Annotated in this window: 102 protein-coding genes and 4 pseudogenes (1 of these 106 running past the window's edge); 53 read left to right on the top strand and 53 right to left on the bottom strand. The window is 67.7% G+C overall.

Annotation, left to right across the window (positions count from 1 at the left end; all coding sequences use genetic code 11):
* The 3 genes from AACL56_RS27020 to AACL56_RS27010 all read right to left on the bottom strand — a co-directional run.
* Positions 1–1,229, bottom strand: the 5' portion of a protein-coding gene (locus AACL56_RS27020) for a beta-propeller fold lactonase family protein (RefSeq protein WP_339093060.1). The gene continues 877 nt to the left of window position 1, outside the view; 1,229 of the gene's 2,106 nt are visible here — the first part of the coding sequence; the start codon lies at positions 1,227–1,229; the stop codon falls past the left edge of the window.
* A 554-nt stretch (positions 1,230–1,783) separates the two neighbouring features.
* Positions 1,784–2,164, bottom strand: a complete 381-nt coding sequence (locus AACL56_RS27015; protein ID WP_339093059.1) for a nuclear transport factor 2 family protein — start codon at positions 2,162–2,164, stop codon at positions 1,784–1,786.
* Between the two features lie 22 nt (positions 2,165–2,186).
* Entirely contained in the window at positions 2,187–2,951 is a 765-nt protein-coding gene (locus AACL56_RS27010) for an SDR family oxidoreductase (protein WP_339093058.1), read from the bottom strand.
* 110 nt (positions 2,952–3,061) lie between these two features.
* On the opposite strand from AACL56_RS27010, the gene AACL56_RS27005 reads away from it, so the two are divergent.
* Together AACL56_RS27005 and AACL56_RS27000 are read left to right on the top strand one after the other, a co-directional pair.
* Positions 3,062–4,009, top strand: a complete 948-nt coding sequence (locus AACL56_RS27005) for a LysR family transcriptional regulator (protein WP_339093057.1) — start codon at positions 3,062–3,064, stop codon at positions 4,007–4,009.
* A gap of 221 nt (positions 4,010–4,230) precedes the next feature.
* Positions 4,231–4,476: a hypothetical protein gene (locus AACL56_RS27000; protein WP_339093056.1), complete on the top strand. Its 246-nt coding sequence runs from the start codon at positions 4,231–4,233 to the stop codon at positions 4,474–4,476.
* Between the two features lie 121 nt (positions 4,477–4,597).
* Here AACL56_RS27000 and AACL56_RS26995 read toward each other — a convergent pair whose 3' ends face one another.
* Entirely contained in the window at positions 4,598–5,269 is a 672-nt protein-coding gene (locus tag AACL56_RS26995) for a TetR/AcrR family transcriptional regulator (protein ID WP_339093055.1), read from the bottom strand.
* A gap of 217 nt (positions 5,270–5,486) precedes the next feature.
* Here AACL56_RS26995 and AACL56_RS26990 point away from each other — a divergent pair, with 217 nt between their 5' ends.
* From AACL56_RS26990 to arr, 4 genes are all read left to right on the top strand, one after another.
* Positions 5,487–6,740, top strand: a complete 1,254-nt coding sequence (locus tag AACL56_RS26990) for an acyl-CoA dehydrogenase family protein (RefSeq protein WP_339093053.1) — start codon at positions 5,487–5,489, stop codon at positions 6,738–6,740.
* Entirely contained in the window at positions 6,737–7,243 is a 507-nt protein-coding gene (locus AACL56_RS26985; protein ID WP_339093052.1) for a flavin reductase family protein, read from the top strand. The genes AACL56_RS26990 and AACL56_RS26985 overlap by 4 nt, the downstream gene beginning before the upstream one ends.
* Positions 7,244–8,276: 1,033 nt before the next feature.
* Complete coding sequence (locus AACL56_RS26980; RefSeq protein WP_339095239.1) at positions 8,277–11,348, top strand: di-heme oxidoredictase family protein; 3,072 nt, start codon at positions 8,277–8,279, stop codon at positions 11,346–11,348.
* A 243-nt stretch (positions 11,349–11,591) separates the two neighbouring features.
* Positions 11,592–11,987 carry an NAD(+)--rifampin ADP-ribosyltransferase gene (arr, locus tag AACL56_RS26975; RefSeq protein ID WP_339093051.1) on the top strand — a complete coding sequence of 132 codons (396 nt, stop codon included), beginning with the start codon at positions 11,592–11,594 and terminating at the stop codon, positions 11,985–11,987.
* A gap of 205 nt (positions 11,988–12,192) precedes the next feature.
* Here the strand turns inward: arr and AACL56_RS26970 are convergent, their stop codons facing one another.
* The 3 genes from AACL56_RS26970 to AACL56_RS26960 all read right to left on the bottom strand — a co-directional run bounded on the left by AACL56_RS26970 (position 12,193) and on the right by AACL56_RS26960 (position 13,494).
* Positions 12,193–12,810: a tRNA-uridine aminocarboxypropyltransferase gene (locus AACL56_RS26970; protein WP_339093050.1), complete on the bottom strand. Its 618-nt coding sequence runs from the start codon at positions 12,808–12,810 to the stop codon at positions 12,193–12,195.
* Between the two features lie 85 nt (positions 12,811–12,895).
* Positions 12,896–13,315, bottom strand: a complete 420-nt coding sequence (locus AACL56_RS26965) for a GNAT family N-acetyltransferase (RefSeq protein ID WP_339093049.1) — start codon at positions 13,313–13,315, stop codon at positions 12,896–12,898.
* Positions 13,316–13,323: 8 nt separating this feature from the next.
* Entirely contained in the window at positions 13,324–13,494 is a 171-nt protein-coding gene (locus tag AACL56_RS26960) for a hypothetical protein (RefSeq protein WP_339093048.1), read from the bottom strand.
* Positions 13,495–13,637: 143 nt separating this feature from the next.
* Here AACL56_RS26960 and AACL56_RS26955 point away from each other — a divergent pair, with 143 nt between their 5' ends.
* Positions 13,638–14,747 (top strand): BMP family ABC transporter substrate-binding protein, encoded by a 1,110-nt coding sequence (locus tag AACL56_RS26955; protein WP_339093047.1) that lies wholly within the window; start codon positions 13,638–13,640, stop codon positions 14,745–14,747.
* 19 nt (positions 14,748–14,766) lie between these two features.
* Here AACL56_RS26955 and AACL56_RS26950 read toward each other — a convergent pair.
* Positions 14,767–15,951 (bottom strand): annotated as a pseudogene (locus AACL56_RS26950) (PepSY-associated TM helix domain-containing protein).
* Between the two features lie 167 nt (positions 15,952–16,118).
* Positions 16,119–16,475: a hypothetical protein gene (locus AACL56_RS26945; protein ID WP_339093046.1), complete on the bottom strand. Its 357-nt coding sequence runs from the start codon at positions 16,473–16,475 to the stop codon at positions 16,119–16,121.
* A gap of 223 nt (positions 16,476–16,698) precedes the next feature.
* Here AACL56_RS26945 and guaD point away from each other — a divergent pair, with 223 nt between their 5' ends.
* From guaD to AACL56_RS26925, 4 genes are all read left to right on the top strand, one after another.
* Positions 16,699–17,985 (top strand): guanine deaminase, encoded by a 1,287-nt coding sequence (gene guaD, locus AACL56_RS26940; RefSeq protein ID WP_339093045.1) that lies wholly within the window; start codon positions 16,699–16,701, stop codon positions 17,983–17,985.
* A 163-nt stretch (positions 17,986–18,148) separates the two neighbouring features.
* Complete coding sequence (gene dcd, locus AACL56_RS26935) at positions 18,149–18,715, top strand: dCTP deaminase (protein ID WP_056519644.1); 567 nt, start codon at positions 18,149–18,151, stop codon at positions 18,713–18,715.
* 183 nt (positions 18,716–18,898) lie between these two features.
* Entirely contained in the window at positions 18,899–19,783 is an 885-nt protein-coding gene (ypfJ, locus tag AACL56_RS26930) for a KPN_02809 family neutral zinc metallopeptidase (protein ID WP_339093044.1), read from the top strand.
* Positions 19,784–19,912: 129 nt separating this feature from the next.
* Entirely contained in the window at positions 19,913–21,373 is a 1,461-nt protein-coding gene (locus AACL56_RS26925) for a DEAD/DEAH box helicase (protein ID WP_339093043.1), read from the top strand.
* Positions 21,374–21,453: 80 nt separating this feature from the next.
* Here AACL56_RS26925 and AACL56_RS26920 read toward each other — a convergent pair whose 3' ends face one another.
* The 5 genes from AACL56_RS26920 to AACL56_RS26900 all read right to left on the bottom strand — a co-directional run bounded on the left by AACL56_RS26920 (position 21,454) and on the right by AACL56_RS26900 (position 26,331).
* Positions 21,454–21,675 (bottom strand): hypothetical protein, encoded by a 222-nt coding sequence (locus AACL56_RS26920; protein WP_339093042.1) that lies wholly within the window; start codon positions 21,673–21,675, stop codon positions 21,454–21,456.
* Positions 21,676–21,855: 180 nt separating this feature from the next.
* A complete protein-coding gene (locus tag AACL56_RS26915) occupies positions 21,856–23,478 on the bottom strand; it encodes a rhodanese-related sulfurtransferase (RefSeq protein ID WP_339093041.1) in 1,623 nt (540 codons plus the stop codon).
* Positions 23,475–24,098, bottom strand: coding sequence for a cysteine dioxygenase (locus AACL56_RS26910; RefSeq protein WP_339093040.1), 624 nt, complete (start codon positions 24,096–24,098; stop codon positions 23,475–23,477). Before AACL56_RS26910 ends, AACL56_RS26915 begins: the two co-directional genes overlap by 4 nt.
* Positions 24,095–25,075: an ABC transporter substrate-binding protein gene (locus AACL56_RS26905; RefSeq protein WP_339093038.1), complete on the bottom strand. Its 981-nt coding sequence runs from the start codon at positions 25,073–25,075 to the stop codon at positions 24,095–24,097. Before AACL56_RS26905 ends, AACL56_RS26910 begins: the two co-directional genes overlap by 4 nt.
* Positions 25,072–26,331 carry an acyl-CoA dehydrogenase family protein gene (locus tag AACL56_RS26900; protein ID WP_339093037.1) on the bottom strand — a complete coding sequence of 420 codons (1,260 nt, stop codon included), beginning with the start codon at positions 26,329–26,331 and terminating at the stop codon, positions 25,072–25,074. Before AACL56_RS26900 ends, AACL56_RS26905 begins: the two co-directional genes overlap by 4 nt.
* Before the next feature lie 232 nt (positions 26,332–26,563).
* On the opposite strand from AACL56_RS26900, the pseudogene AACL56_RS26895 reads away from it, so the two are divergent.
* The 4 genes and pseudogenes from AACL56_RS26895 to AACL56_RS26880 all read left to right on the top strand — a co-directional run.
* Positions 26,564–26,794 (top strand): annotated as a pseudogene (locus tag AACL56_RS26895) (LLM class flavin-dependent oxidoreductase); the annotation flags it as partial.
* Positions 26,793–27,548 (top strand): annotated as a pseudogene (locus tag AACL56_RS26890) (ABC transporter substrate-binding protein); the annotation flags it as partial. The pseudogenes AACL56_RS26895 and AACL56_RS26890, both read left to right, overlap by 2 nt.
* A gap of 84 nt (positions 27,549–27,632) precedes the next feature.
* Positions 27,633–28,337: a fumarylacetoacetate hydrolase family protein gene (locus AACL56_RS26885; RefSeq protein ID WP_339093036.1), complete on the top strand. Its 705-nt coding sequence runs from the start codon at positions 27,633–27,635 to the stop codon at positions 28,335–28,337.
* A 77-nt stretch (positions 28,338–28,414) separates the two neighbouring features.
* Complete coding sequence (locus tag AACL56_RS26880; protein ID WP_339093035.1) at positions 28,415–29,371, top strand: helix-turn-helix transcriptional regulator; 957 nt, start codon at positions 28,415–28,417, stop codon at positions 29,369–29,371.
* Between the two features lie 70 nt (positions 29,372–29,441).
* Here AACL56_RS26880 and AACL56_RS26875 read toward each other — a convergent pair whose 3' ends face one another.
* Positions 29,442–30,359 (bottom strand): LysR family transcriptional regulator, encoded by a 918-nt coding sequence (locus AACL56_RS26875; RefSeq protein WP_339093034.1) that lies wholly within the window; start codon positions 30,357–30,359, stop codon positions 29,442–29,444.
* 180 nt (positions 30,360–30,539) lie between these two features.
* On the opposite strand from AACL56_RS26875, the gene AACL56_RS26870 reads away from it, so the two are divergent.
* The 4 genes from AACL56_RS26870 to AACL56_RS26855 all read left to right on the top strand — a co-directional run bounded on the left by AACL56_RS26870 (position 30,540) and on the right by AACL56_RS26855 (position 33,065).
* Positions 30,540–30,722: a hypothetical protein gene (locus tag AACL56_RS26870; RefSeq protein WP_339093033.1), complete on the top strand. Its 183-nt coding sequence runs from the start codon at positions 30,540–30,542 to the stop codon at positions 30,720–30,722.
* Entirely contained in the window at positions 30,719–31,588 is an 870-nt protein-coding gene (gene yghU, locus AACL56_RS26865) for a glutathione-dependent disulfide-bond oxidoreductase (RefSeq protein WP_339093032.1), read from the top strand. The genes AACL56_RS26870 and yghU overlap by 4 nt, the downstream gene beginning before the upstream one ends.
* Before the next feature lie 95 nt (positions 31,589–31,683).
* Positions 31,684–32,295, top strand: coding sequence for a glutathione transferase GstA (gstA, locus tag AACL56_RS26860; RefSeq protein ID WP_339093031.1), 612 nt, complete (start codon positions 31,684–31,686; stop codon positions 32,293–32,295).
* A gap of 56 nt (positions 32,296–32,351) precedes the next feature.
* The gene (locus AACL56_RS26855) at positions 32,352–33,065 is read left to right on the top strand and encodes a GNAT family N-acetyltransferase (RefSeq protein WP_339093030.1); all 714 of its coding nucleotides are present in this window, start codon (positions 32,352–32,354) and stop codon (positions 33,063–33,065) included.
* Between the two features lie 9 nt (positions 33,066–33,074).
* Here AACL56_RS26855 and AACL56_RS26850 read toward each other — a convergent pair whose 3' ends face one another.
* Positions 33,075–34,013, bottom strand: a complete 939-nt coding sequence (locus AACL56_RS26850) for a LysR family transcriptional regulator (RefSeq protein ID WP_339093029.1) — start codon at positions 34,011–34,013, stop codon at positions 33,075–33,077.
* Between the two features lie 131 nt (positions 34,014–34,144).
* On the opposite strand from AACL56_RS26850, the gene AACL56_RS26845 reads away from it, so the two are divergent.
* The gene (locus AACL56_RS26845) at positions 34,145–35,692 is read left to right on the top strand and encodes a M20/M25/M40 family metallo-hydrolase (RefSeq protein ID WP_339093028.1); all 1,548 of its coding nucleotides are present in this window, start codon (positions 34,145–34,147) and stop codon (positions 35,690–35,692) included.
* 43 nt (positions 35,693–35,735) lie between these two features.
* Here AACL56_RS26845 and AACL56_RS26840 read toward each other — a convergent pair whose 3' ends face one another.
* The gene (locus tag AACL56_RS26840) at positions 35,736–36,587 is read right to left on the bottom strand and encodes a symmetrical bis(5'-nucleosyl)-tetraphosphatase (RefSeq protein WP_339093027.1); all 852 of its coding nucleotides are present in this window, start codon (positions 36,585–36,587) and stop codon (positions 35,736–35,738) included.
* A gap of 23 nt (positions 36,588–36,610) precedes the next feature.
* On the opposite strand from AACL56_RS26840, the gene AACL56_RS26835 reads away from it, so the two are divergent.
* The 6 genes from AACL56_RS26835 to AACL56_RS26810 are packed head-to-tail and all read left to right on the top strand — an operon-like array spanning position 36,611 to position 42,123.
* Entirely contained in the window at positions 36,611–37,924 is a 1,314-nt protein-coding gene (locus AACL56_RS26835) for a hemolysin family protein (RefSeq protein WP_339093026.1), read from the top strand.
* A gap of 56 nt (positions 37,925–37,980) precedes the next feature.
* Positions 37,981–38,910 (top strand): protein kinase family protein, encoded by a 930-nt coding sequence (locus tag AACL56_RS26830; RefSeq protein ID WP_339093025.1) that lies wholly within the window; start codon positions 37,981–37,983, stop codon positions 38,908–38,910.
* 43 nt (positions 38,911–38,953) lie between these two features.
* Complete coding sequence (locus AACL56_RS26825; RefSeq protein WP_339093024.1) at positions 38,954–39,934, top strand: VWA domain-containing protein; 981 nt, start codon at positions 38,954–38,956, stop codon at positions 39,932–39,934.
* A 7-nt stretch (positions 39,935–39,941) separates the two neighbouring features.
* Entirely contained in the window at positions 39,942–41,288 is a 1,347-nt protein-coding gene (locus AACL56_RS26820) for an adenylosuccinate synthetase (protein ID WP_339093023.1), read from the top strand.
* The gene (locus tag AACL56_RS26815) at positions 41,285–41,722 is read left to right on the top strand and encodes a hypothetical protein (RefSeq protein ID WP_339093022.1); all 438 of its coding nucleotides are present in this window, start codon (positions 41,285–41,287) and stop codon (positions 41,720–41,722) included. The genes AACL56_RS26820 and AACL56_RS26815 overlap by 4 nt, the downstream gene beginning before the upstream one ends.
* A 26-nt stretch (positions 41,723–41,748) precedes the next feature.
* Positions 41,749–42,123 (top strand): iron chaperone, encoded by a 375-nt coding sequence (locus AACL56_RS26810; protein ID WP_339093021.1) that lies wholly within the window; start codon positions 41,749–41,751, stop codon positions 42,121–42,123.
* A gap of 12 nt (positions 42,124–42,135) precedes the next feature.
* On the opposite strand, the gene AACL56_RS26805 is transcribed toward AACL56_RS26810, so the two are convergent.
* Positions 42,136–42,600 (bottom strand): DUF1801 domain-containing protein, encoded by a 465-nt coding sequence (locus tag AACL56_RS26805; RefSeq protein ID WP_339093020.1) that lies wholly within the window; start codon positions 42,598–42,600, stop codon positions 42,136–42,138.
* A 203-nt stretch (positions 42,601–42,803) separates the two neighbouring features.
* Here AACL56_RS26805 and AACL56_RS26800 point away from each other — a divergent pair, with 203 nt between their 5' ends.
* Positions 42,804–44,045, top strand: a complete 1,242-nt coding sequence (locus AACL56_RS26800; protein WP_339093019.1) for a GGDEF domain-containing protein — start codon at positions 42,804–42,806, stop codon at positions 44,043–44,045.
* 99 nt (positions 44,046–44,144) lie between these two features.
* Positions 44,145–45,062, top strand: a complete 918-nt coding sequence (locus AACL56_RS26795; protein ID WP_339093018.1) for a hypothetical protein — start codon at positions 44,145–44,147, stop codon at positions 45,060–45,062.
* Between the two features lie 37 nt (positions 45,063–45,099).
* Here the strand turns inward: AACL56_RS26795 and AACL56_RS26790 are convergent, their stop codons facing one another.
* Entirely contained in the window at positions 45,100–46,296 is a 1,197-nt protein-coding gene (locus tag AACL56_RS26790; RefSeq protein ID WP_339093017.1) for an amylo-alpha-1,6-glucosidase, read from the bottom strand.
* A gap of 183 nt (positions 46,297–46,479) precedes the next feature.
* Here AACL56_RS26790 and AACL56_RS26785 point away from each other — a divergent pair, with 183 nt between their 5' ends.
* Complete coding sequence (locus AACL56_RS26785; RefSeq protein ID WP_339093016.1) at positions 46,480–48,156, top strand: phospholipase D family protein; 1,677 nt, start codon at positions 46,480–46,482, stop codon at positions 48,154–48,156.
* 10 nt (positions 48,157–48,166) lie between these two features.
* Here the strand turns inward: AACL56_RS26785 and AACL56_RS26780 are convergent, their stop codons facing one another.
* A complete protein-coding gene (locus AACL56_RS26780) occupies positions 48,167–50,071 on the bottom strand; it encodes a GspE/PulE family protein (protein WP_339093015.1) in 1,905 nt (634 codons plus the stop codon).
* A 548-nt stretch (positions 50,072–50,619) separates the two neighbouring features.
* On the opposite strand from AACL56_RS26780, the gene AACL56_RS26775 reads away from it, so the two are divergent.
* Positions 50,620–51,678, top strand: a complete 1,059-nt coding sequence (locus tag AACL56_RS26775; RefSeq protein WP_339093014.1) for an NAD(P)-dependent alcohol dehydrogenase — start codon at positions 50,620–50,622, stop codon at positions 51,676–51,678.
* A 90-nt stretch (positions 51,679–51,768) separates the two neighbouring features.
* On the opposite strand, the gene AACL56_RS26770 is transcribed toward AACL56_RS26775, so the two are convergent.
* Complete coding sequence (locus tag AACL56_RS26770) at positions 51,769–52,095, bottom strand: hypothetical protein (RefSeq protein ID WP_339093013.1); 327 nt, start codon at positions 52,093–52,095, stop codon at positions 51,769–51,771.
* A gap of 117 nt (positions 52,096–52,212) precedes the next feature.
* Between AACL56_RS26770 and AACL56_RS26765 the strand changes: the two genes are divergently transcribed.
* From AACL56_RS26765 to AACL56_RS26745, 5 genes are all read left to right on the top strand, one after another.
* Complete coding sequence (locus AACL56_RS26765; RefSeq protein WP_339093012.1) at positions 52,213–52,554, top strand: hypothetical protein; 342 nt, start codon at positions 52,213–52,215, stop codon at positions 52,552–52,554.
* A 352-nt stretch (positions 52,555–52,906) separates the two neighbouring features.
* Positions 52,907–53,644 (top strand): DUF4198 domain-containing protein, encoded by a 738-nt coding sequence (locus AACL56_RS26760; RefSeq protein ID WP_339093011.1) that lies wholly within the window; start codon positions 52,907–52,909, stop codon positions 53,642–53,644.
* Position 53,645: 1 nt separating this feature from the next.
* Positions 53,646–53,942, top strand: a complete 297-nt coding sequence (locus AACL56_RS26755) for a DUF3649 domain-containing protein (protein ID WP_339093010.1) — start codon at positions 53,646–53,648, stop codon at positions 53,940–53,942.
* Entirely contained in the window at positions 53,939–55,582 is a 1,644-nt protein-coding gene (locus AACL56_RS26750; protein ID WP_425337083.1) for a PepSY-associated TM helix domain-containing protein, read from the top strand. Before AACL56_RS26755 ends, AACL56_RS26750 begins: the two co-directional genes overlap by 4 nt.
* Positions 55,579–55,863 (top strand): DUF3325 domain-containing protein, encoded by a 285-nt coding sequence (locus AACL56_RS26745; protein ID WP_339093009.1) that lies wholly within the window; start codon positions 55,579–55,581, stop codon positions 55,861–55,863. The genes AACL56_RS26750 and AACL56_RS26745 overlap by 4 nt, the downstream gene beginning before the upstream one ends.
* A gap of 6 nt (positions 55,864–55,869) precedes the next feature.
* On the opposite strand, the gene AACL56_RS26740 is transcribed toward AACL56_RS26745, so the two are convergent.
* The 10 genes from AACL56_RS26740 to AACL56_RS26695 form a co-directional block, all read right to left on the bottom strand.
* Positions 55,870–56,334 (bottom strand): GNAT family N-acetyltransferase, encoded by a 465-nt coding sequence (locus AACL56_RS26740; RefSeq protein ID WP_339093008.1) that lies wholly within the window; start codon positions 56,332–56,334, stop codon positions 55,870–55,872.
* Between the two features lie 65 nt (positions 56,335–56,399).
* Positions 56,400–57,356, bottom strand: coding sequence for a CobW family GTP-binding protein (locus tag AACL56_RS26735; RefSeq protein ID WP_339093007.1), 957 nt, complete (start codon positions 57,354–57,356; stop codon positions 56,400–56,402).
* A gap of 7 nt (positions 57,357–57,363) precedes the next feature.
* Positions 57,364–59,052: an amidohydrolase gene (locus AACL56_RS26730; protein WP_339093006.1), complete on the bottom strand. Its 1,689-nt coding sequence runs from the start codon at positions 59,050–59,052 to the stop codon at positions 57,364–57,366.
* Positions 59,049–60,086: an ABC transporter ATP-binding protein gene (locus AACL56_RS26725; RefSeq protein WP_339093005.1), complete on the bottom strand. Its 1,038-nt coding sequence runs from the start codon at positions 60,084–60,086 to the stop codon at positions 59,049–59,051. Before AACL56_RS26725 ends, AACL56_RS26730 begins: the two co-directional genes overlap by 4 nt.
* Positions 60,083–61,144 (bottom strand): ABC transporter ATP-binding protein, encoded by a 1,062-nt coding sequence (locus AACL56_RS26720; protein ID WP_339093004.1) that lies wholly within the window; start codon positions 61,142–61,144, stop codon positions 60,083–60,085. Before AACL56_RS26720 ends, AACL56_RS26725 begins: the two co-directional genes overlap by 4 nt.
* Complete coding sequence (locus AACL56_RS26715) at positions 61,144–62,052, bottom strand: ABC transporter permease (protein ID WP_425337082.1); 909 nt, start codon at positions 62,050–62,052, stop codon at positions 61,144–61,146. Before AACL56_RS26715 ends, AACL56_RS26720 begins: the two co-directional genes overlap by 1 nt.
* Positions 62,049–63,026 (bottom strand): ABC transporter permease, encoded by a 978-nt coding sequence (locus tag AACL56_RS26710; RefSeq protein WP_339093003.1) that lies wholly within the window; start codon positions 63,024–63,026, stop codon positions 62,049–62,051. Before AACL56_RS26710 ends, AACL56_RS26715 begins: the two co-directional genes overlap by 4 nt.
* 14 nt (positions 63,027–63,040) lie before the next feature.
* The gene (locus tag AACL56_RS26705) at positions 63,041–64,639 is read right to left on the bottom strand and encodes an ABC transporter substrate-binding protein (RefSeq protein WP_339093002.1); all 1,599 of its coding nucleotides are present in this window, start codon (positions 64,637–64,639) and stop codon (positions 63,041–63,043) included.
* A 220-nt stretch (positions 64,640–64,859) separates the two neighbouring features.
* Positions 64,860–66,335, bottom strand: a complete 1,476-nt coding sequence (locus tag AACL56_RS26700; RefSeq protein WP_339093001.1) for an NAD(P)/FAD-dependent oxidoreductase — start codon at positions 66,333–66,335, stop codon at positions 64,860–64,862.
* A gap of 48 nt (positions 66,336–66,383) precedes the next feature.
* Positions 66,384–66,797: a nuclear transport factor 2 family protein gene (locus AACL56_RS26695; protein ID WP_339093000.1), complete on the bottom strand. Its 414-nt coding sequence runs from the start codon at positions 66,795–66,797 to the stop codon at positions 66,384–66,386.
* A 140-nt stretch (positions 66,798–66,937) separates the two neighbouring features.
* Here AACL56_RS26695 and AACL56_RS26690 point away from each other — a divergent pair, with 140 nt between their 5' ends.
* The 4 genes from AACL56_RS26690 (at position 66,938) to AACL56_RS26675 (ending at position 71,556) form a co-directional block, all read left to right on the top strand.
* Positions 66,938–68,473 carry a PLP-dependent aminotransferase family protein gene (locus tag AACL56_RS26690; protein ID WP_339092999.1) on the top strand — a complete coding sequence of 512 codons (1,536 nt, stop codon included), beginning with the start codon at positions 66,938–66,940 and terminating at the stop codon, positions 68,471–68,473.
* A 203-nt stretch (positions 68,474–68,676) separates the two neighbouring features.
* Positions 68,677–69,696, top strand: coding sequence for a taurine ABC transporter substrate-binding protein (tauA, locus tag AACL56_RS26685; RefSeq protein ID WP_339092998.1), 1,020 nt, complete (start codon positions 68,677–68,679; stop codon positions 69,694–69,696).
* Positions 69,697–69,709: 13 nt separating this feature from the next.
* A complete protein-coding gene (locus tag AACL56_RS26680) occupies positions 69,710–70,498 on the top strand; it encodes a taurine ABC transporter ATP-binding protein (protein ID WP_339092997.1) in 789 nt (262 codons plus the stop codon).
* Positions 70,499–70,662: 164 nt separating this feature from the next.
* Positions 70,663–71,556 carry an ABC transporter permease subunit gene (locus AACL56_RS26675; protein ID WP_339092996.1) on the top strand — a complete coding sequence of 298 codons (894 nt, stop codon included), beginning with the start codon at positions 70,663–70,665 and terminating at the stop codon, positions 71,554–71,556.
* Here the strand turns inward: AACL56_RS26675 and AACL56_RS26670 are convergent.
* Positions 71,474–72,484 (bottom strand): LysR family transcriptional regulator, encoded by a 1,011-nt coding sequence (locus AACL56_RS26670; RefSeq protein ID WP_339092995.1) that lies wholly within the window; start codon positions 72,482–72,484, stop codon positions 71,474–71,476. The genes AACL56_RS26675 and AACL56_RS26670 overlap by 83 nt on opposite strands.
* 352 nt (positions 72,485–72,836) lie before the next feature.
* On the opposite strand from AACL56_RS26670, the gene AACL56_RS26665 reads away from it, so the two are divergent.
* Positions 72,837–73,130 (top strand): hypothetical protein, encoded by a 294-nt coding sequence (locus AACL56_RS26665; RefSeq protein WP_339092994.1) that lies wholly within the window; start codon positions 72,837–72,839, stop codon positions 73,128–73,130.
* 666 nt (positions 73,131–73,796) lie between these two features.
* Entirely contained in the window at positions 73,797–74,774 is a 978-nt protein-coding gene (locus AACL56_RS26660) for an IS5 family transposase (RefSeq protein ID WP_339092993.1), read from the top strand.
* A gap of 323 nt (positions 74,775–75,097) precedes the next feature.
* Here AACL56_RS26660 and AACL56_RS26655 read toward each other — a convergent pair whose 3' ends face one another.
* Both AACL56_RS26655 and AACL56_RS26650 read right to left on the bottom strand, forming a co-directional pair.
* A complete protein-coding gene (locus tag AACL56_RS26655; protein ID WP_339092992.1) occupies positions 75,098–75,388 on the bottom strand; it encodes a hypothetical protein in 291 nt (96 codons plus the stop codon).
* Between the two features lie 123 nt (positions 75,389–75,511).
* Complete coding sequence (locus AACL56_RS26650; protein ID WP_339092991.1) at positions 75,512–75,817, bottom strand: hypothetical protein; 306 nt, start codon at positions 75,815–75,817, stop codon at positions 75,512–75,514.
* 515 nt (positions 75,818–76,332) lie between these two features.
* Between AACL56_RS26650 and AACL56_RS26645 the strand changes: the two genes are divergently transcribed.
* Positions 76,333–77,748 carry an IS1182 family transposase gene (locus AACL56_RS26645; RefSeq protein ID WP_339092990.1) on the top strand — a complete coding sequence of 472 codons (1,416 nt, stop codon included), beginning with the start codon at positions 76,333–76,335 and terminating at the stop codon, positions 77,746–77,748.
* Between the two features lie 235 nt (positions 77,749–77,983).
* On the opposite strand, the gene AACL56_RS26640 is transcribed toward AACL56_RS26645, so the two are convergent.
* Positions 77,984–78,322, bottom strand: a complete 339-nt coding sequence (locus AACL56_RS26640; RefSeq protein WP_339092989.1) for a hypothetical protein — start codon at positions 78,320–78,322, stop codon at positions 77,984–77,986.
* Positions 78,323–78,505: 183 nt separating this feature from the next.
* Between AACL56_RS26640 and AACL56_RS34355 the strand changes: the two are divergent.
* Positions 78,506–78,607: pseudogene (locus AACL56_RS34355) on the top strand (hypothetical protein); the annotation flags it as partial.
* Positions 78,608–78,643: 36 nt separating this feature from the next.
* Here the strand turns inward: AACL56_RS34355 and AACL56_RS26635 are convergent.
* The gene (locus tag AACL56_RS26635) at positions 78,644–78,898 is read right to left on the bottom strand and encodes a DUF3253 domain-containing protein (protein ID WP_339092988.1); all 255 of its coding nucleotides are present in this window, start codon (positions 78,896–78,898) and stop codon (positions 78,644–78,646) included.
* A 15-nt stretch (positions 78,899–78,913) separates the two neighbouring features.
* The gene (locus AACL56_RS26630) at positions 78,914–80,461 is read right to left on the bottom strand and encodes a cryptochrome/photolyase family protein (protein ID WP_339092987.1); all 1,548 of its coding nucleotides are present in this window, start codon (positions 80,459–80,461) and stop codon (positions 78,914–78,916) included.
* A 182-nt stretch (positions 80,462–80,643) separates the two neighbouring features.
* Here AACL56_RS26630 and AACL56_RS26625 point away from each other — a divergent pair, with 182 nt between their 5' ends.
* The 4 genes from AACL56_RS26625 to AACL56_RS26610 all read left to right on the top strand — a co-directional run bounded on the left by AACL56_RS26625 (position 80,644) and on the right by AACL56_RS26610 (position 84,324).
* Positions 80,644–81,687: a cyclopropane-fatty-acyl-phospholipid synthase family protein gene (locus AACL56_RS26625; protein ID WP_339092986.1), complete on the top strand. Its 1,044-nt coding sequence runs from the start codon at positions 80,644–80,646 to the stop codon at positions 81,685–81,687.
* 130 nt (positions 81,688–81,817) lie between these two features.
* A complete protein-coding gene (locus AACL56_RS26620) occupies positions 81,818–82,609 on the top strand; it encodes a DUF1295 domain-containing protein (RefSeq protein WP_339092985.1) in 792 nt (263 codons plus the stop codon).
* Positions 82,606–83,280 carry a DUF6134 family protein gene (locus AACL56_RS26615; protein WP_339092984.1) on the top strand — a complete coding sequence of 225 codons (675 nt, stop codon included), beginning with the start codon at positions 82,606–82,608 and terminating at the stop codon, positions 83,278–83,280. Before AACL56_RS26620 ends, AACL56_RS26615 begins: the two co-directional genes overlap by 4 nt.
* Before the next feature lie 30 nt (positions 83,281–83,310).
* A complete protein-coding gene (locus AACL56_RS26610; protein WP_339092983.1) occupies positions 83,311–84,324 on the top strand; it encodes an alpha/beta fold hydrolase in 1,014 nt (337 codons plus the stop codon).
* On the opposite strand, the gene AACL56_RS26605 is transcribed toward AACL56_RS26610, so the two are convergent.
* Positions 84,316–85,638: an MFS transporter gene (locus AACL56_RS26605; RefSeq protein WP_339092982.1), complete on the bottom strand. Its 1,323-nt coding sequence runs from the start codon at positions 85,636–85,638 to the stop codon at positions 84,316–84,318. The two genes, AACL56_RS26610 and AACL56_RS26605, sit on opposite strands and share 9 nt — an antisense overlap.
* Before the next feature lie 87 nt (positions 85,639–85,725).
* Complete coding sequence (locus AACL56_RS26600; protein ID WP_339092981.1) at positions 85,726–87,366, bottom strand: GMC family oxidoreductase; 1,641 nt, start codon at positions 87,364–87,366, stop codon at positions 85,726–85,728.
* Positions 87,367–87,462: 96 nt separating this feature from the next.
* Here AACL56_RS26600 and AACL56_RS26595 point away from each other — a divergent pair, with 96 nt between their 5' ends.
* Complete coding sequence (locus AACL56_RS26595; protein ID WP_339092980.1) at positions 87,463–88,287, top strand: IclR family transcriptional regulator; 825 nt, start codon at positions 87,463–87,465, stop codon at positions 88,285–88,287.
* A gap of 22 nt (positions 88,288–88,309) precedes the next feature.
* On the opposite strand, the gene AACL56_RS26590 is transcribed toward AACL56_RS26595, so the two are convergent.
* From AACL56_RS26590 to AACL56_RS26580, 3 genes are read right to left on the bottom strand one after another with little or no spacing between them, the layout of a single operon-like run.
* On the bottom strand, positions 88,310–89,350 hold the full coding sequence (locus AACL56_RS26590) for a DNA methyltransferase (RefSeq protein WP_339092979.1): 1,041 nt from the start codon (positions 89,348–89,350) through the stop codon (positions 88,310–88,312).
* A complete protein-coding gene (locus AACL56_RS26585; RefSeq protein WP_339092978.1) occupies positions 89,343–90,503 on the bottom strand; it encodes a hypothetical protein in 1,161 nt (386 codons plus the stop codon). The genes AACL56_RS26590 and AACL56_RS26585 overlap by 8 nt, the downstream gene beginning before the upstream one ends.
* Positions 90,504–90,553: 50 nt before the next feature.
* Positions 90,554–90,997 carry a hypothetical protein gene (locus AACL56_RS26580; protein WP_339092977.1) on the bottom strand — a complete coding sequence of 148 codons (444 nt, stop codon included), beginning with the start codon at positions 90,995–90,997 and terminating at the stop codon, positions 90,554–90,556.
* 179 nt (positions 90,998–91,176) lie between these two features.
* Between AACL56_RS26580 and AACL56_RS26575 the strand changes: the two genes are divergently transcribed.
* Positions 91,177–92,406: a DUF2252 domain-containing protein gene (locus AACL56_RS26575; RefSeq protein ID WP_339092976.1), complete on the top strand. Its 1,230-nt coding sequence runs from the start codon at positions 91,177–91,179 to the stop codon at positions 92,404–92,406.
* Positions 92,407–92,415: 9 nt separating this feature from the next.
* Here the strand turns inward: AACL56_RS26575 and AACL56_RS26570 are convergent, their stop codons facing one another.
* Positions 92,416–92,859: a VOC family protein gene (locus AACL56_RS26570; protein WP_339092975.1), complete on the bottom strand. Its 444-nt coding sequence runs from the start codon at positions 92,857–92,859 to the stop codon at positions 92,416–92,418.
* Between the two features lie 114 nt (positions 92,860–92,973).
* Between AACL56_RS26570 and AACL56_RS26565 the strand changes: the two genes are divergently transcribed.
* The gene (locus tag AACL56_RS26565) at positions 92,974–93,861 is read left to right on the top strand and encodes a LysR family transcriptional regulator (protein ID WP_339092974.1); all 888 of its coding nucleotides are present in this window, start codon (positions 92,974–92,976) and stop codon (positions 93,859–93,861) included.
* Between the two features lie 14 nt (positions 93,862–93,875).
* Here the strand turns inward: AACL56_RS26565 and AACL56_RS26560 are convergent, their stop codons facing one another.
* From AACL56_RS26560 to AACL56_RS26520, 9 genes are all read right to left on the bottom strand, one after another.
* Entirely contained in the window at positions 93,876–94,673 is a 798-nt protein-coding gene (locus tag AACL56_RS26560) for a sulfite exporter TauE/SafE family protein (protein WP_339092973.1), read from the bottom strand.
* Complete coding sequence (locus AACL56_RS26555; protein ID WP_339092972.1) at positions 94,670–96,196, bottom strand: AMP-binding protein; 1,527 nt, start codon at positions 96,194–96,196, stop codon at positions 94,670–94,672. Before AACL56_RS26555 ends, AACL56_RS26560 begins: the two co-directional genes overlap by 4 nt.
* 8 nt (positions 96,197–96,204) lie before the next feature.
* Positions 96,205–97,641, bottom strand: a complete 1,437-nt coding sequence (sauS, locus tag AACL56_RS26550; RefSeq protein ID WP_339092971.1) for an acylating sulfoacetaldehyde dehydrogenase — start codon at positions 97,639–97,641, stop codon at positions 96,205–96,207.
* 132 nt (positions 97,642–97,773) lie between these two features.
* A complete protein-coding gene (locus AACL56_RS26545; protein ID WP_339092970.1) occupies positions 97,774–98,772 on the bottom strand; it encodes a tripartite tricarboxylate transporter substrate binding protein in 999 nt (332 codons plus the stop codon).
* On the bottom strand, positions 98,769–99,578 hold the full coding sequence (locus AACL56_RS26540) for an IclR family transcriptional regulator (protein ID WP_339092969.1): 810 nt from the start codon (positions 99,576–99,578) through the stop codon (positions 98,769–98,771). The genes AACL56_RS26545 and AACL56_RS26540 overlap by 4 nt, the downstream gene beginning before the upstream one ends.
* Positions 99,579–99,701: 123 nt before the next feature.
* On the bottom strand, positions 99,702–101,372 hold the full coding sequence (locus AACL56_RS26535; RefSeq protein WP_339092968.1) for a DUF262 domain-containing protein: 1,671 nt from the start codon (positions 101,370–101,372) through the stop codon (positions 99,702–99,704).
* Positions 101,373–101,471: 99 nt separating this feature from the next.
* Positions 101,472–103,214, bottom strand: a complete 1,743-nt coding sequence (locus AACL56_RS26530; protein WP_339092967.1) for a cobaltochelatase CobT-related protein — start codon at positions 103,212–103,214, stop codon at positions 101,472–101,474.
* Positions 103,211–104,203, bottom strand: coding sequence for an AAA family ATPase (locus tag AACL56_RS26525; RefSeq protein WP_339092966.1), 993 nt, complete (start codon positions 104,201–104,203; stop codon positions 103,211–103,213). The genes AACL56_RS26530 and AACL56_RS26525 overlap by 4 nt, the downstream gene beginning before the upstream one ends.
* A 22-nt stretch (positions 104,204–104,225) precedes the next feature.
* Complete coding sequence (locus AACL56_RS26520) at positions 104,226–105,065, bottom strand: IclR family transcriptional regulator (protein ID WP_425337081.1); 840 nt, start codon at positions 105,063–105,065, stop codon at positions 104,226–104,228.
* A 159-nt stretch (positions 105,066–105,224) separates the two neighbouring features.
* On the opposite strand from AACL56_RS26520, the gene xsc reads away from it, so the two are divergent.
* A complete protein-coding gene (gene xsc, locus AACL56_RS26515; protein ID WP_339092964.1) occupies positions 105,225–107,048 on the top strand; it encodes a sulfoacetaldehyde acetyltransferase in 1,824 nt (607 codons plus the stop codon).
* 4 nt (positions 107,049–107,052) lie between these two features.
* Positions 107,053–108,264, top strand: coding sequence for an acetate/propionate family kinase (locus AACL56_RS26510; protein ID WP_339092963.1), 1,212 nt, complete (start codon positions 107,053–107,055; stop codon positions 108,262–108,264).
* A gap of 21 nt (positions 108,265–108,285) precedes the next feature.
* Here AACL56_RS26510 and AACL56_RS26505 read toward each other — a convergent pair whose 3' ends face one another.
* Positions 108,286–109,218, bottom strand: coding sequence for a LysR family transcriptional regulator (locus tag AACL56_RS26505; RefSeq protein ID WP_339092962.1), 933 nt, complete (start codon positions 109,216–109,218; stop codon positions 108,286–108,288).
* 82 nt (positions 109,219–109,300) lie between these two features.
* On the opposite strand from AACL56_RS26505, the gene AACL56_RS26500 reads away from it, so the two are divergent.
* Positions 109,301–112,160 (top strand): molybdopterin oxidoreductase family protein (locus tag AACL56_RS26500; protein ID WP_339092961.1); only part of this gene is annotated, 2,860 nt, incomplete at its 3' end.

Genomic DNA, 112,160 nt, shown 5'->3' with positions numbered 1-112,160 from the left:
TGCGGCGCAGGCGAGAGCCAGGTCTGCTCATGCGTCCACCCCGAGGGGCCGCGCCGATAGACCTCGACCTGTCCGCCAGGAACGCTGCCCTGGATGCTTCCCGCCAGCAGCGTGCCTTCGTCGGACAGGCTGAGGCTCGACGGGGCAGAGCCCGGCGTCACCAGCGTCTGCACCCACGTCCAGCTTCCCGATTCGTTGCTGAAGAGATGGACCGCATCCGCATCGCGCTGGGAGATGGCCATCAGCGAACCGTTGCGGCTGATGGCAACGGCCGACAGGCCGCCCGCGAAGCCGCGTACGGCCGCTCCGTCAGGACGCTTGACGTAGCCGATGGCCTTGGCGGCGTCGGGCAGCACAGGCAAGGACCAGGGGCTGCAGCCCCTGTCGTTGCAGGCCTGAAGCGCATAGCGGTACGCGGCAGGGGGCGCGGCCAGCGCGAGATTCTGCAGCGCGTACGTGGTAGCCGCCAGGTTGTCGGCCAGCACGCTGAAGCTGCCGCTGTGGGCCGGGTCTTCGCCCAGCCGGTAGTACGTGGCCCCGGATACGGCCGCCCAGCTGAACAGGAAGGCCTTGGGCGCATAGCTCAGCGAGGGCGTGGTGGGAATGGCGGGCGGAACGGAGCCGGGGTCCGCCGCACAACTGGCGGTGATGCTGGCGACCGGCGCGCTGGCGATGCCGGATGCGCCGGCCAGAGTGCACAACTGACCCAGGGGCTGCGTGCGCACGCTCACGTCGTACGCGGCCCCATGCGGCAGGGCCTGCGCGAAGGTGAAGGCACCATTGGCCGTCACGCTCAGCTCGTCGCCGCCGTTGTTGCGCAGCACCAGCGTGCCGGTGAGGCCGCTGACCGTGCCGCCGACGGGATGCGTCTGCGCGGCGCAAACCACCCGCACGTCATTCACCGCGGCGTTGGCCGTGCCCTGGCCCGCGCTCACGCTGCAGGTCTGGCCCTCGGGTTGGGCTGCGATCGTCACCGCGTACGGATTGCCGAGCGTCACGGCGCTGGCGAAGACGAACTCGCCGTTAGCCGACACGCGCAGGTCGTCCTGCCCGTTGTTGCGCAGCACCACCGTGCCCGACAGACCGCTGATCGTGCCGCCAATCGTCGCGCCGGTGGAGGAGACGGGGGGCGCCGGAGGGAACGCCAGGAAGCTGCCACCCGATGAGTCGCCACCTCCGCCGCAGGCGCCCAGCGAGAGGGCCAGCAGGAACGGCGCGAGACGGGCCATCAGGCGAGGAGAACGGGAGCGCATACGGAGACGACCTGCGCCGTGACGGCGTCGGTGGCGGGGAGTGAACAGCGCGGCGGATGCTATGTGATGCCCGTCGATGCGTGAATACCCGAAAACAGGTAGAGGCGCAGGCGCGATGAAGGGCAAGCCGGCCGGCCGGGAATGGTGGGTGTGGCCTTGCGCGGGCGCAGACTCAGGCCTTCGAGCGATCGATGGCTTCGTCCGGCAGGCATACACGCCCATGTTTCGCTTGACGGTCGGGCGCACCAGCATGCGCGCTTGCAAGCCGGCACGCCGGCACGCCGGGAGAGTTGGCGGACGTTGACGGTAAGCGCTGCAACGCCCATGGCCGCTGCGACGATGCCGATCACTGAATCATGAGGGACGTCCTTTCATAACCCGGCCTCGCGGTGCCGACTTGCAGGAGGTGTGAACGTCGCGCGCACGGAACTTCAGCAATCGCCCGGCTACCAGCGCCATGGCCCGGGCATCGGACAGATCGGCGCCGGGCCCCTGCACCGAAGAGCGCAGAGACCCGACCGCAGGCGCCGCTACACGGGACTGAAAGCCTCCGCCGCCGCTGCCGTGTTCAACGCTTCCCGAAGCAGCTTGATCTTCCCGCCCTCGGCGATCAGCACGCCCGCGTAGGTCTGCCGGTAGGGTTTTCCGGAAGCGGCCACCGTTGCATCCACGTCGTACTCGGCGAAGGTCCGGTCCGGTGTCTCGATCCAGAACCGGATGTCGTTGAACGCGAACTCGGGAACCTTGGCAAGCAGCCCGGACACAAGGTTGCGGATCGCTTCCGGCCCTTGCGCGCGGACCTGAATCCAGGGCAGTTCCAGGACACCGTCCGGTGCGAACAGGCCGGCAGCAGTCTCCGGCGAGCGGATGTTCTCGAGGTAGGCGCGCAGCAGTTCGGGTGCGGATTTCATGGTGTGCTCTCCGGCTGCGGGTTCAGACCTGGGCCTGCCCGCCGTCGGCGAACAGCTCCACACCGTTGACGAAAGCCGAGTCGTCCGAAGCCAGGAAGACCGCAGCCTTGGCGATGTCCTCGGGCTGCCCCATGCGGCCCAGCGGCACCTGGGTCGTGAGGTAGTCGAGCAAACCCTTCTGCTGCTCTGCATCCGGTCCGGCGAGCTCCACCAGGCCCGGCGTGTGAACGGGACCGGGCGACAGCGTGTTGACGCGGATTGCGCGGCCCTTGAGGTCGAGGATCCAGCTGCGCGCCAGGTTGCGCACCGCGGCCTTGGTCGCGCTGTAGATGCTGAAGTTGGCGGTGCCGAGCACGCTGGTCGTGGAGCCGGCAAGAATGACCGAGGCGCCGGCCTTGGCCTTGTCCAGCAGCGGCAGCGCCTTCTGCACGGTGAACACGACGCCCTTCACATTGCGATCGAAGGTTTCGTCGAAGTGTTCTTCGGTGATGCTGCCCAGAGGCAGCATGCCGCCGCCGCCCGCGTTGGCGTAGAGAACGTCCAGGCGTCCCTGTTCGGCCTCGACCTGGGCATACAGCCGATCGAGGTCGCCCAGCTTGCTGGAGTCGGCCTGCACGCCGATTGCTGCGAATCCGATGGCCGCCACGGCAGCGTCCAGCTCGGCCTTGCGGCGGCCCGTGATGTAGACGGTGGCGCCTTCCGCGGCAAATGCCTTTGCTGCTGCAAAGCCGATACCGGTGGTTGCGCCGGTGACAACGGCAACTTTGCCTGCGAGCTTCTGAGCCATTTCTTTCTCCTGAGGTGTTTCGATGCCTCAAGGTTAAGCCGTTCATGCATGTGAATAAACAGCGAATCAGCTAGAACATAATTCCTGTACATGAACAATGAGGTTGCGCCGTGGATCAACTGCTGGCCCTGAAGGTCTTCGTTCGCATCGCCGAGACCAACGCCTTTTCTCGCGCCGCGGACGCGATGAACGTCCCGCGTCCGACAGTGACGAAGCTCATCCAGGACCTGGAGCATCACCTCGGCGTGCGACTGCTCCAGCGCACCACGAGAAAGGTCAGCGTCACGGCCGACGGGTCTGCCTACTACGAGCGCGCGAAGCGGCTCATTGCCGAGCTGGAAGACATGGACCAGCTGGCCAGCGGAGCCCGATCGCAACTGCGAGGGCGGCTGCGGGTGGATGTCGGCTCGGTGCTGGCCAATCGCATCCTCATTCCGGCCCTGGGGCATTTCCGCGATCTTTACCCGGACCTTCAGCTGGAACTCGGGGTGAGCGACCGGCCGGCCGACCTGATCGGCGAAGGCGTCGACTGCGCGATCAGGGGTGGCGAGATGCCTGATTCATCCATGGTGGCCCGGCATCTTGCGCATCTGGAATGGGTGACGTGTGCATCGAGCGCCTACATCGCCGCGAGAGGCATCCCGGAGCACCCTGACGACCTGCTGTCCGTGACCGGCGAAGGGCAGGGGGGCCGGCACACGATTTCCGGCTACTTCTCGTCATTGACCGGCCGCGCCTTCTCGCTCGAATTCAACCGGCACGGGGAGCGGGTCGCGGTCAAGCCAGGCGATGGCACGTCGTTCAACGAGAGCACGGCGCACGTCAACGCGCTGCTTCACGGGCTGGGGGTGGGACAGACCTTCCGCTTTGCGGTGGCGCCGTTTCTTGGTGATGGCAGCCTGGTGGAGATATTGCCGGACTGGAGCCGGCCTGCTCACACCATACGGCTGGTGTACCCGAGCAATCGGCAGCTGAGTGCCAAGATCCGGGCGTTCGCAGACTGGGCCGTGGCGGTGTTTGCGCCTTTCGACTCGAGGCCCAGGGTGGATGGCGAGTGATGCATCGACCTGCCTTTCGCCATGGCGAAGCAAGGCCGCGCGATGGCGCGCTGTGCCCGACAGGAACGCGACCTTGGGGCCTTTTCGCGACGCCGGTGCGACCGACTACAGTCGTCGCAACCGGTCAGCCGCTGCTCTGTCGGCGGTGACCGCTTCAGCTCGATGGCAGACCCGTGGTCCTCACCACGGACAGCGTCAAGCACTAGCCTGAGAATAATCAAATGATGGATTGGGTCCCTGTAGTCTTCGTCACGTTCAAGGTCCTCGTGTTCGGCACGGGCATGTTCTTCGCCATCAAGTGGCACTATGAAAAAGGGAAGAAGGGGAAGGAAGGGAAGGAGAAGCAGAACGCGGTGCTGCGCGCGAGCGGCAAGGTGGCCGCCGTCTTCCTGCTGCTGCTTCTGGGCCTCTCGCTGCTCACCTTCGGCCTCGTCAGGATGCTTGGCTTGGACTTGACCTTCTCATGACGGCAGGGAGCAGCCCGTCGAAATCCGGTCGGGCGACCGCATTCCCGTGCGGCTCCAACCGGCCATTGGATGCCGGGCTCCGACCTCCAGCAACGGATTCGTCAAGGGCATGCCGCGACCCTCAGGTCTCTGAGAAGGGCCGTCGCGCAGGCAGCTGCGCCACATGGGCACGCGAAAACTGCACGCCCTTGCGGCAAGCCTCGACGTCGCAGCCGAGGCTGCGCAAGCCCATGCCCACCGCCGCATCGATGTAGCGCTCCGGCTCGGCCACGCCACGGCGCACGGCCTGGATCGTGCCGGCGGAGGCACCCTTCAGAAAATCCGTTGCGGCCTCGACGTTGTCGATCTCGAACTGGCCCTCGTCGAGCCCTTTCTGCAGGTCGGCGGACATGTACTTGTCGACCAGCGAACCATGGGGCCAGACATCCATGCGGATCAGGAATTCGGTGCGCTTCGGGTCTTCGAGCGAGCGCACGAGGTACAGCCGGAAGCCGACCGAAAAGCGTTGCCACGGCTCCTTCAGGAAATCGTAGAACGGCAGGATGCCGATCATGAGTTCGTCGCTGACCGCGATGCCGGCCGCCACCACGGCTTCGTCCAGCGACTCGAAGTAGCGATAGAACGTGCCGTGCGAAATGTCCGCTGCGCGGGCGATGTCCTCGATGCCGGGCGTGGCGCTGACCCTGCCGGTGAAGGCGCGCGCGGTGGCTTCGAGGATGCGCGCGCGCATCAGCGCGCGGCGCTTCTCGGCCACTTCGGGGCGGTGATCGGGGCGATGGTCGAAGCCTTCCATCGGGCGAATATAGGACCTCGCCATGGCGCGCGCCAAGCGTGCGAACACGAGGCATGCGCCTCCTCAAGCTGACGTTTCGTCATTGGCAGGTAGGGAATGGGATGTGGCTGGCGTTGCGGGCCGGCGCTAAATTTCTTCCATCGATGCGCATCGATGCAACCGGCCCCACAGGGCTTCGGCCCTGCCGGCCCCATCCATCGTCATTCGAGGAAATCCCATGTCCCCCACCGCAACAGCTTCCGTCGTCACCCGTCTCACGCCCCGCAGGCCGCCGGCCGTGCAGGTCGACGAATGGGTCAAGCCGAACCGCGAGATCATCGAACGCGCCACGCGGCTCGTGCCGCTGATCCGCGAACACGCCGCCCGCACCTCCGAAGAGCGCCAGGTCGTGCCCGAGGTGATGAAGGCCCTCGAGGAGGCGGGCCTGTTCAGGCTGCTGGTGCCCAAGCGCTATGGCGGCCTGGGCACCAACCTGCGCACGATGATGGAGACCGTGGCCGAAGTGGGCCGCGGCGACGGCTCGACCTCGTGGGCCGTGGCCCTGCTGAACGTGTGCACCTGGTTCGCCACCACCTATTCGCAGCAGGCGCAGGACGAAGTCTTCGGCGCCAACCCGAACGCCAGGTGCTGCGGCATCTTCACGCCCGGCAGCAAGGCCGAGCGTGTCGAAGGCGGCTACATGGTGAGCGGACGCTGGGGCTACGCGTCGGGCTCGTTCGCGGCCGACTGGGGCACGCTGGGCCTGTTCCTGCCGGACGGCAACGGTGGGTTCACGCCGGCGCTCGGCCTCATTCCGGCCACGGCCTGGACCATCGAGGACACCTGGTTCGTCACCGGCATGAAGGGCTCGGGCAGCAACACGATCGTGGTCGTCGACCACTTCGTGCCGGACCATCGCATCCAGACCTTCGCGAACCTGATGGAGGCGAAGTTCGCGACGCCGCACCAGGACACCGAGCCGCTCGCCAACATGGTGTTCGTGCCGGTGGCGGCGCTGGTGCTGGTGGGCGCGCAGCTCGGCCTGGGCCGCGCGATGATGGACCTCACGCTGGAGCGCCTGCCGAACAAGCCCGTGGCCTACACCACGTATGCGCAGTCGAAGAACTCGCCCACGCACCAGCTCGCCGCCGCATCGGCGGCCATCAAGATCGACATGGCCTACCTGCTGATGCAGCGCGCCTGCGAGGACATCGACGGCGCGGCGGCGCGCGGCGAGGTGATGTCGCTGCTGCAGCGCGGGCGGGTGCGCAACGACACCGGCCACATCTTCGCGCTCGTCAAGGAGGCCTTCGACATCCTCATGACGGCCAACGGCGCAGGCTCCTTTGCCGAGCCCAACCTCATGAACAAGCTGTGGCGCGACAGCGAGATCGCCGGACGCCACGCCTATGTCACCACCGAGGTCGGCAAAGAAGCCTATGGGCGCCTGCTGCTCGGCGCGGACGGCGGCATTCCGCTGGTGGCGCTGTGACCGCCGCCGCGATCGCATGGCCGACCGCCGGCGGCAGCGACTTCAGGGCCGCCATGCGCCGGCTGGCGGCCGGCGTGTGCGTGATCACCACCGTCGACGAGGGCCGCTATCTCGGCTGCACGGCGACGGCGGTGACGTCGGTGTCGGCCGAGCCGCCGATATTGCTGGTGTGCCTGAACCGCAACTCGCGCACGCACGCGGCCGTGTTGCGCGCGGGATTCTTCGGTGTGAGCGTGCTGGCGGCGGAAGATGCGCAGCTCGCGCGCGACTTCGCGGGCATGGGCAGGGTGCCCGACCGCTTCTGGGATGACGGCTGGACCACGCTGCATTCGGGCGCACCGGTGCTCAGCAACCGCGCCGCCGCATTCGACTGCCGGGTGACGCAGTCCAGTGGCGTGGCGTCGCACACGGTGATCTTCGGCGAGGTGGCGTGGGCACGGCATCAGGCGGGGAGCCTGCTGGTGTATGCGGAAGGGAACTTTGCGCGGTTGTCCGCGCATTGATGCGGGCTTGTTGCGCGCCGGGCAACCCGCAGTTCGAGCGTGCAGGCAGCGTGATCACACGCCGGTGATCGTGGCGTCACGGTCTGGCCGCGCGCCGCACCCGGCGCCTTGCTGCATCGCCGCCGCAATGGATCGAAGGCGCTCGCCAGAGCATGGCGAGCGGCGAAGCAGACCCCTTCCGTAACGCTCCATCACCTGCGTGCCTGTGCCAGGCATTGCACTGACCCATTGGCGTGCCGGGAAAGCGACGGGCATGTTGATGCTGCATGCCCGCCAGGAGGGCGAACGGCATGCCAGCCGACATGCCGTAGACCATAAGTCGTATCTGCGATCGAGGCGGACAAAGTTGTCACGCCGAGGTGACACGTCGCGTTGATCGTGAGCGAACTTCCTTTGATTGCACGCGCAGCCCCGTAGCTGAAAGAACTAGCGGTGCGCCAAAAATTGTCGGCCTTGGCGCGCGTTCAGCGGCGAGCTGCCCCGGTCTGTACTTTGCTTGCGCATGAGATCGACCGGAGCGATGCGGTCGAACGACGGCGGATCGGCCTGTCGTTTGAACTTGCGAATCTTCTTCCGCCTGTAAGAGCGTCCCGACGCGCAGTTTGCGCCGTCGTGGTTCTGATGGATGTGAACTGCGGATGAAGCGCCGGGGTGCCGACTGAGGGGTCGGCTGTGCAGTCTCATTGATAAAAAAGAGGAAAGTCCCATGAACAGAAAGCCGCGCGTGCACCGCTCCCATCTGGAGCGATTGCGCGCTGTGTTGACGCGAGGATTGCCGGTCGCCGTTGCGTTGCTCGTGGCCGCATGTGGCGGTGGCGGTGGCGGTGGCGGCGGTGATGCGGGCGTCGGTGGCGTCGGCCTCGGGAGTGCCGGTGCCAGCAAGTCCGAACCCGGTGGTGCCGGTGCCAGCGTTCCCGGTGCCGAGAGCGACAGCGTGCGGCGGGGCAGCGACGGTGTGGCCGGAGCCGTTGCAGTCGATGGCGCCGCAGGCGACGAGCCTGCGCTTGCCGTTGCCGTTGCCGTTGCCGATGGCATGCCGATGCGCATGCTCGCGAGAAAGGCTGCACTGGAAACCGCACTGACCCCGGTAGGCGCCAAAGCGAGTTCGCAAGAGCGCGGCGACCTCGGCGCTGCAGCGGCCATCGACCACGACGCGAACACGCGCTGGAGCAGCACCTTCACCGACAACGCGGACCTCACGCTGGATTTCGGGAAGACCGAACTCATCACCCGCGTGCGCATCGACTGGGAGAACGCGCACGCGAGCCGATACCTCTTGCAGGTGTCCAACGACGAAGCGAGCTGGACCACCATCCGCGCGGTCGACAACAGCCAGGGCGGCACCGAAGACCTGGGCGATCTCGCGGGGCAGGGCCGCTACCTGCGCATGCAGGGTGTCAAGCGGTCGTCGCAGTATGGCTACTCGATCTTCGAGATCCAGGCCTTTGCCGGCACGCGCGCCGAGCCACCGCCCGAGCCTGCGCAGCCTCCCGCACCTGTCGACCCCGCCAAGCCGGGTACACCCGTCGTGCCGGTGTCGGCGACCTCTTCCGCATTGGAAAACCCGGGACTTCCGGCGACCATGGCGATCGACGGCAAGCTCAACACCCGATGGGCCAGCAGGTTCGAGGACGGGGCATGGATCCAGTTCGACTTCGGCGTGAAGACACAGGTCGGCTACATGCGCCTGCTGTGGGAGAACTCCTATGGCAAGGAGTACGCGCTGCTGGTGTCCGACGACGAAAAGAACTGGACGCAGGTGCGCTACGTGTCCAACGGGCGCGGGGGCACCGAGGAGTTCTTCAACCTCGGAATCGATGCGCGCTATGTCCGCCTGCAGGGCGTCGCCCGGGCAACGCAGTATGGGTACTCGCTGTTCGAGGTCGACTTCAAGAAGCCGGGCAGCGACAACACGCTGCCGAGCAGCCTGACATCGGCGTTGAAGTTTCCGGCCAACGGCAGCGGGCTCGTTCCGTTGCCTGCCTCGGCCCAGCCGCTGGAAACGCTTCAGTTCACGCTGCCCGACGGTTCGCTGGTCACCCGGTTCGGCGCGCGCGGCCTGGCCCGCCATGGCCGCGAGCGGGGCGCGGAATGGAATGAGATCGGCTATGGGCCCAACGAAACGGTCGATCCGGTCACGGGCGCGCCGCTCGACGGCTCGCCGGGCAACTACCTGACCTTCGTTTCGCAGTACTTCAAGAACCGCACCTGGGGTGTGGAGATCATCGACAACAGCCGCGTGCCGGGCGTGACCAAGCCGACGCTGATCGTCAACCAGTACACCACGGTGGACTTCCTGAGCGGTGGCGTCGCGTTCTTTCGCGCGTTCGATCGCCCCGGTGTCACGGGCTACGGCTGGATGGCACCGGGCGAACTCGTGGACCGCAACGTTCCCGTGTGCAAGCCCGTGGCATATCCGCCGAATGCCGCGCTGACCACGCCCACCGGCATCAACAATGCCTGCACCTTGCTGGTCAAGGACTATCCCGGGCACGGCGACCTGGATGCCAACGGCTTCCCGAACGGCAAGACCATTCCTGCGCGTCCGCTCGTCGTCGGCGACGTCATCGAAGTTTCGCCCTCCATGTTCTCCACCACCGAGGCCATGGCGGCCAAGGGCGACACCGGCGGCATCCGCTACTACTCGTACGAATGGATCTATGTCGTGGGCAAGGGCCTGCAGCCCTGGTACGGCGTTCAGCCGCGCCTCAACTCGGTACCGCTGCCGGACGAGACGCTGTCGGGTGGCCTGGGCTCGGTGTCCTACAACTACTCGAACAACGGGCAGTTCATGTTCCAGCAGCCTCACAACAACATCGGCATGCAGAACATGCAGCGTTTCGTCGAAGGCCGCCGTCTGATCCACACGAATTTCACGACCGGCGATCACAACGAACCCGGCAACGACCGCTACCTGCCTGCGGTCGGTCTGCAGGGGCAGCGTTTCAACCAGTCGGCCTGTATCGGCTGCCACGTCAACAATGGCCGCAGCACGGCGCCGTCGTCGTTGAACCTGCGGCTCGACACCATGTCCGTACGGGTGGCGAAGGTCGACGAGGCCGGGCAGCAGACACCTCATCCGGTGTACGGCACGGCGGTACAGATGAACGTGCTGTCGACAACCGGAACGCCGCAGGACTGGGGCACCAGCGTCCGGGTCGGGAAATTCGAGACCAGCGTCGTGAAGCTCGCGGACGGCACGGCGGTCGAATTGCGCAAGCCCGTGCTCGCATTCGAAGGCCCGACGCCGGAGATTTCATCGTTGCGGGCTGCGCAGCCCATGGTGGGACTCGGATTGCTCGAAGCCATACCGGAGGCCGACATCCTGTCGCGCGTGAGATCGAATCCGGACGAGGACGGCGTCAGGGGCACGGCCAACTTCGTCTTCGATCCCGAAGCCGGCGCTGTCCGCCTCGGACGCTTCGGCTGGAAAGCCTCCAAGGCGACGCTGCGCCACCAGGCCGCCGATGCGCTGCTGCTGGACATGGCGGTGACTTCCCCGGTCTACCCCAACCTCAGTTGCAGCACCGACCGCGCCGGCTGCGCCTCCGCCGGCGTGCGCAAAGGCATTTCCGAGTCGGACCTGAAGTCCATGTCCAACTACCTTGCACTGCTGGCCGTGCCCGCGCAACGCAGCCTGGCGAGTGGATTCCCCAAGGGTGTGGCGCCATTGCAGGAGCACCGGATCGATCCGCAACAGGTGAGCGCCGGCGCAAGGCTCTTCCAGGGCATGCGATGCACCGCTTGCCACACTGCCGAGATGAAGACGGGTGCGGGCCATCTGTTCGCGGAGTTGCGCAGCCAGACCATCCGTCCGTATTCCGACCTGCTGTTGCACGACATGGGCCCCGGCCTCGCGGACAAGTTCGTCGAAGGCCAGGCGAAGGGCAGCATGTGGCGCACGGCGCCGTTGTGGGGGCTGGGCTATACCGAGAAGGTCGTGGGTGACAAGGCCAAGGCGGGATACCTGCACGACGGACGGGCACGCAACCTCACCGAGGCAATCCTGTGGCACGCAGGGGAAGCGGACCGCTCGCGGCAACGTTTCGAAGGCCTCTCCGCTGCCGATCGCGAAGCGCTTCTCGCGTTCCTGAAGTCGCTCTGAGCTTTCGATTGCGTTGAAAGCCGGGTCGGCCACCGAGGAAAGGTTTTCTTCGGTGGCCGATGACGCGCCGCGCGGCGTGTCCGGGACTCTTTGAATCGCGGAAGAAGCCCTCGAAACAGCGCACCATGGGTTGAGGTTCATCGGCAATGACGATGGGCCGATCGGTATCGAAGCCTGGACCGCGGGGCACGGCTGACAGCGGTAGACTGCGCGGCTTTTCTGTCTGTGCAGGAGTGATCCGCGATGACTATATTGGACGGCGGCCCCTACTTTCATGGCACGCGGGCAGACCTCAGGGTGGGCGATCTGCTCAAGGCCGGCTTCCGATCGAATTACGACACCCGCGTCGTGATGAACCACATCTACTTCACCGCCTGGCCCAAGGGCGCCGGACTGGCTGCGGAAATGGCGAAGGGCGACGGCCGTGGCCGCGTGTACATCGTCGAGCCCACTGGGGCCTACGAAGACGATCCCAACGTCACCGACAAGAAGTTCCCGGGCAACCCGACGCGCTCGTACCGGAGCAGGGAGCCGTTGCGAATCGTCGGCGAACTGGATACCTGGGAGCCCTTCGATCCGGATTACATCCGGCAGCTGAAGGAGCGTGTCAGCGCCGGCATGGGAGAGATCCTCAACTGATCCCGATGGCTGGCCTCTCGCGGGGCCTCATCCTGCAGTTGCACGTGCACGTGCACGTGCGCGAGCGCACCGCGAGCCAGTCAGTGGGTTGAGTTGGCGAAGCACTCAGGGCCACGGTCTGGAACCGCATCCGGCCCCAACCAGCCATCGAGCTGGTCGCTTGAGTGAACCCCGAAGCCCCCGGTCGAGGGCAGGACTCGCCAGCTCAAGCGTTCCGCTGCCCGCCGGCTCGTTCCAGGTGCTCTACAAACCCGTCGAAGGCATCCAGCAGTGGCTGGAACCGCGCCGCAGCGCCTTCCAGTTGGCCCAGGGCGTAGCAGGTCGCCTCCAGGGTTGACAGTTGGTCGGGCTGATGGGCTTTGCGGATACGGTAGTGCGAAGGCGGCAGGTTGCGCAGCGCCAAGCGGGGCAACTGTTGCAATGGCGGGCTTTGGTGGAGCATCTTTCGACTTTTGCGCCAGGTGCCGTCCAGCACGATGAGGCGCAGGCCCGACCGGGCTGGCGGCCCCTCCGGCGGTAGCGGGGTTGGAACCCGCAGGTCCGGTGCGGAATGCTCCAGGCTGTCCGGGTACAGCAGCAGCGTTCGCTTGCCGTCCACCGGCCAGACCGGCGCTGCAAATGCCTCACCCACCACCACGCGGCAGTGCGCCAGGCTCAGGTGCAGCAGTCGGGCACTGCCCTTGGCCTGATGGACTTCCAGCGGGTGCTGCAGCACCAGCACCTCCACCGCGTGGGCGGTGGGCGCGACCCAGCGGCAGATGCAGGCGCTGAGCGGGCGCAGGCAAGTGTTGCACTGGGGGCGTGGGATGGAAGCGGCGGACATGGCTACACGATGCGTGGAAGGGATGTCTATCACCTTTGGCGCGACGACCGGCAGGTTTGGACCTTGAGGGAATGCAATTCCGGCGTCACCGGATGAACTTGACGTAGATAAGCTCAGGGTCATCCTCGTCAAGGTTCTCGATCACGCCGCTGCGTTGAAAGCCCGCCTTCAGGATGAGCTTCTGGGATGGCAGGTTGGAGAGGTTGGCCGAGGTGAAGAGCTTCGGCGATCTGCACACGGCTTCGGCGGCCGAAAGGAGCTTCAACCCCACTCCTGTGCGGCGATGCGCGGGTGAGACGACCACAACAGAAATGAAACCGTGCCCGAAGAAGTCGTGCGTGAGCACGACATAGCCGAGCACGCGACCCTCATCGGTTGCAATCAGGCAGCGTTCCTGGGCGACCGAAGCAACGATGAATCGAACCCGGTCACGGTTCGAATGCGCATACACGTCGCACTCGCGAATGGCTTGCACATCGTCTGCAACTGCTTGGCGAACTTGCATCGATACCTTCACCGCTGCTTGGGCACGCGCCGAAGTTCGGCGGGCTCGATGCCGCTGCCGACCTCCTTGCCTGTCTTCGACGACGTGACCGTCCAGCACTTGAGTGGGTGATTTTTCAGGCATCCGGCTTCAGCAGAAGTATCTGCGGCTTCGACGGGGAACATCCAGCTTGGGCTCATCCGAGGATTGTCCCTGTTGAGGCACGTCACTCGAAACGCCGAACAGGCAGCCAGCCACGCGCGACTTAGAATTCTCTGGCGCATGCGTGGGTGTCTCGGCCCGCTGCGAGTTTCTGATTCCCGGGGCCATGTAGAGGAACACCATGTACAAAAACCTCGTGGGCCGCGCCGTTCTGGCGTGGGCGACCACCTGTTTTTTCAGTCTTTCATCCACCGCTTTCGCGCAGAGCCCGCCTTCCCAGGCGCCGCTGAAGATCGGCTTCGTGTACGTCACGCCGGTCACCGACGCCGGCTGGGTCCGCCAGCACGAGGAGGCCCGCAAGGCCGTCGACGCAGTACTCGGCGCGCGCGTGAAGACCACCTATGTCGAGAACGTGGCCGAGGGTGCCGATGCCGAGCGCGTCATCCGCGACCTTGCGCAGCAGGGCAACAAGCTCATCTTCACGCCCAGCTTCGGCTACATGGAGCCGACGCTGAAGGTGGCGAAGGACTTCCCCGACGTGAAGTTCGAATCTGTCACCGGCTACAAGACCGCGCCCAACGTCGCGACCTCCAACGCGCGCTACTACGAGGGCCGCTACCTCGCGGGCATCGCTGCCGGCCGCATGACGAAGACCGGCGTGGCAGGCTATGTCGCGGGCTTTCCGATTCCCGAGGTGCTGCAGGGCATCAACGCGTTCACGCTCGGCATGCGTTCGGTGAATCCGGCTGCGAAGGTCAAGGTGGTGTGGCTCAACGAATGGTTCGATCCACCGAAGGAGCGCGACGCGGCGATGGCGCTGTTCAACCAGAACGCCGACGTGGTCGCGTTCCACACCGGTTCCACTGCCGTGATGGCCGCGGCGCAGGAGCGTGGAAAGATGGCCATTGCCTACCACTCCGACATGCGCAGGATCGCGCCCGACGCGCAACTGGTGGCGGTCACGCACCAGTGGGGCGGCTACTACACCCAGCGCGCGAAGGCGGTGCTCGACGGCACCTGGAAGAGCGGCAACGTCTGGGGCGGCGTGAAGGAAGGGATGATTCGCGTGGGCGACTTCGGCACCAAGGTGCCCAAGGCGGTGCAGGACGAAGTGCTTGCGCGGCAGAACGACATCGCGGCCGGCAAGCTGCAGCCGTTTCGCGCCGTGGCCGCCGATGTGCGTGACAACGAAGGCCATGTCGTGATCGCGAAGGGCACGCAGTTGGGCGACGAGCAGATCCTCAAGATGAACTGGCTGGTCGAGGGCGTGCAGGGGCGGGCGGGCCGCTAGCCGTCCCGGCCGCGCAGCGTCACCGGGCCCGTCGTGTCGGGCGACTGCGGGCGGCACCTGCGTTGCCGCTCGTTCCGCGCAGGCGCCCGAGCGACAGGTACGCGCCCGAGCCCAGCACGACGATCGCGATCAGGTCGAGCAGGGCCCAGAGGATCTTCAGCGGCAATCCGCCGTAGTCCCCAAAGTGCAAGGGCCTCGCCAGCTGAAGCGCGCGCAGGTAAGCGGGCATTGGCGCCACGGCGGTGAGGGCGCCGGTGCGCGCATCGACGAGCGCCGCCGTGAACAGCCGATGGGTCAGCGGCGTGTTGCCGTTGGTCCAGATGAGGAAGTGGTGCGGGTTCGAGAACGACTGGCTCGGAAAGATCACGCTCGTGACATTGCGTCCCGGCAACGCGGCCTGCACCGTGCGCATGGCCGCTTCGGCCGATCCCGGAGAGAGCACCGGGGGCTGGCCCTTCCATGCCTGCAGCATCTCGCTCATGCCGGTGCGGCGCCAGTGGGCCGACAACGGCCTCGACAGCTCGTTGAGCACGCCGGTGAGCGCCACCACCAGCGCCCAGACCGCGATCGAGATGCCGAGCAGGTTGTGCAGGTCGAGCCAGCGCACGCGCCGTGTGCAATGGCGCACCGCACCGAAGTCGAGCTTGCGCAGGTAGGGGCCTTAGATGGCCACGCCGGAGATCACCGACAGTGCGAACACCGCGCCCACCACCGCCAGGACCCATTCGCCCGCCGGCCCGGCGGCCAGCTCGGTATGCAGGCGCGAGATCCACGCCATGGCCGTTCCGGTGCGCGGGCCCGGCGCCGGCGCATCGGCGACCACGGCTGCACTGCGCATGTCGAACTCGACGCGGTGGTCGCGGCTGCGGTCGGGGCTGTCGGCCGGTGCCATCACGACCTTGGCGCGCGGCTCGTCGTCGTCGATGAAGACGAAGCGCACGACCTCCGCGGGATAGCGCCGGCGTGCGCTCTCGACGATGGTGTCGATGCTGGCGCGCCGTCCGTCGAGTGCGGCCGGCACGACCGGCAGCGGCACGGCGGCCGCGTCCTCGAGCTCGTGCGAGAAGATCAGCGGCAGGCCCGTCAGGGCACAGCAGGAGCAGGAAGAGGGTGCTTGCCAGCCGAGCCTGCGCCGCAGCCAGTCGTGGTGAGCGCCATAAAGCGCCTCGATATCGGAAGATGCTGCGCGGTCCAGGGCGCTCACGGTCAGGGCGGAACCACCCCTGAGGTGGATCTGGAGAATAAGAATTGCTCTCACTATCTCCAAAAGCGCAACCGGATGCTCTCGCTGCCGTGCGGCTCGTCGCGGCATGGAAATCGCCGCGGGCGTTGCGGCGACGGCTCCCTGTTTCTCGGAAGTGGAGAAGCCAGTCAGTTCCGGAACCAGATCCGCAGCGTCACGTAGATCGCATAGCCGAGCCCGAGGACCATCCACAGCAGGAAGAACATGTTGGACCAGTAGTCGCCGGCGTTCTCGGCCAAGGTGTAGAGCTGTCCGTGGCAAGCCTTGCCGAGGCACGAGATCTCCCTGCGGATCGCTGCGCGAAGCAGCGCGAACAAAAGGCAGCAGGTGATGACGGCGGTCATCACGAGTCCGAACGGCCCCAGCGGCCCCTTGGTCAGTTCGTCGTTTTCGTCGCGATGGCCTTTGCGCAGCAGTCGCTGTCCGTACATGTACCAGGCAATTCCGAGCAGGAGCATCAGCGAGTAGTAGAGGAAATCGCGCATTTCTCTTTCTTGCTTGGTGTGAGGGAGCGTTCTCGTCGCCCGGGATGGTATCTGTCGCGTGATCCGGCATGGAAGCCAGGCTCTGCCGTGCGCCGGCATCGCCGGTCGCGCGTGGCTCGGCAGACGGCCCCCACCGAAACGCCGAGGGGGCGTCCGGCGTATAGCACTCATATGCGCATGGAAATCGCGGGCCGGCAGGGCTGGATTACCCTCCGCATCCACGATGAAAAAAGCCTACCGCGCCTCCCTCCTGCGATTCGACGCCGCCGGCCAGCCCGTTTTCGACGAAGACGGCCTGCTGGTGATCGCCCCCGACAGCACCGGCCGCCAGCGCGTGCTCGACGCCGGCAGCCATGCCGCCGTCGCCCCACGACATGCCGACGCCGACGTGACGCACCTGCCGGGGCGCATCCTCGCGCCGGGCTTCGTGGACATGCACATCCACTTTCCGCAGACCGACATCATCGGTTCGCCCTCGCCGGGCCTGCTGCCCTGGCTCGAGAACTACACCTTTCCGGCCGAGAGCAGGTTCGTCGATCCCGCGCACTCCAACGAAGTGGCCGACGTGTTCTTCGACGAACTGCTGCGTAACGGCGTGACCACCTCGCTGACCTTCGCGACCTCGCACGTGGCCTCGGTCGATGCCTTCTTCGAGGGCGCGCAGCGCCGCGGCCTGCGCATGATCACCGGCAAGGTGCTGCAGGACCGCCACTCGCCCGACGGCGTGCGCGACCAGACCGAGCAGAGCCTGATCGACACCGAGGCGCTCATCCGCAAGTGGCACAACGTCGACCGGCTGGGCTATGCGATCACGCCGCGCTTCGCGCCTGCGAGCACCGATGCGCAGATGCGCGGCGCGGGTGAACTGGCCGCCAGGTACGCCGACACCTGGATCCAGTCGCACGTGGCGGAGAACCGCGACGAGGTGGCGTGGGTGCGCGAGCTGTACCCGCAATCGCGTTCGTACCTCGACGTGTACGCCGGCTTCGGCCTGATGCGCGAACGCGCGGTGTACGCGCACTGCATCTACCTCGACGACACCGACCGTGCCCTGCTGCGCGATACGAAGACGGCCGCCGCCGTCAGTCCGACCAGCAACCTGTTCCTGGGCAGCGGCTTCTTCGATTTCGGCGCGGCCGACCGCGTGGGCTACCCCTACGGGCTGGCCAGCGACGTGGGCGGCGGCACCAGCTTCAGCCCGTTCCACACCATGATGGCCGCGTACTACGTGGGCCGCGAGGGGCAGACCAAGGCCGGCCTGAGCATCGCGCCCTCCGAGCTCTGGTGGCGCCACACCGGCGGCGCCGCGCGCGCGCTGGGGCTCGACGGCGTGGTCGGCAACCTGCAGCCGGGCTGCGAGGCCGACTTCCTGGTGCTGAACCCTGCGGCCACGCCGCTGCTGGCACGCAAGACCCGGCTGGCGAACACACTGGAAGAAATGCTGTTCGCGATGATCGTGCTGGGCGACGACCGGCTGGTCGAGCGCACGGTGATCTCGCAGGCCGGCTGAGGCCCGGGAGGGCGAACCGGCCCATGCCACAATCGCCGACCCAGCGAGCGCGGCGACACCTTTTGCAGGAACACCGCGGAACCGGCTTTCCGGGCCGCTGGTGTTGTCCCCTCGAGGGGGTTGGCGTCGCGACACGAAGTGCGCGAAGACTGGGGTGTTTTCAATGTCTATCAAGAGCGACAAATGGATTCGGCGCATGGCCGAGAACGAAGGAATGATCGAGCCCTTCGAACCGGGCCAGGTGCGCGAATCCTCGGGTCACAAGATCATCAGCTACGGCACCTCGAGCTACGGCTACGACATCCGGTGCGCACCCGAATTCAAGGTCTTCACCAACATCCACAGCACGGTCGTCGACCCGAAGAACTTCGACGAGAAGAGCTTCGTCGACATGCACGGCGACTACTGCATCATTCCGCCGAACAGCTTCGCGCTGGCGCGCACCGTCGAGTACTTCCGCATCCCGCGCAACGTGCTGACCATCTGCCTGGGCAAGAGCACCTATGCGCGCTGCGGCATCATCGTCAACGTGACGCCCTTCGAGCCCGAATGGGAAGGCTACGTGACGCTGGAGTTCAGCAACACCACACCGCTGCCCGCCAAGATCTATGCGGGCGAAGGCTGTGCGCAGGTGCTGTTCTTCGAGAGCGACGAAGTCTGCGAAACCAGCTACAAGGATCGCGGCGGCAAGTACCAGGGCCAGCGCGGCGTCACCCTGCCGAAGACCTGACCGCCTCCAGACTGCGCGCATTCGTGCTGCTGCGGTCCCTCTGAACGGGGGCGATGCCTGCGGCCTGGCAAGGCCGCTTCCGCGGCATCTCTGGCATACCCGCTTACAGAAGCGTGCGGCTTCCGAAGTACCATCCTGCGACCACCGGCAACTCTTCCTCCAACGGCCGGCAAGGAGAGCGCGATGAGATGGGAAGGCAACGAACAATCTGACAACGTCGAAGACCGCCGCGGCGAAGGTGGCGGCGGGGGCGGTGGCTTCATCGGCGGCCGCGGCATCGGCATCGGCACCATCGCGGTCGCGCTGATCGCAGGCTGGATCTTCGGCATCAATCCTCTCACCGTGCTCAGCCTGCTGAGCGGTGGCGGCGGCCCCGCGCAGGTTCAGCAGCAACAGCAAGGGCCGGCGCCCAGGCCACCGTCGAACGATCGCGAGGCGGCATTCGTCTCGACCGTGCTCAGGAACACCGAAGTGGTGTGGACGGACATCTTCAGGCAGAACGGCGGCACGTACCACGCACCGCGGCTGGTGCTGTTCCGCGGCGCGACGCCCACGGCCTGTGGCACCGGGCAGTCGGCCATGGGGCCGTTCTACTGCCCCGGCGACCAGAAGGTCTACATCGACCTCGGCTTCTACGACACGCTCAAGAACCAGCTCGGCGCGCCCGGTGAATTCGCGCAGGCCTACGTCATCGCGCACGAGGTCGGCCATCACGTGCAGGACGAGCTCGGTATCACCGCCAAGGTCGACGGCATGCGCAATCGCCTGAGCCAGACGCAGAACAACGCCATGAGCGTCCGTGTCGAGCTGCAGGCCGACTGCTTCGCGGGCGTGTGGGCTCACCATTCGCAGGAATCGAAGAAGTGGCTCGATCCGGGCGACATCGAGGCTGCGATGAACGCCGCGCAGAAGATCGGCGACGACGCTTTGCAGCGTTCCGCGGGCCGCGCGGTGGTGCCCGACAGCTTCACCCACGGCTCGAGCGCGCAGCGCCAGCGGTGGTTCGGCGCGGGCTATCAGAGCGGCGACATCAAGGCCTGCGACACCTTCAACGCCCGCAGCCTCTGATTCGTGGCCTTGAATGGCGCATGAACAGTGCGTCGAGTGCTATTGAATAAATAGCAATTCCGCTGTCGCGGACGTTGTCACGCTGCGGTCACTGCCGTTTTTTGCGGCAGTGCGACAATAGCGGGCTCAATGACAAGCTCCTTCTCCAATCTAATGCTGGCGGAACCGCTGGCGCGCGCCGTGGCCGAAATGGGCTACGAGACCATGACACCGATCCAAGAGCAGGCCATTCCGGTCGTGCTTTCGGGCCAGGATGTGATGGGCGCCGCACAGACCGGCACCGGCAAGACGGCGGCGTTCTCGCTGCCGCTGCTCCAGCGCATGCTCAAGCACGAAAACGCCTCGACCTCGCCTGCGCGACATCCGGTCCGGGCTCTGGTGCTGCTGCCCACGCGTGAACTGGCCGACCAGGTCGCGCAGCAGATCAAGCTGTACGCCAAGTACACCAACCTGCGCAGTACCGTGGTGTTCGGCGGCATCGACATGAAGCCGCAGACGCTGGAGCTGAAGAAGGGGGTCGAAGTGCTGGTGGCCACCCCCGGCCGCCTGCTCGATCACATCGAAGCCAAGAACGCGGTGCTCAACCAGGTCGAGTATGTGGTGCTCGACGAAGCCGACCGCATGCTCGACATCGGCTTCCTGCCCGACCTGCAGCGCATCCTGAGCTACCTGCCCAAGCAGCGCACCACGTTGCTGTTCTCGGCGACGTTCTCGCCCGAGATCAAGCGATTGGCCGGCAGCTATCTGCAGAATCCGGTCACCATCGAAGTGGCGCGGCCGAACGAGACGGCGTCGACCGTCGAGCAGCATTTCTACAGCGTGTCCGACGACGACAAGCGCCGTGCGCTCAAGCAGATCGTTCGCCAGCGCGGCATCACGCAGGCCTTCGTGTTCGTCAACAGCAAGCTCGGCTGCGCGCGTCTTGCGCGCTCGCTGGAGCGCGATGGTCTTCGCACCTCGGCGCTGCACGGCGACAAGAGCCAGGATGAGCGCCTGAAGTCGCTCGCCGCCTTCAAGGCCGGCGAAGTCGATCTGCTGGTGTGCACCGACGTCGCTGCCCGCGGCCTCGACATCAAGGACGTGCCCGCCGTCTTCAACTTCGACATTCCGTTCAATGCCGAGGACTACGTGCACCGCATCGGCCGCACCGGCCGTGCCGGCGCTTCGGGCCTGGCCGTGAGCTTCGCCAGCGGCGGCAACGATGCGCGCCTCGTGGCCGACATCGAGAAGCTGATCAAGAAGAAGATCGAGCTCGAGCCGGTCGAGTTCGAGGAAGACCGTCCGCGTGGCCGCATCAACGACGGACGCCGTCACTGGCGCGAAGAAGGCGAAGCCGGCGACGCACGCGACGTGCTCGACCAGCCGCGCGAACGCCGCGAAGCGGACGCCCGCCGCGGCGGTGGACGCCCGCATCGCGCGCCTGCCGCGCCGCGCGACCCGTTCTTCGACAAGCCCTACGAGCCGGGCGAGCCCGACACCACGCCCGCATGGGAGGCCGCCGCCAAGGCAACGCCGGCCCGTGGCATCTCGAGCAACATCAAGAGCAAGCGCAAGGTCGCGGCGCTGTTCAAGAGCGCCGAGCCGAGCTGAGCGTTCGACAAGGCGCAGCCCGTCTCCCATTCGAGAACATCGAGGAACCGGCTCTGCCGTGCCTCAGGTGTTGTTCCCGGTTACCGCCAGCCGCGGTGCCATCCGTACTGCGGGTGGTGCCATCCCCAGCCGTAGCGCGGGTGATAGGCCCAGACGAACCCCACACCGGGCGACACATAAGTGGGCGCCACATACGCCACGCCAGGTGGCGCCGCATACACCGGCTGTGCCGGTGCAACCACGCAGCCGGTCAGTGTGGCCGCCAGCGCGGTGGCGGACAGGGCAGGAAGAGCGAATCTCATGGCAAAGCTCCTGGAACGAGTTGTTGTCGGTATGCCCAACCAACGTCCCTTGCCGTTGCCGGATGACGGCCTTTACCGGGCTGAAACAGTGTCACAGCCAGGTTGCATGCCGGTATCCGGCGCCAGCGTCATCGCGCCGACCTTGCTGCCGAGCGCCGAGCGGGTGGCGCTCCTTTCGCTTCAGATCACCTTGAAGTTGTGCGTGCCGTCGTGTCCGAGTTGCGCGACCAGACCGAATTCCCAGTCGAGATAGGCCTGCATGGCTTCTGCGGGCGCATCGGTGCCTTCATAGGGCCGGCGATAGCGGTCGGTGCGCGGCGTGGCCAGGCGGGTTTCGCCGGTCTCGGCATCGAGGCCTGCGGCAAACCACGCGGCATTGCCGCCGGCCAGCAGCAGCACCTCGGTATCGCGCCTGCCATTCGCATCGAGCCACGAACGCAGGTCGGCCGCGGCGTAGCCCGCGAGCAGGCTGCTGCCGCAGGTCAGCACGTAGCGCTGCGATGCCGGGATGACCGCGCCGACCGCCTGCGCAAGCTGCGCGCGAATCGCATGCCAGGCGCCCGGGATGTGCCGCTTCACGTAGTTGGCGCTGGTGGTCACGTCGATGACCGCAGTGCCGGGTTGCGCCAGCCATACGGCGAGCTCCTTCGGTGCGACCTCGCTCACGGTGGCAGCGACCGGTGGATGCACCGCGGCGGGTGCCGTCGTCTCGTCGTAGGCGGACGCCGCCGGCACCTCGTCCAGCACATGCACTTCCCACCCCATCTGTGCAAGCCATGACGCGCTCATCGATGCGCGCACGCCGTCGTCGTCCGCCAGCACGATGCGCGCGCCGCGCACAGGCACGTGGTGATCGGTTTCCTGCACCAGTTGTCCGCCCGGTGCGCTGGCGAAGCCGGGCAGGTGGCCGGCGCCATATTCCTCGGGCGTTCGGACGTCGAAGCGGTACACGGTGCGCCCCGGCGTCTCGAGCGTGGGCAGCGCATCGAGCGCGATGCGCTGCACGCCCGCCTGCTGCGCCACGCGCCGCGCGTCGGCCTGTGCCTGTGCGCGGTGCTCGGCGGAGACCGCCACCGGCGCCTGCCGCGACGCGCCGTGGTCCAGCACCTGCCCCGCGAGCTTCCAGCCGATCGTGCCGTTGCGCAATGCGGCCACGGGGTTCGGAATGCCCGCGTTCACCAGCGACTGCGTGCCGATGATGCTGCGCGTGCGGCCCGCGCAGTTCACGATCACCTGCGTCGACGGATCGGGCGCCAGCTCGCGCACGCGCAGCACCAGCTCGGCGCCCGGCACGCTGGTGGCGGTGGGAATGCTCATGGTCTGGTATTCGTCGAAGCGGCGCGCGTCGAGCACCACCAGGTCGGCCTTGCTGTCGACCAGCGCCTGGACCTCGGAGGCCGAGAGCGACGGCGTATGCCGCTCGTGCTCGACCAGCTCGCCGAACGACTTGCTCGGCACGTTCACGTCGCGGAACAGTTCGCCGCCGGCCCGGCGCCAGCCCTCGAGGCCGTCTTCGAGCAGGTGCACGTTCGTGTAGCCGAGCGCCGCGAAGGTCTTCGCCGCCAGCGGCGCGAGGTCGGTGCCCTGGTGCTCGCCGTACAGCACGATGAGCGTGTCGCGCCGCGGAATGCGCCGCCATGCCTCGATCTCGATGCGCGACAGCGGCAGGTTGGCGGCCCACAGCGGATGCTCCTGCGCGAACGGGTCTTCCTCGCGCACGTCGAGAAGGGCGGTTTCGTCGCGCGCGATCAGGCGCTCGCGCACCGCGGCGAAGGGCAGGGCGGGAAAGGAGGCAGTCGTCATGCGGGTGTCGAAGAAGAGGATCTGAATTCGGCGCTGCGGTCCCACAGGTTGGGCAGCAGCGTGTTGGAGTAGCCGGAAACGAAAGGCTTGCGCCCGCCCTCCGGCGGATAAGTATGCCGCCGCACGGCACCGATGTTGGCGCCGTACACATGGATGCTGATCGACACGCGGTCCGCATGCGCGTTGTGCACCCGGTGCAGGTCGCCGATGCGGGGCGACACCGCCTCCACGTCGCCCGCGTCGAGCCGCACCGCCTCGCCCTGCGGCCGCGCGTGGCCTTCAGCGTCGAACACGAAGCCCTGGCTGTACTCCGCGCCGCGCAGCATGCCGATCAGGCCCCACACCGTGTGGTCGTGTACCGGCGTGGCCTGGCCGGGACCCCACACGAAGCTCACGACCGAGAAGCGCTCGGTGCTGTCGGCATGCAGCAGGAACTGCCGGTAGCGCAGCGGGTCCGGCTGCGCGAAGGCCTCGGGCAGCCAGTCGTCGCGCGCCACCAGGGTTCGCAGCAGCGCACCGCCTTCCGCGAGGATGCGCGGCTCGCCGGGCGCGCTGTCGAGCAGCCGGCCGAAGGCGCCGACGAAATCGCGCAGCGGCGCGATCGAGGACGGCGCGGTCACGCCGGCCGCTTCCACACGCTCGCGTCGGTGATCGCTCGCACGTCAACGCGCACCGGCAGGATGCCGTCGCGCGCCGAGCGGTCGGCCACCGCCTGCAGCGCAACGACATCCGCTTCGCTCACCGGCCGGCCCGCCACCGACGCACGCGCGGTGATGATGCGGGACGACTCGATGGGCAGGCGCGTGAGCTGGCTGTACGCCTGCGCATAGGCCTCCGGGTTGGCCAGCGCCCAGTCGCCTGCACGGCCCAGGCGGTCGAGGAACTGCACGATGGCAGCGCGTTTCGCCGGATCGGCCAGCGACGATTCGGTGGCCGTGATGAAGCCCAGCGCCGTGTTGATGCCGCGTCCGTCGCGCAATGTGCGTCCGCCCTGCTGCAGCGCGATCGTGTAGTACGGGTCGAAGACGGCCCAGGCGTCGATCTGCCGCGACGCGAACGCGGCGGCCGCGTCGGTCGGCAGCACGAACTTCACCGTGACCTCTTCGCGCTTCACGCCGGCTTCCTCGAGCGCGCCGTACAGCTGGTACTGCGAGATGCTGCCGCGCGCGGACGACACGATCACCGTCCTGCCGCGCAGGTCCGCCACGCTGCGCAGCGGCGAGTCGCGCTGCACCACGATGCCCAGCGAATCGGCCTTGCCGACGCGCGTGGCGACGATCTTCAGCGGTGTCCTTCCGACCGCCGCGGCCAGCACCGGCAGGTCTCCGGCCATGGCGGTGTCGACCGCCGCGCTGCGCTGCGCCTCGAAGAGCGGCGCGGCGCCCTGGAAGTTGGCCCAGCGATAGGCGAAGGGCGCGCCCTCGAGCGCGCCCGAGGCCTCGAACAGCGAGCGCAGCCCGCCGGCCTGGTCGCCGAGGACCAGCGTCGCCTGCGGCTGCGCCAGGGCGCGCAGCGCTCCGGTGGCGCCCAGGGAAAGTGCCGCGCCTTGCTTCAGCCAGCTGCGGCGCGAGGCCGTCGAGAACAGCAGCGGTGTCATGCGGCGGCTCCCGTCTTCGACAGCAGCGCGCGCTTGCCCGCGGCCACCAGGATCGCATCGTTCTGCGGCGTGTGGATGCGGCTGCACAGCACGTCGCGGTGGTGCCGCTCCAGCGGGTTCGCGCGCGCCAGGCCATGGTTGCCGCTGAGCTGCAGCGCGAGTTCGACCGCACGGATGGCGTTGCCCGTCACCGTGTACTTGAGCAGGCCGCTGTCCGTGGCCGGTGGCGCCCGGCCGCCGTCGACCGCTGCCGCGGCATCGTCGAGCAGCACGCGGTTGGTGCGCAGCAGCGCCTCGATCTCGCCCACGTGTTCCTGCACGCGCGGCAGGCTCGCCAGCGGCGCGCCGAGGCTGCCGGGGGCACGCTGGTCGAGGAAGCCCGCCAGCCAGTCCCGCGCGGACGTGGCCACCGCGTCGTAGAGGCTGCCGAGCAGCACGGTCATCCACGCCTGCTGCGTGGCATGGGCGTCGATGTCGGTCTGGCTGCCCGCGTCGGGTGCCCAGTCGGCGGGCACGCGCAGGTCGACGGCATGGTCGAGGTCGATGGCGACGTTCTCGAACACCACCTCGTGGCTGCCCGAGGCCCGCAGGCCGAGATGATCCCAGCTCGCGATCACGCGCACGCCGGGCGCGTGTCGCGGCACCAGGAACACGCCGGTGCGCGGCGCGGCGTCGTCGGCTTCATGCGTGCGGGCCCACACAGCGAGCCATGTGAGGCCTTCGATGCCGGTGGTGTAGAGCTTGTGGCCGTCGAGCTTCCAGCCTGCGCCATCGCGGCGCGCCACGGTGGCGGGCAGGCCGCCGCGCGCCGGCGAGCCCAGCGCCGGTTCGACGCGCAGGGCGTTGATCAACGCGCCATGCGCGACCGCATCGCGCGCCACGCGTTCGCGCAGGTGCGGCGGCCAGCGGCTGTCGGCGCGCGTCAGCGCGTGGTGCTGCAGGTAGGTCATCGTGAGGATCAGCGCGGTGGCCGGCTCGCCGCGCGCCACCGCCGCGATCACGCGGCGTGCGGTCGCCAGCGTGGCCCCGCCGCCGCCGTGCTCGGCAGGGGCGACCAGCCCGACCAGGCCGTGCGCCTTCAGCGCATCGAAGTTCTCTCGCGGGAAGGCACCGCTGCGGTCGTGGTCCGCGGCGGTGGCGGCGAACTGCGCCGTCAGCCGGGCCAGCACCGCGGCGTCGACGGTGGAGGGAAAGGCTGGAGGGCTGTGAGAAGTGTCGGGCGCGGATGCCGCGCGGCGCAAGGGGAGTGCACTCATGGTGGTGGCACGTTAGCGGCCCGTCCGGCGCCCGAAAACGATGCATCGCGCATATGGAAACTCGTTTTCCTGCGTTCGCTTCCGGCGGCTGTCCCGGTACGGTTCGCTCCATGAACCCGGATCTCCTGTCGGACCGTCGCCGCCTGCCGCAGGCGGCGGCCGCACGCGCAGGCATGCGCGGGCTGATCCGGCCGGCTTCCATCTCCCACCCCAGAAGCAGAAGGACAACACCATGAGCCAGCCACAGCCGCACGACGGCGTCGAATTCATCGGCATGATCCAGGGCCAGAAGGTCTCGGAGATCCACGCGGCCAACGGCCCCGCGCTCGACCGCGACTACGTACGCGCTTTCGCGCAGGCCCACGAGCAGGCCGGCTTCGACCGCGTGCTGGTGCCGCACCATTCGACCAGCCCCGACGCGACGCTCACGGTGGCCTACGCCGCCTCGGTGACCGAGCGCATCGGCGGCGCCGCTGGCGGAGGCGCTGAATGCGGCCGCCGTCGACTCGGGCCCCATCGGCGACGCGCCGCTCATCTTCGCGCTGGCTGCCGGTACGCGCGTGAAGGCCATCGGTGCGAACCGCTCCGACTCGTACGGCACGGCGGTGCTGGTGCGGCCCGACTCGCCGCTCAAGACAGCGGCCGACCTCAAGGGCAGGAGCATCGCAACCAACCGCGGGTCCATCGGCCACTACGTCACGCTCAAGGCCATCACCGCGGCCGGTCTCAGGCCCGAGGACGTGAACATCCGATTCCTTGCGCCCGCCGATGCCAAGCTCGCGCTCACGCAGGGCTCGGTCGATGCCTGGGCCACCTGGGAGCCCTACACCGCGCTGGCCGAGGTGAGCCACCATGCGCGCGTGCTGGTCAGCGGACGCGGCCTGCTGCCGGGGCTGAGCTACCTCGCGGCGACCGACGGCGCCATCGCGGCCAAGCGGCCGGTGCTGCAGGATTTCCTGCAGCGCGTGGTGAAGGCGCAGCTCTGGTCGTACCGCAACGTCGATGCCTACTCGGCCGCGCTGGCGCGCATCATCGGCATCCCGCCCGAGGCCGCCAGGCTGCAGTTCGAGCGACGCCAGCAGAAGTGGGTTCCGATCGATGCGCAGGTCATCGCCGACCAGCAGGGCACGGCCGACTTCTACCGGCAGGTCGGGCTCATCAGGCAGCCGCTGGATGTGAAGAACACCTTCGACCCGGGCTTCGGCGTGGCCGGATGACGGCGCGCCGAAAACGTAGCTGAGTCCAAGACTCGCGTAGATGCGTGCGTCCGGCGCGGCGTTGCGGTGGCTAGAGTCGGTTGCATGACCAACGCCAACGACACCACCTACGCCATTTCCCCCGCGCCCGTCCACTCGCTGCCGATCCAGGGCGAACGCGCGCGCTTCCCGGTCAACCGCATCTTCTGCGTGGGCCGCAACTATTCCGAGCACGCCCGCGAGATGGGCCACAACCCCGACCGCGAGCCGCCCTTCTTCTTCATGAAGCCGGCCAACGCCATCGTGGCCGACGGCGGCGAGTTCACATACCCCGCGCTGTCGAACGACGTGCACCACGAGATCGAACTCGTGGTGGCGCTGAAGGGCGGCGGCTCGGACATCGCCGCGTCGGATGCGCTCTCGCACGTGTACGGCTACGCGGTCGGCCTCGACATGACCCGCCGCGACCTGCAGAGCGAAGCCAAGAAGATGGGCCGCCCCTGGGACACCGGCAAGGCCTTCGACGGCTCCGCGCCCTGCGGCGAACTCGTGCCCGTGGCCAAGGCCGGGCACCCGTCGGCCGGCGAGATCCGTCTCGAGGTCAACGGCGCGCAACGGCAGGTCGGCGACCTGGCCGACATGATCTGGAACGTGCCCGACACCATCGCCTACCTGTCGACCCTGTTCGCGCTGCAGCCCGGCGACCTGATCTTCACCGGCACGCCGGCCGGCGTGGCGGCGGTGCAGCGCGGCGACCGCATGCGCGGAACGGTGGCGGGCGTGGGCGCGCTCGAGGTCGTGGTGGTCTGACGCGGGCTGCGGCCCGCGCGCCGGGCCGCGAGTTGGCGTACGCTCGCCGGCACAAGCCTGCCGACCTGCCCGCCACGATGCGTTCCCCTCTCTCTTCTTCCGCCACGTCCGTGCGCACCTACGGCATGCACGAGCGAGCCGACCATCTCGATTTCGACATCCGTTTCCAGGGCGCGCGCAACGAGCTCACGCTGCCGCACCGGCATGCGTACTTCCAGATCCAGATCGGCATCGAGGGCAGCTCGCGGCAGGCCATCGGCGGCGAGGTGCGGCCCTTCGGCCCGCGCCACCTGAGCTTCGTGCTGCCGTACCGGGTGCACGTGATCCCGCATCCGCCCGAGGCGCTGTACTGCATCGTCAATTTCGACCAGCGCTTCATGTGGCCCGAACTCGACGTCGATGCGCTCGACCTGGAGGACGTGCCGCTTGCGCGCTATCCCGACCTCGCACCCTTCCTGTTCCAGGAGTACGTCGACTTCGCCTTCGATGAGGCCGACTTCGCGCGCATCCGCGGCTGGCTCGACGAGCTGCATGCGCTGAACAGCGGCCGCAGCTTCGGCGCGAAGATCGCGATGCGCGGCATCGTGCAGCAGGTCATTGCGCTGGCCTGCATGCGGCAGGAACAGGCGCTGATGCGGCTTTCGGTGGCGCACGACGGCAAGACGTCGCAGCGCGACGCACTGCAGCGCGTGGTGCGCTACGTGCGCGACAACCTCGACAAGCCGCTGTCGCTGACCGATGCGGCCGCCGCCGCGTTCCTGTCGCCGAACTACCTCGCGAACCTGCTGCGCAAGGAGACCGACCGCACCTTCACCGACCTGGTGACCGAACGGCGCATCGAGCGCGCGAAGGAACTGCTGTCGTCGACCTCGATGCTGGTGCGGGAGATCGCGCACCAGTGCGGCTTTGCCGACGAGGCCTACTTCAACCGGCGGTTCCGGCAGTGGGTGGGCAGCACGCCGCGAAGCTTCCGACGCGACCATGTCGCCGGCACGCACGCCCGGACAACGCGCCCGGCCTCGCGCGGCAACTGAGGCAAGCGCTTCACCGACAGCCGGCAAGGCTGCCGACACGCGGCCGCGATCGGGCGGCTGCAAGGACGGCTCAGTTGACGCGCCAACCTGCCTCTGCCTCCCTGACCACCTCTGCGACCCAGTCCGCGAAGGCCCGCACGGTCGGCGAGAGGTGGCGATTCTGGGGATAGAGCACGGAAAGCGGTATGGCCGGCGCCGAGAAATCGCTCAGCACACGGCGCAGGCGCCCGCTGAGCAGGTACGGCAGCACCATGTAGCTACCGGCCCGGACCATGCCCAGGCCTTCGGCGCCGCAGGCCACATAGGCGTCGATGTCGTCGACCACGAGATGCTCGCGCATCGCGATGAACCGGTCTTCTCCGTTCACCACGAAATGCCAGTCCCACGGCCGCGCCGTCTGGCTCGACAGGTAGCCGACCGAGTGATGCTGCGCCAGGTCGTCCAGGGTCCTGGGCTCGCCGTGCTGGGCGATGTAGGTCGGCGACGCGCAGGTGACCCAGTCGAACGCGCCGATGCGGCGCGCGACGAGCGTGCCCGAGTTCTCCGGGGTTCCGGTGCGGACCACGCAGTCCACGCCTTCCTGGATCAGGTCGACCTTCCGGTCGCTCATCGTCAGGATGAGGTCGACGTCCGGGAAGCGCGCCTGGAAGTCCTTGAGGGCCGGTATGACCACCAGTCGGGCCAGCGACAGCGTCATGTCCACGCGCAACCGCCCGCGCGGATTGCCGGCCCTGGCGGGGAAGCTCGATTCCACCGCCTCGATGTCGGCCAGCAGGCGCTTGCAATGGTCGTAGTAGACGGTGCCTTCGGGCGTCAGGCTCAGGTGCCGCGTGGTCCTCTGCAGCAAGCGCACGCCCAGGAATTGCTCCAGGTCCTTGATCGCGCGCGTCACCAGCGACCTGGAGGTGAGGAGGCTGTCGGCGGCCCGGTTGAAGCTGTGCATGTCCACCACGCGGGCAAAGATCTGCATCGATTGAAGACGGTCCACCGTGTCGCTCCTTCGGGATTTTGTTCTCCTACTAAGAACAAGTTCAGAGGTTGGGCGCGAGTTTGAGCCCATTTCAAGCGGAATTGTTGCAGCTGATGCAATAGCCAATTCCAGCTTCCCGTCTCGATCTTTGCCAGGCGCGCTCTCAGACTGCGACCCATCAACTATCGAGGACGTCGCATGAAACCAATCACCAAGCAGCACGTGGCCGCCATCGCGGCGGCGATCGGCAGGGAAGGCGCAGGCATGGGAATGCACTGGGACAAGGGGCCGCAGGCCCATGCGACATACACGCGCCGGATCGGCGCGGCGCCTCTCTTCAACCCCCCAAGCAGTCAATCAAACACCCAGGAGTCCACATGAACGAATCTCACCTCGACAACCTGCCCGCGGGCTACGTGCCGCCCAAGGTCTGGAGCCCGAAACACGAATACGGCGGCCAGTTCGGCAGCATCAACAGCCCGGTGTCCGGTGCCAGGTTCGAGCGCGAACTGCCGGTGGGCAAGCACCCGCTGCAGCTGTATTCGCAAGGCACCCCGAACGGCCAGAAGATCACCATCCTGCTGGAGGAGCTGCTCGCCGCGGGGTATTCCGATGCCGAATACGACGCCTGGCTGATCGACATCTTCAAGGGCGACCAGTTCGCGAGCGGCTTCGTCGACATCAACCCGAACGCCAAGATTCCCGCGCTGGTCGATCGCTCCGTCGATCCGGTGCTGCGCGTCTTCGAGAGCGGCTCGATCCTCGTGTACCTGGCCGAGCGCTTCGGCGCCTTCCTGCCGACCGAGCGCCGTGCGCGGACCGAGACGCTGAACTGGCTGATGTGGCAGATGGGCTCCGCGCCCTTCGTCGGTGGCGGCCTCGGCCACTTCTACGCCTATGCACCCTTGAAGATCGAATACGCGATCGATCGCTACGCCATGGAGGCCAAGCGCCAGCTGCATGTGCTCGATACGCATCTGGCTTCGCACGAATACCTGGCAGGCAACGAATACACCATCGCCGACATGGCGGTCCTGCCCTGGTATCCCGGCAGTCTCTACGGCGTCTACAAGACGCACGAGTTCCTGGCCGTCGAGGAGTACCAGCACCTGCTGCGCTGGTACCGGGCCGTCGGCGCCCGGCCGGCAGTGGCCCGCGGCAGGCGCGTCAACCGCACCTCGTCCGTGCCCGGCGAATTCCTGCGCGAGCGCCACGATGCATCCGACTTCGACACGCTGACCCCCTGAACCGCTGACTTGCCGAAGACAGCGTTTTTTTCCAGCCGCTCGCCGCGCGAGCGGTCCACTCCGTCCCTTCACGGGACCCATCACGCAAGACCCTCATGAAACTCTATTACTCCCCCGGCTCGTGCGGCCTCGCTTCGCAGATCGCGCTTCGCGAAGCCGGCCTCGATGTCACGCTGGTCAAGGTGGACTTCAAGACCAAGACCACCCTGGAAGGCGACTACTTCCAGGTCACGCCCAAAGGCTTCGTGCCCGCGCTGAAGCTCGATGACGGCGACCTGTTGACGGAAGGCGCTGTCATCCTGCAGTGGATCGCGGACCGGCACCCCGAAGCCAGGCTGCTGCCGCCGTTCGGTTCGATGGAGCGCTACAGGGCGCTCGAATGGCTGAACTTCGTGGCGAGCGATCTGCACAAGGGCATGGCGGTGATGTTCTCTCCGCTCGTGAGCGACGAGTCCAAGGCCAGGTTTGCAGAAGGCAACCTGACCAGCAAGTTCGTCTACATCGACGAGCATCTGGCCGAGCGCGACTACGTCCTGGGCACGCAGTTCTCGGTGGCGGATGCCTACCTCTACAACGTGCTGTCCTGGCCTTCGCGCGTGGGTCTCGACATCTCCGGCTACCCTGCGATCCAGCGCTTCATGGCGCGGATGGCGCAGCGGCCCAGCGTCCGTGCTTCGCAGGAAGCCGAGGGACTCCAGCGCGCTTGACCAGGCCGTTGCCGCAGAATCCGGCGTCATTGCTACCCCCATCCTGAAAGACGCAGATGCCAGTCCGCCGCAACGAGTTCGACCAGTCCATCGGCCCGGATGTGCCCGAATGGGCTCCCCGCGCGCTTCCGCCGCGCAAGCCCATCGAGGGCCGCTTCTGCACGCTGGAGCCGCTCGACGCGGCCCGCCATGCCGACGACCTGCACGCCGCCTACGCGCAGGCGCCCGACGGCCGCGACTGGACCTACCTGTTCTCCGAACGCCCCGCCGACCTCGAAGGCACGCGTGCGTACGTCGAGCGCGCCGCGAAGAGCACCGATCCGATGCACTTCGCCGTCGTCGACCGGCACAGCGGCCGCGCCGTCGGCACGCTCGCGCTGATGCGCATCGACCCGGCGCACGGCGCCATCGAGGTGGGCAGCGTCACCTTCTCGCCGTTGCTCAAGCAGACGCCGATGTCCACCGAGGCGCAGTACCTGCTGATGAAGCTGGCCTTCGACGCGCTGGGCTACCGCCGCTACGAGTGGAAGTGCGACAACTTCAACGAGCCGTCGAAGCGCGCCGCGACGCGGCTGGGCTTCCAGTTCGAGGGCATCTTCCGCCAGGCCGTGGTCTACAAGGGCCGCAGCCGCGACACGGCATGGTTCTCGATCGTCGACACCGAATGGCCCGCGCTGCGCACCGCCTTCGAGCGCTGGCTGTCGCCCGGGAACTTCGACGCACAGGGCCGCCAGCGCGTGTCGCTCGACGCGCTGCGGCAGCCTTCCTGAGATGCTGCCTCACTGAGCGGCCGGCGCGGCCGGCGCGGCTGGCGCGGGGAGTGCCTCGCACAGGAAGTCGAGAAAGGTCCGCACCACCTCGGGCAGGGTCCGTCCGGCCAGCGTCTGCAGCTCGACGGAGCGCGCCCGCATGCCGCGCTCGCGGATCTCCGCGGCGTGCAGTTCGCCGCGCCGCACGCGTTCTCGGACGGATATCTCGCCGGCGATCGCGAGTCCGCCGCCGAGCAGCACGAAGTTGGCCAGCGCCTCGAAGCGGTTGCTGACCAGCGCGGGCTCGAACACCACGCCGCGGTTGCTGCAGGCCACGTCGAACAGCTGGCGCACCGTGGTGTCGGGTCCCGAAAGACCGATGGGAAACGGCAGCATCTGCGCCAGGGTGACGCTGCGGAACTTCGCCAGCGCGTGGCCCGGGTGCATGAGCGCGAAGACCGAGGCCGCCTGCCGGTGCGCCACGTGCACGCCCTGGACGGCTGCACGGCTGTAGGTCAGGCCGATGTCGGCATTGCCGAGCAGCACGGCATTGGTGACGTCCGCGGAGTCGCAGGCTTTCAGCTCGAACTGGATGCCGGGATGCAGCGCCCGGAACGCGACGATCCGCTGCGGCAGGAACTCGTTCGCGAAGCCCGACGAGCAGGCGATGCGGACGTGTCCGCGCCGCAGGCCCCGAAGCCCCTGGATGTCGGACACCACGCGTTCGGCTTCCATCTCCCCGCGCCGTGCATGCGCGGCCAGCAGCTCACCCGCCGGGCTCGGTGCCATGCCGCGCGGGCGGCGCTCGAACAGCGGCGCACCCAGCATGTCCTCGAGCATCGCGACCTGCCGGCTGATGGCGGAGGCGCTGACGTTCAGGCGCACGGCGGCCTCGGTCAGCGAGCCGCTGCGCACCACCTCGAGGAAGTAGCGCAGGGAGGTTTCCTGGAGGCGATGGGGGGAGGGCATGGCGTTCGGACGCAATGGCGGGTTGAAGCCCGCGTTGCAAAAAACGCAACGATATCGCAGGAAATCGGCAATTGTTCAAAAGCGCGGCTTTGCCTAGACTGCCTCGAAACTGTCATAAAGGCCGCGTTCCCATGCCGATCCACCCCCGACTCCCTCGCAAGCTGCTTGCCCCGCTTGCCATTGCCTTGCTCGCCGCCGCCGGCGTTGCCGGCGCGGCCGACCTGTCGCCGGCCGATGCCGAACGCCATGCGCAGGCCACCTACCGCGAGTATTTCGAGCTGCTCTCGCTGCCCAACGATGCCATCGTGCCGGAGGACATCCGCAAGAACGTCGAGTGGCTGGAGCAGGCTTTCCGCAAGCGCGGCTTCACCACGCAGCAGCTGCCCAACGACGGCAAGCCGATGCTCTATGCGGAATACCCGGGCAGCGACCCGGCTCGCAAGACGGTGCTGTTCTACATGCACCTCGACGGCCAGCCCGTGATTCCCGCGCAATGGGCGCAGAAGAGCCCCTGGACGCCGGTGCTCAAGCGCAAGGCGGCCGACGGCAGCTGGGAGGAGATCGATTCGGCGCCGCTCTTCAGCGGCCCGCTCGACCCCGAGTGGCGCGTGTTCGGCCGCGCGTCGGCCGACGACAAGGGGCCGATCATGATGATGCTCGCGGCCATCGACGCGTTGAAGGCCGGCGGCGGGCAGCCGGCGGTGAATGTCAAGGTGATCCTCGACAGCGAGGAGGAAAAGGGCTCGCCCTCGATCAGCAAGGTGATGCAGGCGCACCGCGACCTGCTGCGCACCGACGCCATCGTGATCCACGACGGCCCGATGCACGCCACCAACCGGCCCACGCTGGTGTTCGGCAACCGGGGCGCGGCCGAGGCGCGGCTCACCGTGTACGGCGCCAAGGTGCCGCTGCACAGCGGGCACTACGGCAACTACGCGCCCAACCCGGCGCAGCGCTTGGCGAGCCTGCTGGCCTCGATGAAGAACGACCAGGGCCGCGTGACCGTGGCCGGCTACTACGACCACGTGAAGATCGCCGAGGCCGACCGGAAGATCATGGCCGCCGTGCCCGACGACGAAGCCGCGCTCAAGCGTCGCCTGGGCATCGCGCAGACCGACAAGGTCGGCGGCAACTACCAGGAGGCCATGCAATACCCGTCGCTCAACGTGCGCGGCATGGCGGCCGCGGCGGTGGGCGACAAGGTGGCCAACATCGTGCCGGACAAGGCGGTGGCCGAGCTCGACCTTCGCACCACGCCCGATTCCGACGCGGCCTGGCTCGGCCAGCAGATCCGCAAGCACATCGAGCGCCAGGGCTATCACCTGGTGAAGGGCGAGCCGACCGACGAGGACCGCGCGCGCTACGACAAGCTGGCCAGCTTCTCCTACCAGAGCGAGGGCGGGGACGCGGCCGGCTCGCAGATCAATTCGCCCGTGGGGCAGTGGGCCTACAAGGCGCTCACCGGGACCTTCGGCACCCAGCCGGAGCCGGTGCGCATCCGCATGATGGGCGGTACCGTGCCCACGGCCGAGATCGTGCGCGTGCTGCCGGTGCCGTTCGCGATCATTCCGCTGGTGAACGCGGACAACAACCAGCACGCGGCCAACGAGAACCTGCGCATGGGCAACTACGTGAGCGGCGTGCGCACCGTGTACGGGCTGATGACGCAGCCGTTCTGACGGCGGCCCCCGCGGCCGCTGCCGCCGGTGCGAGCCGCTTTCCTCAGGCGGTCTTGCCCGGCTTCTGCGACTGTTCGCACTCGACCTGGATCAGCTCGCGCTCTTCCAGCGTCGCGCCGATGCGCACCGCGCTCAGGCAGCCGCCCCACACGCAGCCGGTGTCGGTCGACAGCAGGTCGGGCCGCGAGAGCCAGCCCAGCGTCGACCAGTGGCCGAAGGCGATGGTGGCCTTGGCCGTCCTGCGGCCGGGCACGTCGAACCAGGGCATGTAGCCCTCGGGCGCGGTGGCGGCGCTGTCCTTGGCCTCGAACTCCATCACGCCCTCGGCGCTGCAGAAGCGCAGCCGCGTCAGCGCGTTGACGATGGCGCGCAGCCGCGCGCTGCCGGTCAGCGAGTCCTGCCAACGATCGGGCTCGTTGCCGTACATCGACATCAGGAACTCGCCCAGCGCCGGCCCGCGCAGCACCGACTCGACCTCCGACGCCAGCACCAGGGTGTCGCTCACCGTCCACTGCGGCAGCACGCCGGCGTGCACCATCAGCAGGTCGCCAGCGCCAATGCGCATGTGCAGCGCCATGTGCTGGCGGCGCACCCAGTCGAGCAGCGCCTCGCTGTCGGGCGCGGCCAGCAGTTCGCCCAGCGTGTCCTTGCGGCCAGCCTTGCGCGCGCCGTGTGCCACGCCCAGCAGGTGCAGGTCGTGGTTGCCCAGCAGGCTCAGCGCCGACGCGCCGTAGCCCTGCACGCGCCGCAGCACGGCGAGCGAATCGGGACCCCGGTTCACCAGGTCGCCGAGCAGCACGATGGTGTCGCGGCTGGGGGAGAAATCGATCTTCTGCAGCAGCCGGCCGAGGGGCGCGTCGCAGCCTTGCAGGTCGCCAATCAAGTAAAGTGCCATTCCCTCATTCTCTCCCTCAGTTCATGGATGTCTTCCTCCTGGCCTTGCTGACCACGCTCAACGCGTTGTTCGCAATGTCCGAAATGGCCCTTTCCACCAGCCGGCGTGCACGTCTCGCGGCTCTGGCCGAAACGGGAGACGCCGGCGCGGTGGCCGCGCTGAAGCTGATGGAATCGCCCACGCAGTTCCTCTCGACGGTGCAGATCGGCATCACCTCCATCGGCATGCTGAGCGGCATCGTCGGCGAGGCCGCATTCGCAGCGCCCCTGGCCGTGTGGATGGAATCGGTCGGCATGGGCGCCGGCACCGCCAGCGTGGTGTCCACGGCCTGCGTGGTGACCTGCATCACCTTCTTCACCATCATCTTCGGCGAGCTGGTGCCCAAGCGCATCGGCCAGCTGTATCCGGAGCCGGTGGCGCGCTGGGTGTCGCGCCCCATGCGCGGGCTGGCCAAGGCGGCCAAGCCCTTCGTGTGGCTGCTGGCAGGCGCCACGGCCACCACGCTGAAGCTGCTGCGCATCGACGCCAACGCAGCCCGCTCGGTGACCGAGGAGGAAATCTCGGCCAGCCTGGAGGAGGGCGTGGACGCCGGCGTCATCGAGCAGCACGAGCACCAGATGGTGCGCAATGTGTTTCACCTTGATGACAGGCGCCTGTCGTCGCTGATGATCCCGCGCGCCGACATCGAGTGGCTCGATGCCTCGTTCACCGTGCCGCAGGCGCTGCAGAAGGTGGCCGACGCGGCCGCGCTCAACCTGGTGCATTCCTGGTATCCGGTGTGCCGCAACTCGCTCGACGACGTGGTCGGCGTGGTCAGCGTGGCGCAGCTGCTGCGCCTGGGCTCCGCGCATCCCGGCGTGCTGGGCCAGGAGGCCACGCCCGCGGTGTTCGTGCCCGAGACGCTCACCGGCATGGAGCTGCTCGAGCAGTTCCGCGAACGTGCCGGGCGCCTTGTGTTCGTGGTCGACGAGTACGGCGTGGTGCAGGGCCTCATGACCCCGCGCGACCTGCTCGAGGCCATCACCGGCGAGCTGCAGCCTGGCATGCAGACCGACGCCTGGGCCCGCGAGCGGCCCGACGGCGTGTGGGAACTCGACGGCCTCATGCCGGTGTCGGAGCTGCGCGCGCGCCTGGGCATCCGCGAACTGCCCGACGAGGAGCGTGGCCGCTACAACACCGTGGCCGGCCTGCTGATGGCCGTGTCGGGCCACCTGCCCGAAGTGGGAGAACAGATCGACTGCGCCGGCTGGTCCTTCGAGATCGCCGCGCTGGAGGGCCGCCGCATCGATCGCGTGCTGGCGTCCCCCGATCAGGCGGCACCGCCGAAGAGCGAATAGGACACGGGCAGATGCTGTCGCTGCTCGCACTCAGCTGCCCACAATGTTCCGCGCCGTTGCCGCGTGCAGCCCGCTGGCGCACGGTCGACTGCAGCTACTGCGGCGCGACCGTGGTGCGTGGCGAGGAGATCGTCGAGCGCGAGAGTTTCCGCGCCGCGCTGCGACGGGCCAATGCGGACGTGCCGGGAGGGCGCATCCTCCACTGGCGCGATGCGCGCTATCGCGTGCTGGCGCCGCTGGCCACCGGCGAGCACAGCGAAGTGCTGCTGGCAGAGCGGCTCGGCGCGCTGCCAGAGCGCGTCACCTTCAAGCTTTCGCGCCACAGCGCGGCCGACAGCGTGCTGGCCCGCGAAGGCGCGGTGCTGAAGGCCCTGCAGGACCTGTCGATGGCCGGTGCCGCGTACTTCACGCGCCGGTTGCCGCAGCCGCTGGGCACGGGCGTGGCCGAGGGCCTGGGCGACGGCACCCGCCAGGCGCTGGTGCTGCGTCATCCCACCGGCTTCTGGGGCAGCCTGCAGGACGTCGCTCTTGCCAACCCGGCAGGCGTCGATGCGCGCCACGCCGTGTGGATCTGGCGCCGCATGCTCGAGGTGCTGGGCTTCGTGCACGGCGCCGGCTGGACGCACGGCGGCATTTCGCCGGCGCATGCGCTCGTGCACCCGCGCGACCATGGCGTGCTGCTCATCGGCTGGTCGCGCGCGCAGCACGCGGCCGGCGCGGCGCACAAGGCGGCTGCCGCACGCGACCTGGCGCAGGCCGCCTGGACCGTGCGCGCATTGCTGCACGGCGGTGCGGCCGGCGACCCCGGCGTCGGCGCGCACACCCCAGCACCGCTGGCTGCGTTGCTGCGCGAGTGCAGCGAAGACACCGCCTGCGAGCGCCTCGGCGCGCAGGGCATCGAGCAGGCGCTGTCGGCGGCGTCGCGCGAAGCCTTCGGCGCACCGCGGTTCGTTCGTTTCGATCCCGATCCGCACGCCGGCGGCTGAGCACCGGCAGGCACCACAACCAGTCAATCAGGAGGACAAGTTCATGGGCTACGGAAACTACTCGCACGCCGCGCACGCGGCCATCATCGCCGACCGCGCCGCCAGGCCGGGCGCCGAGGTCTTCACCCAGCGGTCGACGCACCCGCTGATGAACCCGAAGGGGCTGAAGGTGCGCGAGTCGCGCGACAACGCCGACCATCCGAACTCGCTGGGCATCGCCTTCGCGCTCGACGTCACCGGTTCCATGGGCGACATCCCGCAGACGCTGGCGCGCCGCGAACTGCCCACGTTCATGAAGCTGCTGACCGATTGCGGCGTCCCCGATCCGCAACTGCTGTTCATGGCCATCGGCGACGCCACCTCCGACCATGCGCCGCTGCAGGTCGGCCAGTTCGAGTCGACCGCCAACCTCATGGACCAGTGGCTCACCTGGAGCTACCTCGAAGGCGGCGGTGGCGGCAGCGGCGAGGAGAGCTACGAGCTGGCCTTCTACGTGATGGCGCAGCACACCGACATGGACTGCTGGGTCAAGCGCAAGAAGCGCGGCTACCTGTTCGTGACCGGCGACGAGCTGCCGTACCCCGCCGTCTCGCGCCACCAGGTCGAAGGCCTCATCGGCGAGAAGCTCGACGAGGACATCCCGATCGAGGAGGTCATCGCCGCCGCGGCAGAGACCACGAACCTGTTCTTCCTGATTCCCGACGCCCAGCGCCGCCGCCGATGCGAGGGCCGCTGGCGCGAGCTGCTGGGCGACCACGTCATCTGCATGGATTCGCCCGATGACGCCTGCGCCGTGGCGGCCGGCATCGTCGCGCTTACCGAGAAAGCCGTGCCCAGCCTCGATGCGCTGGCCGGCGTGATGAGCGGCACCGGCATGGCCAAGGAACGCGTGGGCGGCGTGCTGCATGCGCTCGACGCCTATGCGGCGCTGCTCGACCCGGCCGGTGCGCGACGTGCGCCGCCGGCGGTGGCCACCGCGGCTGCCAACCCGCGCTCGTCGTGGTGGAAGCGCCTGTTCGGCTGATCTCCCCGTGACGGTTCCGGCAGCGGCCACGCGCTACGTCTCGCTGCTGGGCCTCGGCTTCGGCGACTGCGGCAAGGGCCTCTTCACCGACCACCTGTGCGGTGCGCTGCAGGCCCGCACGGTGGTGCGCTTCAACGGCGGCGCACAGGCCGGGCACAACGTGGTGCTGCCGGATGGCCGGCACCACACCTTCTCCCAGTTCGGCGCCGGCACTTTCCATGCGGGCGTGGGCACCGTGCTCGCCAGTCCGGTGGTGGTGCACCCGACGGCGCTGTGCGTCGAGGACGCGGTGCTGCGCCAGGCAGGAGTGGAGAATGCTTTCTCGCGCCTCTTGATCGACGCCCGATGCCGCGTGACCACGCCCTTTCACCAGGCCGCGGGCCGCCTGCGCGAATGGGTGCGCGGAGAGGGCGCACACGGCAGCTGTGGCGTGGGCGTGGGGGAAACGGTGCGGCATGCACTGGCCACGCCCGACGATGCGCTGTGCTACGGCGACCTTGCCCATCCTGCGCGCGCCTTCGGCAAGCTGGAAGCCACGCGCGACGCGCTGCTGCACGAATTCGCAGATGCGGCGCCCGCGCATGCCGATGCCGCGAAGGAGCTCGCGGTGCTGCGCGACCGCACGCTGTCGCACCGCTGGCTCGATGCCGTCGCGCCGTGCCTCGCGCAATCGCCGCCCGCTGCCGCGGATCGCATCGCCGAGCGCCTGGCGCGCCCCGGCACAGTGGTGTTCGAGGGTGCGCAGGGTGTGCTGCTCGACGAGTGGCGTGGCTTTCATCCGCACACGACCTGGAGCACCATCTCGACCGCGGCCGTCGAGGCCGTGCTGCGCGACCTCGGCATCGGGGCGCGCGTGCGGCACCTCGGCGTGCTGCGAAGCTATCTCACGCGCCACGGTGCGGGCCCCTTGCCCACGCACGACCGCGGCCTCGACGCGCGGCTGCCGGAGCCGCACAATGCGGACGAGGGATGGCAGGGCACGTTCCGGCGCGGGCATCCCGACGCGGTGCTGCTGCGGTATGCGCTCGATGCGGTCGGCCCGCTCGACGGCCTGGTGGCGAGCCACCTCGATGCAGTCGAAGGCGCCGGCCTGAAATGGTGTTCGCGCTATCGCGATGCGCAAGGTTCGCGCTGGAGCGCGCTGCCGATCGGCCACGTGCCTGACCTCGAGCACCAGCGTGCGCTGACGCAGCGGCTGAGCGGTGTCCAGCCGCTGTACGAAGGCGCCGCCATTGCCGAGCCACATGAGTGGATTGAACGCGTCGAGGCGCTCAGCGGCCTTGCGGTGCGGTACGGTGGCTTCGGTCCCACACGCGGCACCGTCCGGGCGCTGCGCCCCTTCGAACATCCTTGAAAGACCTCGTGCCGTACAACGTTCCCCTGGTCATCGGTGCAGCGCTCAGTGCCATCGCGGCGCTGCTGCACGTCTGCATCATCTTCGGCGGACCGGCGTGGTATCGCTTCTTCGGCGCCGGCGAGCGCATGGCATCGGGTGCGGCGGCGGGGCATCTCTATCCGCCGGTGGTCACGCTGCTCATTGCCTGCGTGCTCGGCCTGTGGGCCGCCTATGCGCTGTCGGGTGCCGGTGTGCTGCAGCCGCTGCCGCTGCTGTCGTGGGCGCTGCCTGCGATCACCGCCGTGTACCTGGTGCGCGGGCTTGCGGCGCTTGCGATGTTCGTGTTCGACCGCCGCCGGCTCGACGCCTTCTGGGTCTGGAGTTCGCTGATCTGCCTGGTGTACGGCGTGGTGCATCTCGTGGGTCTGGTGCAGGTCTGGTCTGCGCTCTGACCGCGCGTTGCATAGAGGTGAACGAGATGGCAAGCAAGAGCCCGACGACGATCGCCGAATACATCGAGGCCGCCCCGGCCGAAGGCCGGCCGCATCTGCGCCGGCTTCACGCACTGCTGAAGCGCGTGGCGCCGGACGCCGAGGAAGCGATCAAGTGGGGCACGCCGTTCTTCGTGGAGCCCCGTTTCCTGTTCGCCTTCTCGGCGCACAAGGCGCACCTGAACTTCACGCCCACCGAAGCCGGGCTGGATCCGTTCCGCGAAGAACTGCAGAAGCACAAGACCACCAAGGGCATGCTGCATGTGCCCTACACCGCGGAGTTGCCGGAGGCACTGATCTGCAGGATCGCCGAGCAGCGCCTGCAGGCCGTGCTCGCACGCGACGACGACGCCTTCTGGTAGCCCGGCGCGGCTTCAGGCGTTCGTCTTCTTTGCAGGCTTTGCAGGCTTTGCAGGCTTTGCAGGTTTCGCCTTCGCCTGCCTGCTCGCGCCGTTGAACGCGACCGCTTCGCGTATCAGCGCCTCGAACGCGGCAGCGTCCACTTCCTCGCCTTCGTGGATGTCGATAGCGCGGCGCATGTTGCCGTCGAGGCTCGCATTGAACAGCCCGGCCGGGTCCTTCAGCGACGCACCTTTCGCGAAGGTGAGTTTCACCGCGCTCTTGTAGGACTCTCCGGTGCAGATGATCCCGTCGTGCGACCAGACGGGCGTGCCCATCCATTTCCATTCCTCGACCACTTCGGCGTCGGCCTGGTGGATGAGCTTGCGCATCCGGGCCAGCGTGGCGCCGCGCCAGTCGGCAAGCCCGGCAATCTTTTCGGTGATGAGTTCGGATGCCGGCAACGCTTCGCCCGGAGCCTTCGCCTCTGCTTTTTTCATCTTGTCAGTCCTTGGGATCGCGCAGGCCGGTGCCGTGCGGCGCCGGGCGATGTTACGGCGGACCGCGGCGTCGTCGCAAGGCGCGGCGCCTTGCAGGCCGCGTCGCCGGCGGCATCGGTGCAGCGCAGGGCCTTGCCTAGAATGCGGCCTCCCGCTTCCTGCGCTCCTCCTGCTTCTGCCGCGCTGCGCGCGGCCGCATCTCCATGCACCTCGACGTCCCCTCGCTCATGCTGCCGCTGGGGTTGGGTTACCTGCTGTTCGCGTGGCAACTGGTGCTTGTGCGCCGCCGCCTCGCGGCCGACCGTGCGCTGGCGCTCTGGACCAAGGGTTGCGTGTTCCTGCTGGCGGGCATGGTGGGGCTGTTGTCGCGGCTGGTGCTGCCCGAGTGGCTGTCGATCGTGGTCGGCAACCCGCTCGTCCTGTGCGGCATGCTGTACTTCACGCAGGCGGTCTACCTGCTCGTGGGCAAGGGACCGGTGCCCCGATGGATCACCGCACTGGTGGTTGCCAGCGCACTGGCCACGCCGGTGCTGCTGGCCTGGCCGATGAGCGTGCGCTCCATGATCTTCTCGGTCGTGCTGATGCTGCTGTCCGGCGCGTTGTCGCTGCATGTGTTCCGCCACGCATGGCATGCGGAGAGCACCATGCGCGCCGTGGCGCTGACCATGCTGATGCTGAGCGTCGCCCATGCGCTGCGCGCGTTGCAGGCCGGCCTGGTGCCGGACCAGTACCTGAACTTCTTCCAGTCGAGCCTGGGGCAAGGCATCGTCGTGCTGCTGGCTTTCCTCGCGCTGCTGGGCAGCGGCGTGGGCTTCGTGATGGCGAGCCTGGAGCGCACGGCGAAGAACATGGAGTTCCTCGCCAGCCACGACGCGCTGACGGGATGCCTGAACCGGCGCAGCTTCGATCCGCTGTTCAGCCACGAGGTCGCGCGCAGCCGGCGCAGCGCGGAACCATTGGCGCTGCTGCTGCTCGACCTGGACCATTTCAAGCAGGTCAACGACCTGCATGGCCACCGCAGCGGCGACCTCGTGCTGCAGGCATTCGCCAGGCGGGTGCAGGGCAGGTTGCGCTCGGCCGACGTGTTCGCGCGGCTGGGCGGCGAGGAATTCGCGGTGCTGCTGCCGTCCACCGACCTGGCCGGCGCGCAGCACGTGGCCGATGCGCTCTGCCGCGCGGTGGCCGAGAACCCGGCGCAGCTGCCGGGCGGGCGGCCGTTCGCGCTCACGGTGTCGCTGGGGCTCGCCATGTTCGAGCCCGGCCCTGCGAATGCGGGGCCCGCCGAACGGGGCGCGCATTCGGGAGCGACGGCGCAGGTCTCGCCAGAGCTGCTCTACATGCGCGCCGATCAGGCGCTGTACGAAGCCAAGCGGCAAGGGCGCAACCGCGTGGCGGTGTGGCGCGAGCAGCCGTTGGCCTTCGAGGATCTCGTCGTGTCCGCCTGATGCGGATGCCGCGCAGGTGCGCGGCATGGCCCGTTCATGGGAGGTCGAAAGTTTTCATCGGTGCGAGACTCGCGCTCCCCCGGTTTCAAGGTGGCGCGCATGCCCAGTCTCTTCGAATACGTCCGCGAGCAGTTTCCGATCAAGTTGCAGGCCGACAAGGTGAGCAACGGCGTGCGCACCGCACCCGACGGTTCGAAGCGCAACCTGTCCGAGAACCGGCCCGTCGCGGAGTGCGAGCGGATCGTCGCCGAGGTGGTGCTGAAACCCACCGTCGGCAATCACCGCCATATCCGGTTTTTCGGATTCGACCAGCCGAGGGTCAACGAGTTCGGCGCCTGCCTCGACCTCGCCGCGAGGATGCTGGCGGAGGCGCGGCGCCATGTCGGCCTCCACACGTGGCCGGGCAAGACGAATTTCGAAGCGGCCTTCGGCTCGCGTGCGTGGCACGGCATGAGCACGACCCGCAAGGCCGGACTGGCCCGCGGCAATGCCAATGCCGAGTCTGGTTTCGCTTCGCGCTCGGCCTACGTGCGCACCAAGATCGACCAGATGATTGCCGACCTCGCCAGTGAAAGCTGGATGATCTACAAGAGCTACGAGGCCGGCGATGCCGCTGCACTGAAAGGCGGGCGGGGCGGCTACCTGATGGCGATCGGCCCCGGGTTTCCACGCGGGGCGCTTGGACATTTCCACGCCGGCGTGCTGGTGCACGAAGTCGGTCACAACCTCGGGCTCGCCGACGTCTGCGGCACTTGCCACAGGCTGTTGCTGGATGGCGCCCATTTCACCCCGTATGCGGACGCCAACATTCCGCAATGCTCGAGCAACAACACCCACGGCCCCATGATGGCCGCCGGCGGGCATTTCATCGGTTCGAAGCAGACCACGCGGCTGGCCGAGCACCACAAGAACGCGACGGTCTACAACACCGACTCGTACCGCTGGTACTGCTACGCATTCTTCAAGAACGAGGTGGCCTCAGGGATTGCGGAGCACAAGAGGTTGCTGCCGGCCTGACGGGGCGCGGGCGCCGGCCGCGTGGCGGGCCGGCACGTCACCAGGCCGCGCTGCCCCCTTCCAGCGCCCGCCTCGCGAGAAGGAAGGTCGCCGCGTTCCAGCTCTGCCCGGCCATGCCCATCGGCGCGAGCGTGCGCCCGTGGAACCACTCGGTGAAGCGCCAGTCGTCCAGTGCGTTCGCCTGCGCCAGCCGCGCGAGCTCCGACCATCCCTGCGCATGCAGGCCGAGCCGCGCGAGCGCCATCACCCAGAAGCCGCCGACGAACGGCCAGATGCCGCCGTTGTGGTACTGGTGCACGATGTTCTGCTGGTGGCGTCCCATGTACGCGCGCCACAGCGGATGCTGCTGCGACAGCGGGTGCAGCACCACGCGCACCGGGTAGGGGTCGCAGGCGCGCGCCTCGTTCACGGTCTGCACGATGCGGCTGGCCATCTCGGGGTCGGCCAATCCGCCCTGGATGGCCAGCACGTTGCCGAACACATCGCCCTCGTCGCCCACCACCGCGAGGTTGACGAAGCTCAGGTACAGCCCCGGGTCCCGGCGGCCGCGGCGCGCATAGTGGCGCAGCAGGCGCGCGCGGTGGTATTCGGGCAGGTCGCGCTGGAACGGGTTGAACAAGTGGTTGAAGTGGTGCTGCGTCTCTTCGGCGTGCGCGATGGCGAAGCGGCGCTTCACGTCGAACCAGAGCGCGTTGGTGTAGAGCACGTAGCCCGAGCGCGGCATGATGTCGGCCCAGTCGCTGGCTTCGTTCTGCTGCAGCAGGCGGAAGTGCTGGTGCTCCTGCGCCAGCAGCCACTGGATCGCCAACTCGGCCTTGTCCTGCCAGTGCGTGGCGCCGACCTTGCCGTGGCGGCGCACATGGTCCACCGCGATCAGCCACCACAGGGTGGCGTCGATGCAGCCGAGATACCAGAAGTCGGCGTCCTGCCCCTCGGGGTCGACGTACTTGGGAATCTGGCCGTTGGCCGCCTGCTGCGCGGCGAGCGCGTCGAGGCTGGCCACGGCGCCCCGTTCGAGCGCGGGGACGCCGCTGCCGCACATGGCCATCACGCAGATGGCGGCGTCGCGGCCGAAGATGCGCGTGTAGCGCCGTGCCACGGCCGCCTCGGTGCGGCTGGCGGCCAGGATGCCGTGCGGCGTGAGATTGCTTTCGAGCAATGCGAGCGAGGCCCGGGTGCAGGTGTCGATCAGTGCGAGCGCTGGGGTGTCGAGTGGGGCGTCAGGTTTCTTCATGGATCGTCTATCGTCGCGCCGTAAGTGCCGCAGGGCCATTTTCCCTGTGGCGCATCAGGTATCAGATTGTCAGACGCATGCCTCGCAGCCCGCGCAGGCTGCGCCTGCAAGCCCGCAGCGTCATACTCCCGGCCGGCGCGTCGCTCGACGGGACGCGAGGCAATCGTGCGAAGAGTTGAGGAAATGATGACGACTGGATGCAATGCGGCAACAGGCTCTGGCCAATGCGCCAGGCTGCTGCCGCGCCCGCTGCTCGCCGTGCTGGCCTTGTTGCTGTCGCTGCTCATGACCGCATGCGCGAGCCTGCCGGCACCGGTGCCCGAGCCGCCCACCAACGCCATCGCCGACCACGCGGGCACGCCGATCGACGCGATCGCGCGCAAGGTCCTGCCGCCGCAGGCGCAGGACTCGCGCTCCGGCTTTCGCCTGCTGCCCTACGGTCCGACCTCGTTCGCCACCCGCATGGCGCTGGCCCGCCTCGCCACGCGCAGCCTCGACGTGCAGTACTACCTGCTGGCCGGCGACAACACCGGCCGCGCGCTGATGGGCGAGCTGCGCGACGCGGCCCTGCGCGGCGTGCGCGTGCGTCTGCTCGTCGACGACCTCTACACCACCGGCGAGGACGACCTGCTGCTGGCGCTCGCCAGCTATCCGAACGTGGAGGTGCGCCTGTTCAATCCCTTTCCGGCAGGGCGCGGCAGCGACGTGACGCGCTTCATCGGCTCGGGCCTCGACTTCGCCCGCGTCAACCGGCGCATGCACAACAAGCTGTTCGTGGCCGACAACGCGGCCGCGGTCGCGGGCGGGCGCAACATGGCCGACGAGTACGTGATGAATGCCGCGGGCAGCAACTTCGTCGACATGGACGTGTTCGCGGCCGGCCCGGTGGTGCGTGACCTGTCGGGCGAGTTCGACCACTACTGGAACAGCGAGGTGGTCTACCCGGTGGGTCGCATCGCGCGCAGCCGGCTCGACACGGCGCAGCTGCAGCAGAGGTTCGACGCGCTCGTCGCCAGCGCCACGCCGCCGCAGGCGCCGCTCATTCCGCCCGACGGCAGGATCCGCAACCCCGCCGCGGGCGAGCCGGCCGAGCTGCCGCTCGACCTCGTGCCGATGATGAACCTGCCGTTCGAGCTGGCCGCGCGCGAGCTCAGCCCGCTGCTGTGGGCCGATGCACGGGTGCTGTACGACCCGCTCTCCAAGACGCTCGGCGTGAACGAGCGCGAGCATTCGCTCAAGGGCACGGTGACCGAGGGCGTGATCCAGTGGTTCCGCACCGCGCGCCACGAGATCAAGATGGTGTCGCCGTATTTCGTGCCCAGCGATGCCACGGTGGCGAACCTGGCCGAGGCGCAGGCGCTGGGCGTGAACATCAAGATCCTCACCAACTCCCTGGCGTCCACCGACGAGCCTTGGGTGTACGTCGGCTACTGGCCGCACATCCACGAGCTGCTGAAGGCCGGCGTGTCCATCTACGAGCTGAGCCCCACGCTGAGCGTGAAGCGGGGCAAGCTCGGCATCTTCGGCCACCGCACGGGCGCGCTGCACATGAAGAACGGCATCGTCGACCGCAAGCAGGTGTTCCTCGGCTCGATGAACCTCGACCCGCGTTCCGCGCGCCTCAACACCGAGCTGGGCCTGATCATCGACAGCGCGGAGATGGCGCAGCAGCTCGAGGGCTTCGCCGACGCGGGCAGTTCGTACCGGCTGCGGCTCGACGCCAGCGGACGCGGCGTCGAATGGGTCGAGCAGGACGGCGACGGCAAGGAAACGGCCTACGACGTGCCGCCCGAGACGACGGCGTGGCAGCGCTTCAGGCTTCGGCTGATCGCACCGTTCATCCCGGTCAACGAGCTGTAGGGCCCGCCTTCTACACGTTGCTGGTGGCGCGCACTTCCTCGATGGTGGTGTGGCCGGCCAGCACTTTCTCGATGCCGTCCTGCCGCAGCGTGCGCATGCCTTCGTGCAGCGCGGCCTGCTGCAGTTCCTCGGCGCGCGCGCCGGTCTGCACGAGGCGGCGCAGCGTCTTCGACATGGTCATGAGCTCGTGGATGCCTGCGCGTCCCTTGAAGCCCGTGTCCTTGCAGTGCTTGCAGCCGGCGCTGGTGTAGCGGTGCAGCTGGCCGTCGCGGCCGAAGCGGTGCAGCCAGTCGCTGCGGACCGCCTCGCGCCGGGCGGTGTTCTGCGCATCCGCGCCGAACGCGTGCATGTAGTCGTCCAGCAATTCCTCGACCGCCTCGGCGCTGGCCGGGCTGCTGGTGATGCAGCGGCTGCACAGGCGGCGCACCAGCCGCTGCGCGAGAACCGCGAGCAGCGAATCGGCGAAGTTGAAGGGGTCCATGCCCATGTCGAGCAGGCGCGTGACGGTTTCGGGTGCGCTGTTGGTGTGCAGGGTCGAGAGCACGAGGTGGCCGGTCAGCGAGGCCTCGATGGCGGTCCTGGCGGTTTCGCCGTCGCGGATCTCGCCGACCATGATCACGTCCGGGTCGGCGCGCACGAAGGCCCGCAGCGCCTTGGCGAAGGTCCAGTCGATGCGCGGATTGACCTGCACCTGCCGCAGCCCGGTCTGCGTGATCTCGACCGGGTCCTCGGCGGTCCAGATCTTGCGCTCGGGCGTGTTGATGTGCATCAGCGCCGAGTGCAGCGTGGTGGTCTTGCCCGAGCCGGTGGGGCCCACGCACAGCACCATGCCGTAGGGCCGCTCGACAGCTTTGGTCAGCTGTGCGAGGTTGTCCGGCGACAGGCCGAGCTGGCTCATGGGAATCGGCTTGGCCGAGGCCAGTATCCGCATCACCACGTCTTCCAGGCCGTTGTTGGTCGGGATGGTCGCCACGCGCAACTCGATGCGATGCTGCGGCGAGTACTTGGCGAAGTTGATCTTGCCGTCCTGCGGGTTGCGCTTCTCGCTGATGTCCAGGTCGCACATGATCTTCACGCGCGCGACGATCGCGTTGCGGTAGCTCGGCGGCAGCTCGAGGTAGGTGTAGAGCAGGCCGTCGCGGCGAAAGCGGATGCGGGTCTTCTCCTGCCCGGGATAGCTCTCGATGTGGATGTCCGACGCGCCCTCGCGATGCGCCTCCAGGATCATGCTGTTGATCATGCGCACCAGCGAGTTGTCCGACTGCTCGATCGGCGCCTCGGCCGGCGGCGCCGAAGCGGGACCTTCACGCTCCAGCGTCTGCAGCAGCTCGGTGGTGCCCGCCATGTCGAACTCGAGCGGGCGGCTCGGGTCGAGGTTGGCGGCGAAGGCGCCGGCCGAGCCCACCGCGGGCTCGCCGATCTTCTCGTACGCGGCGTTGAGCACGCTGTCGAGGTCCAGGCTCTGCCCGACCACCGGCACCACCTTCATCTGCGCGATGAACTCCACCTCGTCGAGCGCCGAGTGCCGGCTGGTCGGGTCGTCGATCGCGAGGATGAGCCGGCCTTCGTGCACCATCAGCGGCATGACCTGCAGGCGCCGCGCCACGCTGTGGCTGATCTTGCGCAGCGCGTCGGCCGCCGCCGGGAACAGGTGCAGGTTGACGAGCGGGTAGCCCATCTTGCGCACCAGCGCCGTCTGCAGCTGCCCCTGGCTCACCACGCCCATGCGCACCAGCGTCTCGCCCAACGGCACGCCCGGATCGCGCTGCTGCTGGACCAGGCCTGCGCGCAGCTGCTCGTCGGTCACCATGCCCAGCGAAGTCAGCGCCTCGCCGATGCGTGCGATCGGCATGTGGCTCTGGACATCGAGCGCACTCAGCAACTGCTCCGGCATGACGACTTCGGGTGATGACATGGGGCGGTTCTCCTGGCTGGTTTCTCGTGGTCTCAGGCCCCGCCGGATGCGGCTGCCGATGCCGCATCGTAGGGCGCACCGCAAGAACCTGCCAGCCGGGGGAAACTGTTGAGAACGCAAGTTCTCAGGCGGGGCGTTTTTTCTCGCATGCCTTCGACCATCGGAATCGTGGTGAGGACCTTCGGCCACGGCATGGAAAGCCTGCTGCGTGAGCGCATCGGAGGCTTCTTCGAGTCCCGGCAGTTCGGGGCGCGGGTGGCACCCGGGGTGCGCCGGTGTCGCAATCGGCCACTGCCGCCCGACCGCCGCGCTGGCCGTGGGGGCAAGCGCATGCGGCAGGCCGGACGGCGACCTGGATCGTCGAAGATCGCGCGGGCCATCGCTGCGCATGCGCCATGCCGATGTTCTCCGGCCGGAACCGGTCCGGACGACGAGACGCTCCCCGACGGCCCGGTGGCACCGGGGCATGCGCCAACGGCCGGGTGGCCGCCCGACCTTCCAACCACCCGCAGCGTCTTCGCTGCATCGAACCGACCCAACGCACCACCATGACCACAGCCCACGCCTACGCGGCCCAGTCCGCCACCACGCCGCTCGCGCCCTTCACCTTCGAGCGGCGCACGCCGACCGCGCGCGACGTGGCGATCGACATCCGCTACTGCGGCGTCTGTCATTCCGACCTGCACACCGCACGCAGCGAATGGGGGCCGGCGGCCTACCCCTGCGTGCCGGGCCACGAGATCGTGGGCCGGGTGCGGGCCGTGGGTGCCGATGTGTCGAAGTTCAAGGTCGGCAACCTCGTGGGCGTCGGCTGCATGGTCGACAGCTGCCAGCACTGCCAGCCCTGCAGGGACGGCCTGGAGCAGTACTGCGACAACGGGATGACCGGCACCTACGACAGCCAGGAGCAGGTCTCGCGCGCCAACACGCTCGGCGGCTACTCCGACCACATCGTGGTGTTCGAGAAATTCGTGCTGAAGATCTCGCACCATGAGCAGCAGCTGGCCGCCGTCGCGCCGCTGCTGTGCGCGGGCATCACCACCTATTCGCCGTTGCGGCAGTGGAAGGCCGGGCCGGGCATGAAGGTGGGCGTGGTCGGCCTCGGCGGGCTCGGCCACATGGGCGTGAAGATCGCGGCGGCCATGGGCGCGCATGTGGTGCTGTTCACCACCTCGCCGGGCAAGAGCGAAGACGCCAGGCGGCTCGGCGCCAGGGAGGTCGTGGTGTCGCGCAACGAGGACGAGATGGCCGCGCACCGCAACAGCTTCGACCTCATCGTCAACACGGTGGCGGTGTCGCACGACCTCGACCCGTTCGTGCAGCTGCTGAAGCTCGACGGCACGCTGGTGCTGGTCGGCGCGCCGGGCACGCCGCACCCGTCGCCCGGCGTGTTCGGCCTGATCACCAAGCGCCGCCGCATCGCGGGCTCGATGATCGGCGGCATCGCGGAGACGCAGGAGATGCTCGACTTCTGCGCCGCGCACGGCATCGTCTCGGACATCGAGACCATCGCCATGCCGAAGATCAACGAGGCCTACGAGCGCATGCTCAGGAGCGACGTGAAGTACCGCTTCGTGATCGACATGGCGACGGTCACGCAGCAGTGACCGCGCGCTGCCGGCGGCGCGCCAGCCAGAGGCAGAGGCCGCTCGAGAGCACCGCGATCGCGATGCGGTCGAACAGCGCCCGGAGGATCTTCAGCGGCAGGCAACACGACGCAACCGCACGGTGAGTTCCTTGACCAGCTGCATCTCGCCGCGGCGCTGCGCCACTTCCAGACCTCTGGTGAAGGCCGCTTCGGCCCGCGCCATGTCGCCGAGCTCGAATGCAATGAGTCCCTGCAGCCGGTGCGCGGCAGTGAAGTCGGCGTCGAAGGCCAGAGCCTTTTCGAGATGCAACAGCGCCGCCTGCGCGTCGCCGCGCCGGTGATGCGCCAGCGCCAGGCTCATGCGCAGCAGGGCGCCATCGCGGCCGGCTGCGAGCAGGCGTTCCAAGGCTTCGAGGGAAGGGCCGGAAATGGTCATGGAAGCTCTCCGTGTTTTTGTCACAGCTTAGTCTTTGACATTTGCGGTTGCAGTTCGTCGTCGGAATCTCCTTTCGTCCTACGCGGATCGCACCAGAGGTGCCCAAGCATCGGCGCGATGCGTAAATTGATTGTTGTGACCACGCTGGGATGGAGTGCGGCCTGCACCTTCGTGCATGCAGAGCCAGTGAAGGTGCCGGTCGAAACCGATGAAAAGGGCACGTACTACGTCGCCCCCAATGTCAACTCCACGGTGGACTCCGCCTATACCAAGGGCGGCATCGTCGGTGTCGAGCGCAAGGACGGCAGCGGCGCCTACATCGGCACCGACACCTCGACGCAGCGGCCCACCTATTCGCTGGGTGCGAGCACCGGCGGCAACGTGTCGCTCACGGGCGGGGTGTCGTCGGACGGCAAGAGCAACAACGGTGTGAAGGCCGGGGTCACGATCCGGTACTGAACCCCGGGGCCCGGCAGGGCTCACGCGTTGTGGCGAGCCCACAATGACATCCCCAAAGTCTGAAGGGATGGGCTGTCGCACGGCATAATTGCGAACAGTTCTCATTATGCTTGGCTGCGCTCCTCGGCATCGCGCCGGCCTGCGTCCAGTGCATACCCTCCACCAGGTTCACCTTTTCCGGCTCCAAAGCCTCCTGCGAGCGCCAGCATCGCCTGGCTGCCTTCGCACGCGGGCCGACCTCCGGCTTGTTTCGGCACCCCACGCCGCAGCCTGCCTCCCGGCATCGGCAGGCGCCACGGCGTCGCGCTGCGCGCCCATGCCCGGGGCCACCGATTTTTTCAAAGGAAGCACCATGCTCAAGACCCTCTCCGCCTCCGTCGTGGCCATCGCGGCCCTGGCCAGCGCAACCGCCGCCAACGCCCACCAGATCTGGGTCGAGCAGGCGCAAGGCCAGTCGGCCGTCCTGCGCTTCGGCGAATTCGGCGAGAACCTGCGCGAGGTGTCGCCGGGCCTGCTCGACGGCTTCGGCAAGCCGACCGCCGTGCTGGTGTCGGCCAAGGGCGAAGAGCCGCTCACCGCCACCAAGGCCGCCGACGGCTTCCACCTGTCGGGCAAGGCCGGCAAGCTCGACAGCATCGTCGCGGAAGACGCTGCCTACCCGATCCGCAAGTTCAAACAGGGCGAGAAGGAAGTCGCCAGCCGCTACTGGCCCGCCGCGCGCTACGTCACCGGCTACACCGCGCAGCAGCCGAAGCTCACGTTCGACCTGGTGCCCACCGGCAAGGCGGGCGAGTTCAAGGTCACGCTCAACGGCCAGCCGCTGCCCAAGGCCAAGGTCGACATCGTGGTCGCGTCCGGCTGGAGCAAGGAAGCGCGCTCCGACGACCAGGGCCTGGTGCAGTTCAGCCTGCCGTGGAAGGGCACCTACGTGCTCGAGGCCATGCACACCGACGCCACGCCCGGCGAGCGCCAGGGCGAAGCCGGTGCCGAGAAGTTCGACCGCATCAGCTATGTGACCTCGCTCACCGTGGTCAAGGCCGACGGCATCGCGCCGCTCGCTGCCGGACCGGCGGCCAAGCCCAACAAGTGACGTGAGCCGCTTGCTCGCAAAGGCCTGGGCGCGCAGGCCGGTGATCTCGCGCATCGTCGCCGCCATCTTCGGCGGCTACGCCCTGGCCGCGCTGACCTCGGTGGCGGCGGTGTCGCTGCCGATGGCCCGGCCTGAAGCCGTGCTCACAGGGCTTCAGCTGAGCTTCCTGGTCTACGCGCTGGCGGTCGTCTGGGTCTTCGGCGCGCGCACCGCGAAGCGCGCGTGGGCCGGGCTGCTCGCCGCGGCCGCGCCGCTGCTGCTCGCGGCCTTGCCCGTCTGGCTGGGAGCGGGCGCATGAGCGCCGGCAAGGCAGAGACGACCGAGCCCGCGCAGCCCAAGGGCCAGGGCATCCGCCAGTCGATGTCGGACCTGCACATCTGGGCAGGGCTGCTGGTCGGCTGGATCCTCTACGCCATGTTCCTCACGGGCACGGTGTCCTATTTCCGCGACGAAACCTCTCAGTGGATGCGGCCCGAGCTGCCCGCGCAGCACCAACCGCCCGATAGCGCCGAGGTGGCCGAGCGCGTGGCAGCCACGCTGGCCACGGTGGCTGCGGCCAGTTCGCAATGGAGCATCGGCCTGCCCACCGAGCGCAGCAACATCGCGAGCGCCTTCTGGCGCAATCCGCAGGCGCAGGGAAGGCGCGCCTTCCAGAGCGGCACCTTCGACCCCGCCACCGGGCAGGCGCTGCAGGTGCGCGAGACCAAGGGCGGCGACTTCTTCTTCCGCTTCCATTTCGACCTGCACTACATGTCGCCGCTGTGGGGCCGCTGGATCGCGGGCTTCTGCGCCATGTTCATGCTGGTGGCCATCATCAGCGGCGTCATCACGCACAAGAAGATCTTCATCGACTTCTTCACCTTCCGCTGGGGCAAGGGCCAGCGCTCGTGGCTCGATGCGCACAACATGCTCTCGGTGTTCGGGCTGCCCTTCCATTTCATGATCACCTACTCGGGGCTCGTCACCCTGATGCTGATGTACATGCCCTGGGGCAGCGACGCCGCCTTCAAGACGCCGGTCGAACGGCAGTCCATGACCTCGCAGATGAGCGCCTTCGTGCCCGCGGGCAAGCCCACCGGCACCAAGGCACCGATGGTGCCGGTGGCCGACGTGGTGCGTCAGGCGCAGGAACGCTGGGGGCGCGACAACATCGAGCGCGTCACCATCAATAACCCGGGCGACGCGGCGGCGCGCATCGTGGTGGTCCGCGGCGAAGCGGGGCGCGTGTCGGTCAGTCCGCAGTACCTGCTGTTCGACGGCGTCACCGGCAAGCTGGTCGAGGCCAAGGACAAGGTCGGCCCCGCGGCCGAAACGCGCGGCGTGCTGTATGCCCTGCACCTGGGCCGCTTCGCCGACACGGTCACGCGCTGGCTCTACTTCCTGGTGAGCCTCGCCGGCACCGCGATGGTGGGCACCGGCCTGGTGATGTGGACCGTCAAGCGGCGCGCAAGGCTGCCCGACCCCGACAAGCCTTACTTCGGATTTCGCCTGGTGGAGCGGCTGAACATCGCGAGCATTGCCGGCCTGCCGGTCGCGATGGCGGCTTTCCTGTGGGGCAACCGGCTGCTGCCGCAAGGGCTGGCGCAGCGCGCGGAATGGGAGATCCACCTGTTCTTCATCGTCTGGGCGCTGATGCTGGCGCATGCCGTGCTGCGGCCGGCCAGGCGCGCATGGGTCGAGCAGCTGACGCTCGGCGCGGCCCTGCTGGTGTTGCTGCCGGTGCTCAACGCCATCACCACGCAACGCCCGCTGTGGCGCAGCATCGCGGAGGGCGACTGGGTCTTCGCCGGCTACGAACTCGGCCTGTGGGCGCTGGCCGCGCTGCTGGCCACCCTGGCCGTTCGCACCGCGCGCCATCGGCCTCGCGCACGGCCCGTGCGCAAGACGGCGCCTGCCGCACAGCCGTCGGCCGCCGCAGCCGTGGGGGAGGGCGCGTGACGCACCTCGCATTGTTCATGCTGTGCCTCGCCGGATTCGCCGCATTGGCGCTGGGCATGGAGCGGACCCAGGAAGACCTGTTCGGCCGCGCGCTGACATCGGCGACCGTGCGCCGGTTGCGCGTGGCGGGCTGGGTCGTGCTGCTCGCGGCACTGGCCTGCGCCGTGCGCGCGCAGGGCTGGAGCCTCGGGCTGGTGAGCTACAGCGGCCACACCAGCCTCGCGGCCGGTGTCGTCTTCGGCGCGCTGGTGCTGTACGGGCGGCTCAAGCCGTCGCGGTGATCCGGGTCAGACCAGCGTGCCGTACACGATGAATCCGTCGTGCGTTGCCACCTTGTCGTACAGCGCGCGGCCCGCGCGGTTGGTCACCTGCGTCTGCCAGTACACGCGGTGGACGCCCGCGAGCTTCGCGCGGTCGTAGACACCTTCGATCAACTGGCGCCCCACGCCGCGCCCGCGTTCCGACGGCAGCGTGAACAGGTCCTGCAGGTAGCAGGTCGGCTCGATGCGCGTGGTGCTGCGGTGGTACAGGTAGTGCGTGAGGCCGACCAGTTGCCCGTCGCGCTCGGCCACCAGCGCATGCACCGGCTCGTAGGCATCGAAGAAGCGTTGCCACGTGACTTGCGTGATCCCGTCCGGCAGGGCGGTGGCGCCCTCGCGACCGTAGAAGGCGTTGTAGCCGTCCCAGAGCGGCTTCCAGGCCACGAAGTCGTCGGGCACCGGAGGGCGAATCAGGAGAGTGGAAGTCGTCATGCGTCTGCTGCCTGCGCGTCGAGATGAGAACGCGCGATTGCAACATGACTCGGCCGGGCCTGCGATCAGGGCGAGAAGAATTCCCTCAGCGCGCTTTCGGGCAGCCGGCCGCGCAGGCCGATGGCGACCACGCCGGCATGCGCATCGCCCGCGGGTGGCGATGCCTTGCGCAGGCTGCCATGGCGGCCTGCAAACTGCACTTCCGACCACTCATCCGGGCCGGTGCGCAGCACGCCCTTGAGCCGCAGCACGCCCGGCGGCATCTCGCGAAGCCATGCGCGCAGCGTCGCCGCGGCAATGACCGCCCCGGGTTGCGCGCTCCACGTCTGGAACAGCGCGCCGTGGTCGGGCGACGCCTGGTCGTGCGGATGGTGATCGCCGCGGCAGCCGGGCCCGCAGACATGCGGCGCAGCCTCCGCATGCGACACGCCCGACAACAGCGCCAGCGGCACGGCCGATTCGATGGTCTCGATGCACGGCGTGCCGGGTGCCGTCGTCTCGACCCAGGCCTTTGCGCCGGCCAGCGTTTCGGCGTCCACCAGGTCCACCTTGTTGATCACCACCAGGTCGGCCGACTTCACTTGCCGCGCCAGCGTGTCGGCCAGCAGCGGGTCGTTCGCCTGCTGCGCCACCGCGCTCGCGTCCACGAGCACGACCACGCCTTCGAGGCTCAACTCCGGCGCCGCCATGCCGATCTGCGCGATGCGCCACGGGTCCGACACGCCGCTGGCCTCGATCACCACCGCGTCGAACGGTGTCTGCGCCTCGATCACCTCCACCAGCGCGCGCCCCAGGTCGTCGCCGATCTGGCAGCACACGCAGCCGTTGGTCAGCGCGGTGGTGTCGCCGTGCGTGGCAGCGATCAGGTCGGCGTCGATGTTGAGCGCACCGAAGTCGTTCACCAGCACCGCCATGCGCAGGCCGTTCGCCTCGCGCAACCAGCGGTTGAGCAGGGTGGTCTTGCCCGCACCCAGGAAGCCGCCGATGACGGTGAGCGGCAGGCGCTTCTTTGCGTTCGCCACGCCGCCTTCAGCCCCGCTGTGCCTCGAACACGCGGCCCGACAGCACCGTGCCCCAGATGCGCGCATCCTTGAGCGCCATCGGGTCCATCTCGAGCGGGTCGTCTTCCAGCACGCAGAAGTCGGCACGCTTGCCGCATTCGATGCTGCCTATCTCGCCGTCGAGCTTCAGCGTCCAGGCCGCCCCCAGCGTGATGGCGCGCAGCGCCTGCGCCACCGTGATGCGCTCCGACTCGCCCAGCAGCCGGCCCTTGGGCGTGATGCGGTTCACCGCGCACCACGCCGTGAACATCGGCCCGAGCGGCGTGACCGGCGCATCGGAATGGATGGCCAGCGGCACGCCCGCCGCCAGCGCGCTGCCGCAGGCATCGAGCCGGTTGGCGCGGTCGGGGCCCATGGTCATCTCGTAGTGCTGGTCGCCCCAGTACCAGATGTGATTGGCGAACAGGTTCGCGCACAGGCCCAGCGCCGCCATGCGGCGGAACAGCGGCGCGTCGATCATCTGGCCGTGCTGCAGCGTGTGGCGGTGGTCGGGCCGCGGCGCGCGCGTGAGCACGCGTCCGATGGCGTCGATGGCCACTTCGCTCGCCTCGTCGCCGTTGGTGTGCGTGTGGATCGTCAGGCCCGCGCGGTGGTAGGTCTCGAAATCGGCCTCGTACTGCGCGGGCGCGGTCACCCAGATGCCGTTGGGCGCGCCGTTGAAATGCCCAGGCCAGCGCAGCCGCGCCGAGAAGCCCTGGATCGAGCCGTCGAGCATCATCTTCACCAGCCCGTAGCGCAGGCGGTCGGTGTTGCGCGGCATCAGCGCCTTCACGTGCTCGGCGCCCTGCGCCGCGCCGTGCGTGCCGTGAAAGGCCTGGAAGGCGGGCAGGATGCGCACGGCGAAGCCGTCGTCGCCGGTGGTCTTCTCGAGCACGCCGCGGTCTTCGGGCGTGAGCTTGTTGACCAGGTCGGTCGCGGTGGTCACGCCCTGCAGGCATGCCAGCCTGGCGAACGAGCGCACACCGGCCTCGGTCATGGGCGCGAGCAGGCCCGCATTGCCGATCTTGCGCAGCACCAGGAACATGGCGGCCGGCTCCTGCAGTTCGCCCGTGGGTTCGCTCTCGTTCGCACCGTCCGCGAACTTGACCACGCCCTCGACCTCGTTGTCGCGCGTGATCTCGGCAATGCGCAGCATCGCGCTGTTCACGTTCATCAGGTGGCCGTTGGCATGGCCGATGACGATGGGCCGCGTGGCGCTCGCGCGGTCGACGTGCGCCACCGTCATGCGTTCGCCGCCGAAGTAGATGGGGTCGAAGCCCCAGGCGACGAGCGGCTCGGTGTCGGGCACGCCGTCGGCCGTCATCTTCGCGGCCACCTCGCCCAGGCGCGAGACCACCTCGTCCATCGAACGCAGGCCGCTCCACACCTTGCCCGCCGGGTCTCGGCGGTCGAACCAGCCGAGGTATGTCCAGTCCCACATGCTGCCTTCCTTCAGGTGGCAGTGGCCTTCGACGAGGCCCGGCATCAGCACCTTGGCTGCAAAGCGCTCGTCGAGCGTGAAGTCGCCCCATGCCTGCATGTCCGCCAGCGAGCCGACGGCCAGCACGCGGCCGTCGCGCACCGCCACGTGCGTGGCGTGCGGCTGCATGGCGTTCATGGTGATGATCTTGCGTGCGGCGTAGACAGTGGTCGTGGTCGTGGTGTTGCTTGTGCTCATGGCGTCTCTGGCATCGAAAGAGGCGGGAGCGGCAGGCCGTCGACGACGTCGACGCGCCTGCAACGCACCCAGTGATCGGGCGCGACCTCGCGCAGCGGCGGCAGCTCGGCCGCGCAGGCCGGCTCCGCCACCGGGCAGCGGCCGGCGAAGCGGCAGCCCCTGGGCGGGTCGATGGGGCTCGGCGGATCGCCGCTGAGCTTGATGCGGTTCGCCGCGCGCCGGCGCCCGCCGCTCACGGTGGGCACGGCCGACATCAGCGCCACGCTGTACGGATGCAGCGGCCGCGCGAAGAAGCTGCGCCGCGGCGCGCGTTCCACGATCTGGCCGAGGTACATCACCGCGATGTCGTCGCAGATGTGCTCCACCACCGCCATGTCGTGCGAGATGAAGAGATAGGTCAGCCCCAGCTCGCGCTGCAGCCGCGCCAGCAGGTTCAGTATCTGCGCGCGAATCGCGATGTCGAGCGCCGACACCGGCTCGTCGCACACCACCAGCTCCGGGTTGGTGGCCAGCGCCCGCGCGATGTTGATGCGCTGGCGCTGTCCGCCGGAGAACTGGTGCGGAAACAGGTGCTGCTGCTCGGGCCGCAGGCCCACCGCCTCGAACAGCTCGGCCACGCGGCGCGTGCGCTCGTCGGGCGTGCCCACGCGCATCAGGTCCAGCGGCGCGCGCACGGCGGCGCCCGCGCGTTCGCGAGGGTTCAGCGAGGAGAACGGGTCCTGGAAGATGATCTGCATGCGCGTGCGCGCCTGCCGCAGCGCCTCGCCCTTCAGCGCGCCCAGGTCGGTGCCGCCGAGCTGCAGCCGCCCGGAAGTCACGGGCGCGAGCCGCATCACCGCCAGCGCGGTGGTTGTCTTGCCCGAGCCCGATTCGCCGACCACCGCCAGCGTGCTGCCCCGGCGCACCTCGAACGAGACACCGTCCACCGCCTTCACCACCTCGGGCGTGCGCCCCCAGCCCGACTTGCCGCGCGGAAAGTGCACCTTCAGGTCGTCGACGGCCAGCAGCGTGTCGGTCTTGCCGATGAAGCTCATGCCGCTTCCCGTTCGTGACGGCCTTGCGTGCCGAGTGCTTCGGCATGCAGCCAGCAGGCCGCGCCGTGGGGCAGGCCGGGCGCCACTTCGCCATGCACCGCGAACATCGGCGGCACTTCGGTCGCGCAGCGCGCCATCGCGCGCGGGCACCGCTCGCGAAAAGCGCAGCCCGCGCCCAGTTCCCAGATGGATGGCACCACGCCCGCGATTTCGGCGAGGTCTTCGCGCGCCTCGCCGTCCCAGGCGGCGCTGCTGCCGAGCTCGGGCAGGCAGTCGATCAGGCCGCGCGTGTACGGATGGCCGGGCTCCGACAGCACCTGCTCGGTGGTGCCCTGCTCGATCACGCGGCCGGCGTACATCACCATCACGCGGTCGGCCATCTCGGCCACCGCGCCCATGTCGTGCGTGATGAGCATGATGGCCGTGCCCTTCTCGCGCTGCAGCTCGCGCAGCAGGTCGAAGATCTGCGCCTGCACCGTCACGTCGAGTGCGGTGGTGGGCTCGTCGGCAATCAGGATGTCGGGGCGGCAGGCCAGCGCCATCGCGATCATCACGCGCTGGCGCATGCCGCCCGAGAGCTGGTGCGGATACTCGTCCACACGCCGCTCGGGCGCGGGAATGCCCACTTGGCGCAGCATCTCGACGGCCCGCTGGCGCGCCGCATGCGCGTTCATGCCGGCATGCAGCTGCAGCGATTCGCCGATCTGGTCGCCCACGGTGAACACCGGGTTCAGCGAGGTCATCGGCTCCTGGAAAATCATCGAGATGCGGTTGCCGCGCACCTCGCGCATGCGGGCGTCGCTCGCCTGCACCAGGTCTTCGCCTTGGAACAGCACGCGGCCGTCGCGAATGCGCCCGGGCGGCGACGGAATCAGCCGCAGCAGTGCCAGCGCCGTCATGCTCTTGCCGCAGCCCGACTCGCCGACCACGCAGAGCGTTTCGCCGGCGCGGATCTCGAAGTCGACCCCGTTGAGCACCAGCGCCCGGCCGCGCCGGGTCTTGAACTCGACATGCAGGTCCTGCACTTGCAGCAATGCGTCGTCGTTGCGCGTGGCCATCAACGCTCCCTCAGTTTGGGGTTGAGGGCATCGTTCAGCCCGTCGCCGATGAGGCTGACGGCCAGTACGGTGATGAAAATTGCCGCGCCCGGAAAGGCCACCGCCCACCAGCACGACAGCACGTACTGCCGGCTGGAGCCGATCATCAGGCCCCAGCTCATCTGGTTGGGGTCGCCCAGCCCGAGGAACGACAGCCCCGCCTCGAACAGGATGGCCGCGCCGATCGCCAGCGTGGCAGACACCACCAGCGGCGGCAGAGCATTCGGCAGGATCACCTTCCAGATGATGCGCGCGTCCCGTGCGCCGATGGCCCGTTCCGCGCGCACGAACTCCAGCCCGCGGTACTTCATGAACTCGGCACGCGTGAGCCGTGCGGTGCCGGTCCAGCTCACGATGCCGATGGCGAGCGTCACCGTCACGAGCGTGGGCGAGAACAGCGTCACCACCACCATCGCGAACAGCAGCGCGGGCAGCACCTGGAAGAACTCGGTGAGCTTCATCAGTGCTGCGTCGACCTTGCCGCCGTAGTAGCCCGCGAAGGCGCCGAGCGTGATGCCGATCACCACCGACAGCAGCGCGGCCACCGCGCCCACCAGCAGCGTGGCCCGCCCGCCGTAGATCAGCGCGGTGAGCACGTCGCGCCCGAGGTAGTCGCTGCCGAGCCAGGCGTCCTCGCTGAAGGGCGGGGTGAGCGGTGCGGCCCTGATCTCGAACGGATCGGCGGGGTACAGCCATGGGCCGGCGATGGCCACCAGCAGCACCACCAGGAGCATCGCCATGCCGGCGATGGCGGCAGGGTTGCGCAGGAACATGCGCATGGCCTCCGCGGCGGGATGCTCCACGCGCACTTTGGGTGTGGGCTTAAACGTTGCGGCGCCGGCAGAGGGCATCGTGATCACCTTGCTCATGAGGCCTTGATCCGTGGGTCGATGAAGCGATAGCACAGGTCGGTGAGCTGGTTCATCACCACCACCACGACCGACGAGAACAGCAGCACGCCGAGGATGGTCGGATAGTCGCGCCGCAGCACCGACTCGAAGGCCAGCCGGCCGAGGCCCGGCCAGTTGAACACCGTCTCCACCAGGATGGCGCCGGCCAGCACGTTGCCGAACTGCAGCCCCAGCACCGTGACCACCGGCAGCAGCGCGTTGCGCAGCGCGTGCTTGTAGAGCACCACGCGCTCGGCCAGGCCCTTGGCGCGCGCGGTGCGGATGAAGTCCGAGCCCAGGACGTCGAGCATCGACGAGCGCGCGAGCCGGCTGTATTGCGCGAGGTACACCAGGCTCAGCGTGATCGTGGGCAGCACCAGGTGGTGCGCCACGTCGAGCATGTCGGCCAGGCCGCCGGCCCCGGACGAGTCGATGGCGCGCATGCCCGCCACCGGCAGGATGGGGAACACCGAGGCCAGCAGGATCACCAGCATGATCCCCAGCCAGAACACCGGCGCCGCGAAACCCACCAGCGACAGCACCGTGATGAACTGCGACAGCCATCCGTTCGGCCTGCGCGACGACAGCACGCCCAGCGCCGTGCCCACGAAGAACGCCAGCAGCACGGAGCTGAGCACCAGCAGCAGTGTGGCCGGCACGCGCTCGGCGATCATGCTGGTCACCGGCAGGTTGAAGAAGTACGAGTAGCCCAGGTCGCCGCGCGCCACCTTGCCCAGGTACACGCCCAGCTGCACCGGCAGCGACTTGTCGAGCCCGTACTGCGTGCGCAGCTGCGCCATCAGCTCGGGCGACATGCCGCCGCTCGCGCCGGCAATGGTCTCCACCGGGTCGCCCGGCGCGGCGTGCACCAGCACGAAATTCAGCACCACCACCGCAAGCACCAGGCCCAGGGCCTGGAGCAGTCGCGAGGCGGCATAACGCAGCGTGCCCATGACCTGTGCCCGCCTTACCTGACGTACACCTCGTCGAGCGGCGACAGTGGCCCCCAGATGGTCGTCGGCACGTTGCCCACCTTCTTGCTGGTGATGGTGTGGTACGGCACCTGGTTGATGAACTCGATCGGCAGCTCGTCGGTCACGATCTTCTGGAACGTGGCGTAGTAGGCCTTGCGCTGCGTCGGGTCGGTCAGGCCGCCGGCGGTGTTCAGCAGCTCGTCGACCTTCGGGTTCGAGTACGACTGCGTGTTGGTCCACACGATCGGCTTGATGTTGGTCGACAGATAGGTGCGGTGCACGCCGATGATCGGGTCGCCCCAGTTGAACACCGCGTCCATCGACATGTCGAAGTCGTGCGTGGCCAGGCGCTTGGCCCAGGCCGGGAAGTCGGCGGATGCGCGCACCTCCACCGTGATGCCCACTTTCTTGAGCTGGCCGCGGATGTACTCGGCCACGTTCTTCTGCTGGTCGTCGCCGCCCGGCAGGTAGTCGATGGTGAGCTTGAACCGCTCGCCGCCCGCACCTGCCTTGTAGCCCGCGGCGTCGAGCATCTCGCCGGCCTTCTTCAGGTCGAGCGGGTAGCGCACCAGGTCGTTCACGGCAAAGGGGCTGCTGGCCACCAGCGGGCCGTCGGACACCGTGGCGAATCCGCCCATCAGCGCCTTGGTGATGAAGTTCTTGTCGATCGAGGTGGCGATGGCCTTGCGCACCTGCACGTCCGACAGCGGCTTCTTTGCCGTGTTGAAGGCCAGCCAGTTCAGCGGGCCGATGCCGTCGTAGCCCTTGGGCGTGAGCGACACCTTGGGGTCGTTGGCCAGGCGCTTGAGGTCGGTGGGCAAGGTGGCGAAGGGCAGCATCTGCACATCGCCGCGCTCCAGGCCCAGCACCAGGCTGGCCATGTCGGGCGTGACGTTGAAGATCACTTTGTCGAGGTACGGCCTGTTCGGCAGGAAGAACTTGTCGAAGCGCTCGAGCACGATGCGCTGCGAAGGCTTGAACTCGGTCACGCGGAACGGACCCGAGCCGATCACGTCGGTGGTGTTGCGCGGGTGGTTCTTCAGGTCCTGCCCGTCGTCGTAGATGTGCTTGGGAAGAATCGGACACAGCGCGGGTGACATCGCTAGCACGATCGCCGGGTGCGGTACGCCCATGCGGATGACGGCGGTCTGCGCGTCGGGCGTCTCCACCTTGTCGACGGGGCCCATCATCGTGGCGAACGGATGGTTGGCCTTGATGGCCATGATCGAGAAGGCCACGTCGGCCGAGGTGACGGGCTTGCCGTCATGGAACAGCGCGTCCTTGCGCAGCTTGAGCGTGAGCGACTTCGCGTCGTCGGCCAGCTTCCACGACTCGGCCAGGTAGGGCTGCGGGTTCCACTTGTCGTCGAAGCGCAGCGGGCTGGCGAAGACCTGGGTCGACGGCATGGCGGTGGCAATGCCCGACTGCACCGCGCCGTTGAGGTGCCGCGGCGTCTGCGTGGTGCCGATCACCAGCGTGCCGCCGCGCTTGGGCTCGTCGGCCGCGAAGCCCGGGAACGGAAGCAGGGTGCCCGCCGCCGCGAGAGTGGCGGAAAGCAATGTGGTGCGGCGCGTGAAAACGGGAAGCGACATGGCAGGACCTCGGAGAGTTCGACACAGGCAATCGGGACTCGGCCCGCATCGGGATGCGGCACCTTGGTGTCGAAGATAGGTGCTTGCGGCGCGCCGGCGAAGAGCCAACGCGGCGCGAGTCACAGGGCCAGAAGGCGCGGGTTTGCCCCGTTGTGCGGCGGGCCGGTGCGCCACTTCGGGGAATGTGCTTCAGCGGTGCATTCCCCGGGGCACGAAACCGCTACTTCTCGTCCTTCAGCCAGTACCACTTGTAGAGCATGCGCTGCCCCACGCGACGGAACGGCGCGAACGCGCGCGACTCCACCAGCCCCAGCACGTTCGGGAACGGCAGCGGCGATCGGTAGATGGGCAGCTCGAACACGTCCTTGCCCGTGTCCTTGCCGGCCACGCGCTCGGCCAGCCGCTTGCCGGCCCAGGTCGAGAACGACACGCCGTTGCCGCCGTAGCCCACCGCGTACCAGACCTTGCTGCCGGGCTCGGGCTGGGTGATGCGCGGCATCATGTCGTGGCTCATGTCGACCCAACCCCACCACGAGTAGTCGATGCGGATGCCTGCCAGCGGCGGGAACTTGCGCGCGATGGCGTCGGTCAGCAGCTTCAGGTGCACCGGGTGTTCGGCGTCGGCGCCGCTCACCGAGCTTCGGCTGCCGATCTGCAGCCGGTTGCCCTTGAGCAGCCGGTAATAGAAGCGCAGCGTGCGCGTGTCGGTCAGGAAGGTCTGCGACCTGAAGTTGGTGGCCTGCAGCTCCGCGTCGGTCAGCGGGCGCGTCACGACCGAGTTCGACAGGATCGGCATGATCCGGTTCTTCAACAGCGGGCTCAGCGCTTGCCCCGTGTAGCCGCCGGTGCACACCGCCACGCGGCGCGCGCGCACCACGCCGGCCGGTGTCTGCAGGTGGTGCACCCCGTCGACCGTGCGCCATCCCTGCACCGGGCTCGACGTGTGCACCGTCACGCCGAGCGCGCGGGCGCGCCGCATCAGCCCGAAGGTGAACTTCAGCGGATGGATGCCCACGCCCTCGGCCTCGAACATCGCGCCCACCGTCTCGCGTTCGTCGCAGTAGTTTTCGCGCACTTCCTCGGCGCTCATCATGCGGGTGGCGTAGCCGAACTTCTCGCGCATGAGCTGCGCCTCGGCGGCGAGCACCGGCAGCTTCTCCGCCCGGTGCGCCAGGTAGAGGTGGCCGCCGTCGAACGCGTCGCAATCGATCTGCGTCGTGAGGTGGCGGAAGTTCTCGAAGCCGCCGCGGATCTCGGCGTCGAGCCGCTTCGCCGTGTCGAGGCCCCAGCGCTGGATCCACTGCGAGCGCTTCAGGCGCCCGCTCGCGTTCTGGCCCTGGCCGCCGCTGCGGCTGGAACAGCCCCAGGCGGCCTGGTTGGCCTCGAGCACCGTCGCGCGAATGCCGTGCTCCTGCGCCAGGTACAGCGCGGTCGACATGCCGGTGGCGCCCGAGCCGATGATGGCCACGTCCACATCGATGTCGCGCACCAGTGGCCCGTCGTCCTCGGGCGGTTCGCCGGCGCTGGCCACCCACCACGTGGGCGCATAGGCGCGGCCCGCGCCGGGGTCGGGCGCGTGAAGCGGGTCGTACTGCGGGTCGTACGGACGGAACGGTGCCTGGGGCGGCTGCTGGAGCGCTGTGCCGTCGATGGCCGCGCTCGCGGTGGTGAACGGCGCGGTGCCTGTCATGGTCATGAGGGCTCCAAGAGAAGAGGAGAAGAGGCCGGGCTGCGTCGGCTTGCCTTACCTGGCGGCAGGCAGGTTGGGGCGGGCCTTGCGGAACACGTTCTTCAGGTGGATCTTTCCGCCCTTGAAGGTGAAGACGTCGATGCCGTCGGTCTCGATGCGGCTGCCGTCGGCGGCGGTGCCGGTGAAGGTCCACTGCGAGGTGCCGAAGTCGCCGTGCACGAAGTGCTGGCCGTTCACCCATTGCGCATCGGGCACCGCGGCCCAGGCGCCGGCGAAGGCGTTGCGCACCGCCTCGGTGCCCACATGGCGCGTGCCGCAGGCGTCGGGGCCGGCTGCCGTCTGGAAGATGCAGTCCTCGGTCATGAAGCTCATCAGGGCATCGATGTCGTGGCGGTTCCATGCATCGCTGAAGGCGGCGAGGGTGTCGGTGGTCACGGTGGAAGAGGAAGAGGACGAAGAAGAGGTCACGCGAAAGCTCCGGAAAGGAATGGGGGCAAGCGTAGGCAGCAGGCTGGCCACGCGATAGGGCCAGTTGCGGGGATTCGACCGAGCCAGAATGCCGCGCGAAGGTGAAGAATCGCGCGCGCTGCCCTAAACTGCGGCGCACCATGCCCAACCCGCGAGCCACCCAATGGGCGCAGCTCTTTGCGCTGCCCGACCAGCCGGCGTTGCCCCTGCAGGCCCGTTTGCGGTCCGCCGTGGTGCAGGCCATTCTTGAAGAACACCTGAGCCCCGGGGCGCCGTTGCCCTCGTCGCGCGAGCTGGCGGCGCTGCTGGGGCTGAGCCGCAACACCGTCACCTCGGCCTACCTGCAGCTGATCGACGAAGGCTTTCTGGAGGCGCGTCCGCGCAGCGGCGTGTTCGTGGCGCGCAACGCACGGCCGGTGTCCGCCGCGCACGCGGAGCCGCTGGTGGGGCGCAGCGGGCAGGCGAGCCAGCCGCCCGACTGGTCGGGGCGCGTGCTGCGCTCGCTGGTCGACAAGCCGACGCTGTCCAAGCCCGACCGCTGGCGCGACTATCCGTATCCCTTCGTCTACGGCAACTACGACCCGCAGCTGTTTCCCACCGAAGACTTCCGCGAATGCTGCGCGCGCAGCCTGGCGCGCTCCCAGCTGCCGCACTGGACGCCCGACTTCGAGACCGACGACGTGCCCGATCTCATCGAGCAGATCCGCACGCGGCTGCTGCCCAAGCGCGGCGTGTTCGCGCTGAAGGAAGAGATCCTGGTGACGATGGGCGCGCAGCATGCCTATTACCTGCTGGCAGAGGCTCTGTTCGACGAGCAGACCCGCGTGGGCCTGGAAGAGCCCGGGCACCCGCATGCGCGCAACAGCTTCTCGCTGCGGCAGCCGAAGTGGGTCGAGGTGGACGTGGACGAGGACGGGCTGGTGGTCGACGCGCTGCCGGCTGCGGACTATCTGTTCGTGACGCCCTCGCACCAGAGCCCGACCACGGCCACGCTGAGCCTGGAGCGGCGGCAGTGGCTGCTGCGCAAGGCGGAGCTGCAGGACTTCGTGATCATCGAGGACGACTACGAGGCGGAGAACCTGTACGAGGGCACGCCGATGCCGGCGCTCAAGAGCCTGGACAAGACGGGGCGGGTGATCTACGTGGGCTCCGTGTCGAAGAGCCTGTCGCCGGCGCTGCGGCTGGGGTTCATCGTGGCGCCGCGTGCACTGATCAAGGAACTGCGGGTCATCCGGCATGCGATGGTGCGGCACCCGAGTGCCTTTTTGCAGCACGCGTATGCGCTGTTTCTTTCGCTGGGGCATCACGAGTCGCATGCGCGGCGGGTGAACCATGCAATGCAGGAACGGCTTGCGCTGGCTGCGCAGGCGCTGCGTGACCACCTGCCCGACTTCGAGTTCCGGCTGCCTTCCGGAGGGGCTTCGATCTGGGTGCAGGCGCCTACCTGGGTGGATGCCACGGAGCTGGCTTTGATGGCGCGCAACCACGGGGTGCTGATCGAGGCGGGGGACGTGTTCTTTGCCCGGCCTCCTTATCCCTGTCCGTTCTTTCGGTTGCGGCTTTCTTCGATTGCTGCGGCGCAGATTCCGGCGGGGATTCGGGCTTTGGGGATGGCTGTGGAGGAGTTGGCTTTGGCTCGAGGGGAGTCACGGGCGCCTGGGCGGCGGATGCACTGAGCTTTCTTGTTTACCGGGGCCGGGTCGAGACCCGGCCCCGGAAAGCAAGCTCACCAAAACAACATGCACCTACCCCGTGCAGAACGCACCACAACAAGGGTATTCACTCACCGACTGGCTCCATGCCGACACAGTCGCTGGTACTTCCTGGCTGGATGCGATCGGTGCAAAGTCGCGGCGAGATTCACCCACCGGAGAAACCGATGACGATGTCCCGCCGTGTCCCCCTCCAGTTCGCCCTGATGGCTGCCGCGCTGGCAGCCCTTTGCGGCACTACCGCAGCCTCCGCGCAGCAGGCCAAGGAAGTCACTTTCGCGCACCAGGACATGCTGGTGCCGCTGCGCCTCGTCATGGAATCCGGCGAGGTCGAAAAAGCCACCGGCTACAAGATCAACTGGCGCATGTTCTCCGGCGGCGGCGACGTGATCCGCGCAATGGCTTCAGGCGACGTGCAGATGGGTGAAACCGGCTCCAGCCCGTTGACGGCGGCCGCCAGCCAGGGGCAGGACATAAAACTGTTCTGGATCTCGGCCGACATCGCAAATGCCGAGGCGCTCATCGCACGCAACGCCTCGGGCATCAACAGCATGAAGGACCTGGCCGGCAAGAAGGTGGCCACGCCTTTCGTGTCGACGGCGCACTACCAGCTCATGGCCGGCATGAAGATGGACGGGGTCGACCCGAAGAGCGTGAACGTGATGAACATGCGTCCGCCGGAAATCGCGGCCGCGTGGGAGCGCGGCGACATCGACGCCACGTTCATCTGGGACCCGGTGCTCTCCAAGATCAAGGCCAACGGCAAGACCATTGCCACGTCGGGCAGCATCGGCAAGCGCGGTGCGCCCACGTTCGAAGGGATCGTGGTCAACGCCAAGTGGGCGGCGGCCAACGAGCCCTTCATGGTCGCCTTCGTGAAGGCGCTGAACCGCGCGAACGAAGAGTACAAGGCCTCGGGCAAGAGCTGGACGCCCGACTCGCCGCAGACCAAGGCCATGGCCAAGTGGACCAAGGCCGACCCGAAGGACGTGGGTGCGGCCATGGCGCTCTACACCTTCCCGACGATGGCCGAGCAGGTCTCGCCCACGTGGCTCGGCGGCGGCGCGGCCAAGGCCATGGCCAACACGGCGGCTTTCCTGAAGGAGCAGGGCCGCGTGCAGGAGGTGAAGCCCGACTACAGCGCCTACGTGACGACGGCCTACGTCGACAAGGCGATGGGCAAGTGAGCGAGGGCCACGCATGCCCACGCTCGACATTCGCGACCTGACGGTCAACTACGCGGTCAAGGGCGGCACGCTGCAGGCGCTGGCGCCGGTGAACCTCACCATGCACGACGGCGACTTCGTCGTCGCGCTCGGCGCCTCGGGCTGCGGCAAGACCACGCTGCTCAACAGCATCGCGGGCTTCCTGCCGCCTTCCACCGGCGAGATCCTGCTCGACGGCAAGCCGGTGGCCGGCCCGGGTGCCGACCGCGGCGTGGTGTTCCAGAAGCACGCGCTCATGCCCTGGCTCAACGTGCGCGACAACGTGGCGCTGGGCCTGCGCCTGGGCGGCATGGGCAAGGCCGAACGCGACCGCATCGCCGAGGAGAAGCTCAACCTCGTCGGCCTGCAGAAGTACGCGGACCGCGCGGTGTACGAACTGTCGGGCGGCATGCAGCAGCGCGTGGGCATCGCGCGCGCGCTGGCCAGCGACCCGGCCGTGCTGCTCATGGACGAACCCATGGGCGCGCTCGATGCGTTCACGCGCGAACAGGTGCAGGAGATCCTCCTGCAGGCCTGGTCCAAGTCGAACAAGATGGTGTTCTTCATCACCCACTCGGTGGAAGAGGCGCTGTTCCTGGCCACGCGGCTGATCGTGATGAGCCCGAGCCCGGGGCGCATCTCGCATGTGTACGACAACGTGCCGTTTTCGCGGCAATACCTTTCGCATGGCGATTCGCGCAAGGTGAAGTCCGAGCCGGAATTCATCCGCATGCGCGAAGAAGTCCTGTCGATCATTCATCATCGCGAGGCTGCCCATGTCTGACTTTGGCTCACCCGCAGGCTTCGCGCACTTCGTGTCGCTTCTCCTGCCCCCTTTCCGGGGGCAACGCCGGAGGCCCGGCAGAGCCGGTTCCTCGGCGTCTCCCGAAAGAACCGGGAACGCCCAGCCCGGCAACAGTGCGCGCGCAACTTTGTGGAGCCGATGAGATGTCCGCAGCCGTACCAATTTCCATGAAGCCAACCACAGACAGCGCCGCGACCTCCGAGCCTGCTGCTGCGCCGCCGCCGCCTCAGTCGGGCGCCAAGCTCAAGACCAGCGCCTTCAAGGTGCCGGGCGAGGGCTCGAGCGTGACCATCAGCGTGGTCACCGTGGTGGTGCTGGTGGCGCTGTGGTTCGTCGTGACCAACATGGGCTGGGTCAAGCCGCTGTTCCTGCCCACGCCGCAGGCGGTGTTCCAGCAGTTCTATGAATACCTGACCGGCCAGGCCAACGACAAGCCGCTGTGGCAGCACTTCCTGGCGAGCATGTTCCGTGTGTTCTCGGCCTTCCTGCTGGCCTGCGTCACGGCCATTCCGGTGGGCATTGCCATGGGCATGAGCCGCTTCTGGCGCGGCATCTTCGACCCACCGCTGGAGTTCTACCGGCCGCTGCCGCCGCTGGCCTACCTGCCGCTCATCATCATCTGGTTCGGCATCGACGAGCTGCCCAAGGTGCTGCTGATCTTCCTGAGCTGCTTCGCGCCGCTGACGCTGGCCGCGCGCTCGGGCATGCGCAGCGCATCGCAGGAGCAGATCAACGCGGCGTATTCGATGGGCGCGAGCTACATGCAGGTGATCCGCCACGTCATCCTGCCGTCGGCGCTGCCCGACATCCTGGTGGGCATGCGCATCGCCATCGGCTTCGGCTGGACCACGCTGGTGGCCGCCGAGATGGTGGCGGCCAACATGGGGCTGGGTCAGATGGTGCTGAACGCGTCGAACTTCCTGCGCACCGACATCGTCATCATGGGCATCGTCGTCATTGGCGTGGTCGCGTACCTGTTCGACCTGCTGATGCGGTGGCTCGAGCGACGTCTGGTGCCCTGGAAAGGGCGCATGTAGGCGGCGCCACCGGCTGGGCCGCAGGCATGGCCTGCGGGAACTCGCCGTTCGGCCCCATCGACTGCTCCAGAAAGTCGAGCATCGCGCGCATGGCCGCGCTGTTGTGGCGGCGCTGCGAGTACGCGGCGTACAGCCAGTGCTCGTGCGGCATGTGCTCGCGCAGCACCGGCACCAGCGCGCCGCGCTCCAGGTGCGGCTGCGCCAGCGGTTCCGGCACATAGGCCACGCCCACGCCGCGCAAGGCCAGTTCGATCAGCGCAATCGCGTCGTTCGCCTCCATGCGGCTGTGCACAGCCACGTCGTGCGGCTGGCCGTCGGTCTCGAAGGGCAGGTGCGTGGTGGGCTGCGCCGAATAGCTCAGCACCTCGTGCTTGCCCAAGTCGTCGGGCACCTGCGGAATGCCGCGCTGCGCCCAGTAGCTGGGCGACGCGCACACCACCATGTCGAACTGCACCAGCCGCCGCACGATCAGGTTCATGTCGTCAATGCGCCCGCCCGTCAGGTGGATGTCGATGCCTTCCTCGATCAGGTCGAGGTCATCGTTGGTGAACACCAGGCTCACGTAGACGTCGGGGTAGCGCTTGATGAAGCCCGCGATCACGTCCGAGAGCCAGCCCGCGATGAGCCCGTGCGGCGCGCTCATGCGCAGCCGCCCGCGCGGGTGAGAGCCATGCGCCTGCAGGTCGTTCAGCGTGTTCTCGGCCATCGTCACAAGCTCGGTGCTGCGCTCCAGCAGCACCTGGCCCGCGTCCGTCAGGCTCAGCGCACGGGTGGAGCGGTTCAGCAGGCGCACCCCGCTGCGGGTTTCCAGCTCCGCCACATAGCGGCTCACCGTGGCTTTCGACATGCCCAGCGAGATCGCCGCGCGGGAGAAGCTGCGCCGGAACGCGACTTCGCGGAAGGTTTTGATGAGGTCGAGGCCGTCCATAAGTGGGCGGATTGTTCCAGCTTCCGGGTTCGGGGTTTTTCGCGGGGGCTTCGGCGGTTTTCCCCGGCTGCGGTGCGGATATCGGCGTGGCTATACTGCGCGCCGTCACGTCAAAAAGAGGTGTGATCGGGATTGGCGTCCCGTGTAACTGCTGCGACGAAAGCCGCAGATTTCTCCGCAGAGTCACTGCGGCTTTTTCGTTCGTGCCCCTTTTTGGCGGCTCGAGCAGGGAGCCGCGAGGCTCGCCGGTTTGCGCAAGCAGTTCCCGGTACGCCAACCTGTTCGAGCTGCCGCCCTCAATTGGCGTTGGGAGCGGCGGTTTATGCAAACCGAACTGCTTTGGAGGCCATTCATGGCTCATGTCCCTTCGTTCCCCGAATCTTCTGAATCCGCCAGCGCGGAATCGCTTGCGCTGCAGGCGTGCGATGACGTCGAGAGTCTTCGCGCAGTGCAGCGCGCGTATGCGTGCATCGAGAAACTCATCGATCCCCAGCGCGTGCAGGACACGGAGGAGGTCTGTCCGAATCGTTCCGAACTCAGCGCGCTGGTGCAGGTGGTCAATGAGGAACTGCATCGGCGAATCGAGACGGCCGATGCTGCGGTGCGGGCGTTGCGTGTTGCCGTGGGCGAAGGTGGCGCGAAATGACGGCGTCGAATGCCGACGCGCGACACGCGGCAGCCAGTTGCCGCAGTGAGAGCGACTGAAAACGTCGGCTTTGTCCGCAAATGCGCCTGCCGAGCGAGCGGCTTGGAAAGCAAGCCGGGCTTCTGCGAGGGCCCAGGTGCGGAACGCCAGTGAACTTTAGCGGCTAGAACTCGGGGCCGTCTTTGTTGCACCACTGGCCCCATCCGACCTTCGCGAAGCGGGCGTTGAACCTTCGCAGATTTTGATTTCGCGCCACTGGAGCCGCGCGATGTGTGCCACTCTCGCACCGATCTGGGCTCGCGACCGGCTGCTTTGGGTGAGGTCCAATGTCTCAAAAGGGCCCGAAGCCGAAGTTCGATTCGCTCCAAAGCGGCCACTCGCTTGGTCGCTCAAGTGGCGGGGCGAGGCAGATTGCTGCTCCTACGGCGTGAAAGTGCAACGCGCCGCGATGGCACAGGCTAACGCTTTGTCAGGCTGTCGATCAGGATGTTTACAGCATTGGGGAATCGTTGCTGAGCATCTGCCCTGGCGGCATTCTTGGCTTCCCAATCATCGGCAGCTGCTCCCTGCCAAGCATTGCTGTTCTTTGAGCCGCTAGGGAACGTCTGATCAAGTCCACGAATGCTCGCTCTGAACGTTGATCAGGCATGCTGGAGGAGCGCCACAATGAGCCAGATCAGTTTTTCGGATGCCGAGCATGCGGGCAAGAGGAAGAAGACACGACGGGAAGTCTTCCTCGCAGAGATGGAGTTGGTCGTACCCTGGAAGGCGCTGCTCAAGGTCATCGAGCCGCACTACCCGGTGGCAGGCCGCGGGCGTCGACCGTATCCGCTCGAAGCCATGCTCCGTGTGCATTTGATGCAGAACTGGTTCGCACTGAGCGACCCGGCGATGGAGGAAGCCCTCTACGAGATCACCTCGCTGCGCACGTTCGCGGGCCTGGGGATGGAGTCAATCCCCGACGAGACGACGATCCTGAACTTCCGCCACCTGCTGGAGGCCAGCGACTTGGCCGAAGGCATCTTCAAGCAGGTCAACGCCCATCTGGCCAGGAAGGGGTTGCTTCTGAAGAGAGGCTCCATCGTGGATGCCACGATCATCGCGGCGCCTAGTTCCACCAAGAACGAGAGCGGCGAACGAGACCCTGAGATGCACCAGACGAAGAAGGGCAACCAATGGCACTTTGGAATGAAAGCGCACATCGGTGTGGACGCGGACTCGGGGCTGGTGCACACGGTGACGACCACGGCGGCCAACGAAGCGGACGTGGAACAAGTGGGCGACCTGCTGCACGGCAAGGAAGACGCAGTGTGGGCGGACTCGGGCTATCGCGGAGCACAGAGCCGAGTGGAACGCAGCGTGCAATGGCACATTGCGGGTCGGCCCAGCGACATGGCGAAGATGCCCGAGGGCCGAGCCAAGGCTCAGGCACGCAAGCAGGAATATCAGAAGGCCAGCATGCGTGCGAAGGTGGAACACCCATTCCGCGTGATCAAGCGGCAATTCGGTCTGACGAAGGTGAGATTCAAGGGGCTGGCCAAGAATACGGCGCATGTGATCACGCTGTTTGCGCTGTCGAACCTGTGGATGGCCAGACGCAAACTGATTGCGATGATGGGACTGGTGCGTCCGAAGGCCGCGTGAAGGAGCCACAAAGGCTCGCAAACGCATCAAATGCACGCTGCGACAAGCCTGCGAGCGCAGCGGGACATCACGCACTCTCGTCATCAGGCCAATTTACGACTTGATCAGACGTTCCCTAAGTGTCGCAGGACCGTGATTCGGAAATCGATGCCGCGCCGTTGTGCATCGAGCAGGAACATGCGATTACATGCATATATTGCTATGCGCTGAATGACTGCTTGCTCCTCGCGGGCAACGGAAGTTGAGGTTGTGCCCTGAGAACTACACAGTTGTCATACCGAGATGAGGGATCATCTACGTGGCGATGACGTTTCAACGACTGCTCAGCAGGCAAGATGGCCGAACATTACCTTGTCGCTCGGAAGCAGCGGAAATGAAATGTCTTGCTTAACGCATATCTCCTTCCCATCGCGAGTGACATGGATATCCACCAACACAAAGTTTGGGTCGCTGCGCGAGAGGTGGTACCGGAAGTATTTCGGCGGGTCATGTGGCACAACGTAAGCACCAGTCTCCATCTCAACCTGTTCAAGCATTTCTGCGATATTGGTGCAGGACAACATCAATCCCGGCTGTGCGACGAGCGTATTCAGACAAGGATCGAAGGCCAGCATTTGACCGCGAGGATGTACTTCAGGCATATGAATGATTTGGATTTAGCTATGGGAATCGCGAAACCTGCCACTTCGGCAAATGTCCGTTCTTGGCCGTCACGAGCCGGCAAAGAAAGGTCTGAACTATGACTTCTTGGCTCGCACAAACGGAGCGATCCGAGTAGTGATCGAAGGCCAGTAGATAAAGGGCTTCACCCCACTTGAAGCCGCCTCCCGCTTGATGCTGGTGGTTGACCCGAAGCCGTGGAGGTGCAGCTCATTTGCACCAGTGTCAATCGCTTGAAGGAGTGCGTCGCGGCATGCCGCAATCTTTGTGGAATGCACAGAGACACGATATGACGATGGATCCGCAATAGCAGCATTTTCCTCGCTACGTGGAACAAACCAGTAGCCATCAGCATCCTCAAAAACGGTGAACTCTGCTTTCATCTGTTCTCCTCTCGTCGTTGATGCACCGAGTCACGGACCAAACCGCTTGGAACAACTCGGCGGATATCGCTGCAACCGTGCCGTACTCCCTCATTGTTGATTCCGCTTCCTCCCACTCACCTTCGGGAAGGATTCCGTACTGATCCGCGGCACGTTCGGTGTCGTATCGGAGCGCCGTTCCATCTGACTTTATTTCGACGTAACGCACCCAAGATCCGTCGTCTCCGATCTCCGAGTAACAGACGTACTCGTCGACTCCGACCGTATTTCCGCTTGAGCAATAAAGGCGATGCAACATTCGTAGGTCCAAGGTGTGAGGGGGCATGGAACCATCGAGTCACCACGTCCGCGCTCCTTCCAACGGATTGTGCCGAAACCGCGGACGTCCGCTTGTTGGCAAATTGCGCCGGCACGGCGAATGGCCGGTTCTGGCCGATTGTGTTGAAAAACTCCCCCGAATTCTAAGAACTGGCTCGTAGCTTGCATGCCCTTCGTCATCGATGGAGGTACGCATCATGATGGGTCGGAGCATCGTTCAGGATCAGCTGTTCTACGCATTCAACCTCGAAGATCACGTCCCACGCGATCACCTGCTGCGAGGCGTTGATCGCTTCCTCGATCTCGGCGATCTGCGCCAACATCTGACACCGTTCTACAGCCACACAGGCCGACCCTCGATCGATCCCGAACTCATGATTCGCATGCTCGTCATCGGCTACTGCCTGGGCATCCGATCCGAGCGCCGGCTGTGCGAGGAAGTCCATCTCAATTTGGCCTATCGCTGGTTCTGTCGCCTTGGCCTTGAGGACGGAGTGCCTGATCACTCGACTTTCTCCAAGAACCGCCACGGCCGCTTCCGCCAGAGCGATGCATTGCGCTTCGTCTTCGAGGCAGTGCTGCGCCGTTGCATGACTGAAGGCCTGGTTCAAGGCGAGGGATTCGCCGTCGATGCCAGCATCATCAAGGCCGACGCGAACCGTGCGCGCAACGTTCCTGCTTCCGACCTCGCACAATGGCGCCAGGGCCCCCAGTGCAACCGCGCGGTGCGCGAGTACCTTGACGCGCTCGATGCCGAAAATCCAATGCCCGAGGATGCGCCTGAAGAGGTGCGCGAAACGGCGGCCGCATCACGGAACGTCTCCCCGACCGACCCTGCTGCGCAATGGACCGCAGCACCAGGTGGCCCGGCGTTCTACGCTTACTCAACCAACTACCTGATCGATCTGTCGGCGGGAATCATCATGGACGTGGAGGCAACGCCGGCGCATCGCACGCCGGAGGTCGACTCCACCCGGACGATGATTGACCGCGTAGAGCAGCGCTTCGACATCAAGCCGCGGCGGCTCGTGGGCGACACCGCGTATGGCACCGCACCACTGCTCGGCTGGATGGTCGAGAGCAAGCAGATCGAACCTCACGTGCCTGTGTGGGACAAGACCGTCCGAAAGGACGGAAGTTTGTCAATCGGCGAGTTCCAATGGCAGCCCGAGCGCGATGAATATGTTTGCCCTGAAGGCCGTGCGTTGCGCAACGACCGGCGGCAGTTCACGACGCCGCGCACCCGCATCACCAAGGCCGACACCGTCATCTATCGGGCGAGCCAGGCAGACTGCATCGCCTGTGGGATGAAGGATCGCTGCTGCCCGAGCACGCCATTCCGAAAGATCGCCCGCAGCATCCATGAGGGTGCCCGTGAGATGGCGCGATCCATTGCGCAGACACCGCAGTACAGCCAATCGCGCAGGGAGCGCAAGAAGGTAGAGATGCTGTTCGCACACCTCAAGCGCATCATGAAGCTGGATCGCCTGCGGCTTCGCGGGCTCAGTGGTGCGCAGGACGAGTTCTTGATGGCCGCCACCGCCCAGAACCTGCGGCGAATGGCGAAGTGGTTGATCCCATCTGAAGCGAGTGCGGCAATGAAGACGGCGTGAGATAAGGCCGCAAGGCTGCCACGCGTTCCCGAAGCACCAGCTCGACTACGAGCCTGTGGAATCGCCAGCCCAGGCTAGATTCAAGGCGAGTTTTTCAACACAATCGGCCGACTGTAGCCTGTCGCGGCATCCGAGCTTCGGGCCCAAAGCTGCCGGACGCCCCTTCCAGATTGCTGATGTTCAAACTGTGCAGGTCGGTGTCGTACCCATTCGGTGGACTAACTCAAGACACGAGCTACGTCAGCGAAGCGGGCTTGCCGCAGATCGGGCAGATCACCTGCTTGGCGTAGCCCGTTAAGGTGTGCCCGCAGTGCCCGCCCTCTTGCAATGAACCGTCATCCATATGGTCCTCCGGGTTTTGCGCGCGGGCGAACAGCAAGACATCCCAATCCGAAGGCTGATTGGAACCTTCGTGCTGACGATGGGCCTCTGCCAAACACAGCCTGGCCTCCTGCCATTCAGGCCTTGCGACCTCGCCTGTTCTCTGCGCCAAAGCAGTCGCTATGACTTCGACGAGTTCGGACTGAGGCATCTGAACAAGCGCCTCGACAAGCTGGTTGGTTGATATTGTCATGTCCGCTCCTGGCCGACTCCGGCCTGTCGCATTTTGCCGTGGTCGCAAGGCACCGCAGCGGGATGCAGCGGGACGGCGTCGGGCGCCAGGTGTCTTATCGCGAAGATTCGATGTCGCATTGACGCAAGATCAGTGTCGTTCCGCACCAGGCATCGAGAATGCCGGCGCTAACGCTTCCCCGCCGATTTCATGTTTCAACTCTCGCCCGATGAATGGGCGGCTTTGAGGTCACAAACTGTGACCTCAAACATCGGCCGCGGCGGCCGGCGGAGCGAGCAGCTTTGAAATCACAAACTGTGATCTCAAACATGGGCCGGTGCGCTACTTCGGCCGACGCAAGCGCACCGGTCCACCCGGAGACGTCGAATCGACCTCGTCTGCGCCCCGCGTGACCCGCAGCGCTCCTTTCGCCGCCAACTCCGAGGCCACCCGCCGCACATCAGGCATCAACGCCCGCCAGGCAGCATCGCTCTTCGCCAGCGCCCGCGCCACCTCCGACGGACAGATCGACGCTGCCGCATCACGCTGCGCCAGCAGTTCGAAGATGGTTCGCTCGATCGTCTCGTCGCTGTTCATCGAAGCAGCCTCCAGCTACAGCAGTTCCGGCCGTGCGCGCATCGCATCCGCGGTGCGCCGCATCTCCGCACGTTCTTCCGCGCTGAACCGCTGCAGGTTCTTCGTCATCATCACCGTGCGCGGGTTGTTCTCCAGCATCCGTTCGTGACGCGCCACGAAGTCCCAGTACATGACCGTCATGGGGCATGCGCCGTCGCCGCTGCGCGTGCCGGGCTTGTAGCGGCAGCCGTCGCAGTAGTTGCTCATGCGCCGGATGTACGCACCGCCTGCGGCGTAGGGCTTGGTCACGAAGCGCGCGCCGTCGGCGTAGAGCGACATGCCCACGGTGTTCGGCAGCTCGACCCATTCGACGGCATCGACATAAACGCTCAGGTACCACGCATGCACCTGCGACGGCGCCACGCCGAAGGTGAGGGCGAAGTTGCCGGTGACCATCAGCCGCTGGATGTGATGCGCGTAGCCGGTGCGCAGGGTCTGGCCGATGGCCTGCTTCATGCAGTTCATGTGGACGTCGCCCGTCCAGTACCAGCCGGGCAGGTCGTGGTGGTGCTGCAGTGCGTTGGCTTCGGCGAGCTTGGGCATGCGCCACCAGTAAACGCCGCGCATGAACTCGCGCCACCCGAGAATCTGACGCACGAAACCTTCCACCGATTCCAGCGGCACGGCGCCCGCGCGCCAGTGCGCCACGGCGGCGTCGATCACTTCGCGCGGGTCGAGCAGCTTCAGGTTCAAGGACGAAGACAGCAGTCCGTGGTACAGGAAGGGCTCGTCGGTCCACATGGCGTCCTGGAATCGACCGAAGTCCTGCAGGCGGTAGGCGATGAAATCCTTCAAGGCCACAAGAGCCTGTTCGCGTGTCACCGGCCAGTCGAACTGCTCGGCGCTGCCGTAGTGGTCGCCGAAGTGCGTCTCGACTTCGGCCAGCACCTCGCGGGTGATGGCGTCGGGCGCGAACGAGGGTGGCGGCGGCAGCATGCCGGGCCCTTCGCGGCCGAAGGCGCCGCGGTTGTCGTGGTCGAAGTTCCACTGGCCGCCCTCGGGCTGACCGCTGTCGTCCAGCAGCACTTGATGCTTCACCCGCATCTGCCGGTAGAAGGCCTCCATCACGAGGCGGCGCTTGCCCTGCGCGTGTTCCGCGAATTCGGCGCGCGAGGCCAGAAAGTGCAGGTCGTCGCGAACCCGCAGCGGGACATTCGCAGCCCGGCAGACGCCGGCAATCGCCTGCTCGAGGCGCCAGTCGCCGGCTTCGGTCATCACGACCGCCTGGGGGCGGTGGCGCGACAGCGTGTCGGCCAGCGCGTTGCCGATGGAATCGAAGCGGTGCGTGCCGAGCTTCAGGTACTCCAGGGGCATGCCGCGCGAGGTGAGCGCCTCGGCAAAGTGGCGCATGGCCGACAGGAAGATGGCGGTGCGCATCCTGGTGCTGGGAACGTGTTCGGATTCTTCGCGCACCTCGGCCATCCACACGCGGTCCTGCGCGGCGTCGAAGCCCTCGAACGCCACGCTTGACGGGCTCAGCTGGTCGCCCAGCACCACCACCAGGTTTCGCATCGACAGGTGCATCGACAGGTTGAGGAGTGAAATTACGGCTTGCCAGCTTAGCGGCGGCGCACCGCCCCCTTTGTAAGAGAACGCCAGAACCGGGCGCGGCGTCCACAATGGGCCGGGCGCATCCAAATGCCGGGCTGCTGCGTACCAGTGCCTGCGGCATGCGCTTCGACGTGCCCAACGAGGAAAAAACCGACATGCCTCAAGACATCTCATTTGCCATCCGCTGGGTCGAGAAGGGCCTGGTGCCGGACACGGTGGTTCGCCGCGGCATTCGCCGCCTGCTGAAGGACCGGCTTCAGGAGCTGAAGGCGGGCAACGCGCTGGCCGTGGCCGACCTCACGCAGGACTTCGTCGCGCGCATGGGTTCGGCCAACCTGGCGCCGCTGCCCGAAAAGGCTAACGAGCAGCACTACGAGGTTCCTGCCGCCTTCTTCGGCGAAGTGCTGGGAAATCACCGCAAATACAGCAGCTGCTATTGGCCCGAAGGCACCCGGACGCTGGAAGAAGCCGAATCGGCCGCGCTGGCCGCGACCTGCGAGCGGGCCGGCCTCGCGGACGGGCAGGACGTGATGGAGCTCGGCTGCGGCTGGGGTTCGCTCACGCTCTGGATGGCCTCGCACTACCCGAACAGCCGGATCACAGCGCTGTCGAACTCCAACTCGCAGCGCGAGTACATCGAGGCGCAGGCGGCCCAGCGAGGCCTGCGCAACGTGCGGGTGCTGACCCGCGACATCAACCAGTTCGACACCGACGAACGCTTCGACCGCGTGGTGTCGGTCGAGATGTTCGAGCACCTGCGCAACTGGCCGCAGGCCTTTGCGAACGTGGCGCGGTGGCTGCGGCCAGGCGGGCGCTTCTTCATGCACGTGTTCGCGCACAAGGAGGCGCCGTACCCGTTCGAGGTGCGCGACCCGAGCGACTGGATGAGCAAGTATTTCTTCTCGGGCGGGATGATGCCGAGCGACGACCTGGCGCTGCACTGCCAGGACGACCTGAGGCTGCTGCGCCGCTGGCGCTGGGAAGGCAGCCACTACCAGCGCACGGCCGAGGCCTGGCTGCGCAACATGGACGAGCGCCGCGACGCGCTGCGCCCGCTGTTCCAGGCCACCTACGGCGCGGAGGCCAATGTGTGGTGGACGCGCTGGCGGCTGTTCTTCATGTCGGTGGCTGAGCTGTTCGGCTTCGACCATGGGCAACGGTGGTGGGTGAGCCACTACCTCTTCGAGCGCCGGAAATGAGGCTCGCCCCCAGGCTTCGCGCACTTCGTGTCGCTTCTCCTTCCCCCTGCCGGGGGCGGCGCCTGTGGCCCGGCGAAGCCGGTTCCACGGCGCCCCGCGGCTCAATGCGGGCGCGCCTGTCATGAGCAGCATGGTTCATGTTTCCTTGGGGGGCCTGGCGTTGACCGCATTGCTGGCCTTCGCTACGTGGGTCGCCAGCCTGGTGCGTCACGACGCGAGCCTGATCGATCGCATGTGGCCGCTGTGCATCGTGGGGGCGGGCGTCGTCTACTTCGTGCTGCTGCCGGCGCAGACGCTGCGCGGGCTTTGCATGGCCGTCGTCGGGACGGCCTGGGCGGTGCGGCTGTGCCTGTACATCACCTGGCGCAACTGGGGACACGGCGAAGACCGGCGCTACCAGGCGATCCGTGCGCGCAACCAGCCGAACTTCGGCTTCAGGAGCCTGTACCTGGTGTTCGCGCTGCAGGCGGTGCTGGCATGGACGGTGTCCGCACCGTTCCTGCCGGGCATGGCGGCGCTGCGTCCGCTGGGTGCGCTCGACCTGCTGGGCATGGCGCTTGCGCTGTTCGGCACCTTCTTCGAGGCGATCGGCGACGCGCAGATGGCGCGCTTCAAGGCCGACCCGAAGAGCAAGGATCAGGTGATGGACCGCGGCCTGTGGCGCTACACGCGACACCCCAACTACTTCGGCGAATGCTGCGTCTGGTGGGGGCTTTGGCTCATGGCCATCGGCGGGGCGGGATGGGACGGCGCGTGGAGCGTGGTGTCGCCGCTGCTCATGACCTTCCTTCTGCTGAAGGTGTCGGGCGTTCGCATGCTCGAAGGCGACATCGGCGAGCGCCGGCCGGCTTATCGCGAGTACATCGCGCGCACGAATGCGTTCATTCCGGGGCCGGTGCGCAGCAGCCGGAAGACGCCATGACGCATCGCGCCATGCGACTGTCCGCCCTTGCCGTGGCGGTTGCCTCTCTGGCCGTGTTCTCGCACGCCGCGTCCGGTTCGGCTTCAAGCCTGGCGCGCGGCGAATGGGACTTTCGCGTGCTGCTCGACGACGCGCCCATCGGCGAGCACCGCTTCGCGCTGGCCAGCACCGCCGGCGGCGAACGGCAACTGGTGAGCGAGGCCAGCTTTGCCGTGAAGCTGCTGGGCGTGACGGTCTACCGATACCGGCATTCGGCCACCGAGACATGGCGCGGCGACTGCCTGCGCCGACTGAGATCGACGACCGACGACGACGGCACGCCCGAGAAGGTGGATGCCGAACCGGCCGGAGACGACGGCGCATTGGCCGTCACGACGCCCAAGGGCACGCGCTCGGTCGACGGCTGCGTGATGAGCTTCGCCTACTGGAACCCGGGCATCCGCGGGCAGGAACGGCTGCTGAACGCACAGAGCGGCAAGCTCGAGGCGGTGCGGGTCAGCCGCGCCGGCAGCGGCACGGTGGATGTGCGCGGCCAGCAGATGGCAGCAACGCGCTGGCGCATTGCCACCGAGGCGCAACCGATCGACGTCTGGTACTCGCCGCAGGGCGAATGGCTCGGGCTCGATTCCATCGTCAGCGGGAACCGCAAGCTCAGTTATCGGCTCAAGTAGGCTTGTGCCTTCGACGCCGAAAGGGAAGCGATGAACGCCTTGCGCATTGCCGCCACCATGGCCGCCTTCATCGGGTTGGGGGTGCTGGCAGGTGCGATCTGCGAACAGGTCGGCCGCTACCGCGCGGCGCGCGACTTTCCGCCGCCGGGCCAGATGGTCGACATCGGCGGGCGGCGCATCCAGCTCGACTGCCGCGGCACCGGTTCGCCCACCGTGGTGTTCGAGTCCGGCCAGGGGCCCGACGGCTCGCTGGCCTGGTCTGCGGTGCTGCCAGAGGTGGCGGCGCACACGCGCGCCTGCGCCTACAGCCGCGCGGGACTGATGTGGAGCGATCCGTCCGGCGAGCCTTCGACCGCACGGCAGGTCGCGCAGGACCTCCATGCCGCACTGCAGCGCGCGGGAGAGCGCGGCCCCTACGTGATGGTCGGCCAGTCCATCGGCGGCCCCTACGTGGTGACCTTCACGCGGTACTTCGGTGCCGAGGTGGCGGGGCTGGTGCTGGTCGACCCGTCGCACCCCGAGCAGGCGGCGCGGGTGGTGCGCTACATGACGGAGTCGCGCTCGCTGCTGTCGCGCATCGTGCTGAACCTGGGCTGGTCGGGACTGGTCCGGCTGATGGCACCGGTGCTGCTGCCGCAGGCGAACCACCAGTCCGCACACGATGTGCAGGCGGTGCGCGCCTTCGCGCCCACGTCGTTCCGCACGGAGCTGAAGGAAGGCGATGCCACCGAGCCCACGCTGGCCGAGGCCGGCGCCTTTCGCGAACTGGGGGATCGCCCGCTGGTCGTGCTCACCGCCATGGCGCCCTACACCGAGCGCGAACTGCACGGCATGAAGATCACGTCCGCGCAAGGCAGGGAAGTTCAGGCGCTCTGGAAGGAGATGCACGACGAGATCGCGGGCTGGTCCACGCGCGGCACGCACCGGCTGCTGCCGGACGCGGGCCACGACATCCAGTTCGACGACCCCGGCGCGGTCGTGCGCGCGGTGCTGTCGGTGGTCGCTCAGGTGCGCGCGGGCGCACCCGTGCGCGTTTCACCGTGAGGGCACCGCCACGCGTGCGTCCGCAGCATCCGCCGGCAGGGCCGAGCGTCCGATCATCCAGGCGCACACCGCCGACACCACGCCCGCGAACAGCACGTAGATGCAGATCTGCCACGGATCGCCGTTGCCCGACTTGAGCAGCGCGGTCGCGATGATCGGCGTGATGCCCGAGGCGAAGATGCCCGAGAACTGGTAGACGAAGCTGATGCCCGTGTAGCGCACCTTGGCGTCGAACAGGTCGCAGAAGAGCGCCGCCTCCGGCCCGTACACCGACGCATACAGGATGCCGAAGGGCACGATGATCGACAGCCAGATCAGCAGCACGTTGCCGCCGCTGTGGGTCATCAGCCAGAAGCCCGGAAACGCCGACACGGCCGTGATGAGCGAACCCCACATGTAGACCCTGGGCCGCCCCAGCCGGTCGGACATGCGCCCGAAGAACGGAATCGCGAAGCACATCACCACCGCCGCCGCCATCACGCCCAGCAGCGCCTCGGTGCGGCTGATCTTGATGGTGCTCGTGAGGTAGTTGATGGAGAACACGCCGAAGATGTTGAAGAACACGCCGTCGATATAGCGCGCGCCCATGCCCTTCAGCACATTGCCGGGATAGCGGCGGATCATGTCCATGAACGGAATGCGCAGTTCGGCGTTGCGCGCCTTCACGGCCGCGAACTCGGGCGTTTCCTTCACGTGCAGGCGGATGTACATGCCCACCATCACCATCGCGCCCGAGATCAGGAAGGCGATGCGCCAGCCCCAGGCCAGGAACTGCTCGTCGCTCAGCAGCCAGGACAGCAAGGCCACCACGCCCGACGCCAGGCAAAGGCCGATGGCCAGCCCGATCTGCGGGAGCGACGCATAGAAGCCGCGCTTTTCCTTCGGCGCGTATTCGTAGGCCATCAGCACCGCGCCGCCCCATTCGCCGCCCAGGCCGATGCCCTGCGCCACGCGAAGCAGCAGCAACAGCAAGGGTGCCGCAATGCCGATCTGCGCATAGGTGGGCACCAGGCCGATCAGGAAGGTGGCCACGCCCATGATCATCAGCGTGATGATGAGCATGCTCTTGCGGCCGATCTTGTCGCCGAAGTGGCCGAAGATCACGCCCCCCAGCGGCCGCGTGACGAAGCCCACTGCGAACGTGGTGTAGGCCAGCAAGGTCGACACCACCGGGTCGCTGCCCGGAAAGTAGAGCTTGTTGAACACGATGCCGGCCACCACGCCGTACAGGAAGAAGTCGTACCACTCGATGGTGGCGCCCACCAGGGCCGAAACCACCACCCTGCGAATCGCTTTCTCGTCGCTAGCACTCATGTTTTGTCTCCGATGAGGTTGTTGTCGTGGCGGCCTGCGTGCCTCTGCGGGCTTTCGGGCCTGGGGTTGCGCGGAAAAACCGGAAAGCTAGATCGCGGCCACGGCCGCCATGGCGTCCTCTCTGATCAGGTCGACGGCCTTCTCGGCCATCATCACGGCGGGCGCGTTGGTGTTGCCCGACACCAGCGTGGGCATGGCCGAGCAGTCGATCACGCGCAACCCCGCCACGCCGTGCACGCGCAAGCGCGCGTCGACCACGGCGAGCGCGTCGCTGCCCATGCGGCAGGTGCCGGTGGGGTGGAAGATGGTGGCGCCGTTGTTGCGGCAGAACTCGAGCAGGTCGGCATCGCTCCCGGCCTGCGGGCCGGGCTTGACCTCGCGCTTCACATACGGGCGCATCGCAGGGGCCTCGGCAATGGCGCGCGCCGCCCGCACGCCGGCCACGGTGGTGGCGCGGTCGAGCTCGGTGGACAGGTAGTTGGGCTGCATCTCGGGCGGCTCGGCCGCGTCGAGCGAGCGGATGCGCACATGGCCGCGCGACTCGGGCCGCAGCTGGCACACCGACATCGTGAAGCCCGAATACGGATGCACCTTGCCGCCCGCCATGTCGGCCGAGAGGGTCGCCACGTGGAACTGGATGTCGGGCGTGGCCGCCACCGGCCGGCCGCTCTCGTCCTTCAGTGCGCGCATGAAGCAGCCGCCCTGGTTGATGCCCACCGCCAGCGGACCGGTGCGGTGCAGCAGCCATTCCATGCCCATGCCCATCTGTCCGAACCAGGAGTTGAGCTGGTCGTTGGTGGTGATGGGCCTGGTGCATTCGTAGCCCAGGCGGATCTGCAGGTGGTCCTGCAGGTTCTCGCCCACGCCGGGGAGTTCGTGCACCACCGGGATGCCGAAGCGCTCCAGCAGCGCGCGTGGACCGATGCCTGAGAGCTGCAGCAGCTGCGGCGATTGCAGCGAGCCGGCCGACAGCAGCACCTCGGCGCGGCAGCGCGCGGTCTTCATCGCACCGCCCTGGCGGTAGACCACGCCCGCGGCGCGGCGCCCGTCGAACACCAGCTTGCCCGCGAGCGCGTCGGTCTCGATGCGCAGGTTGGGCCGCTGCTTCACCGTGGGTGTCAGGTAGGCCTTGGCGGTGCTGCAGCGCCAGCCCTTGTGCGTGGTCAGCTGGTAGTAGCCGGCACCTTCCTGCACGGCGCCGTTGAAGTCCCGCGTGCGCGGCACGCCGACCTGCCCGGCGCCTTCGATGAAGGCCTCGATGAGTTCGTGCTTCGCGGCGATGTCGGACACCTTCAGCGGACCGCTTCCGCCGTGGAAGGCGTCGCCGCCGCGTTCGTTGCCTTCGGACGCGATGAAGTAGGGCAGCACGTCGTCGTAGCCCCAGCCGGTGTTGCCGAGCGCGGCCCAGTGGTCGTAGTCCTCGCGCTGGCCGCGGATGTAGATCAGCCCGTTGATCGAACTGGAGCCGCCCAGCGTCTTGCCGCGCGGCCAGTAGATGCGGCGGCCGTTCATGTTCGGGTCGGGGTCGGTCTCGAAGCGCCAGTTGTAGGTGGGGCTCCACATCGTCTTGCCGTAGCCGATGGGCAGGTGGATCCATAGCGAGCGGTCGGGCGGGCCGGCCTCGAGCAGCAGCACGCGCGTGGCCGGGTCCTCGCTCAGGCGCGCGGCCAGCACGCAGCCGGCGGAACCGGCGCCGACAACGATGTAGTCGAACTCTTCATCAGGCATGCAATGGGGTCCTGGAGTGGAACAATCGCGAGGCTCGGCCGCATACTAGGCCAATGATTTTCGGAACGCAATGTTCCATTTTTAAGGTTTACCCGCATGCCCCGTTCCGCGCGCGCCCCGGTTGCAGTGCCCGACGCAGTGATTTCGCCAGTGGTTTCCGCCGATGAAGCCGAGACCGCCTCCGGCTCTTCCGCCGAGCGCAGCCTTCGCCTCCTGGCGCTGCTGGCCAACGAGGGCCGTGCCCTCACGCTGGCCGAGCTGGCTGCCCGGCTCGGCCTGCCCAAGGGCACCGCGCACCGCATCTGCACCCAGCTGCTCGGCGCCGGCTTCCTGGCGCGCGACGTGGACGAGCGTTCGTTCAGCGTCGGCCCCGCGCTGCGCAAGCTGGCTTTCGACACGCTCAACCACGGCGTGGTGCGCGGGCTGCGTCATGAGGTGCTGTCGGAGCTGGTGCGCCAGGTCGGCGAGACCTGCAACCTGACCACGCTCGACGGCGCGCAGGTGCTGTACCTCGACCGCGTCGAGGCGCAATGGCCGCTGCGGCTCACGCTGGACGTGGGTTCGCACGTGCCCCTGCATTGCACCGCCAGCGGCAAGCTGTTCCTGGCGTCGATGCCGCAGAAGGAACGCGACGCGCTCATCGACAGGCTGCCGCTGGAGCGCATGACGGCCAACACGCTGGTGACGGCCGAGGCGCTGCGCACCGAGTGCGAAGCGATCGCCAGGGGCGGCTACTCGTGCGACCGCGAGGAGTTCATTGCAGGGCTGGTGGCCGTGGCCGTGCCGGTGCGCGATGCGGCGGGCCTGGTGCGCGCCGCGCTGGCGGTGCACGCGCCGACGGCGCGCATGTCGATGGACGATGCGCTCGAGCGCATCGATGCGCTGAAAGCCGCCGCCGCTCGCATGAGCGGGCTGCTCTGAGCCCTGCGCGGGTGCGCCTCGCCTATTCTTCGTAGCCGATGTCGAGGCGCACCAGCGCGCCGCGGCTGTCGATGCGCTCGGCGCGAAAGTAATGACGGCCGCGGTAGCCGTTGAAATGCAGCGGCAGTGCCACCGGATCGCCCCAGCTCGTGATGCTGAAGCCTTCGCCGCGCAGCCAGCGCAGCAGGGCATCGAGGCGTTGCGCATCGGCTTCCACGCGGATGTCGGCGTCGGCCGGCGGCGTGCCCTGCGGATCGGCGAGCCATCGCGCGAAGCTGCCGATCAGCGTGAAGGCATGGCCGTGCGCGCGCAGGGCGTCGAGCAGCCCTGAGGTGGCCTGCAGGTCGATGCGCTCGCGCTCCTTGCGGAACACCAACGCGTATTCGTGTCGGCGATCGGTGTGTGACGTGGCGGTGTCGTTCTCACCCGCGTGGGGATACACCAGCACCCGTTCTTCCACCATCGTGAAGAGCGCGCCGAGGATGCGCGCCAGGTCGAAGGCCTGCGGCAGCACGCGATCGCCGACGCGCACGTTCTCCACCATCGCGATGCAATGGCCACCCTCGCGCAGCTTCGCGCGCACGCCATGGAACACGTCGCGCAGGCCGTCGAGGTACTGCGCGTAGCTGCGGCTGTCGTAGAGCTGCGAAACCGCCGCGGCGCCCGTCCAACGGCAGCCGAAGTAGGGCACGTTGGTCAGGCACAGGTCGATGTCCGGGAGCGTGGCGCCGTCGAGTGCGTCGCACGATCCGTGCAGCAGGGTCAGGCCATCGCCGAGGCCGTGGCGCGCGAGCCGCTCGCGAATCAGCGAAATGCGGCCGGCATCGACCTCGCAGCCGGCGGCCGTGCGGCCTTGGAGCCGTGCCGCGAGCAGCGTGGTGCCGAAGCCGGCGAACGGGTCGAAGACGGTCTCGCCCGGTTGCGAGAACTGCCGCACGAACGGCGTCATCTGCTCGACCCAGCCGCAATCGCGCCCGCCCAGCGGATCGCGTGCGCGCAGGTCATCGGGCAAGCGGTGGCGCGGCGACTCCGATTCGAGCATCATCCAGCTGTGGCTAGGCATGGGCACGTGCCTCTTCGCTGCGGGTGTCGAGCAGCACGTCGCGCCCGGGCTCCCAGCCCGCGCACAACTGTCCGTCGGGAAAGTAGACGAGCTTGTAGACATCGCCGCTGGCATGGCGTTGGTGCATGGCGCCATAGTCGGCGCTTTCGAACACCACGCGAAGCCCGGTCGCGGTGCGCAGGCGCAGGTTCCAGAAATAGTAGCCCTCGGTCAGGTGTTCGAGTGTCCAGCCACGCGAGACGGCGTTGTCGAGGCAGGCCGCGAGCAGTTCGTCCATCGGCACGCGCCGGGCGTGCAGGTAGCGCGCGGTGGCGTTGTCGCGGTAGCTGCTGTCGAGCCGGGAGAACTCCCGGAACACCACCGTGCCGGCGCCGCAGCGCTGCGCCCATTGCAGGTACGCCGACACATCGGCCGGCTGCGCCACGCCGCCGCGCTGGAGAATGCACACCAGCCGCAGCGCCACCGCGTCGGCAAGTTGCCGCGCGGTGCGCTCGAACACCGCCTGCTCGCCGATGGCCACTTCGGGCCTGAACCGCATGATGGCCTGGTTGGCGGCGCCGTCATGGTGATGGCGCGACAGTTCGAGCCAGCTCAGTCCGAAGTCTTGCAATGCACTGCGCAGTTGCGCGCCGCGGGGTGCGGCGAAGCCCGCGCCGTTGCTGTAGAGCACGCGCTCCTCGACCACCGGACCGTCGCGTTCGCCGGCGGCCAGCGTGTCGAGCAACTGCAGCATCCAGCCGGCGTCGTCGCTGGTTTCCAGGCCCGAGAGCGACCACGACAGCGGCACGCCGCGCAGTGCCCGCAGCGCGCGTGCGAGGCCGTCGAAGTAGCCGGTGTCGGGCCGCAGGCGGGACGCCGCGATCGAGCCGTCGGCCTTGCGCAGGTTCTCCGAGCAGAAGCCGCAGCGTGCCGAGCACGGCTGCACCGACGCGTAAGGCGTGAAGGTGATCGGCTGCGCGAAGCGGCGCGGCACGCCGCCAAGACGGTGCGTGTGCCAGCGCAGGCCTTCGTCGGCATCGGGAGCGCGCATGGCCACCTGGCCGACCGCCGCGCGCAGGCGATCGAACAGCGGCGAACTCGCGCTGCGCGGCAAGGCGGCGATGGCGACCTTGCGCACATCGTGGATCGGGATGCGCGAGCTTGGGGAAGACATGTCGATGGCTGGACGATGAATCGAGTCTGGCGTCACCGTGCCACCATGGGCTACTTCACCAGGCGGCAATGCGTGAGCTTGGGCGAGGGTACCAAGGCCGTGGCCAGGAAGCCCTCGTTGAGGCATTCGAAAACCAGGTTCGACGACAACTGGAAGGGTGCCATCTTCTGGTCCTTGAACTTCGGCTTCAGGGCTTCCTGGTCGCCGACCTCGAAGTGCGTGTCGAACTGCGCGCCGTCGTCGGTGACCGCGCCGAAATAGGTGCCGCCCGCTTCGCTGCCCATGCGCATCACGCGGCCGCTGAACGCCAGGCGTTTCTGCGTGTACGTCGTGCCAGCGTGCTGGGGATTGGCCTTGTACGCGTTGACGATGTCGTTGTAGCTCTGGACAGGCGCCGCGTCGTCGGCCTGCGCGCCGCCGTGCCAGAGCGCGGCAGCGGCGAGCATCGAGAGTGCTGGAAGGAAGGCGGCCAGCCGGCCGGCAATTGCTTGCATGTGGTTCAACCCTGGGAGTTTTTCTGGATGGCGACGCTGCAGGTGCCTGCGCCTGTCGCGCAAGCGGCGTCGCTGTGCCTCGATGGCCCGGTGAATATACAAGCGTGTGCACGCCGAAAACTGTCTCCCGATGGCATCGGCGGGTCGAGAATCCGGCGTATCCGAAGTGGGGGCATGCCATGTCGAAGGTCGTCGAGTCCATCCGCAGTTTCAACGCAGGCCGCGACCCCGAGCGCCTTGCGATGAAGTACGCGCACCTGCGCGCCAGCCCCTTCGTCTTTCTGCGCGGCACCTGCCACCTGTTCTACGACCGCCTGCCGCACGATGCGGTGCTCGCCGGTGCGCCGGCCGGGTGGCTGTGCGGCGACGCGCACCTGGAGAACTTCGGCAGCTACAAGGGCGACAACCGGCTCGTGTACTTCGACCTCAACGACTTCGACGAAGCCGCGCTGGCGCCCGTCACCTGGGACCTGGTGCGTTTCCTGTCGAACGTCCTCGTGGCCGGCGACGGCCTGCTCGCCGGTGCCGGCAAGGCCGATGCGCTGTGCAAGGCCTTTGTCGACGCCTACGCCGGCGCGCTCGTTGCCGGCAAGGCACGCTGGATCGAGCGCGACACGGCCAACGGCCTGGTCAGGGACCTGCTCGGCACGCTCAAGGCCCGCAGCCGTTCCGACCTGCTCGACCATCGCACCGACCGCAAGGGCCGCGGGCGTCTCATCCGCTGCGACGGCAAGCGCGCACTGAAGGCCGACGACGAGGCGCGCGCCCGTGTCACCCGGCTCATCGACACATTCGCTGCCACGCAGGACAAGCCCGGCTTCTTCAAGGTGCTCGACGTCGCGCGGCGCATCGCGGGCACCGGCAGCCTGGGCGTGGAACGCTTCATCGTGCTGGTCGAGGGCAAGGGGTCGCCCGACGGCAACTACCTGCTCGACCTGAAGCAGGCGCTGCCTTCGTCGCTGTCGCCGCACCTGAAGCTCGCGCAACCCGCATGGCCGTCGCAGGCACACCGCGTGGTCGGGCTGCAGCGCCGCATGCAGGCGGTGTCGATGGCGTTCCTGCACCCCATCGTGCCCGCGGACGATACCGCATCGTCCTGCGTGCTGCGCGGCCTCCAGCCCAGCGAAGACCGCGTGAGCCTCGGCGCCGCGGGCACCAGCCTCGAGCAGGTCCGCGGCGTCATCGGCGACATGGGACAGCTCATCGCCTGGGCGCAACTGCGCAGCGCCGGCCGTCAGGGCTCGGCCACTGCGGACGCGCTGGTCGACTTCGGCGGCTCGGCGAAGTCGTGGGGTGGCGACCTGCTCGCGGCCGCGCATGCGTGCGCGGCGCAGGTGAGGTCGGACTGGAAGGACTACTGCGAGGCCTTCGATGCGGGGGCGATGGCGCTGCCCCCGCCGAAGAGATAAGGGCGCCGGTTACTTCGCAAACAACCTCGAGATATCCGCAAACGCCTTCAGCTCCAGCGCGTTGCCCGACGGGTCGAGGAAGAACATCGTGGCCTGCTCGCCGGGCTCGCCCTTGAAGCGGATGTAGGGCTCGATGACGAAGCGGGTGCCGTGCGCCTTGAGCCTTTCGGCGGCGGCCTCCCAGTCGGCCAGCGGCAGCACGATGCCGAAATGGCGCACCGGCACGCCGTGGCCGTCCACCGCATTGAGCTGGCTCGTGCCCGTGGCCTCCGGTGCGAGGTGCGCGACGATCTGGTGGCCGTAGAAGTTGAAGTCGATCCACTCCGGAGAGCTGCGGCCTTCTGGGCAGCCGAGCGTTTCGCCGTAGAACTGGCGCGCCAGCGCGAGGTCGTGCACCGGAAATGCGAGATGGAACGGCGACAGCATGCCGGGGTTGGAGGTGGGGGCCTTCATGTGCGTGGTACCTGATGGATCGTGGATGGGCAGGGAAACTGCAGCGATCGTAGGACGGCCCATACAAAAATAAAATCAATATATATTTGTGCCGAGCATCGAAAGGATTGGTCAATGATTCGCGAGCTCAAGACCCTGATTGCCGTCGCGCGCGAGGGCACCTTCTCCGCAGCGGGCGAGAAGATCGGGCTGACGCAGGCGGCGGTCAGCGCGCAGATGCAGCGGCTGGAGGCCGAACTGGGCTTTGCGTTGTTCGACCGCACCGGCCGCTCCGCGCAGCTGAACGCGGCGGGCCGCCAGACGCTGGCGCAGGCCGAGGAGCTGGTGCGCCTGTACGGCAATCTCGGTGCCGGCGCGGCGGAGGATGCCTCTGCGGCGCGCGTGATCGCCATCGGCGCGATCGCCTCCGCGCAGCGTTCGGTGCTGCCCGACGTGCTGGCCCGCTTCCACAAGCAGCACGAGGGCTGCCGCACGCGCGTGGTACCGGGCGTGTCGATGTCGCTCTTCGATCAGGTCGACGCGGGCGAGCTCGACATGGCGCTGATCATCCGCCCGCCGTTCTCCATGCACGGCGACCTGCGATGGACCACGCTGGCGCGCGAGCCCTTCAGGCTGCTGGTGCCGCGGCGGCTGAAGGGCGACGACTGGTCGGAGATTCTCGCGAGCCATCCCTTCGTGCGCTACGACCGCGTGTCGTTCGGCGGCCGGCAGGTCGATCGCTTCCTGCGCGCTTCGCACCTCGACGTGCGGGACGTGTGCGAGGTCGACGAGCTCGAAGCCATCGTCGGCCTCGTGGCGAAGGGCCTGGGCGTGGCGCTGGCGCCCGAGACCGCGCCGCATCGCCGCTGGCCGGCGGGAGTGCGCGCGATCGACCTGGGGCAGCACACCTTCCATCGCGAGGTCGGGCTGGTGCATCGCAACAGCCGCAGCCTGGGCGCGGCGGCGCGCGCGTTGTCGGCGCTGGTGGCCGCGGCCTATCCGGCGCCGGCTTTCACGCGCTGAACCTCGCGCCCCAATCAGCCGATCAGGCTGGCCAGCGCCCGCACCACGCTCACCGCGGCCAGCGCGATGAGCAGGTTCAGCACATGCTTCCTGAACTGTTCGGGGGACACGCCCTTGAACGAGCGCTGTCCGTACCAGATGCCCGCGAGCATTGCGGGTGCGAGCCACAGCGCCCACTTGAGCGTGGCCGCGCCCATCAGGTTGCCCGACGCGTGCGCCGATGAAGGTATCAGCGCCGCGCAGACCAGCGCCACGAGGTCGCTGAACAGCAGCAGCGCGATCAGCGTGGCGCGCAGCGCGGCCGGTGCCATCTTCGTGGTGCTCAGCAGCACTGCGATGGCGATGCCGCCGATGGCCGCCACGCCGTTGATGAAACCCGATGCCAGCCCGGCTGCGAACCGCACGCCGCGCGTGGGCACCAGCGTGACGTGCGCACCTCCGCGCAGCAGCAGCGCGGCGGCCATCAGCAACGCGCCGATCAGCAGGCGCAGCGGCGTCTCCGGCAGCCATGCGAGCAGCGCGACGCCGATGGGTATGCAGATCAGGTTGCCCAGCATCAGCCAGCTGAGCCAGGGCATGTCGACATCGCGCGCGATGCCGCGCAGCTGGCTCACGCTCGCGAGGATCTCGAGCATGAAGATGGCGGGCACGACGAGCGCCGGCGACACCACCAGCGACATGCCGGCCACGGTGATGGCCGAGAAGCCGAAGCCCGCGAAGCCGCGCACGACGCCGGCCGCGAACACCACGCACAGGCTGTAGGCCAGCGTGGCTGGTGCCAGCGGCGGCACCAGGAGTTCCGCCGCCGTCATCCTGCGAAGAGCGGCAACAGCTTCAGGCGTTGCACCTTTCCGGAGGGTCCGCGCGGCAGGTCGCGCACGAAGCGGTAGTGCCCGGGCGACTTGTAGCGGCCCAGCGCGCCGGCGGCGAACTCGCGCAGCTCGTCCTCGGTGCAGGTGCAGCCGTCGCGCAGCACGATGCACACGCCGATCTCCTGGCCGTAGTGGCGGTCGGGCACGCCGACGGCCACCGCCTCGAGCACGGCCGGGTGGCGCAGCATCACCTCGTCGATCTCGCGCGGCGCGATGTTTTCGCCGCCCTTGATGATGAGCTCCTTGATGCGGCCGGTGACGAAGAAGAAGCCGTCGCCGTCGCGGTGGCCCAGGTCGCCGGTGCGCAGCCAGCCTTCGGCGGTGAAGCTGGCGCGGGTGGCTTCCTCGTTCTTGTAGTAGCCGAGCATCACGTTGGGGCCGCGGATCACGAGTTCGCCCGTCACTCCGTCGGGCAGGGCCGCCATGTCGAGATCGACCACGTCGGCCACGCAGCCCGACGCACGGCCCACCGAACCGAGCTTGCGCGCGGCCGGCTCCATCGGGTTCGAGAACGACGGCGCGGCGGTCTCGGTGAGACCCATGGTCTCCACGATGCCGATGCCGAACATCTGCTCGAAGGCGCGGTGGTGCTCGGGCGGCAGCGCGGCCGAGGCCGATCGGCAGAAGCGGATCGCGAGCGTCTGCGCCAGCGGCGGCTTCGCGCCTTCGAGCAGGTACGAGATCATTGTGGGCACCACGTTGATCCAGCTGCACTGAGTCTGCGTGGCCTGTTCCCAGAAGCGGCCGGCCGAGAACTTCGGCGGCATCGCCAGGCTGCCGCCATGCGCCAGCGGTGCGAGCATGGTCACCACGAAGGCGTTGATGTGGTACAGCGGCAGCACCGCGAGCACGCGGTCCGACGGTTGCAGCCGGTGCTCGGCGCTGATGGCCTGCGCGTTGGCCGCGAGGTTGCGCTGCGTGAGCATCACGCCCTTGGGCATGCCGGTGGTGCCGGAGGTGTACATCAGGAGCGCGACGGCGTCGGGCGAGGGCGCGAGTCCGCCGGTGGCCATTTCTTCCTCGTCCGGCAATGCCTCGGCTTCCGGATCGACCACCAGCAGTTTCACCGGACGCTCGAAAGCCTCGACGATGTCGCGCACGCGCGCTTCCCATTCGGGCGCGACGCACACCACGCGGCAGTCGGAGTGCGCGAGCACGTAGCGCATCTGCTCGGGCTGCGACAGCAGGTTGACCGGATTGACCACGAAGCCGCCGTGCATCGCGCCCAGCAACAGCCGCAGCGTCTGCAGGCCGTTGGGCATGACGACGGACACCGTGTCGCCCGGCCGCATGCCCTTGCCCTCCAGCACCGAGGCGACACGGCGGCATCCGCGTTCGAGTTCGCTGAAGGTGATGTGCCGGTCGGTCTCCGTGGCGCGCGCGTACACCGCATGCGGCTGCGTGCGAGCCTGGTGCCCGATCAGTTCGTGAACCGTCGTGGCCGTGGCTTGCGGTGGGGCCATCGCGGTGCTCACTTCGCGCCGTGCGCGGCAAAGAAAGCGCCGAAGATCTCGTCCTCGGTCGGCACCACTTCCGGAATCGGCCGCGACACCCGCGTGATGTTCAGGTAGTGGCGGTAGTTCATGTTGTCGGAGAAGTTGTTCTTGCCCCAGGTGCCGCAACCCATCGAGAGCGAGAACGGCAGGCCGTTGTCGAAGCTGCCGCCGGTGGCGATGCAATGGGCCTGGTCGACGATGACGCGCGACACCGGCAGCGTGAGGCCGAGAGACAGTGCGCGTTCGGGCACGGCGCTGTGCAGCCCCACCGAGTGCCCCGCGCCTTCGTAGGCGTAGATGCGCGCGACCGTGGCGGCAGCCTCTTCGAAGTCGCGCGCCGCATACACCGCCAGCACCGGACTGAGCTTTTCGCCGGAGAACGGGTGGTCGTGGCCCACGCCGTCCTCCGCCACCATCAGGATGCGCGGCTCGGCCTCGGCAATCGCCTGCCATGCAGCGCGGTTGGCACCGTCGAGCGCGGCCGCGCGCTCGGCAATGGTGCGCGCCGACTGCCCGATGACGGCGGGAGAGAGCTTGCCTTCAGGCCACATCAGGGCCTGCAGCGTGGCTTTCTGGCCGGCAGCGAGCATCACCGCGCCGCGATCCTTCAGCGCGGCGAGCATCTGCGCGCGCACTGCATCCACGACGACCAGGCTGTTCTCCGACGAGCAGCTGGTCGCGTTGTCGAAGGTCTTCGAACGCACGATGCGGTCGGCCGCGGCGGCGACGTCGGCCGTCTCGTCGACGATCCCCGCCACATTGCCCGCGCCCACGCCGAAGGCCGGCGTGCCGCTCGCATAGGCCGCGCGCACGTTGGCCTGCGAGCCGGTGGCCACCACCAGGTCGCACAGGCGCATCAGCTCGGCGGTCGACTGCTTGCTGACGGGCGACGGCAGCAGCTGCACCAGGTCGCGCGGCGCGCCGATGCGGTCGAACTGCGCATGGATGAATTCGATGAGCCGCGCCGCCGTCGACCAGCCCTTGGGCGAGGGCGCCACGATGACCGCATTGCGGCCCTTCAGCGCATTGATGATCTTGTTGGCCGGCGTCGCACCCGGGTTGGTCGAGGGCGTGATCGCGCACACCACCCCCACCGGCCGCGCGATCTCGACGATCCCGCGCGCCGGATCTTCCGCGATCACCCCCACCGAACGCGCGCCGTGCAGGTCGCGAAGCAGCCCGAAGGTCTTGCGGTGGTTCTTGCGCACCTTGTCCTCGACGTTCCCCACCCCGGTGTCCGCAACCGCCAACTCGGCCAGCTCGCGGTTGCGCGCCGGCTCGATGATGGCCCAGCCTGCAGCCACCACCACGGTGTCGACCTGCGTCTGCGACCAGGTCTCGTAGATGCGCTGCGCCACCCGCGCCCGCGCCACCAGGTCAACAACGGAAAAAGAGGACGATGTGTGTTCCATGATGTTCAAAGAAAGCTGCCTGTCGTATTCATTCGGGAAACACCGAGGAACCGGCTTTGCCGGGCCTCCGGTGTTGCCCCCGGTAGGGGGAAGGAGAAGCGACACGAAGTGCGCGAAGCCTGGGGGCGAGCCTCAGTCCACTTTGATGCTGGCCTCTTTCGCGAGCTTCTGCCAGCGCACCAGCTCGGTGGTCACGACCTTGCCGAGCTGCTCCGGCGTGCCGCCCACACCCTCGCTGCCTTGCGCCAGCAGCTTGTCGCGGATGTCCGGCTCCTTCACCACGGTGTTGATGACGCGGTTGAGCTTGTCGATGGCAGGCTGCGGCGTTTTCGCGGGCACGAACACGGCGTACCACGAGTCCACGTCGAAGTCGGGAATGCCGGCCTCCTGCATCGTCGGCACGTCGGGGAAGGCCGCGCTGCGCTTGGTGGTGGACACCGCGAGCGCCTTGAGCTTGCCGGCCTTCACGAACTGCGCGGCGGCCGGAATGGACACCCACAGCAGCGGCACCTGCCCGCCCATCACGTCGGTCACGGCCGGGCCGCCGCCGCGGTAGGGAATGTGCGTCATGCGTGTGCCGGTGCGCAGCTTCAGCAGCTCGCCGGCGAGATGGCCCGGCGAGCCGTTGCCCACCGATGCGAACGAGATGCTGTCGGGCTTGGCCTTGGCGAGTGCGACCAGCTCGGCCACCGTGTTCGGCGGGAACTGCGTGTTCGCCACCAGGATCTGCGGCAGCGACGCGACCATGCCGACCGGCGCGAAGTCCTTCGCGGTGTCGAAGCTCAGCTTGTTGTAGATGGCCGGGTTGATGGTGTGCGACGACAGCGTGAACAGCACCGTGTAGCCGTCGGGCGCGGACTTGGCCACCACCTCGGTGCCGATGGAGCCGGCCGCGCCGCCGCGGTTGTCGATCAGCACCTGCTGGCCCAGCAGCGAAGAGAAGCGCTCCTGCACGATGCGCGCGATCACGTCGGTGCCGCCGCCGGGTGGGTAGGGCACGATCAGACGGATCGGCTTGTTGGGATAGTCGCCGCCGTTGTCCGCATGCGTCGCGAACGGCACGGCGAGCAGCGACATCGCGGCCAGGGCCGCAAGGCCGGCGCGCAGCCGGGAAACCAGGAACCGCTTCATTCGAGTCTCCTTCTCTTTGGGGTGTTCGCACCGGCGCCGGCTTGCGCGGCCTGCGCCGCGCGATAACCGAGCGCGACGCTGGCGTCGCGTGCGCAGGCCGTGATGCGGCCGGCCAGCTTGCGTGCCTGCGTGCGAGCGAAGCGGATCGATGGCACGCTCATGCCCACCGCCGCCACGGCTTCGCCGCGTGCGTTGAACACCGGCACGCCGAGACCGCAGACGCCGAGGCGCCACTCCTCGCGGTTCTCGGCATAGCCGCGTTCCCGCGTGCGCGCCAGTTCTAGAGAGAGCGCATCGAATTCGGTGATGCTGTTCTTCGTGTGTGCCACCAGCGGACCGAGCCGCTGCTGCAGCGCGGCCGTGTCGAGCGATGCCGCGGCGAGCAATGCCTTGCCCGAGGCCACGCAGTAGGCCGCGGCCCGGCCGCCGACGCGCGAGTAGGCGGCCACGGGCAGCGGGCTGTCGAACTTGTCGAGGTAGACGATCTCCGCGCCGTCGAGCACTGCGAGGTGGATGGTTTCGCCCGTGGCCTGCGCCAGCGCCGCGAGGTGCGGCCGAAGCAGCACGCCCACGTCCGCCGCTTCGCCCACCAGCGCGCCGAGCTCGAACAGCTTCAGGCTCGGGCGGTAGGCGCTGGTGCCGGGGTCCTGCACCGCCCAGCCGCATTCGACCAGCGTCTGCAGCGTGCGGTGCGCATTGCTGCGCGCCATGCCGAAGGCCTGCGCCAGTTCGGTGACGCGGCAGTCGCGCTGCTGCCGTGCCATCCATTCGATGGCGGCAAGGCCCTTGGCAAGCGTGGAGTCCATGCGGTTGTCGTCTCCGTTGTTCCAAATGCTGGAACGCTGTCCTTGGATTTGAAACGCAATGTAGGAACGCCTGTGCGCTTTTGTCAATCGGGGACTTGGATGTAGTGCCAAACGCCTCAGGGCTTACGGCTCTTGAGGGTCCTCCGCGAGCTTCAGGCCATAGAGCGTCGTTAGCGCATCGAGCATCCTGTTTTTCCTGTAGGCAATGAAGGCGGCGTGGTCATCCCACAGGACATCGTCGGCTGGCGGTATGCAGTCGTATGAATGCCAGTACTTGCTGCCGTCCGCGCTGTTGAAGTACTCCCTTGGATGCCGATTCGATTTTGTTCGGTTGATCTCCGCTGGCAACGGCTGGAAGTTCCAGAGCACGTCGACGGCGGACTGGTAGGCCGTGGTCCAGCCTTCGAGCTTGAGCGGAAAGACATGGTCGACCTGCGGCTTCCGGTCGACGAAGACATAGCTGCGGCCAGGCATGAGGACCTTGGTGGCGAACCATGGTTGTCCCAGCAATTGGTACTCGTGAAGTTCGGACGTGCGGTTCTTCTGGATGGCGATGCGCCGGATCTCTTCGAGCGGAAAGGGCTTTCCGTGCCGTCCTGCGCTCATCGACTCCCTGGCGAAGGCCGTGACCATGGTCTGGGTGTTCCAGTCACAGAATTGCGAGAGCAGGAAGTACTGATGTATCAACGCCACATCCACGGCCTTCATCATGTGGATGCGCCACTCATGGCCACCTTGCTTGCGCCGTGTCAGGTAGGCGGCGATCGGCAGCACCGCGAGCCAGCGAGGCACGATGGACGCGTGGTTGATGTTGAACAAGCCCTTCAGATAGCCTGAAAAAAGTTCTACGAGCGGCGCTGTATCGGCCTGCAGCAGGCTCCTGAACTCCTCCACATCCTTGGCGTTCAACCGGTCTTCCTCGATCCGGGTCGTGTTCTTGATGAGCAGATGGAAGAATTGCAGGGCCGAAGAGGAGGAGAAATGGATGCCGCCGCTTTTGGCGGTGATGCGCTCCGAAAGCGCCCAGAGCTTCTCCTCGTAGTCTGATTGCACGGCCTTGATCTTGCCGAGTACGAGCTCCAGCTGTGTCAGCGCGATGCCGCCTGTGTTCAGCCGGCGGAAGACTTCGTTGACTTCATGCGGCGTGGTCGCTTTGACCGGAAAGAATGCGATGGACTTGTGGCTGGTGTCCACGAAGATGTGCCAGAGCGCGCTCAGGTTCACGCGGATCCTGAGGCGTGCGTCGGGATCTTGTCCGCCGGCGGGAAGAACCGTTTCCTCAAGTCTGACTTTCTCTTCTTCCGAGCACACCTTGCTGGCCAACTCCGTCATGCGCAGGTATCGCAATTCGGATGCTGCGCTAGCGTCGCGGAAAAGAAAGCCGGACTCGTCGGTTTCGGCCTGTTTGGCATCGAAGAGCAGGTCGTAGTGCAACACACGGCCGTTGAAGCGATGACGCAGCACGGAATACAGGGTTTGCAAGCGTTGCTGGCCGTCGTAGACGAGAGCCTTTGGCGCGCCCCAGAGGCCCTCGTCTACCTGGTGGGCGAAACGCCCTGGCGCGTAGTCCTCCACGAATCGGCGGTACGGCACCTTTTCCGTGGTCTCCCATAGAACGACTCCGCCAATGGGATAACGCTTCAGCAGGGAGTCGAGCAGCAGGCACACATAGTCCTCCGACTCATGGCGTGCACCCCACACATACTGGCGCTGAACCTGCGGCAAGAACCAGCCCGCGTTCGGTGCGTTCAGTTTGTCCAGCGCTTCGCGCACGGAAATACCGTCATAAGACATGTTTTTTATCCAGGGTGAACTGTTGGTCGGCGTCGATTCGCCGAGGACGCAGGATAGCTGCCCGAGGCCCTCCGCCTTCTGCTTCAGGCGCCGGAGGCCTCAGCGCCGGTGCTGCCCCGCCATGAGTCCTGTCACCTCCCTGAAGATGGCGTTGCCGCTGGAGCTGGCCAGGTCGAGCACGTGGCTGCGGCTGTAGTAGGGGCTCAGGTCGAGGCCCACGCCGATGCCGGCGATGGCGATGTCGCCGCGCTGTTCCTGGCGCGCGACCACGTCGCGCAAGTGGTGGTCGAGGTAGTGCGCGTCGTTGGCGAGGTGGGTGGCGCTGTCCATGGGTGAACCGTCGGAGATCACCAGCAGCAGCTTGCGCGCCTCGCTGCGCTGGCGCAGCCGCGCGCAGGCCCAGTCGACCGCCTCGCCGTCGATGCCCTCGCGGAACAGGTCTGCCTTCAGCAGCGCTGCCATGGCAGGGCGTGCGCGGCGCCACGGCGTGGCGGCAGCCTTGAAGACGATGTGGCAGCGCTCGTTGAGGCGGCCGGGGTGGGGCGGGCGGCCCGCGCGCACCCATTCGCGCTGCGGGCGTCCGCCATTCCACGCGCCGGTGGTGAAACCCAGCACCTCGCTGGTAACGCCCGCCTGTTCGAGCGCGCGCGCGAACACGTCGACCATCATCGCGACCGACTCCGCATGCTCCTTCATCGAGCCCGAGCAGTCGATGAGAAAGGTGACGACGCAATCGGCCACGGGCGCCATGCGCTCGGTGCGGAACAGCCGGCGCTCGGCGGGCGAAGCGACCAGCTGTGCGAGCCGCCGTCCGTCGATGAGCCCTTCTTCCTGTCCGCCGTCCCAGCCGTCGCGCTCCGGATCGGCCAGCAGCGCGCGCAGCTCGCGCGCGAGCCGGGCGATGTTCACGCCTTGCGCGGCGATGCGCCGGTCGAGCTTCTCGCGGTGTCCTGCAAGCACTTCCTTGCGCGCGAGTGCGGCTGCATCGTACTCGCGGTCGTAGGCCGCGGTGAACACGCGGTAGGCGCCCGCCGCTTCGTCGAGCACCGCGCTGCGGCCCGACTCGGCGGTGGTGAAGCGTTCGACGATCTCCTGATCCATGTCGGCGACGAGGCTGAACACGCTGCGCTTGTCGTCCACATGCGGATCGCGCGCGGCGCTGCCGCCTTCCTCGCCGGCGTCGTGCAGCATCGCAGCCACGGTGCGCGCGATGGCGAGCGCGTGCACTGCGTAGGCGGGCTGGTCGTTGCGGTCGCGGCGCAGGCCTGCCAGCGCATGGCCGATGAGCGGCGCGAGCGCGAAGCGCGTGGCCTCGAGCATGTCTTCGGTTTCTTCCACCACCTGCTGGCCGGTGACGCGGGCGCGGCAGATCTGCGCCACGGCGTACAGCAGCAGGCCGCGCGCGGTGTCGGTGAGCCCCGAATGGTGAAAGGCCAGCGACCACTGCTCGTGCCGGTGGCGCAGGTTGCGGCGCATGCCCGCCATGGTCTCCGGCGCCATGGCCTCGACGCGGAACTGTTCGAGCATCTCGAACAGCATGCGTTCGACGGGCTCCTCGGGCCGCAGGCTGTCGTGCACCACCGCATCCGACTTCGACAGCCGCAGCGCCAGTCCGTCGGCCACCCCGCGGAACGAGGCGAAGTCGTCCCTTTCGGGCGAAGGATGCAGGTGCGGCGCGAACCACGGCAGCGCGACGCGGCCACGATGCAGACGCCGCCCGCGAAAGTGCAGGTCGCGCTCTCCGCTGAAGGCGCGCACCACGCCCGCGCACAACTCGGCCACCAGCTCTTCCTGCCGCACCCGGCGCTGCATCGCGCTGGCGGAAGCAGGCGCGCCGGTCATTCGCGCGCGCCTCCCGAGAGCTGGTGCGACTCCTGCAGTTCGCGGTCGAAGCAGCGCTGGAAATACTCGGCCACCAGCGGGCGTTCGGCGTCGTCGCACTTGTTGAGGAACGACAGGCGGAAGGCCAGTGCCGGGTCCTTGAAGATCTCGACGTTCTCCGCCCAGGTGATGACGGTGCGCGGCGACATCAGCGTGGACAGGTCGCCCGCCGCGAAGCCCTTGCGCGTGAGGTCGGCCACGGCCACCATCGACGCGACCAGTTGCGAGCCCGCCGCGTCGGCCAGCGAAGGCACGCGCGCCTGCACGATGGCGATCTCTTCCGCGGCCGGCAGGTAGTTGAGCGAGGCCACGATGTTCCAGCGGTCGATCTGCGCATGGTTGAGCCGCTGCGCGCCGTGGTACAGCCCGTTGAGGTTGCCCAGGCCCACCGTGTTGGCCGTGGCGAACAGGCGAAAGAACGGATGCGGGCGCAGCACCCTGTTCTGGTCCATCAGCGTGAACTTGCCGTCGCGCTCCAATATGCGCTGGATGACGAACATCACGTCGGGCCGGCCCGCGTCGTACTCGTCGAAGATCAATGCCACGGGCCGCTGCAGAGACCACGGCACGATGCCTTCCTGGAACTCGGTGACCTGCTTCCCGTCGCGCAGCACCACCGCGTCCTTGCCGACGAGGTCGAGCCGGCTGATGTGGCCGTCGAGGTTCAGCCGCACGCAGGGCCAGTTCAGCCGTGCCGCCACCTGTTCGATGTGCGTCGACTTGCCCGTGCCGTGCAGCCCCTGCACCATCACGCGCCGGTCGCGCATGAAGCCCGCGAGGATGGCGAGCGTCACGTCGGGGTTGAAGCGGTAGACGGCATCGACCTCGGGCACGTGGTCGTCCAGTTCTTCGCGATGGCTGAAGGCGGCCACCTGCAGGTCGGTGTCGATGCCGAACACCTCGCGCACGCTGAGCATTCGGTCCGGGCGGAGTTCTGCGGTGTCGGTCACGGAAGGCTTCCTTTGAAACGGGTCAGGCCTGCGCGCGGTCGGTGGCCGCGCCGGCGTCGATGCGGCTCAATGCCTGGGCGGCGCGTTGCAGCGCGGGCAGCAGCGTCTTCGCCTTGGCTGCGTCCAGGCGCATCACCGGCGCCTGCACGGCGATGCACAGGTTCGAGGGCGCGTCGTCGCCCGAAGGCACCAGCGTGGCGATGCACAGCAGGCCGGGCAGGAACTCTTCGTGGTCGATGGCGTAGCCGTCCTTGCGCACGCGCTGCACTTCCTTCTCGAGCGCCTCGGGGTCGGTCAGCGTCTTCGCGGTGTAGGCCTCCAGCGGCGCGTTCGACAGCAGGCGGCGGCGCTGCGCGGCGCTCATCTGCGACAGGAAGATCTTGCCGCTGGCCGAGCAGTGCGCCGGCACGCGCGAGCCCGAGTGCAGGTAGAAGCGCAGCGGCGCGGCGGTCTCCACGCGATCGAGGTACACCACCTCGCTCCCCGAGAGCGCGGTGAGGTTGCAGCTCTCGCCGATTTCCTCGACCAACTGGCGCAGCACCGTGTGGCGCGCACCGTGCAGGCTGTCGTTGAGCAGCAGGTTCTCGGCCAGCCGCCGCAAGCGCGTGCCGATGCCGTAGTGCCGCCCGTCGCCTTCGCGCTGCAGCAGGCCCGAGCCTTCGAGCTGCTGCAGCATGCGGTGCAGCGTGGGCTTGGGCATGCCGGTTTCCTCGACGAGGCCCTGCAGCGAATAGCGCTGGTCCTTTGCGGCCATGACCTCGAGCAGCCCGAACAGGCGCATGGTGGGCGAGTCGCCCCCGGGGGCGGCCGGTTCGACTGCTTGCACGGGGAGCCCTTTGACGATCTTCATGGGCCGGATCATAGGTGTTCTACAAAAAAAGAGACAAGGCGTTCCGATTTTTGTAAATTGTTTGACGGCGGCAGGATGCCGTCCTATATTCCGCCGGAATGAATTTCGGAACAAGTCGTTCCGACTTTTAGAGCGAAACCCGCCCCTTCATCCTTCCAGGAGACGCCTCCCATGAGCCAGAAGCAAGCCGCCGCCCCCGCACGCGAAGCCGTCACCGGCGTGCAGAAGATGACGCCCTCCGAGGCCTTCGTCGAGACCATGGTCGCCAACGGCGTGACCGACATCTTCGGCATCATGGGCTCGGCCTTCATGGATGCGATGGACATCTTCGCGCCCGCGGGCATCCGCCTGATCCCGGTGGTGCACGAGCAGGGCGGTGCCCATATGGCCGACGGCTACGCGCGGGTGTCGGGCCGCCACGGCCTCGTGATCGGGCAGAACGGACCCGGCATCAGCAACTGCGTGACCGCCGTGGCCGCGGCCTACTGGGCGCACAGCCCGGTGGTGATGATCACGCCCGAGACCGGCACCATGGGCATGGGCCTCGGCGGCTTCCAGGAAGCCAACCAGCTGCCGATGTTCCAGGAGTTCACCAAGTACCAGGGCCATGTGAACAACCCGAAGCGCATGGCCGAGTACACCGCGCGCTGCTTCGACCGCGCCATCTCCGAGATGGGCCCCACGCAGCTCAACATCCCGCGCGACTACTTCTACGGCGAGATCCAGTGCGAGATCCCGAAGCCGATGCGCGTGGAGCGCGGCGCGGGCGGCGAGAACAGCCTGAACGCGGCGGTCGAACTGCTGGCCTCTGCGAAATTTCCCGTGATCCTGTCGGGCGGCGGCGTGGTGATGGGCGACGCCGTGGCCGAGTGCCAGGCACTGGCCGAACGCCTGGGCGCGCCCGTGGCCAACGGCTACCTGCGCAACGACTCGTTCCCCGCAAGCCACCCGCTGTGGGCCGGCCCGCTCGGCTACCAGGGCTCCAAGGCCGCGATGAAGCTCATCGCGCAGGCCGACGTGGTGCTCGCGCTCGGCTCGCGCATGGGCCCGTTCGGCACGCTGCCGCAGCACGGCATGGACTACTGGCCGAAGGACGCGAAGATCATCCAGGTGGAGGCCGACCACACCAACCTCGGGCTGGTGAAGAAGATCACCGTGGGCATCCACGGCGACGCCAAGGCCACGGCCACGGAACTGCTCAAGCGCCTGCAGGGCAAGACGCTGGCCTGCGACGCCACCAAGGCCGAGCGCGCCGGCAAGATCAAGGCCGAGAAGGCCGCGTGGGAAAAAGAGCTCGACGAGTGGACCCACGAGCGCGACCCGTTCAGCCTCGACGCGATCGAGGAAGCCAAGGGCGAGAAGACGCCCACCGGCGGCAGCTACCTGCATCCGCGCCAGGTGCTGCGCGAACTCGAGAAAGCCATGCCGCCCCGCGTGATGGTCTCCACCGACATCGGCAACATCAACGCCATCGCCAACAGCTACCTGCGTTTCGAGGAGCCGCGCAGCTTCTTCGCGCCGATGAGCTTCGGCAACTGCGGCTACTCGCTGCCCACCATGATCGGCGCGAAGTGCGCCGCGCCCGACCGCCCCGCCGTGGCCTACGCGGGCGACGGCGCCTGGGGCATGAGCATGGTGGAGATCATGACGGCGGTGCGCCACGACATCCCGGTGACGGCGGTGGTCTTCCACAACCGGCAGTGGGGCGCGGAGAAGAAGAACCAGGTCGACTTCTACAACCGCCGCTTCGTGGCGGGCGAACTCGAAAGCGAGAGCTTCGCGGGCATCGCCAAGGCGATGGGCGCCGAGGGCATCGTGGTCGACAAGCTCGAGGACGTGGGCCCGGCGCTGAAGAAGGCCATCGACATGCAGATGAACGAAGGCAAGACCTGCGTCATCGAGATCATGTGCACGCGCGAACTGGGCGACCCGTTCCGTCGCGATGCACTGTCCAAGCCGGTACGATTCCTCGACAAGTACAAGGACTACGTCTGAACCCATGACCGATTCGCTGCTGACGCTCAACGCGGGCTCGTCGTCCATCAAGGTCGCATTGTTCGATGCGGCCGCTCCGGGTGGCGGCGACGCGTTGCCGTCGGCACGATGGTCGGGCCAGGCCGACGGCCTGGGTGCAGGCCTGAAGGCGCGGCTGCGCGTGCGCGACGCGAGCGGGCAAACGCTGCTCGACGAAGCGCTCGACGGCGCGCAGGCCTCGCACCAGGGCGCGCTGGCTGCGCTGCTCGACTGGCATGCGAGACGGAACCGGGAGGAGGACGCGGGCGGGCGCATTGCCGCGGTGGGGCACCGCATCGTGCACGGCGGCACGGACTTCGTGGCGCCGGTGCGCGTCGATGCAGCCGTGCTCGAGGCGCTGGCCCGGCTCGGGCCGCTCGCGCCGCTGCACCAGCCGCACAACCTGGCGGGCGTGCGTGCGGCCATGGCCGCGTTCGAAGGCGTGCCGCAGGTGGCCTGCTTCGACACCGCCTTTCATGCGGTGCAGCCCGAGGTCAACCGGCGCTTTGCCCTGCCGCGCGAACTGCACGACGCAGGCGTGCGGCGCTACGGCTTTCACGGCCTGTCGTACGAATCGATCGTGGCGCAGTTCGGCGGCATCGCTCCCGAGCTCGCGCAACGGCGGGTGATCGTCGCGCACCTGGGCAACGGCGCTTCGATGTGCGGCATGGTGCGGGGCCGTTCGGTCGCGACCACGATGACCTTCTCTCCGCTCGACGGCCTGACGATGGGCACGCGCTGCGGGAACATCGACGCAGCCGTCGTGCTGTACCTGCTGCGCTCGCGCGGCATGTCGCCCGACGATGTCGAGAAGCTGCTGTTCCGCGAGTCGGGCCTGCTCGGCATGTCGGGCGTGTCGAGCGACATGCGCGCGCTCGAGGCATCGGCCGAGCCCACTGCGGCACAGGCCATCGGGCATTTCGCCGAGCAGGTCGTGCAGCACATGGGCAGCCTCGCGGCGGCCCTGCGCGGCGTCGATGCGATCGTGTTCACCGGCGGCATCGGCGAGAACGGTGCGTCGCTGCGCGAACGCATCCTGCAGGACTGCGAATGGCTGGGCGTGCATGTCGATGCCGCGGCCAACCGCAGCGGCGCCGCGCGCATCACCACCCCCGAAAGCCCGGTGAGCGCATGGGTGCTGCGCACCGACGAGGAAGCGGTGATCGCGCGGCACACGGCGCGCGTGCTGAGCGCCTGAGCTGCTGCGCCGCAGGCCGCGTCAGCTTCGGGCCGACGCGCGCGGCACGCTTGCGCCGCAGTGGCGCAGGAAGTCTGCCGTGGCGCCACCCAGCAGCTTGTCGCGGTGCATCACCGTCGCGAGCTTGCGAACGCCGGCCGGCAACCGTGTGCGCAGCTCGACCAGGTGCCCGTCTTCCAGCGCCTGCGCCACCGTATAGCGCGACAGGCATGCCAGGCCGGTGCCGGCGGCCACCACGCGCTTGATGGCCTCGGTGCTGCCCAGCTCGAAGCCCACCTTCACCTGCTCGAGGTTCTGGATCAGCCAGGCATCGGTGACCTGCCGCGTGCCCGAGCCATGCTCGCGCAGCACCCAGGTGGCCTGCGACAGCTGCCTGTGGGTGGCGACGCGGCCCGCCAGCGCATGGCCGGGTGCCGCGACGATCACCAGCTCGTCGCTGCGCCACGCGCGCACCACCAGGTCGGGGTGCGTCTGCGGCCCTTCGATGAAGCCCACGTCGACGTCGAAGCCGGCCACCGCCTGGATCACATCGTGCGTGTTGGCGATGTGCAGGTGTACCTGGCTTTGCGGGTGCAGGGCCGTCCACTGCGACACCCGCTCCGGCAGCAGGTATTCGCCGATGGTGAAGCTCGCCGCGACGCGCAGCGGTGCCGCGTGCTCGCCGCTGAAGAGCGTCTGCACTTCGCCGGCCTGGTCGAGCAGCGCCTGTGCCTTGGGCAGCAGGGCGCGGCCGTTCTCGTTGAGCACCAGCCGGCGGCCGATGCGGTCGAACAGCAGGGCGCCGACGGATTCCTCGAGGTCGGCCAGCGCACTGCTGGCGGCCGACTGCGATCGCGCGATGCGGTCGGCCGCCGCGCGGGTGCTGCCGCCGCGCGCGGTGGCCACGAACACCTCGAGCTGGCGCAGGTTGAGACGAAGGCGGTGGCTCGCTGTCTGATCTGTTTTTCCGGTCATGGTGAGCGGTATTCTCTGCTTTTCCGATTGATGGCGGCTCCCTAATATCGGCATCGCCACGCTTGAAAACAAAGGACCGCCAGTGTTCAGCTTCCTGTCTCGCGAACCCGTGCACGACCCGCTGGTGGCGCCCACGCCCACGGCCGACACCACGGTCAAGACCACCACCTGCTACATGTGCGCCTGCCGCTGCGGCATCCGCGTGCACCTGCGCGAGGGCGAGAAGGGCCCGGAGGTGCGATACATCGACGGCAACCCCGAGCATCCGCTGAACAAGGGCGTGATCTGCGCCAAGGGCTCGTCGGGCATCATGAAGCAGGTGTCGCCGGCGCGCATCACGCAGCCGCTGCTGCGCAAGGCCGGCAGCGAGCGCGGCGCCGGCGAGTTCGAGCCCATCAGCTGGGAGCGAGCCTACGACATGCTGACCGAGCGGCTCGGCCGCATTCGCGCGACCGATCCGAAGAAGTTCGCACTGTTCACCGGCCGCGACCAGATGCAGGCGCTCACCGGCCTGTTCGCGCGGCAGTTCGGCACGCCCAACTACGCGGCGCACGGCGGCTTCTGCTCGGTCAACATGGCCGCGGGAATGATCTACACCATCGGCGGCAGCTTCTGGGAATTCGGCGGGCCCGACCTGGAGCGCGCCAAGCTGTTCGTGATGATCGGCACCGCCGAGGACCACCACAGCAATCCGATGAAGATCGCCATCAGCAAGTTCAAGCGCGACGGCGGGCGCTTCATCTCGATCAACCCGGTGCGCACCGGCTACTCGGCGATCGCGGACGAGTGGATTCCCATCAAGCCCGGTACCGACGGCGCGCTGTTCATGGCGCTGCTGCACGAACTGATCGCGAGCGACCTGATCGATCATGCGTTCCTCAAGCGCTTCACCAACGCACCGCAGCTCGTGGTGCTGGACGACTGCGAGAGGCAGGGGCTGTTTGCCTTCGACCCCGATCCGCAGCGCGGTCCGCCCGGGGACGGCCGCAACCCGCACAACAAGCTCGTGTGGGACACGCGCAGCGGCAGTGCGAAGAACGCGTACCCGGAAGGCATTGCCGATGGCTGCGATCCGGCGCTGGAGGGCCACTACACGCTCGCCGACGGCACGCGCGTGGCGCCTTCCTTTCAGCTGCTGCGCGAGCGCGTGGCGAGCTGCACGCCGGAGTGGGCGCAGGGCATCACCGGCATCGATGCGCAACGCATCCGCAAGCTCGCGCGCGAGATGGGCGAGACCGCGCTGAAGCAGGCCTTCGAGCTGCCCATTCCGTGGACCGACGCATGGGGCAAGAAGCACCCCACCACGCAGGCGCGGCCCGTGGCCTTCCATGCGATGCGCGGGCTGGCGGCGCATTCCAACGGCTTCCAGACGGTGCGCGCGCTGGCGATCCTCATGAGCGTGCTCGGCACCATCGACGCGCCGGGCGGGTTCCGGCACAAGGCGCCGTACCCGCGGCACATCGTGCCGAACTACCGGGCGTTCAACGACCCCGGCATGATCCAGCCGAACACGCCGCTCAACGCTGCGCCGCTGGGGTTTCCGGCGAGCCCGGACGAGCTGGCGATCAACCCCGACGGCTCGCCGATCCGCATCGACCATGCGTTCTCCTGGGAGCATCCGCTGTCCGCGCACGGGCTCATGCACAACGTGATCACCAACGCGGCCAAGGGCGACCCGTACCGCATCGACACGCTGCTGATCTTCATGGCCAACATGGCGTGGAACTCGAGCATGAACACCATGGGCGTGCGCGAGATGCTCAACCGCAAGGACGAGAAGGGCGAGCACATGATCCCGTTCCTGGTGGTGTGCGACGCCTTCCAGAGCGAGACCGTGGCCTTCGCCGACCTCGTGCTGCCCGACACCACCTACCTCGAGCGCCATGACGTGATGGGCATGCTCGACCGGCCGATCTCTGAGTTCGACGGGCCGGTCGATTCGGTGCGCATTCCGGTGGTGCCGCCTACCGGCGAGTGCAGGCCCTTCCAGGAGGTGCTGATCGAACTCGCCTCGCGGCTGAAGTTTCCGGCCTTCACCACGGCGGAGGGCGGTCGCAAGTACGGCGGCTACACCGACTTCGTCGTCAACTTCGAGCCGCAGCCGGGCATCGGCTTCCTGATGGGATGGCGCGGAAAGGACGGCACCGAGCACCTGCGCGGCGCGCCGAACCCGAAGCAGTGGGAGGCCTATGCGCAGAACAACTGCGTGTTCCAGTACCACATGCCCGAGACCATGCACTACATGCGCAACTGGAACCGGGAGTACCTCGACTTCGCCAAGGACAAGGGCTGGCGCCAGCGCAACGATCCGGTGCAGCTGGCGCTGTACTCCGACACGCTGCAGAGCTTCCGCCTCGCGGCGCAGGGCAAGAGCCCCGGCCGTCAGCCGCCCGACGCCTTGCGCGAGCGCATCGACACCTACTTCGATCCGCTGCCGTTCTGGTATTCGCCGCTGGAGGAGGCGGCGACCGATCTCGAGGCCTATCCCCTGAACGCGCTCACGCAGCGGCCGATGGCCATGTACCACTCGTGGGACTCGCAGAACGCGTGGCTGCGGCAGATCCACAGCCACAACTACCTGCATGTGAACCCTCTCACGGCGCAGGCCGCAGGCATTGCCGACGGCGGCTGGTGCTGGGTGGAAAGCCGCTGGGGCCAGGTGCGCTGCATGCTGCGCTACAGCGAAGCGGTGGAGCCGGGCACCGTGTGGACCTGGAACGCGATCGGCAAGGCCGACGGTGCCTGGCAGCTTGCGCCGGGTGCGGACGAGGCACGCAAGGGCTTCCTGCTGAACCACCTGATCAGCGAGGAGCTGCCTTGCGCGGGCACCGCGAGCGGAACCATCAGCAACTCGGACCCGATCACCGGGCAAGCGGGCTGGTACGACGTGCGTGTGCGGATACGGCCTGCAGAGCCGGGCGAGCCGGAAGAAAGCTTTCCGC

The sequence above is a fragment of the Variovorax paradoxus genome (assembly GCF_902712855.1).
GTDB lineage: Bacteria > Pseudomonadota > Gammaproteobacteria > Burkholderiales > Burkholderiaceae_C > Variovorax > Variovorax paradoxus_Q.
The sequence above is the reverse complement of the archived record's forward strand: the minus strand, read 5'-3'. Positions and strand labels throughout refer to the sequence as shown.

What these genes read in the sequence shown, in the direction of transcription:
- AACL56_RS27015 (WP_339093059.1), bottom strand. Translation starts at nt 2,164, where the DNA reads ATGAAATCCGCACCCGAACTGCTGCGCGCCTACCTCGAGAACATCCGC.
- AACL56_RS27010 (WP_339093058.1), bottom strand. Translation starts at nt 2,951, where the DNA reads ATGGCTCAGAAGCTCGCAGGCAAAGTTGCCGTTGTCACCGGCGCAACC.
- AACL56_RS27000 (WP_339093056.1), top strand. Translation starts at nt 4,231, where the DNA reads ATGATGGATTGGGTCCCTGTAGTCTTCGTCACGTTCAAGGTCCTCGTG.
- AACL56_RS26995 (WP_339093055.1), bottom strand. Translation starts at nt 5,269, where the DNA reads ATGGAAGGCTTCGACCATCGCCCCGATCACCGCCCCGAAGTGGCCGAG.
- AACL56_RS26990 (WP_339093053.1), top strand. Translation starts at nt 5,487, where the DNA reads ATGTCCCCCACCGCAACAGCTTCCGTCGTCACCCGTCTCACGCCCCGC.
- AACL56_RS26980 (WP_339095239.1), top strand. Translation starts at nt 8,277, where the DNA reads ATGCCGATGCGCATGCTCGCGAGAAAGGCTGCACTGGAAACCGCACTG.
- arr (WP_339093051.1), top strand. Translation starts at nt 11,592, where the DNA reads ATGACTATATTGGACGGCGGCCCCTACTTTCATGGCACGCGGGCAGAC.
- AACL56_RS26970 (WP_339093050.1), bottom strand. Translation starts at nt 12,810, where the DNA reads ATGTCCGCCGCTTCCATCCCACGCCCCCAGTGCAACACTTGCCTGCGC.
- AACL56_RS26965 (WP_339093049.1), bottom strand. Translation starts at nt 13,315, where the DNA reads ATGCAAGTTCGCCAAGCAGTTGCAGACGATGTGCAAGCCATTCGCGAG.
- AACL56_RS26960 (WP_339093048.1), bottom strand. Translation starts at nt 13,494, where the DNA reads ATGAGCCCAAGCTGGATGTTCCCCGTCGAAGCCGCAGATACTTCTGCT.
- AACL56_RS26955 (WP_339093047.1), top strand. Translation starts at nt 13,638, where the DNA reads ATGTACAAAAACCTCGTGGGCCGCGCCGTTCTGGCGTGGGCGACCACC.
- AACL56_RS26945 (WP_339093046.1), bottom strand. Translation starts at nt 16,475, where the DNA reads ATGCGCGATTTCCTCTACTACTCGCTGATGCTCCTGCTCGGAATTGCC.
- guaD (WP_339093045.1), top strand. Translation starts at nt 16,699, where the DNA reads ATGAAAAAAGCCTACCGCGCCTCCCTCCTGCGATTCGACGCCGCCGGC.
- dcd (WP_056519644.1), top strand. Translation starts at nt 18,149, where the DNA reads ATGTCTATCAAGAGCGACAAATGGATTCGGCGCATGGCCGAGAACGAA.
- ypfJ (WP_339093044.1), top strand. Translation starts at nt 18,899, where the DNA reads ATGAGATGGGAAGGCAACGAACAATCTGACAACGTCGAAGACCGCCGC.
- AACL56_RS26925 (WP_339093043.1), top strand. Translation starts at nt 19,913, where the DNA reads ATGACAAGCTCCTTCTCCAATCTAATGCTGGCGGAACCGCTGGCGCGC.
- AACL56_RS26920 (WP_339093042.1), bottom strand. Translation starts at nt 21,675, where the DNA reads ATGAGATTCGCTCTTCCTGCCCTGTCCGCCACCGCGCTGGCGGCCACA.
- AACL56_RS26915 (WP_339093041.1), bottom strand. Translation starts at nt 23,478, where the DNA reads ATGACGACTGCCTCCTTTCCCGCCCTGCCCTTCGCCGCGGTGCGCGAG.
- AACL56_RS26905 (WP_339093038.1), bottom strand. Translation starts at nt 25,075, where the DNA reads ATGACACCGCTGCTGTTCTCGACGGCCTCGCGCCGCAGCTGGCTGAAG.
- AACL56_RS26900 (WP_339093037.1), bottom strand. Translation starts at nt 26,331, where the DNA reads ATGAGTGCACTCCCCTTGCGCCGCGCGGCATCCGCGCCCGACACTTCT.
- AACL56_RS26885 (WP_339093036.1), top strand. Translation starts at nt 27,633, where the DNA reads ATGACCAACGCCAACGACACCACCTACGCCATTTCCCCCGCGCCCGTC.
- AACL56_RS26880 (WP_339093035.1), top strand. Translation starts at nt 28,415, where the DNA reads ATGCGTTCCCCTCTCTCTTCTTCCGCCACGTCCGTGCGCACCTACGGC.
- AACL56_RS26870 (WP_339093033.1), top strand. Translation starts at nt 30,540, where the DNA reads ATGAAACCAATCACCAAGCAGCACGTGGCCGCCATCGCGGCGGCGATC.
- yghU (WP_339093032.1), top strand. Translation starts at nt 30,719, where the DNA reads ATGAACGAATCTCACCTCGACAACCTGCCCGCGGGCTACGTGCCGCCC.
- gstA (WP_339093031.1), top strand. Translation starts at nt 31,684, where the DNA reads ATGAAACTCTATTACTCCCCCGGCTCGTGCGGCCTCGCTTCGCAGATC.
- AACL56_RS26855 (WP_339093030.1), top strand. Translation starts at nt 32,352, where the DNA reads ATGCCAGTCCGCCGCAACGAGTTCGACCAGTCCATCGGCCCGGATGTG.
- AACL56_RS26850 (WP_339093029.1), bottom strand. Translation starts at nt 34,013, where the DNA reads ATGCCCTCCCCCCATCGCCTCCAGGAAACCTCCCTGCGCTACTTCCTC.
- AACL56_RS26845 (WP_339093028.1), top strand. Translation starts at nt 34,145, where the DNA reads ATGCCGATCCACCCCCGACTCCCTCGCAAGCTGCTTGCCCCGCTTGCC.
- AACL56_RS26840 (WP_339093027.1), bottom strand. Translation starts at nt 36,587, where the DNA reads ATGGCACTTTACTTGATTGGCGACCTGCAAGGCTGCGACGCGCCCCTC.
- AACL56_RS26835 (WP_339093026.1), top strand. Translation starts at nt 36,611, where the DNA reads ATGGATGTCTTCCTCCTGGCCTTGCTGACCACGCTCAACGCGTTGTTC.
- AACL56_RS26825 (WP_339093024.1), top strand. Translation starts at nt 38,954, where the DNA reads ATGGGCTACGGAAACTACTCGCACGCCGCGCACGCGGCCATCATCGCC.
- AACL56_RS26810 (WP_339093021.1), top strand. Translation starts at nt 41,749, where the DNA reads ATGGCAAGCAAGAGCCCGACGACGATCGCCGAATACATCGAGGCCGCC.
- AACL56_RS26805 (WP_339093020.1), bottom strand. Translation starts at nt 42,600, where the DNA reads ATGAAAAAAGCAGAGGCGAAGGCTCCGGGCGAAGCGTTGCCGGCATCC.
- AACL56_RS26800 (WP_339093019.1), top strand. Translation starts at nt 42,804, where the DNA reads ATGCACCTCGACGTCCCCTCGCTCATGCTGCCGCTGGGGTTGGGTTAC.
- AACL56_RS26795 (WP_339093018.1), top strand. Translation starts at nt 44,145, where the DNA reads ATGCCCAGTCTCTTCGAATACGTCCGCGAGCAGTTTCCGATCAAGTTG.
- AACL56_RS26790 (WP_339093017.1), bottom strand. Translation starts at nt 46,296, where the DNA reads ATGAAGAAACCTGACGCCCCACTCGACACCCCAGCGCTCGCACTGATC.
- AACL56_RS26785 (WP_339093016.1), top strand. Translation starts at nt 46,480, where the DNA reads ATGATGACGACTGGATGCAATGCGGCAACAGGCTCTGGCCAATGCGCC.
- AACL56_RS26780 (WP_339093015.1), bottom strand. Translation starts at nt 50,071, where the DNA reads ATGTCATCACCCGAAGTCGTCATGCCGGAGCAGTTGCTGAGTGCGCTC.
- AACL56_RS26775 (WP_339093014.1), top strand. Translation starts at nt 50,620, where the DNA reads ATGACCACAGCCCACGCCTACGCGGCCCAGTCCGCCACCACGCCGCTC.
- AACL56_RS26770 (WP_339093013.1), bottom strand. Translation starts at nt 52,095, where the DNA reads ATGACCATTTCCGGCCCTTCCCTCGAAGCCTTGGAACGCCTGCTCGCA.
- AACL56_RS26765 (WP_339093012.1), top strand. Translation starts at nt 52,213, where the DNA reads ATGCGTAAATTGATTGTTGTGACCACGCTGGGATGGAGTGCGGCCTGC.
- AACL56_RS26760 (WP_339093011.1), top strand. Translation starts at nt 52,907, where the DNA reads ATGCTCAAGACCCTCTCCGCCTCCGTCGTGGCCATCGCGGCCCTGGCC.
- AACL56_RS26750 (WP_425337083.1), top strand. Translation starts at nt 53,939, where the DNA reads ATGAGCGCCGGCAAGGCAGAGACGACCGAGCCCGCGCAGCCCAAGGGC.
- AACL56_RS26740 (WP_339093008.1), bottom strand. Translation starts at nt 56,334, where the DNA reads ATGACGACTTCCACTCTCCTGATTCGCCCTCCGGTGCCCGACGACTTC.
- AACL56_RS26730 (WP_339093006.1), bottom strand. Translation starts at nt 59,052, where the DNA reads ATGAGCACAAGCAACACCACGACCACGACCACTGTCTACGCCGCACGC.
- AACL56_RS26725 (WP_339093005.1), bottom strand. Translation starts at nt 60,086, where the DNA reads ATGAGCTTCATCGGCAAGACCGACACGCTGCTGGCCGTCGACGACCTG.
- AACL56_RS26720 (WP_339093004.1), bottom strand. Translation starts at nt 61,144, where the DNA reads ATGGCCACGCGCAACGACGACGCATTGCTGCAAGTGCAGGACCTGCAT.
- AACL56_RS26715 (WP_425337082.1), bottom strand. Translation starts at nt 62,052, where the DNA reads ATGAGCAAGGTGATCACGATGCCCTCTGCCGGCGCCGCAACGTTTAAG.
- AACL56_RS26710 (WP_339093003.1), bottom strand. Translation starts at nt 63,026, where the DNA reads ATGGGCACGCTGCGTTATGCCGCCTCGCGACTGCTCCAGGCCCTGGGC.
- AACL56_RS26705 (WP_339093002.1), bottom strand. Translation starts at nt 64,639, where the DNA reads ATGTCGCTTCCCGTTTTCACGCGCCGCACCACATTGCTTTCCGCCACT.
- AACL56_RS26700 (WP_339093001.1), bottom strand. Translation starts at nt 66,335, where the DNA reads ATGACCATGACAGGCACCGCGCCGTTCACCACCGCGAGCGCGGCCATC.
- AACL56_RS26690 (WP_339092999.1), top strand. Translation starts at nt 66,938, where the DNA reads ATGCCCAACCCGCGAGCCACCCAATGGGCGCAGCTCTTTGCGCTGCCC.
- tauA (WP_339092998.1), top strand. Translation starts at nt 68,677, where the DNA reads ATGACGATGTCCCGCCGTGTCCCCCTCCAGTTCGCCCTGATGGCTGCC.
- AACL56_RS26680 (WP_339092997.1), top strand. Translation starts at nt 69,710, where the DNA reads ATGCCCACGCTCGACATTCGCGACCTGACGGTCAACTACGCGGTCAAG.
- AACL56_RS26675 (WP_339092996.1), top strand. Translation starts at nt 70,663, where the DNA reads ATGTCCGCAGCCGTACCAATTTCCATGAAGCCAACCACAGACAGCGCC.
- AACL56_RS26670 (WP_339092995.1), bottom strand. Translation starts at nt 72,484, where the DNA reads ATGGACGGCCTCGACCTCATCAAAACCTTCCGCGAAGTCGCGTTCCGG.
- AACL56_RS26665 (WP_339092994.1), top strand. Translation starts at nt 72,837, where the DNA reads ATGGCTCATGTCCCTTCGTTCCCCGAATCTTCTGAATCCGCCAGCGCG.
- AACL56_RS26660 (WP_339092993.1), top strand. Translation starts at nt 73,797, where the DNA reads ATGAGCCAGATCAGTTTTTCGGATGCCGAGCATGCGGGCAAGAGGAAG.
- AACL56_RS26655 (WP_339092992.1), bottom strand. Translation starts at nt 75,388, where the DNA reads ATGCTGGCCTTCGATCCTTGTCTGAATACGCTCGTCGCACAGCCGGGA.
- AACL56_RS26650 (WP_339092991.1), bottom strand. Translation starts at nt 75,817, where the DNA reads ATGAAAGCAGAGTTCACCGTTTTTGAGGATGCTGATGGCTACTGGTTT.
- AACL56_RS26645 (WP_339092990.1), top strand. Translation starts at nt 76,333, where the DNA reads ATGATGGGTCGGAGCATCGTTCAGGATCAGCTGTTCTACGCATTCAAC.
- AACL56_RS26640 (WP_339092989.1), bottom strand. Translation starts at nt 78,322, where the DNA reads ATGACAATATCAACCAACCAGCTTGTCGAGGCGCTTGTTCAGATGCCT.
- AACL56_RS26635 (WP_339092988.1), bottom strand. Translation starts at nt 78,898, where the DNA reads ATGAACAGCGACGAGACGATCGAGCGAACCATCTTCGAACTGCTGGCG.
- AACL56_RS26630 (WP_339092987.1), bottom strand. Translation starts at nt 80,461, where the DNA reads ATGCACCTGTCGATGCGAAACCTGGTGGTGGTGCTGGGCGACCAGCTG.
- AACL56_RS26625 (WP_339092986.1), top strand. Translation starts at nt 80,644, where the DNA reads ATGCCTCAAGACATCTCATTTGCCATCCGCTGGGTCGAGAAGGGCCTG.
- AACL56_RS26620 (WP_339092985.1), top strand. Translation starts at nt 81,818, where the DNA reads ATGGTTCATGTTTCCTTGGGGGGCCTGGCGTTGACCGCATTGCTGGCC.
- AACL56_RS26615 (WP_339092984.1), top strand. Translation starts at nt 82,606, where the DNA reads ATGACGCATCGCGCCATGCGACTGTCCGCCCTTGCCGTGGCGGTTGCC.
- AACL56_RS26610 (WP_339092983.1), top strand. Translation starts at nt 83,311, where the DNA reads ATGAACGCCTTGCGCATTGCCGCCACCATGGCCGCCTTCATCGGGTTG.
- AACL56_RS26605 (WP_339092982.1), bottom strand. Translation starts at nt 85,638, where the DNA reads ATGAGTGCTAGCGACGAGAAAGCGATTCGCAGGGTGGTGGTTTCGGCC.
- AACL56_RS26600 (WP_339092981.1), bottom strand. Translation starts at nt 87,366, where the DNA reads ATGCCTGATGAAGAGTTCGACTACATCGTTGTCGGCGCCGGTTCCGCC.
- AACL56_RS26595 (WP_339092980.1), top strand. Translation starts at nt 87,463, where the DNA reads ATGCCCCGTTCCGCGCGCGCCCCGGTTGCAGTGCCCGACGCAGTGATT.
- AACL56_RS26590 (WP_339092979.1), bottom strand. Translation starts at nt 89,350, where the DNA reads ATGCCTAGCCACAGCTGGATGATGCTCGAATCGGAGTCGCCGCGCCAC.
- AACL56_RS26585 (WP_339092978.1), bottom strand. Translation starts at nt 90,503, where the DNA reads ATGTCTTCCCCAAGCTCGCGCATCCCGATCCACGATGTGCGCAAGGTC.
- AACL56_RS26580 (WP_339092977.1), bottom strand. Translation starts at nt 90,997, where the DNA reads ATGCAAGCAATTGCCGGCCGGCTGGCCGCCTTCCTTCCAGCACTCTCG.
- AACL56_RS26575 (WP_339092976.1), top strand. Translation starts at nt 91,177, where the DNA reads ATGTCGAAGGTCGTCGAGTCCATCCGCAGTTTCAACGCAGGCCGCGAC.
- AACL56_RS26570 (WP_339092975.1), bottom strand. Translation starts at nt 92,859, where the DNA reads ATGAAGGCCCCCACCTCCAACCCCGGCATGCTGTCGCCGTTCCATCTC.
- AACL56_RS26565 (WP_339092974.1), top strand. Translation starts at nt 92,974, where the DNA reads ATGATTCGCGAGCTCAAGACCCTGATTGCCGTCGCGCGCGAGGGCACC.
- AACL56_RS26560 (WP_339092973.1), bottom strand. Translation starts at nt 94,673, where the DNA reads ATGACGGCGGCGGAACTCCTGGTGCCGCCGCTGGCACCAGCCACGCTG.
- AACL56_RS26555 (WP_339092972.1), bottom strand. Translation starts at nt 96,196, where the DNA reads ATGGCCCCACCGCAAGCCACGGCCACGACGGTTCACGAACTGATCGGG.
- sauS (WP_339092971.1), bottom strand. Translation starts at nt 97,641, where the DNA reads ATGGAACACACATCGTCCTCTTTTTCCGTTGTTGACCTGGTGGCGCGG.
- AACL56_RS26545 (WP_339092970.1), bottom strand. Translation starts at nt 98,772, where the DNA reads ATGAAGCGGTTCCTGGTTTCCCGGCTGCGCGCCGGCCTTGCGGCCCTG.
- AACL56_RS26540 (WP_339092969.1), bottom strand. Translation starts at nt 99,578, where the DNA reads ATGGACTCCACGCTTGCCAAGGGCCTTGCCGCCATCGAATGGATGGCA.
- AACL56_RS26535 (WP_339092968.1), bottom strand. Translation starts at nt 101,372, where the DNA reads ATGTCTTATGACGGTATTTCCGTGCGCGAAGCGCTGGACAAACTGAAC.
- AACL56_RS26530 (WP_339092967.1), bottom strand. Translation starts at nt 103,214, where the DNA reads ATGACCGGCGCGCCTGCTTCCGCCAGCGCGATGCAGCGCCGGGTGCGG.
- AACL56_RS26520 (WP_425337081.1), bottom strand. Translation starts at nt 105,065, where the DNA reads ATGATCCGGCCCATGAAGATCGTCAAAGGGCTCCCCGTGCAAGCAGTC.
- xsc (WP_339092964.1), top strand. Translation starts at nt 105,225, where the DNA reads ATGAGCCAGAAGCAAGCCGCCGCCCCCGCACGCGAAGCCGTCACCGGC.
- AACL56_RS26510 (WP_339092963.1), top strand. Translation starts at nt 107,053, where the DNA reads ATGACCGATTCGCTGCTGACGCTCAACGCGGGCTCGTCGTCCATCAAG.
- AACL56_RS26505 (WP_339092962.1), bottom strand. Translation starts at nt 109,218, where the DNA reads ATGACCGGAAAAACAGATCAGACAGCGAGCCACCGCCTTCGTCTCAAC.